Source organism: Ruegeria sp. P10 (assembly GCF_056534925.1).
Map to the genome: position 1 here is coordinate 113,631 of NZ_JBQERJ010000004.1, position 111,019 is coordinate 224,649.

The 111,019-nt window shown below is 58.6% G+C and carries 112 protein-coding genes, 3 tRNA genes and 1 riboswitch (2 of these 116 only partly in view); of the genes, 59 read left to right on the forward strand and 56 right to left on the reverse strand.

The genetic code is table 11. The features are described 5' to 3' along the window. The 3 genes in view from xylB to ACR0FB_RS08425 are tightly spaced (each overlapping or abutting the next) and all read left to right on the forward strand, a layout consistent with a single transcriptional unit that may run on beyond the window. Nucleotides 1–1,146, forward strand: the 3' portion of a protein-coding gene (gene xylB, locus ACR0FB_RS08415) for a xylulokinase (RefSeq protein WP_480619047.1). The gene continues 312 nt to the left of window position 1, outside the view; only the last 1,146 of its 1,458 coding nucleotides appear in the window; its start codon lies beyond the left edge, outside the window; it ends in the stop codon at nt 1,144–1,146. Continuing rightward, a complete protein-coding gene (locus ACR0FB_RS08420) occupies nt 1,146–2,093 on the forward strand; it encodes an aldose epimerase family protein (RefSeq protein ID WP_480619049.1) in 948 nt (315 codons plus the stop codon). The genes xylB and ACR0FB_RS08420 overlap by 1 nt, the downstream gene beginning before the upstream one ends. Beyond that, entirely contained in the window at nt 2,090–3,388 is a 1,299-nt protein-coding gene (locus ACR0FB_RS08425; protein ID WP_480619051.1) for a cytochrome-c peroxidase, read from the forward strand. Before ACR0FB_RS08420 ends, ACR0FB_RS08425 begins: the two co-directional genes overlap by 4 nt. Here ACR0FB_RS08425 and ACR0FB_RS08430 read toward each other — a convergent pair whose 3' ends face one another. Further along, the gene (locus tag ACR0FB_RS08430; protein ID WP_480619053.1) at nt 3,389–4,888 is read right to left on the reverse strand and encodes a CRTAC1 family protein; all 1,500 of its coding nucleotides are present in this window, start codon (nt 4,886–4,888) and stop codon (nt 3,389–3,391) included. Between the two features lies 1 nt (nt 4,889). Next, a complete protein-coding gene (locus tag ACR0FB_RS08435; RefSeq protein ID WP_171633497.1) occupies nt 4,890–6,107 on the reverse strand; it encodes an ROK family transcriptional regulator in 1,218 nt (405 codons plus the stop codon). A gap of 153 nt (nt 6,108–6,260) precedes the next feature. Here ACR0FB_RS08435 and xylF point away from each other — a divergent pair, with 153 nt between their 5' ends. The 5 genes from xylF to ACR0FB_RS08460 all read left to right on the forward strand — a co-directional run bounded on the left by xylF (nt 6,261) and on the right by ACR0FB_RS08460 (nt 12,323). Beyond that, complete coding sequence (xylF, locus tag ACR0FB_RS08440; RefSeq protein ID WP_171633494.1) at nt 6,261–7,280, forward strand: D-xylose ABC transporter substrate-binding protein; 1,020 nt, start codon at nt 6,261–6,263, stop codon at nt 7,278–7,280. A 75-nt stretch (nt 7,281–7,355) separates the two neighbouring features. Next, the gene (locus ACR0FB_RS08445; protein ID WP_171633491.1) at nt 7,356–8,654 is read left to right on the forward strand and encodes a sugar ABC transporter permease; all 1,299 of its coding nucleotides are present in this window, start codon (nt 7,356–7,358) and stop codon (nt 8,652–8,654) included. Beyond that, the gene (locus ACR0FB_RS08450) at nt 8,654–9,451 is read left to right on the forward strand and encodes an ATP-binding cassette domain-containing protein (protein WP_171633864.1); all 798 of its coding nucleotides are present in this window, start codon (nt 8,654–8,656) and stop codon (nt 9,449–9,451) included. The genes ACR0FB_RS08445 and ACR0FB_RS08450 overlap by 1 nt, the downstream gene beginning before the upstream one ends. Before the next feature lie 10 nt (nt 9,452–9,461). Beyond that, entirely contained in the window at nt 9,462–10,769 is a 1,308-nt protein-coding gene (gene xylA / locus ACR0FB_RS08455) for a xylose isomerase (protein ID WP_480619056.1), read from the forward strand. A 198-nt stretch (nt 10,770–10,967) separates the two neighbouring features. Next, nucleotides 10,968–12,323, forward strand: a complete 1,356-nt coding sequence (locus ACR0FB_RS08460) for an MATE family efflux transporter (RefSeq protein WP_480619977.1) — start codon at nt 10,968–10,970, stop codon at nt 12,321–12,323. A gap of 10 nt (nt 12,324–12,333) precedes the next feature. Here ACR0FB_RS08460 and ACR0FB_RS08465 read toward each other — a convergent pair whose 3' ends face one another. The 8 genes from ACR0FB_RS08465 to ACR0FB_RS08500 form a co-directional block, all read right to left on the reverse strand. Beyond that, nucleotides 12,334–13,431 carry a M56 family metallopeptidase gene (locus ACR0FB_RS08465; protein ID WP_171633486.1) on the reverse strand — a complete coding sequence of 366 codons (1,098 nt, stop codon included), beginning with the start codon at nt 13,429–13,431 and terminating at the stop codon, nt 12,334–12,336. After that, nucleotides 13,418–13,813, reverse strand: a complete 396-nt coding sequence (locus tag ACR0FB_RS08470; protein WP_170346648.1) for a BlaI/MecI/CopY family transcriptional regulator — start codon at nt 13,811–13,813, stop codon at nt 13,418–13,420. The genes ACR0FB_RS08465 and ACR0FB_RS08470 overlap by 14 nt, the downstream gene beginning before the upstream one ends. Nucleotides 13,814–13,878: 65 nt before the next feature. Further along, nucleotides 13,879–14,280 (reverse strand): DUF2160 domain-containing protein, encoded by a 402-nt coding sequence (locus ACR0FB_RS08475; RefSeq protein ID WP_480619058.1) that lies wholly within the window; start codon nt 14,278–14,280, stop codon nt 13,879–13,881. Between the two features lie 8 nt (nt 14,281–14,288). Continuing rightward, a complete protein-coding gene (locus ACR0FB_RS08480) occupies nt 14,289–15,086 on the reverse strand; it encodes a carbohydrate ABC transporter permease (RefSeq protein WP_152457520.1) in 798 nt (265 codons plus the stop codon). Beyond that, the gene (locus ACR0FB_RS08485) at nt 15,083–15,946 is read right to left on the reverse strand and encodes a carbohydrate ABC transporter permease (protein WP_152457521.1); all 864 of its coding nucleotides are present in this window, start codon (nt 15,944–15,946) and stop codon (nt 15,083–15,085) included. Before ACR0FB_RS08485 ends, ACR0FB_RS08480 begins: the two co-directional genes overlap by 4 nt. Continuing rightward, complete coding sequence (locus tag ACR0FB_RS08490; RefSeq protein WP_171723543.1) at nt 15,943–17,019, reverse strand: ABC transporter ATP-binding protein; 1,077 nt, start codon at nt 17,017–17,019, stop codon at nt 15,943–15,945. The genes ACR0FB_RS08485 and ACR0FB_RS08490 overlap by 4 nt, the downstream gene beginning before the upstream one ends. A gap of 1 nt (nt 17,020) precedes the next feature. Then, nucleotides 17,021–18,070 carry an ABC transporter ATP-binding protein gene (locus ACR0FB_RS08495; RefSeq protein WP_171613596.1) on the reverse strand — a complete coding sequence of 350 codons (1,050 nt, stop codon included), beginning with the start codon at nt 18,068–18,070 and terminating at the stop codon, nt 17,021–17,023. Nucleotides 18,071–18,152: 82 nt separating this feature from the next. After that, nucleotides 18,153–19,892 (reverse strand): ABC transporter substrate-binding protein, encoded by a 1,740-nt coding sequence (locus ACR0FB_RS08500; RefSeq protein WP_171633478.1) that lies wholly within the window; start codon nt 19,890–19,892, stop codon nt 18,153–18,155. A 245-nt stretch (nt 19,893–20,137) separates the two neighbouring features. Here ACR0FB_RS08500 and ACR0FB_RS08505 point away from each other — a divergent pair, with 245 nt between their 5' ends. Genes ACR0FB_RS08505 through ACR0FB_RS08535 form a run of 7 tightly spaced genes read left to right on the forward strand, consistent with a single transcriptional unit; the run spans nt 20,138 to nt 27,524 of the window. Next, the gene (locus ACR0FB_RS08505) at nt 20,138–21,499 is read left to right on the forward strand and encodes a V-type ATP synthase subunit B (RefSeq protein ID WP_480619061.1); all 1,362 of its coding nucleotides are present in this window, start codon (nt 20,138–20,140) and stop codon (nt 21,497–21,499) included. After that, nucleotides 21,477–22,082 (forward strand): V-type ATP synthase subunit D, encoded by a 606-nt coding sequence (locus ACR0FB_RS08510; protein WP_480619063.1) that lies wholly within the window; start codon nt 21,477–21,479, stop codon nt 22,080–22,082. The genes ACR0FB_RS08505 and ACR0FB_RS08510 overlap by 23 nt, the downstream gene beginning before the upstream one ends. Further along, the gene (locus tag ACR0FB_RS08515) at nt 22,079–23,875 is read left to right on the forward strand and encodes a V-type ATP synthase subunit I (RefSeq protein WP_480619065.1); all 1,797 of its coding nucleotides are present in this window, start codon (nt 22,079–22,081) and stop codon (nt 23,873–23,875) included. The genes ACR0FB_RS08510 and ACR0FB_RS08515 overlap by 4 nt, the downstream gene beginning before the upstream one ends. Beyond that, nucleotides 23,872–24,315 carry an ATP synthase subunit C gene (locus ACR0FB_RS08520; RefSeq protein ID WP_152457528.1) on the forward strand — a complete coding sequence of 148 codons (444 nt, stop codon included), beginning with the start codon at nt 23,872–23,874 and terminating at the stop codon, nt 24,313–24,315. Before ACR0FB_RS08515 ends, ACR0FB_RS08520 begins: the two co-directional genes overlap by 4 nt. Further along, nucleotides 24,315–24,992 (forward strand): hypothetical protein, encoded by a 678-nt coding sequence (locus ACR0FB_RS08525; protein WP_171633464.1) that lies wholly within the window; start codon nt 24,315–24,317, stop codon nt 24,990–24,992. The genes ACR0FB_RS08520 and ACR0FB_RS08525 overlap by 1 nt, the downstream gene beginning before the upstream one ends. A 1-nt stretch (nt 24,993) precedes the next feature. Further along, nucleotides 24,994–25,686, forward strand: a complete 693-nt coding sequence (locus ACR0FB_RS08530; protein ID WP_480619067.1) for a hypothetical protein — start codon at nt 24,994–24,996, stop codon at nt 25,684–25,686. Further along, the gene (locus tag ACR0FB_RS08535; RefSeq protein ID WP_480619069.1) at nt 25,683–27,524 is read left to right on the forward strand and encodes a V-type ATP synthase subunit A; all 1,842 of its coding nucleotides are present in this window, start codon (nt 25,683–25,685) and stop codon (nt 27,522–27,524) included. The genes ACR0FB_RS08530 and ACR0FB_RS08535 overlap by 4 nt, the downstream gene beginning before the upstream one ends. Nucleotides 27,525–27,534: 10 nt before the next feature. Here the strand turns inward: ACR0FB_RS08535 and ACR0FB_RS08540 are convergent. The 6 genes from ACR0FB_RS08540 to ACR0FB_RS08565 all read right to left on the reverse strand — a co-directional run bounded on the left by ACR0FB_RS08540 (nt 27,535) and on the right by ACR0FB_RS08565 (nt 32,358). Continuing rightward, nucleotides 27,535–27,609: transfer RNA gene (locus ACR0FB_RS08540), tRNA-Glu, on the reverse strand. A gap of 24 nt (nt 27,610–27,633) precedes the next feature. Further along, nucleotides 27,634–27,708: transfer RNA gene (locus tag ACR0FB_RS08545), tRNA-Glu, on the reverse strand. A gap of 98 nt (nt 27,709–27,806) precedes the next feature. After that, complete coding sequence (gene recJ, locus ACR0FB_RS08550) at nt 27,807–29,549, reverse strand: single-stranded-DNA-specific exonuclease RecJ (RefSeq protein WP_480619071.1); 1,743 nt, start codon at nt 29,547–29,549, stop codon at nt 27,807–27,809. Between the two features lie 93 nt (nt 29,550–29,642). Further along, nucleotides 29,643–30,626 (reverse strand): class II fructose-bisphosphatase, encoded by a 984-nt coding sequence (glpX, locus tag ACR0FB_RS08555; protein ID WP_171633455.1) that lies wholly within the window; start codon nt 30,624–30,626, stop codon nt 29,643–29,645. Nucleotides 30,627–30,695: 69 nt separating this feature from the next. After that, nucleotides 30,696–31,982, reverse strand: a complete 1,287-nt coding sequence (locus tag ACR0FB_RS08560; protein ID WP_171633452.1) for a homoserine dehydrogenase — start codon at nt 31,980–31,982, stop codon at nt 30,696–30,698. Between the two features lie 127 nt (nt 31,983–32,109). Next, the gene (locus ACR0FB_RS08565; protein WP_171170524.1) at nt 32,110–32,358 is read right to left on the reverse strand and encodes a hypothetical protein; all 249 of its coding nucleotides are present in this window, start codon (nt 32,356–32,358) and stop codon (nt 32,110–32,112) included. A 102-nt stretch (nt 32,359–32,460) separates the two neighbouring features. On the opposite strand from ACR0FB_RS08565, the gene ACR0FB_RS08570 reads away from it, so the two are divergent. Continuing rightward, complete coding sequence (locus ACR0FB_RS08570; protein WP_171633449.1) at nt 32,461–33,048, forward strand: TetR/AcrR family transcriptional regulator; 588 nt, start codon at nt 32,461–32,463, stop codon at nt 33,046–33,048. A 21-nt stretch (nt 33,049–33,069) separates the two neighbouring features. On the opposite strand, the gene ACR0FB_RS08575 is transcribed toward ACR0FB_RS08570, so the two are convergent. Next, nucleotides 33,070–33,981 carry a pirin family protein gene (locus ACR0FB_RS08575; RefSeq protein WP_209833495.1) on the reverse strand — a complete coding sequence of 304 codons (912 nt, stop codon included), beginning with the start codon at nt 33,979–33,981 and terminating at the stop codon, nt 33,070–33,072. A 157-nt stretch (nt 33,982–34,138) separates the two neighbouring features. On the opposite strand from ACR0FB_RS08575, the gene ACR0FB_RS08580 reads away from it, so the two are divergent. Continuing rightward, the gene (locus ACR0FB_RS08580) at nt 34,139–34,618 is read left to right on the forward strand and encodes a hypothetical protein (protein ID WP_171723532.1); all 480 of its coding nucleotides are present in this window, start codon (nt 34,139–34,141) and stop codon (nt 34,616–34,618) included. Here the strand turns inward: ACR0FB_RS08580 and ACR0FB_RS08585 are convergent. From ACR0FB_RS08585 to ACR0FB_RS08595, 3 genes are read right to left on the reverse strand one after another with little or no spacing between them, the layout of a single operon-like run. Next, complete coding sequence (locus tag ACR0FB_RS08585) at nt 34,580–35,176, reverse strand: TadE/TadG family type IV pilus assembly protein (RefSeq protein WP_171633443.1); 597 nt, start codon at nt 35,174–35,176, stop codon at nt 34,580–34,582. The two genes, ACR0FB_RS08580 and ACR0FB_RS08585, sit on opposite strands and share 39 nt — an antisense overlap. A gap of 4 nt (nt 35,177–35,180) precedes the next feature. Then, a complete protein-coding gene (locus tag ACR0FB_RS08590; RefSeq protein WP_480619073.1) occupies nt 35,181–35,711 on the reverse strand; it encodes a TadE/TadG family type IV pilus assembly protein in 531 nt (176 codons plus the stop codon). Further along, on the reverse strand, nt 35,708–37,345 hold the full coding sequence (locus tag ACR0FB_RS08595) for a Tad domain-containing protein (protein WP_480619074.1): 1,638 nt from the start codon (nt 37,343–37,345) through the stop codon (nt 35,708–35,710). The genes ACR0FB_RS08590 and ACR0FB_RS08595 overlap by 4 nt, the downstream gene beginning before the upstream one ends. A 335-nt stretch (nt 37,346–37,680) precedes the next feature. Here ACR0FB_RS08595 and ACR0FB_RS08600 point away from each other — a divergent pair, with 335 nt between their 5' ends. The 4 genes from ACR0FB_RS08600 (at nt 37,681) to rpoD (ending at nt 43,656) form a co-directional block, all read left to right on the forward strand. Then, nucleotides 37,681–39,111 (forward strand): Glu/Leu/Phe/Val family dehydrogenase, encoded by a 1,431-nt coding sequence (locus ACR0FB_RS08600; RefSeq protein WP_171723528.1) that lies wholly within the window; start codon nt 37,681–37,683, stop codon nt 39,109–39,111. Between the two features lie 119 nt (nt 39,112–39,230). Further along, entirely contained in the window at nt 39,231–39,527 is a 297-nt protein-coding gene (locus tag ACR0FB_RS08605) for a hypothetical protein (RefSeq protein ID WP_152457544.1), read from the forward strand. 80 nt (nt 39,528–39,607) lie between these two features. Next, a complete protein-coding gene (gene dnaG / locus ACR0FB_RS08610; RefSeq protein ID WP_480619076.1) occupies nt 39,608–41,554 on the forward strand; it encodes a DNA primase in 1,947 nt (648 codons plus the stop codon). Nucleotides 41,555–41,667: 113 nt separating this feature from the next. Beyond that, nucleotides 41,668–43,656, forward strand: a complete 1,989-nt coding sequence (rpoD, locus tag ACR0FB_RS08615; RefSeq protein WP_171633431.1) for an RNA polymerase sigma factor RpoD — start codon at nt 41,668–41,670, stop codon at nt 43,654–43,656. 161 nt (nt 43,657–43,817) lie between these two features. Here the strand turns inward: rpoD and ACR0FB_RS08620 are convergent, their stop codons facing one another. After that, complete coding sequence (locus ACR0FB_RS08620; RefSeq protein ID WP_480619078.1) at nt 43,818–44,858, reverse strand: helix-turn-helix domain-containing protein; 1,041 nt, start codon at nt 44,856–44,858, stop codon at nt 43,818–43,820. A 458-nt stretch (nt 44,859–45,316) separates the two neighbouring features. On the opposite strand from ACR0FB_RS08620, the gene ACR0FB_RS08625 reads away from it, so the two are divergent. From ACR0FB_RS08625 to ribD, 4 genes are all read left to right on the forward strand, one after another. Next, nucleotides 45,317–45,721: a hypothetical protein gene (locus ACR0FB_RS08625; RefSeq protein ID WP_171633427.1), complete on the forward strand. Its 405-nt coding sequence runs from the start codon at nt 45,317–45,319 to the stop codon at nt 45,719–45,721. Nucleotides 45,722–45,742: 21 nt separating this feature from the next. Next, on the forward strand, nt 45,743–46,156 hold the full coding sequence (locus tag ACR0FB_RS08630; RefSeq protein WP_171206899.1) for a secondary thiamine-phosphate synthase enzyme YjbQ: 414 nt from the start codon (nt 45,743–45,745) through the stop codon (nt 46,154–46,156). 120 nt (nt 46,157–46,276) lie between these two features. After that, on the forward strand, nt 46,277–46,747 hold the full coding sequence (nrdR, locus tag ACR0FB_RS08635) for a transcriptional regulator NrdR (protein ID WP_117869416.1): 471 nt from the start codon (nt 46,277–46,279) through the stop codon (nt 46,745–46,747). After that, on the forward strand, nt 46,744–47,844 hold the full coding sequence (gene ribD, locus ACR0FB_RS08640) for a bifunctional diaminohydroxyphosphoribosylaminopyrimidine deaminase/5-amino-6-(5-phosphoribosylamino)uracil reductase RibD (protein WP_480619080.1): 1,101 nt from the start codon (nt 46,744–46,746) through the stop codon (nt 47,842–47,844). Before nrdR ends, ribD begins: the two co-directional genes overlap by 4 nt. A gap of 2 nt (nt 47,845–47,846) precedes the next feature. Here the strand turns inward: ribD and ACR0FB_RS08645 are convergent, their stop codons facing one another. The 3 genes from ACR0FB_RS08645 to ACR0FB_RS08655 all read right to left on the reverse strand — a co-directional run bounded on the left by ACR0FB_RS08645 (nt 47,847) and on the right by ACR0FB_RS08655 (nt 52,354). Then, entirely contained in the window at nt 47,847–49,847 is a 2,001-nt protein-coding gene (locus ACR0FB_RS08645; protein ID WP_480619082.1) for a capsular polysaccharide biosynthesis protein, read from the reverse strand. Nucleotides 49,848–49,850: 3 nt separating this feature from the next. Further along, the gene (locus ACR0FB_RS08650; protein WP_480619084.1) at nt 49,851–50,984 is read right to left on the reverse strand and encodes a polysaccharide biosynthesis/export family protein; all 1,134 of its coding nucleotides are present in this window, start codon (nt 50,982–50,984) and stop codon (nt 49,851–49,853) included. Nucleotides 50,985–51,064: 80 nt separating this feature from the next. Continuing rightward, entirely contained in the window at nt 51,065–52,354 is a 1,290-nt protein-coding gene (locus tag ACR0FB_RS08655; protein WP_480487162.1) for a capsule biosynthesis protein, read from the reverse strand. 153 nt (nt 52,355–52,507) lie between these two features. Here ACR0FB_RS08655 and ACR0FB_RS08660 point away from each other — a divergent pair, with 153 nt between their 5' ends. From ACR0FB_RS08660 to ACR0FB_RS08680, 5 genes are all read left to right on the forward strand, one after another. Next, the gene (locus tag ACR0FB_RS08660) at nt 52,508–53,095 is read left to right on the forward strand and encodes a riboflavin synthase (protein WP_480487164.1); all 588 of its coding nucleotides are present in this window, start codon (nt 52,508–52,510) and stop codon (nt 53,093–53,095) included. 99 nt (nt 53,096–53,194) lie between these two features. Next, complete coding sequence (ribB, locus tag ACR0FB_RS08665) at nt 53,195–54,316, forward strand: 3,4-dihydroxy-2-butanone-4-phosphate synthase (RefSeq protein ID WP_209833481.1); 1,122 nt, start codon at nt 53,195–53,197, stop codon at nt 54,314–54,316. Nucleotides 54,317–54,318: 2 nt separating this feature from the next. Further along, nucleotides 54,319–54,870, forward strand: coding sequence for a 6,7-dimethyl-8-ribityllumazine synthase (locus ACR0FB_RS08670; protein ID WP_171723519.1), 552 nt, complete (start codon nt 54,319–54,321; stop codon nt 54,868–54,870). Then, nucleotides 54,867–55,349, forward strand: coding sequence for a transcription antitermination factor NusB (gene nusB / locus ACR0FB_RS08675; RefSeq protein WP_171119535.1), 483 nt, complete (start codon nt 54,867–54,869; stop codon nt 55,347–55,349). The genes ACR0FB_RS08670 and nusB overlap by 4 nt, the downstream gene beginning before the upstream one ends. Nucleotides 55,350–55,408: 59 nt before the next feature. Beyond that, the gene (locus ACR0FB_RS08680) at nt 55,409–55,714 is read left to right on the forward strand and encodes a hypothetical protein (RefSeq protein WP_210092159.1); all 306 of its coding nucleotides are present in this window, start codon (nt 55,409–55,411) and stop codon (nt 55,712–55,714) included. Between the two features lie 214 nt (nt 55,715–55,928). On the opposite strand, the gene ACR0FB_RS08685 is transcribed toward ACR0FB_RS08680, so the two are convergent. Together ACR0FB_RS08685 and ACR0FB_RS08690 are read right to left on the reverse strand one after the other, a co-directional pair. Then, nucleotides 55,929–56,354, reverse strand: coding sequence for an SRPBCC family protein (locus ACR0FB_RS08685; protein ID WP_210092160.1), 426 nt, complete (start codon nt 56,352–56,354; stop codon nt 55,929–55,931). Continuing rightward, nucleotides 56,347–56,670 (reverse strand): ArsR/SmtB family transcription factor, encoded by a 324-nt coding sequence (locus ACR0FB_RS08690; protein WP_171363162.1) that lies wholly within the window; start codon nt 56,668–56,670, stop codon nt 56,347–56,349. The genes ACR0FB_RS08685 and ACR0FB_RS08690 overlap by 8 nt, the downstream gene beginning before the upstream one ends. A 114-nt stretch (nt 56,671–56,784) precedes the next feature. Between ACR0FB_RS08690 and ACR0FB_RS08695 the strand changes: the two genes are divergently transcribed. Next, entirely contained in the window at nt 56,785–57,216 is a 432-nt protein-coding gene (locus tag ACR0FB_RS08695) for an MmcB family DNA repair protein (protein ID WP_152457561.1), read from the forward strand. 2 nt (nt 57,217–57,218) lie between these two features. Here ACR0FB_RS08695 and ACR0FB_RS08700 read toward each other — a convergent pair whose 3' ends face one another. After that, entirely contained in the window at nt 57,219–57,407 is a 189-nt protein-coding gene (locus tag ACR0FB_RS08700; RefSeq protein ID WP_152457562.1) for a DUF6324 family protein, read from the reverse strand. A gap of 77 nt (nt 57,408–57,484) precedes the next feature. Between ACR0FB_RS08700 and ACR0FB_RS08705 the strand changes: the two genes are divergently transcribed. Further along, nucleotides 57,485–57,967, forward strand: a complete 483-nt coding sequence (locus ACR0FB_RS08705; RefSeq protein ID WP_480619088.1) for an N-acetyltransferase family protein — start codon at nt 57,485–57,487, stop codon at nt 57,965–57,967. A 47-nt stretch (nt 57,968–58,014) separates the two neighbouring features. After that, nucleotides 58,015–58,091: transfer RNA gene (locus tag ACR0FB_RS08710), tRNA-His, on the forward strand. Between the two features lie 94 nt (nt 58,092–58,185). Here the strand turns inward: ACR0FB_RS08710 and ACR0FB_RS08715 are convergent. The 12 genes from ACR0FB_RS08715 to secG form a co-directional block, all read right to left on the reverse strand. Next, complete coding sequence (locus tag ACR0FB_RS08715; protein ID WP_480619090.1) at nt 58,186–58,992, reverse strand: ABC transporter permease; 807 nt, start codon at nt 58,990–58,992, stop codon at nt 58,186–58,188. Next, the gene (locus tag ACR0FB_RS08720) at nt 58,989–59,876 is read right to left on the reverse strand and encodes an ABC transporter permease (RefSeq protein WP_480619979.1); all 888 of its coding nucleotides are present in this window, start codon (nt 59,874–59,876) and stop codon (nt 58,989–58,991) included. Before ACR0FB_RS08720 ends, ACR0FB_RS08715 begins: the two co-directional genes overlap by 4 nt. Before the next feature lie 82 nt (nt 59,877–59,958). Continuing rightward, a complete protein-coding gene (locus ACR0FB_RS08725; RefSeq protein ID WP_171723514.1) occupies nt 59,959–60,708 on the reverse strand; it encodes a transporter substrate-binding domain-containing protein in 750 nt (249 codons plus the stop codon). Nucleotides 60,709–60,741: 33 nt separating this feature from the next. After that, a complete protein-coding gene (locus ACR0FB_RS08730; RefSeq protein WP_171633399.1) occupies nt 60,742–61,518 on the reverse strand; it encodes an ABC transporter ATP-binding protein in 777 nt (258 codons plus the stop codon). A gap of 109 nt (nt 61,519–61,627) precedes the next feature. After that, a complete protein-coding gene (locus ACR0FB_RS08735) occupies nt 61,628–62,386 on the reverse strand; it encodes a phosphate/phosphite/phosphonate ABC transporter substrate-binding protein (RefSeq protein WP_480619981.1) in 759 nt (252 codons plus the stop codon). A gap of 5 nt (nt 62,387–62,391) precedes the next feature. Continuing rightward, the gene (locus ACR0FB_RS08740) at nt 62,392–62,829 is read right to left on the reverse strand and encodes a tellurite resistance TerB family protein (protein WP_480619092.1); all 438 of its coding nucleotides are present in this window, start codon (nt 62,827–62,829) and stop codon (nt 62,392–62,394) included. Nucleotides 62,830–62,849: 20 nt separating this feature from the next. Next, nucleotides 62,850–63,299 carry a tellurite resistance TerB family protein gene (locus tag ACR0FB_RS08745; RefSeq protein ID WP_171633393.1) on the reverse strand — a complete coding sequence of 150 codons (450 nt, stop codon included), beginning with the start codon at nt 63,297–63,299 and terminating at the stop codon, nt 62,850–62,852. 42 nt (nt 63,300–63,341) lie between these two features. After that, nucleotides 63,342–63,635, reverse strand: a complete 294-nt coding sequence (locus ACR0FB_RS08750) for a DUF1330 domain-containing protein (protein WP_209833731.1) — start codon at nt 63,633–63,635, stop codon at nt 63,342–63,344. Between the two features lie 75 nt (nt 63,636–63,710). Then, a complete protein-coding gene (locus tag ACR0FB_RS08755; protein WP_209833468.1) occupies nt 63,711–64,487 on the reverse strand; it encodes an isocitrate lyase/PEP mutase family protein in 777 nt (258 codons plus the stop codon). A gap of 168 nt (nt 64,488–64,655) precedes the next feature. Then, nucleotides 64,656–65,138 (reverse strand): bacterioferritin, encoded by a 483-nt coding sequence (locus ACR0FB_RS08760; RefSeq protein WP_152457573.1) that lies wholly within the window; start codon nt 65,136–65,138, stop codon nt 64,656–64,658. Between the two features lie 122 nt (nt 65,139–65,260). After that, a complete protein-coding gene (locus tag ACR0FB_RS08765) occupies nt 65,261–66,904 on the reverse strand; it encodes a CTP synthase (protein ID WP_209833466.1) in 1,644 nt (547 codons plus the stop codon). 160 nt (nt 66,905–67,064) lie between these two features. Continuing rightward, nucleotides 67,065–67,430, reverse strand: coding sequence for a preprotein translocase subunit SecG (secG, locus tag ACR0FB_RS08770; protein ID WP_171723509.1), 366 nt, complete (start codon nt 67,428–67,430; stop codon nt 67,065–67,067). Between the two features lie 151 nt (nt 67,431–67,581). On the opposite strand from secG, the gene nthA reads away from it, so the two are divergent. The 5 genes from nthA (at nt 67,582) to ACR0FB_RS08795 (ending at nt 70,952) form a co-directional block, all read left to right on the forward strand. Continuing rightward, a complete protein-coding gene (gene nthA, locus ACR0FB_RS08775; RefSeq protein ID WP_480487173.1) occupies nt 67,582–68,196 on the forward strand; it encodes a nitrile hydratase subunit alpha in 615 nt (204 codons plus the stop codon). Next, nucleotides 68,193–68,870: a nitrile hydratase subunit beta gene (nthB, locus tag ACR0FB_RS08780; protein ID WP_171723508.1), complete on the forward strand. Its 678-nt coding sequence runs from the start codon at nt 68,193–68,195 to the stop codon at nt 68,868–68,870. Before nthA ends, nthB begins: the two co-directional genes overlap by 4 nt. Next, nucleotides 68,867–69,196, forward strand: coding sequence for a nitrile hydratase accessory protein (locus tag ACR0FB_RS08785; RefSeq protein ID WP_480619094.1), 330 nt, complete (start codon nt 68,867–68,869; stop codon nt 69,194–69,196). Before nthB ends, ACR0FB_RS08785 begins: the two co-directional genes overlap by 4 nt. Before the next feature lie 224 nt (nt 69,197–69,420). Further along, nucleotides 69,421–70,716 carry an adenylosuccinate synthase gene (locus ACR0FB_RS08790; protein WP_171723506.1) on the forward strand — a complete coding sequence of 432 codons (1,296 nt, stop codon included), beginning with the start codon at nt 69,421–69,423 and terminating at the stop codon, nt 70,714–70,716. Beyond that, nucleotides 70,716–70,952: a DUF2842 domain-containing protein gene (locus ACR0FB_RS08795; RefSeq protein WP_171228487.1), complete on the forward strand. Its 237-nt coding sequence runs from the start codon at nt 70,716–70,718 to the stop codon at nt 70,950–70,952. Before ACR0FB_RS08790 ends, ACR0FB_RS08795 begins: the two co-directional genes overlap by 1 nt. A 242-nt stretch (nt 70,953–71,194) precedes the next feature. On the opposite strand, the gene ACR0FB_RS08800 is transcribed toward ACR0FB_RS08795, so the two are convergent. After that, complete coding sequence (locus ACR0FB_RS08800; protein WP_480619096.1) at nt 71,195–72,895, reverse strand: hypothetical protein; 1,701 nt, start codon at nt 72,893–72,895, stop codon at nt 71,195–71,197. Between the two features lie 219 nt (nt 72,896–73,114). Between ACR0FB_RS08800 and ACR0FB_RS08805 the strand changes: the two genes are divergently transcribed. Continuing rightward, nucleotides 73,115–73,726, forward strand: coding sequence for a thiamine diphosphokinase (locus tag ACR0FB_RS08805; protein ID WP_348539703.1), 612 nt, complete (start codon nt 73,115–73,117; stop codon nt 73,724–73,726). Here ACR0FB_RS08805 and ACR0FB_RS08810 read toward each other — a convergent pair. The 4 genes from ACR0FB_RS08810 to ACR0FB_RS08825 are packed head-to-tail and all read right to left on the reverse strand — an operon-like array spanning nt 73,671 to nt 77,147. Then, on the reverse strand, nt 73,671–74,585 hold the full coding sequence (locus ACR0FB_RS08810; RefSeq protein ID WP_171723504.1) for a DMT family transporter: 915 nt from the start codon (nt 74,583–74,585) through the stop codon (nt 73,671–73,673). The two genes, ACR0FB_RS08805 and ACR0FB_RS08810, sit on opposite strands and share 56 nt — an antisense overlap. 45 nt (nt 74,586–74,630) lie before the next feature. Then, nucleotides 74,631–75,047: a GFA family protein gene (locus tag ACR0FB_RS08815; protein WP_171633363.1), complete on the reverse strand. Its 417-nt coding sequence runs from the start codon at nt 75,045–75,047 to the stop codon at nt 74,631–74,633. A gap of 23 nt (nt 75,048–75,070) precedes the next feature. Continuing rightward, complete coding sequence (locus ACR0FB_RS08820) at nt 75,071–76,444, reverse strand: L-serine ammonia-lyase (RefSeq protein ID WP_171633361.1); 1,374 nt, start codon at nt 76,442–76,444, stop codon at nt 75,071–75,073. A gap of 1 nt (nt 76,445) precedes the next feature. Then, nucleotides 76,446–77,147 carry a glutathione S-transferase family protein gene (locus tag ACR0FB_RS08825; protein WP_210092170.1) on the reverse strand — a complete coding sequence of 234 codons (702 nt, stop codon included), beginning with the start codon at nt 77,145–77,147 and terminating at the stop codon, nt 76,446–76,448. Between the two features lie 167 nt (nt 77,148–77,314). Between ACR0FB_RS08825 and rpiA the strand changes: the two genes are divergently transcribed. The 6 genes from rpiA (at nt 77,315) to ACR0FB_RS08855 (ending at nt 83,518) form a co-directional block, all read left to right on the forward strand. Further along, nucleotides 77,315–78,103, forward strand: coding sequence for a ribose-5-phosphate isomerase RpiA (gene rpiA / locus ACR0FB_RS08830; protein WP_171723503.1), 789 nt, complete (start codon nt 77,315–77,317; stop codon nt 78,101–78,103). A 126-nt stretch (nt 78,104–78,229) separates the two neighbouring features. After that, on the forward strand, nt 78,230–79,588 hold the full coding sequence (gene gor, locus ACR0FB_RS08835) for a glutathione-disulfide reductase (protein ID WP_480619098.1): 1,359 nt from the start codon (nt 78,230–78,232) through the stop codon (nt 79,586–79,588). 72 nt (nt 79,589–79,660) lie between these two features. Further along, nucleotides 79,661–80,803 (forward strand): FtsH protease activity modulator HflK, encoded by a 1,143-nt coding sequence (gene hflK, locus ACR0FB_RS08840; protein WP_171633351.1) that lies wholly within the window; start codon nt 79,661–79,663, stop codon nt 80,801–80,803. Next, nucleotides 80,803–81,699 (forward strand): protease modulator HflC, encoded by an 897-nt coding sequence (hflC, locus tag ACR0FB_RS08845; protein WP_171633347.1) that lies wholly within the window; start codon nt 80,803–80,805, stop codon nt 81,697–81,699. Before hflK ends, hflC begins: the two co-directional genes overlap by 1 nt. Then, nucleotides 81,699–81,893 carry a DUF2065 domain-containing protein gene (locus ACR0FB_RS08850; protein ID WP_171633344.1) on the forward strand — a complete coding sequence of 65 codons (195 nt, stop codon included), beginning with the start codon at nt 81,699–81,701 and terminating at the stop codon, nt 81,891–81,893. The genes hflC and ACR0FB_RS08850 overlap by 1 nt, the downstream gene beginning before the upstream one ends. A 110-nt stretch (nt 81,894–82,003) precedes the next feature. Next, nucleotides 82,004–83,518, forward strand: coding sequence for a DegQ family serine endoprotease (locus ACR0FB_RS08855; RefSeq protein WP_480619100.1), 1,515 nt, complete (start codon nt 82,004–82,006; stop codon nt 83,516–83,518). 218 nt (nt 83,519–83,736) lie between these two features. Here the strand turns inward: ACR0FB_RS08855 and ACR0FB_RS08860 are convergent, their stop codons facing one another. The 5 genes from ACR0FB_RS08860 to ACR0FB_RS08880 all read right to left on the reverse strand — a co-directional run bounded on the left by ACR0FB_RS08860 (nt 83,737) and on the right by ACR0FB_RS08880 (nt 87,973). Beyond that, nucleotides 83,737–84,405 (reverse strand): Crp/Fnr family transcriptional regulator, encoded by a 669-nt coding sequence (locus tag ACR0FB_RS08860; RefSeq protein WP_480619102.1) that lies wholly within the window; start codon nt 84,403–84,405, stop codon nt 83,737–83,739. Nucleotides 84,406–84,520: 115 nt separating this feature from the next. Then, on the reverse strand, nt 84,521–85,126 hold the full coding sequence (locus ACR0FB_RS08865) for an inner membrane-spanning protein YciB (RefSeq protein WP_480619104.1): 606 nt from the start codon (nt 85,124–85,126) through the stop codon (nt 84,521–84,523). A gap of 16 nt (nt 85,127–85,142) precedes the next feature. Then, a complete protein-coding gene (locus ACR0FB_RS08870) occupies nt 85,143–86,045 on the reverse strand; it encodes an EamA family transporter (protein ID WP_171633329.1) in 903 nt (300 codons plus the stop codon). A gap of 91 nt (nt 86,046–86,136) precedes the next feature. Then, nucleotides 86,137–87,276, reverse strand: a complete 1,140-nt coding sequence (ftsY, locus tag ACR0FB_RS08875) for a signal recognition particle-docking protein FtsY (RefSeq protein WP_480619106.1) — start codon at nt 87,274–87,276, stop codon at nt 86,137–86,139. 58 nt (nt 87,277–87,334) lie between these two features. Further along, the gene (locus ACR0FB_RS08880) at nt 87,335–87,973 is read right to left on the reverse strand and encodes a lysoplasmalogenase (RefSeq protein WP_171633324.1); all 639 of its coding nucleotides are present in this window, start codon (nt 87,971–87,973) and stop codon (nt 87,335–87,337) included. A 140-nt stretch (nt 87,974–88,113) separates the two neighbouring features. On the opposite strand from ACR0FB_RS08880, the gene ACR0FB_RS08885 reads away from it, so the two are divergent. Further along, nucleotides 88,114–88,509, forward strand: a complete 396-nt coding sequence (locus tag ACR0FB_RS08885) for a hypothetical protein (RefSeq protein ID WP_245217984.1) — start codon at nt 88,114–88,116, stop codon at nt 88,507–88,509. Here the strand turns inward: ACR0FB_RS08885 and ACR0FB_RS08890 are convergent, their stop codons facing one another. After that, nucleotides 88,510–89,151: a glutathione S-transferase family protein gene (locus tag ACR0FB_RS08890; protein ID WP_480489891.1), complete on the reverse strand. Its 642-nt coding sequence runs from the start codon at nt 89,149–89,151 to the stop codon at nt 88,510–88,512. It lies immediately after the preceding gene. 3 nt (nt 89,152–89,154) lie between these two features. Further along, nucleotides 89,155–90,639, reverse strand: coding sequence for an exodeoxyribonuclease VII large subunit (gene xseA / locus ACR0FB_RS08895; protein ID WP_480619109.1), 1,485 nt, complete (start codon nt 90,637–90,639; stop codon nt 89,155–89,157). A 75-nt stretch (nt 90,640–90,714) separates the two neighbouring features. Between xseA and purD the strand changes: the two genes are divergently transcribed. Beyond that, nucleotides 90,715–91,983: a phosphoribosylamine--glycine ligase gene (gene purD, locus ACR0FB_RS08900; protein ID WP_480619111.1), complete on the forward strand. Its 1,269-nt coding sequence runs from the start codon at nt 90,715–90,717 to the stop codon at nt 91,981–91,983. Between the two features lie 134 nt (nt 91,984–92,117). Here the strand turns inward: purD and ACR0FB_RS08905 are convergent, their stop codons facing one another. After that, on the reverse strand, nt 92,118–92,861 hold the full coding sequence (locus ACR0FB_RS08905) for an FG-GAP repeat domain-containing protein (protein ID WP_210092180.1): 744 nt from the start codon (nt 92,859–92,861) through the stop codon (nt 92,118–92,120). Further along, complete coding sequence (locus tag ACR0FB_RS08910) at nt 92,861–93,184, reverse strand: 2Fe-2S iron-sulfur cluster-binding protein (protein WP_152457603.1); 324 nt, start codon at nt 93,182–93,184, stop codon at nt 92,861–92,863. The genes ACR0FB_RS08905 and ACR0FB_RS08910 overlap by 1 nt, the downstream gene beginning before the upstream one ends. Nucleotides 93,185–93,311: 127 nt before the next feature. On the opposite strand from ACR0FB_RS08910, the gene ACR0FB_RS08915 reads away from it, so the two are divergent. Together ACR0FB_RS08915 and ACR0FB_RS08920 are read left to right on the forward strand one after the other, a co-directional pair. Continuing rightward, nucleotides 93,312–93,704 carry an OB-fold nucleic acid binding domain-containing protein gene (locus ACR0FB_RS08915; protein WP_152459842.1) on the forward strand — a complete coding sequence of 131 codons (393 nt, stop codon included), beginning with the start codon at nt 93,312–93,314 and terminating at the stop codon, nt 93,702–93,704. Nucleotides 93,705–93,929: 225 nt separating this feature from the next. Next, the gene (locus ACR0FB_RS08920; RefSeq protein ID WP_171119571.1) at nt 93,930–94,316 is read left to right on the forward strand and encodes a hypothetical protein; all 387 of its coding nucleotides are present in this window, start codon (nt 93,930–93,932) and stop codon (nt 94,314–94,316) included. Between the two features lie 69 nt (nt 94,317–94,385). Here the strand turns inward: ACR0FB_RS08920 and ACR0FB_RS08925 are convergent, their stop codons facing one another. Further along, the gene (locus ACR0FB_RS08925; RefSeq protein WP_480489898.1) at nt 94,386–95,084 is read right to left on the reverse strand and encodes a glutathione S-transferase N-terminal domain-containing protein; all 699 of its coding nucleotides are present in this window, start codon (nt 95,082–95,084) and stop codon (nt 94,386–94,388) included. Between the two features lie 122 nt (nt 95,085–95,206). Continuing rightward, nucleotides 95,207–95,284: riboswitch (SAM riboswitch) on the forward strand. Between the two features lie 62 nt (nt 95,285–95,346). On the opposite strand from ACR0FB_RS08925, the gene metZ reads away from it, so the two are divergent. The 5 genes from metZ (at nt 95,347) to ACR0FB_RS08950 (ending at nt 101,897) form a co-directional block, all read left to right on the forward strand. Next, nucleotides 95,347–96,552, forward strand: a complete 1,206-nt coding sequence (metZ, locus tag ACR0FB_RS08930; RefSeq protein ID WP_480487200.1) for an O-succinylhomoserine sulfhydrylase — start codon at nt 95,347–95,349, stop codon at nt 96,550–96,552. Between the two features lie 232 nt (nt 96,553–96,784). Beyond that, nucleotides 96,785–97,888 carry a GTP cyclohydrolase FolE2 gene (gene folE2 / locus ACR0FB_RS08935; RefSeq protein WP_171633305.1) on the forward strand — a complete coding sequence of 368 codons (1,104 nt, stop codon included), beginning with the start codon at nt 96,785–96,787 and terminating at the stop codon, nt 97,886–97,888. A gap of 283 nt (nt 97,889–98,171) precedes the next feature. Then, the gene (locus ACR0FB_RS08940; protein ID WP_209833433.1) at nt 98,172–98,822 is read left to right on the forward strand and encodes a hypothetical protein; all 651 of its coding nucleotides are present in this window, start codon (nt 98,172–98,174) and stop codon (nt 98,820–98,822) included. Between the two features lie 52 nt (nt 98,823–98,874). Next, nucleotides 98,875–100,323 (forward strand): TrkH family potassium uptake protein, encoded by a 1,449-nt coding sequence (locus ACR0FB_RS08945; RefSeq protein WP_171723490.1) that lies wholly within the window; start codon nt 98,875–98,877, stop codon nt 100,321–100,323. After that, the gene (locus ACR0FB_RS08950) at nt 100,323–101,897 is read left to right on the forward strand and encodes a thiamine pyrophosphate-binding protein (RefSeq protein WP_480619114.1); all 1,575 of its coding nucleotides are present in this window, start codon (nt 100,323–100,325) and stop codon (nt 101,895–101,897) included. The genes ACR0FB_RS08945 and ACR0FB_RS08950 overlap by 1 nt, the downstream gene beginning before the upstream one ends. 51 nt (nt 101,898–101,948) lie before the next feature. Here ACR0FB_RS08950 and ACR0FB_RS08955 read toward each other — a convergent pair whose 3' ends face one another. Continuing rightward, nucleotides 101,949–103,688, reverse strand: coding sequence for a serine protease (locus ACR0FB_RS08955; RefSeq protein WP_480619116.1), 1,740 nt, complete (start codon nt 103,686–103,688; stop codon nt 101,949–101,951). Between the two features lie 206 nt (nt 103,689–103,894). On the opposite strand from ACR0FB_RS08955, the gene ACR0FB_RS08960 reads away from it, so the two are divergent. Further along, nucleotides 103,895–104,824: a glycine--tRNA ligase subunit alpha gene (locus ACR0FB_RS08960; RefSeq protein WP_171633292.1), complete on the forward strand. Its 930-nt coding sequence runs from the start codon at nt 103,895–103,897 to the stop codon at nt 104,822–104,824. Between the two features lie 8 nt (nt 104,825–104,832). Here the strand turns inward: ACR0FB_RS08960 and ACR0FB_RS08965 are convergent, their stop codons facing one another. Beyond that, entirely contained in the window at nt 104,833–105,465 is a 633-nt protein-coding gene (locus tag ACR0FB_RS08965; RefSeq protein ID WP_171633290.1) for a MarC family protein, read from the reverse strand. Nucleotides 105,466–105,543: 78 nt separating this feature from the next. On the opposite strand from ACR0FB_RS08965, the gene ACR0FB_RS08970 reads away from it, so the two are divergent. The 4 genes from ACR0FB_RS08970 to ACR0FB_RS08985 form a co-directional block, all read left to right on the forward strand. Then, entirely contained in the window at nt 105,544–106,065 is a 522-nt protein-coding gene (locus ACR0FB_RS08970; protein WP_480619118.1) for a DUF6446 family protein, read from the forward strand. Between the two features lie 8 nt (nt 106,066–106,073). Beyond that, nucleotides 106,074–107,282: a sodium/glutamate symporter gene (gene gltS / locus ACR0FB_RS08975; RefSeq protein WP_480619120.1), complete on the forward strand. Its 1,209-nt coding sequence runs from the start codon at nt 106,074–106,076 to the stop codon at nt 107,280–107,282. A 9-nt stretch (nt 107,283–107,291) separates the two neighbouring features. Further along, nucleotides 107,292–109,526 (forward strand): glycine--tRNA ligase subunit beta, encoded by a 2,235-nt coding sequence (glyS, locus tag ACR0FB_RS08980; protein ID WP_480619122.1) that lies wholly within the window; start codon nt 107,292–107,294, stop codon nt 109,524–109,526. Between the two features lie 89 nt (nt 109,527–109,615). Continuing rightward, a protein-coding gene (locus tag ACR0FB_RS08985; RefSeq protein ID WP_171633281.1) for a putative PEP-binding protein crosses the window boundary here: on the forward strand, nt 109,616–111,019 show its 5' portion. It continues 1,137 nt past the right edge of the window; 1,404 of the gene's 2,541 nt are visible here — the first part of the coding sequence; it begins with the start codon at nt 109,616–109,618; the stop codon falls past the right edge of the window.

The following is a 111,019-nucleotide window of genomic DNA, read 5'->3' on the forward strand; positions in this document are numbered from 1 at the left end:
CAGGAAGCTGCGGAGCTGGATGGTCTGCCATCGATGCGCGCGATCACCGGGAACATCGTTTTTCCGGGTTTCACCGCACCCAAGCTGGAATGGGTGCGCAGACACGAGCGCGACGTGTTTGAAAAGACATCCAAAGTGTTGCTTCCGAAGGATTATCTGCGTTTCTGGCTCACCGGTTCCTATGTCAGCGACATGTCCGACAGCGCCGGTACGGCGTGGCTGGACGTTGGAAAGCGAGAATGGTCAGTCACCGCGTTGGATCAAAGCCACATGCGCTGGGACCAAATGCCAGACCTGGTTGAAGGCAGTTCGGCAGGCGGAGAACTGCGGTCAGAGATCCTCGGGCAGTGGGGCTTGACCGGGCCCGTCGTGGTTGCCGGCGGGGCCGGTGACAATGCGGCAGCGGCCTGCGGTATCGGAAGTATTGGTGAGGGCAGCGGATTTCTTTCCTTGGGCACTTCGGGTGTGCTGCTGGTCGCAAAGGAAAGCTATGCGCCCGCACCGGAAACAGCTGTTCATTGCTTTTGTCATGCGGTTCCGGATCGCTGGATTCAAATGGGTGTGATCCTGTCGGCCACCAACAGTCTCAACTGGCTGTCGCGTCACCTCGGTCAACCCGTCGGTGCGCTGGCGTCGACCCTGCCGGATTCGGTGAAGGGGCCGTCAAAGATCACCTTCCTTCCGTACCTGTCCGGTGAACGGACGCCCCATAACGACAGTGACATACGCGGGGCATTCCTGGGGCTGGATATCGCATCGGAACCCGCTGACCTGACGCAATCCGTGACAGAGGGGGTTTCCTTTGCCATGCGCGATTGTTTGGAGGCGCTCAAAAGCACGGGCACCAATCCCGAAAGTCTGCTGGTCGTCGGTGGCGGGGCGCGGTCGCGGTTTTGGCTGGAAACGCTGGCCACGGTTCTGAACACGCCGCTTGCTGTGCCCGATGGAAGTGGGTTTGGCGCAGCCATAGGCGCAGCGCGTCTTGCTGCATGTGCGGTGGACGGCGCCGACCCCAAGGATGTCATGCTGTCCCCGGAAGTCGCTGAGCGTGTTGAACCACGTCTCGAACTGACCGGCGCATATGAGGCGGAATATCAGCGGTATCGCGAATACTATGCTGCTTTGTCCCCTTTGGCCGCGCGCTGATGGCTGATCCCAAACGCATGCCTGTCGAGCAGGTCCTTCTGGAAGACGGAAACATGTCCGTTTCCCTGTTGAACTATGGCGCAATCACGCAAGGCTGGTGGCTTGGCGAAACACCTTTGATATTGGGCTACGAAAACCCGCAGGATTACCTGTCGGACCCGTTCTACCTTGGCGCGATGGTCGGGCGAGTGGCCAACCGCATCGGCGGGGCACAGTTTGCATTGCAGGGGCGTGTTCATCACCTGACAGCAAACGAAGGGCCGACCACGCTGCATGGTGGTCCGAGCGGGCTGTCGCGCAAATACTGGGATATCGTGAAAACCTCTCCAAATCAGTCGGTTATGTCCTTGACTTCACCTAAAGGTGAAGGCGGTTTTCCCGGAGCGGTCAATTTCGAGGTGCATGTCGAACTGACCTGTCCGCGTCTGATCTACACAATCAGGGCGCGTCCGGATCGCCCAACGCCGATCAGCATCGCGCAGCACAATTATTACACTCTGGGCTGTCCAGAGGATATCATGGACTGCCGGCTCAGGCTAAGATCGAACCGGGTGCTGGAGCTGGACGCGCGTTCCGTTCCTTTCGGAGATATCTCCGCCGCCGGCGATAATGTGCCAGATTTCGCGTTGTCCCGCACCGTCGGGGCAGAGGGGCGCGAGCTGGACCATTATTTTGTGTTTGATGAAAGTGGAACCCATGATCATCCGGTGGCAGAGGTCACGGCACCTTCGGGATTGAGGATGAACCTGTATTCAGATCAACCCGGCGCACAGGTCTATGCCGGGGCACATCTGTCAGGCCGATTTAGCCCGCGTGCGGGGCTGTGCATTGAGCCGTCAGGATATCCGAACGCCGTGAATGTCCCTGCGTTCCCGTCCGTCATCCATACGCCGGACAACCCGTATCGACAAACTCTGACACTTGAGATTTCCGAGGAACGATCATGAGACTTCAGATTGCAGCAAATGCCGTAGGCATCTGGATGTCGCTTTCAATTGCTCAGGCGCAAGACTTTGGTCCGAAACCGGAATTCATCGAACCTGACTTTGCTAACGCAGAGTTGGGGCAACTGCTGTTCTACGATCCGATCCTGTCGGGCAACAAGAACATAAGCTGCGCAACCTGTCATCATCCGAAGCTGGGAACGTCCGACGGGCTTTCACTGGGTATCGGCGAAGGTGGGGTCGGGCTGGGTGGTCAGCGCAAGGTCACACAAGACAATGCGCCCGAACAGCGCATTCCCCGGAACTCGCCCGCGATGTGGAATCTCGGGGCGCTGGAATTCACGACGTTTTTTCATGACGGTCGCCTCGAGGCGGATCCGTCACAGCCCAGTGGCATTAGAACGCCGTTGGGGACGCATATGAGGCCGGGGTTCAAATCGGCTTTGGCAGCGCAGGCGATGTTTCCGGTGCTGTCGCCTGACGAAATGGCGGGGCATTATTCTGAAAACGAGGTGAGCAAGGCCGTACGACTCGGCTTGCTGACCCAAGAGGGTGGCGCCTGGGATCTGATCGCCGCGCGCGTGGCGGCGATACCAGGGTATCAAAGGCGATTTGATGACATCGCGCCCGGAGAAGACATCTCCTTTACCGCAATCGCCAATGTCATTGCCGATTTCATCGCGTTTGAGTGGCGGGCTGACAACAGCCTGTTTGATCGTGCGATGCGCGGCGAAGACAGGCTGCCCGAACAAGCGCAGCTGGGGATGGCGCTGTTCTACGGAAAGGCTGGATGCAGTGCCTGCCATTCCGGCTGGTTCCAGACCGATCACGGGTTCCATTCCATCGCCATGCCTCAGATCGGCCCCGGAAAATCAGCCCGTTTCGAAAATCATGTGCGGGATGACGGGCGACTGCGCGTCACGGGCGACAAGGATGATGCCTTCGCATTCCGCACGCCTTCGCTGCGCAACGTGACCCTGACGGCGCCATATGGCCACAGCGGTGCCTACGCACGGCTTGAGGATGTCGTGCGTCATCATCTGGATCCGGTTTCCGCGTTGCGGAACTACGCCATCGAAATGGCTGACCTGCCAGAGTTTTTCGGGGCAGAGGATCAAAAGGCTTTGCTTGACCCCCAGCATGTCGAAGCCATAGCAGCGTCGAACGATCTGGCGCCCATCGACCTGAGTGATGACGAGGTCGATGCCATCTTGAGTTTTCTGGGCACGCTGGAAGATCCGGCTGTGCGGCTGGGTGTTCCCCAAACGGTTCCCAGCGGAATGCCCGTCGATCAGTGATCAACGGCTGAGGCGGATCACCTGATTGGCATCTACCTTCTGCCAATCTCCATGCTCACCATCAGGCCAGATCACCCTTATTTCCGCAGTTTCGAAGTTTCCTAGACCAAAGTGGTGGAACCCTGCAATTCCGCTGGCGTGCCCCCCGCCAATGGTCACTTCACGGGTTTGAACGCCCTCGGGCGTCCTGACCTCGATAAAACCGCCGACTGCCTGTCTGTTGGGGTGGCTCTGGCCGAGATCAATCATGAGCCAGTTGCCGGTCGTCGGTTCATTCTGGAAAACCTCAAGGTCCGAGCCGCGATTGACCACCACCAAATCCAACCACCCATCCCCGTTGAAATCCGCCAGCGCCCCGCCGCGGGACTTTGCCATGGACGCGACACCAGCCTCTGATGCTGTTTCGACAAACTGACCGTCGGCGGTCTGCATCAACAGGTTGTTGGGGTCGTTCTGCGCCGCGTCGGGCATCTGCTCAACATTGCCTTTGGCGACGAAAATGTCGTCCAGCCCGTCATTGTTGACGTCCCCGAACTGTGCATGCCAGCCGGTCGAGGGGCGGCCGTCTTCTCCTGCATGTGGCCTGTGTGCCGTTGTTCCACGGTCGTAGGTTGCATCCCGCCATGTTGGCCCATCTGATGCAGGATCAAAAACCTGGAATTTCTGGTCCCCCATGGACGTCAGGTAAACATCGGAAAAACCGTCACCGGTCAGATCCCGCGAGGCGATCCCCATGCCCCAGATCGAATAGGGCAGCCATCCATCGGCCTTGCTGTACAGGCGCGGGGTGTCTTCCATAGCCCACAATTGCTCTTGCCCACCACGCACATAGTAGTGGCGGTCATTGCTGACACGCAGATCCGCGCGGCCCGTGCGCGCCCAATCGGAAAACAGGATCGAAAGGGAACAGTGACCGGGTTCCAAACGGACAGGATCGCCATACTTTTCGCCTTGGGGTCGGTACAGAAGCGTCGGCCCGCAAGCCTCAAAAGGTCCGTCCGGATTGCTTCGGTCGACATAGGTTCCAAAGGCCAGCGTTGGCAGGGTTTGCCCGCGTTCCCAAGTGGCGGAAAAGCCGGTGGTCCAATGGTCCTGAGGCTGAAAACCCAGTGCCGTGAACGGCTCGAACGCGCAGTTCGGTTTGCCGCGCAGCAACAGGTCTTTGCCTAGGCGTAAGACCGCAAGGTCCAGGGTCCCATCGCCATCAATGTCTACCGGGTATGCGCCGGTCACACGGGTCAAGGATAACTGACCTGGCGCATCCGGAAGAAAACTGACATCTGTGTCGGATGTGTTGATGAACAATTGTGCTGGGTTTGATCCGCCAGCCACGAACATTTCAGGGCGGTCGTCATCATTGCAGTCGAAGACCGCGACACCCCCGCCGACGAAATGTTCCCAGCCGCCATCGTAAACATGGCCGGGGGTTTCCACCTTTTGAAAGCGGGGTGGAGCGATGTCCGCAGCGGCAGCGGAACCTACCGCAAGCAAGATTGCCATCTTAGTTCGCATGAGCCGCCAGTTCCCTGACCTTCAGGATAGAGACTTGTTCAATCCCATAAGCCGCTGCCCCTTTTGCCCACATTGAATCGCCCCAGTGGTTGACCTTGATTTCCGGCAACGGCGCGTCGACGCTGACGACGCCGTTTTGGACACGTGCCATCACCTCGTCCGAATGCAGGTAATCAAAGCGACCTCTGGCGCCGGACAGGATAATGCATTCGGGGTCGAACAGATTGATCAGGTTCGAAACCCCCATCCCGAACATTTGGCCCGCGCGGGCCAGAACGGAAATGGATCGGGCGTCGCCGGCTTTTGCTGCCGCGAGTATATCGACAAGAGTGCGGGGATCCGTTGCTTCACTGGCGATCGTGGCTTCGCGGATCAGGGCGTATTCCCCCACATAGGCCTCGAGGCATCCGCGCTGCCCGCACTGACACAAGGCGCCGTCCAACTGAACTTTGAGGTGCCCGAATTCTGCGCCGCATCCGCGTTCACCGCGATAAAGCTTGCCATCAAGAACGATGCCCAGGCCGATGCCGTGTTCGATCGTAACAACCAAAAAATTCTTCAGCCCCTTTCCCAATCCGAAAAGCTGTTCTGCCTTTGCGACCAGATTGGCGTCGTTTTCGATGAAGGCAGGGCAGGGGAGCACCTCGGACAACAGCGGGCTCAAATCCACATTTCGTTCCGTCAGCGAAGATGACCAATGCACGAAGTTCTGATTTGCATCGATAAGGCCAGCGATGCCGATGCAGACACCTGACAAATCGGCAAGGGATCGGTTTGCCGAGGCGCAGGCCTGATCAAGCACGGCGCGGATCTTTTTGGCAAACGCATTCGGGGCCATGCGGGCTTGGTCCAGCGGATGCGTGTACGAAGTGATTTCGGTTCCTTCGAAATCCACGAGAATGACTGAAACCTGCTGGCGGGCGACTTTCACGCCCGCAATCAGATGTGACGCGCCATTCAGTTTCAATTGTACCCGCGGTCTGCCGCGGCGCGCTGATTTGGAAGATGTTTCGCTTTCTATTTCCTCAATCAGACCGGCAGACAGCAGATCGGCAGTGGCGGTCGTGATGGTCGCTGGGCTGGTCTCCAACGCGCTGGCGATGTCGATTCGCGAAATGGTGCCTGTGGCCCGGATTTTTTCCAGAACGCGCAGGCGAGTGACGTTCCTTTGGTCCGTGGCATTTGAAGAAGCTTTGCTTTTCAGCATCTTGCCCTCGCGAATCTGATCCCTGTTTCAACCTAGGTGGTTTTTTCAGTTACCGATAGCATAAATATTTTACCGACTGAAATAAATATGCTACTCAGAATTATCGGGGCCACGAATCATGAAACGATGGCCCAATGAAACCGGGAGGAAATCATGAAACGAATTCTCAGCGCCTCTGTCGTGGCGGTCCTGATGGGGACAGCCGCATTCGCAGAGCCCACGGTCGGCGTAAGCTGGTCGAATTTCCAGGAAGAGCGTTGGAAGACCGACGAAGCGGCGATCAAGGCTGCACTGGAAGCGGGCGGTGCGGAATACATCTCGTCTGATGCCCAATCTTCTTCTGCCAAGCAATTGTCGGATATTGAAAGTCTGATCGCTCAGGGCGTTGATGCGCTGATCATTCTGGCGCAGGATTCCCAGGCCATCGGCCCGGCTGTGCAGGCGGCGGCAGACGAAGGCATTCCGGTCATCGCGTATGACCGTCTGATCGAAGATGATCGTGCCTTCTATCTGACATTCGATAACGTTGAAGTTGGCCGGATGCAGGCCCGCGCGGTGTTCGAGGCGATGCCGAAAGGCAACTATGTGATGATCAAGGGCTCGCCCACGGATCCGAACGCGGATTTCCTGCGCGGCGGTCAGCAAGAGATCATTCAGGCCGCCGTTGACAGCGGCGATATCGTCATCGTGGGTGAAGCTTACACCGACGGTTGGCTGCCTGCGAATGCACAGCGCAACATGGAACAGATCCTAACCGCGAATGAAAACAACGTTGATGCCGTGGTCGCCTCGAATGACGGTACTGCTGGTGGCGTTGTTGCAGCCCTGACCGCGCAGGGCATGGAAGGCATTCCGGTCTCGGGTCAGGATGGCGACCACGCGGCGCTGAATCGTGTTGCCAAGGGCACGCAGACCGTCTCGGTCTGGAAAGATGCGCGTGAGCTGGGCAAAGCTGCCGGTGAAATCGCGGTTGCGTTGAGCAACGGAACAAGCCCTGCGGATGTCGAAGGCGCGATCAGCTGGACTTCGCCCGGTGGGACCGAGATGAACTCGGTCTTCCTTGCGCCTGTACCGATCACCAAAGACAACCTGTCCGTCGTGGTCGATGCTGGCTGGATTCCGTTGGAAGACCTGTGTCAGGGCGTCGAAAACGGCCCTGCACCCTGTAACTAAACCAGGTTCCAAACCATAATATCTCTGGCCCGCAAGGGTGGGCCAGAGATCATAGCTGAACATGAAAGATCGGATATGACCGAAACTTCGTCTCAGCCGGTACCCCAAAAAGCAAAGGCCAACCTGTTTCAGCAACTGGAACTGGATATGCGGCTATTGGGCATGATCGGCGCCTTCATCATCCTGTGCATTGGCTTCAACATCGTGACGGATGGCCGCTTTCTGACGCCTAGAAACCTGTTCAACCTGTCGATCCAGACTGTCTCGGTTGCGATCATGGCCTGCGGCATGGTGTTCATCATAGTCATGCGCCACATTGACCTGTCGGTTGGGGCGCTGCTGGCGACCACATCTGCCGTGATGGCGATGACCCAGACCGAGCTGTTGCCCAACGTATTGGGAATGGGTTTGAACCACCCGGCGACCTGGGCGATCACTTTGGTTGTGGGCCTTGTGGTCGGCACATTGATCGGCGCGTTCCACGGTTGGATGGTGGGGTATCTGACCATCCCAGCCTTTATCGTGACGCTTGGCGGTTTTCTGGTCTGGCGCAACGTCGCCTGGTACATGACCGACGGCCAGACGATCGGCCCGCTGGACAGCACGTTTCTGATGTTCGGGGGGACAAACGGAACCTTGGGAACAACCGTCAGCCTCCTGTTCGGCCTTGCCGCCACGGCTGTTGCGATCTGGGCGTTGTGGAGCGGCCGTCGGTCCAAAGCCGCTCATGGTTTCCCTGTTAAGCCGGTCTGGGCTGAAACAACGCTGGCCGGGATCATCGGCCTTGCCATCATGGGGTACGTGTTGATCGTCAACAGCTATGCGATCCCGACCCGTCGTCTTGAACGCATGTTCGAAGCGCGCGGCGAGACCATGCCGGAAGGGTTGGTTGTGGGATACGGCATTCCGATCTCGGTCCTGATCCTGATCATTGTGGCGGTGACATTGACCGTCGTGGCCCGCAAAACCCGCTTTGGCCGCTACATCTTTGCCACCGGCGGCAACCCGGACGCGGCCGAGTTGTCGGGCATCAACACCCGTTTGATGACCGTCAAGATCTTTGCCCTGATGGGGTTCCTGTGCGCGCTGTCGGCGGTTGTGGCCTCGGCCCGGCTGGCCAATCACTCGAATGATATCGGAACGCTGGATGAGCTTCGCGTGATTGCCGCTGCCGTGATTGGTGGAACCGCGCTGTCCGGCGGCATCGGAACGATCTACGGCGCAATCCTTGGCGCGTTGATCATGCAGGCGCTGCAATCGGGCATGGCCATGGTTGGCGTTGACGCGCCGTTCCAGAACATTGTCGTCGGCACCGTCCTGGTTCTGGCCGTCTATATCGACATCGTCTATCGCAAACGTCTGGGGGCGAAATGATGCAAGCTCAAGAAACACAGAACCAAGCTTCGGGCCGTGGGTCCGGCCAGCCTCCGCTGGTGGAAATGCGCGATATCTCGATTTCCTTCGGGGGTATCAAGGCGGTAGACCATGTGTCGGTAGATCTCTACCCGGGCGAGGTCGTGGGCCTTCTGGGCCACAACGGGGCCGGTAAATCCACCCTGATCAAGGTTCTTTCGGGCGCCTATCAGATGGACCATGGCGAAATCCTGATCGACGGCAAGAAGGTCGAGATCAACAACCCCCGCGACGCGCGCGCCAACAATATCGAGACGATCTATCAGACGCTGGCGCTGGCGGACAACCTTGATGCAAGTTCAAACCTGTTTCTGGGCCGCGAAATGGTCACGCCCTTTGGCCTGGTCAACGACGCCGCGATGGAGGCGGAATGCCGCAAGATCATGGCGCAGCTGAACCCGAACTTTCAGAAGTTCAATGATCCGGTCTCGGCCCTGTCGGGCGGTCAGCGTCAATCGGTGGCCATTGCACGGGCGGTGTATTTCAACGCGCGTATCCTGATCATGGACGAGCCCACGGCCGCACTTGGTCCGCACGAAACACAGATGGTGGCGGACCTGATCCAACAGCTTAAGGCGCAGGGGATCGGGATTTTCCTGATCGACCATGATGTACACGCGGTGATGGAGCTGTGTGACCGGGCCTCGGTCATGAAGAACGGGCAATTGGTTGGAACGGTCGATATCGCAGACGTCACCGATGACGATCTGTTGTCGATGATCATTCTGGGCAAAAAGCCCGGCGAAAAGACGGAATGAGGTAAGCGAAATGACGAGCGGTTTTTTTCAGGGAATTGAAGAAGTCCAATTTGAAGGCGAGGACAGCAAGAACCCGCTCGCATTCCGCCACTACAACCCGGACGAGATCATCTTGGACAGGCGCATGGAGGATCACCTGCGTTTTGCCGTGGCGTGGTGGCATTCCTTCGCGTGGGAGGGTGGAGATCCGTTTGGCGGCCCCACTTTCGAGCGCCCCTGGCACCCACAGGATGACATGGGCCGCGCCAAGATGAAGGCCGATATCGCGTTCGAGATGTTCCAGATTCTGGGACAGCCCTATTTCTGCTGGCATGATGCCGATATCCGACCTGAACAGGGGAACTTCGCCGAAAATCTCCACACGTTGAACGAGATCACCGACTATATCGGTGAAAAGATGCAAGTGTCCGGCACCAAGCTGTTGTGGGGTACGGCCAACATGTTCAGCCATCGCCGCTGGATGGGCGGTGCCAGCACCAATCCCGACCCCGACGTCTTTGCCTTTGCTGCCGCCACGGTGAAATCCTGCATGGATGCCACCCACAAACTGGGCGGCGAAAACTATGTGCTGTGGGGCGGGCGCGAAGGGTACGAGACGCTGCTCAACACTGACATGAAAACCGAGCTGGATCATATGGGCCGGTTCCTGAACATGGTGGTCGAGTACAAGCACAAGATCGGGTTCAAAGGTGCGATCCTTGTCGAACCCAAACCGCAGGAGCCATCAAAGCACCAATATGATTTCGATGCCGCGACCTGCATCGGTTTCCTGCGCAAATACGGGCTTGAGAATGAGGTCAAACTGAACCTCGAACAGGGTCACGCGATTCTGGCGGGGCACAGTTTTGAACATGAGATTGCCGTAGCCGCAGCCGAAGGGATGCTGGGCTCCATCGACATGAACCGGAACGATTATCAATCCGGGTGGGATACGGATCAGTTCCCCAACAACACTCCCGAGGTTGCGCTGGCCTATTACCACATCCTGAAAGCGGGTGGATTTACCACCGGCGGTACCAATTTCGATGCCAAGCTGCGCAGGCAGTCGATCGACGCCGAAGATCTGATCGCCGCGCATGTGGGCGGGATGGATATCTGTGCCCGGGGCCTGAAAGCAGCGGCAGCGATGATCGAAGATGGCGGATTGGAACAAGCGCTGGCTGATCGGTACGCGGGCTGGAATACGCCCGAGGCGCAGGCAATGCTGACCTCTGGTCTTGACGAGATTGCAGCGCGGGTGCTGGCCGAGGATCTCAATCCAGATCCGCGCTCGGGGCGTCAGGAAGTCCTCGAGAACTACGTGAACCGTTTTGTTTGATCCCCGTGGGATCAGCCGGTCCTTAAAATAACTTGTGTACAATGCCCCGGAAACGCGTGAGTTTGCTTCAGCGTTGCCCGGGGCTTTCCCTTGCTGGGCGCATCGGCATCAAAGGCCCGTCGGGGTCGAACAAGTGGGGCGAGCAGGGTTTTGGCGGATCAATCGGCAGGCAAAGCGGTGTTTCTGAGCGGCAGTCTGATGCTGCATGTGACACGCATGTCATTGACCACCAGCATTGGCCTGATGGCCATTTTTGCCGTCGACTTTGTCGATATGATCTTCATCTCGATGTTGGGCAACGATGCGCTGGCGGCGGCGGTGGGCTATGCCGGGACGCTGCTGTTTTTCACCAACGCGATCAATATCGGATTGTCGATTTCCGCCGGGGCGCTGGTTGCGCGCGAACTGGGGGCCGGGCGGGCTGAACAAGCAAGGCATTACGCGTCCAGCGTGGCCGTTATCGGGCTGATTGCCGGGCTGACGACCTCGGGACTGGTCTTGTTTAACCTCAGCTACCTGCTGTCCTTGCTTGGCGCGGAAGGAGAGGTTCTGAGTCTGGCGACGCGTTATGTGTCGATCATCCTTCCGACCATGTTCGTGATGTCCATTGCGATGACGGCGATGGCCGTGCTGCGCGCTCATGGCGATGCGCCGAGGTCAATGATGGCCACGATCTACGGCGGAGTGGTGAATGCGGTTCTGGACCCGATACTGATCTTTGCGGTCGGGCTGGGGCTGGATGGGGCCGCTATCGCCTCGGTCCTGGCGCGGCTGTGCATGTTGGGGGCGGCGTTGTGGCCAGCGCTTCGGGTGCATCGGGGATTTGCGCACCCTTCACTGAAGCAGGTTGCAAAGGATTTGCGACCCGTGCGGGCGATTGCAATTCCAGCGGTGCTGACAAATGTCGCCACGCCGATCGGCAATGCAATCGTTGTGCGGGAAATCGCGCAATATGGAACGGATGCGGTTGCGGGCATGGCCGTGATCGGGCGCCTTTTGCCGGTGGCGTTTTCGGTCATCTTCGCTCTGTCAGGCGCGATAGGGCCAATCATCGGGCAGAATTTCGGGGCCGAAAAGTTCGATCGTGTGCGCGCTGCCTTTCTGGCAGGGATCAAGTTCACGGCCCTTTATGTCGTTTGCATGTCGGCCATTTTGTTTTTGCTGCGCGCCCCGATTGCAGATTTGTTCGCAGCCGAGGGCGAAACCCGAAGTCTGATCTATCTGTTCTGCGGTCCGTTGGCTTTGGCTTCGTTCTTCAATGGCGTGATCTTCGTGACAAATGCCAGCTTCAACAATCTGGGGCATCCGGTCTATTCCACATGGATAAACTGGGGTCGTCACACTATCGGCACTTGGGTTTTCGCGACGATTGGTTCACAGATCGCCGGCGCATCCGGCGTTCTGCTGGGGCAGGCGTTTGGAGGCGTCATCTTTGCAGTCATAGGCTGGGTTATGGTCGCGCGGGTCGTGGCGCGGTTGGAGCGCTCGCAAGCGCTCGAGCCTTTTTCAGATCAGGGTCGGCTTCATTCGCTGTTCGGGCGTCGCGGCTGGTGATCAGGTCGGATCAGTTCCCCTGATTGCGTGCTTCCAGCCGTTCCAGATTGACCACGGTTGACAGCATCAGGCGGTCATGGCTCCAGTCCTGCGTTTGCTGGATCGACGCAGACCCCAATGCAAGAAGGGTGGCGAAGGTCAATGCCATCCCCAGGAACAGAGCGGGCAGGGTGGGCACCGCCGGCTGTGCATCGGTCAATGCAAGCACGCGCTGACGCAGCACGCGCTTGGCCTTGCCGCCCGTCACAAACGCAACATTCAGAACGCGAGGATTGTTTGCCGAGATCGTACGCGCGCAATAATCCAGCAGGCAGGAAGTGTATTCGCGCGCATCGATCCGTTTGCGGGCCACCACGGACTGGTCGCATGCCAGTTCACGCAAGCGGCCGAACTGATACTTGAGCATCAGATAGGCTGGGTTCCAGAACAACAACGGGCGCAGCATTTCAAAGCCCAGTTCCCATTCCACGTCACCGGCCCGAACATGCTGAAGCTCGTGCGCCAAAGCAAAGCGCAGTTCGTGCGGGGTATCCAGCAGATGGCTTGGCAGAACGACATGGCGACGGCGCAATCCGCGCACAGCGAACGGTACGGTGATGCGATCCGAAAGACGAATGTCTACCTTGGCCGACTGCCGCCAAAGAAAGCTGGATTTGACTGTCTGACGGATCATCGCCGCGTCCCTCAGAGCGCGGGCCGCAAACAGGGCGGCGACCAAAACAAGCAGCGTTGCAAGGGCAGTGATCACCGGCTGTTGCCCTGACAATGCAAGGTCCACCCACCGTTCACGGGTGTTCAGCAAGGCCTCGAACTGGGTGGCGGGCATGGCGATATCGCCGCGCAGATAGGCGGCAACGGCGATGTCGCCAAGCGCCATGGCGCTGCCCGGCCATGCGTAAGAGGCGAATGATGACACGCCCAACGCAAGAAACGGGCTGATCAGGACGCACACGCACAGCGCCTTGAGCGCACGCAACTGCGCGACATAGCTGTGGCGCAGGGCTGTTCGGGTCAGGGCTGCGCGGGCCGCCAGCCAGATGACGGCTGACAAGGCCAGCACGATGTTGAGTTCGATAAACGTGTCGAGAACCGGTCTAACCGCTGTCATTTTGCAGTCTCCTTTCTACCAGTGCTCGAATTTCCTCCAGGTCGGCTTCGCTCAGCCCCGCATCATCGACAAGCCGGGCCACCAGTGTGGCGGGTGTGTCGTCGAACAGAGTGCGGGACAGGTTTTGCAAAGACCGGGCCTGATATCTGTCCTTTTCCAGAAGCGGCGTATAGATCAGGGTCTTTCCTGTCTTGCGGCTTTCCACAAAACCTTTCTCGTCCAGAATACGCAGGATCGTGGCACCGGATGTATAGGCCAGATTGCGCTCCGAAGGCAGGCGGTCCAGGACATCTCGCACCGAGCCTTGCCCGAGGGCCCAGAGCTCGTTCATGAACTCCAGTTCAACCTCGGTCAGCAGATTTGTTGTCTTTTTCTTTCGCATCGATCTCGGTGTTGTCATGTTTAGTATGCCTGACAGACAAGCATCCTTTCGCGATTTCTCAAAGTCTAAACTTTCCAGAACACAAAAACGCCCCAGCCGATAGACAGGAAAAGAGGTGTCCATACCGGCTGCCCGACAAGGCCCAGCCAGGCGAGGAAGATATAGGCGGACCCCAGAAGGGTGATGAAGAGCCGATCGCCCAATGTGGTTGTCAGCCCCAGTACACCGCGCCGCTCTATGCCATCGCGATACTTGAAGCCCTCAAGAATGCCAATCATTGCGATGGCCGAAAAAATGCCGACAAATACGGCAAGTGTCGCCGGGGTCCAGGCCATCCAGAAGTCGGGCCACAGTGGCGCAGTCCAGGAAAAGCCTTTTTCCTCTGGCTGGCCGACGCTGCCCCATCCGGCCTGCTGGGCAAAGGTCGTGGAAGGCAGGAAAAGAAGGGTGAGAAGAAGTTTACGCATATCGAACCTCACACACGTCCCATCGCGAAACCACGCGCGATGTAGTTGCGGACAAACCAGATGACGATGGCGCCGGGGATGATGGTCAGGGTGCCGGCGGCGGCCAGCAGGCCCAATTCATAGCCCGCGCTGGACGCGGTGCGGGTCATCACGGCGGCGATGGGTTTGGCCTCGACCGCCGTAAGTGTCTTGGCCAGCAGCATTTCCACCCACGAGAACATGAAGCAGAAGAAGGCCGCCACGCCCACGCCCGCTTTGATATTGGGCAGGAAGATCGTCACGAAGAAACGCGGGAAGGAATAGCCGTCGACATAGGCGGTTTCATCCAGCTCTTTTGGAATTCCCCGCATGAAGCCTTCCAAAATCCAAACTGCCAGCGGCACGTTGAACAATGTATGCGCCAGTGCCACAGCCAGATGCGTGTCGAACAGGCCGATCGAAGAATAGAGCTGGAAGAACGGCAAGGCGAAGACCGCTGCCGGGGCCATCCGGTTGGTCAGCAGCCAGAAGAACAGCTGCTTGTCGCCCAAAAACCGATACCGCGAAAACGCATAGGCAGCGGGCAAGGCAACGCTGACCGAAAGCACCGTGTTCAACGTCACATAGGTGATCGAGTTGATATAGCCCCAGTACCACGTCGGGTCCGTGAAGATGGTGATGTAATTCTCCAGCGTAAAGGTCTGGGGGAACAGGGAAAAGCCCGACAGGATCTCGTTCGTAGTCTTGAAGGACATCGCCACCAGCCAATAGATCGGCAGCATCAGAAACGCGATATAGAGGATCGGGATGAGAGACCGCTTCTTCATTGCGCGTCATCCTTTGTCATGAGGGTGTAGAAGAGCCACGAAACCAGCAGCGTGATGGCGAAATAGATCAGACTCATCGCAGCCGCAGGGCCAAGGTCGAACTGCCCCAGCGCGATCTTCACAAGGTCGATCGACAGCAGGGTGGTCGAGTTGCCGGGCCCACCCCCGGTCAGCACGAAGGGCTCGGTATAGATGTTGAAACTGTCCATGAACCGCAGCAGGACCGCGATCGTCAGAACCGTCTTCATCTTGGGCAGCTGGATGTAGCGGAACACCGACCATGGGCTTGCGCCGTCGATCTTGGCCGCCTGATAGTAGGCGTCCGGGATCGACACGAGGCCTGCATAGCACAGCAACACGACTAGCGACGTCCAGTGCCAGACATCCATGACGATGACGGTGATCCAGGCCGAAAGCGGCTGTTGCGTCATGTCATAGTTGATGCCCAGAACGTCATTCAGGAAATATCCCAACAGACCGATTTTGGGCAGGGTGAAGATGTTCCACATGGACCCAACGACGTTCCACGGGATCAGCATCGGCAGGGCCATCAGCACCAGGCAGACAGGCACCCAGAAACCTTTGCGCGGCATAGACAGGGCCACGATGATGCCAAGAGGCACTTCGATGATCAGGATCAGGAAAGTAAACAGGAACTGTCGTCCAAGTGCTGCCTGAAACCGGTCCGACCGCAGGATCTGTTCGAACCAACCCAGGCCTTCCCAGAAAAACTGGTTATTGCCAAAGGTTTCCTGCACCGAATAGTTGACCACTGTCATCATCGGCACCAACGCGTTGAACGCGACCAGTGCCAGCACGGGTAGGACAAAGAACCACGCTTTTTGATTTTCTGTTCTCATTGGGCCCGCTCCTCGGTTGCGATCCAGCCGTCGCGGTAGACGCGGGATTGTTCGGGTTTGAATTGCAGGAAGACCTGTGATCCGGGTTCGGGCGCGCTGTGTTCGGTCACGGCCTTTAGGGCGGTATTGCCGACCATCGCGCTTACCACAAAGTGGCGACCGATGTCGGAAACCTTGGTCACATGCGCCGGGATGCCGGTCTCGCCGAAGCCGACATATTCCGGGCGAATACCCAGATCGGTGCGGCCGCCATCACCATGAATGGGACCTTCCAGCATGACTTCGTGCCCTTCGAACAGGGCGCGGTCGCCGCGCGCTTCGCAAGGCAGCACGTTCATGCCGGGCGAGCCGATGAAATGGCCCACGAACGTATGCTGCGGGCGCTCGAACAATTCTACCGGGGTGCCGATCTGCACCACTTCGCCCTCTTGCATCACCACGACCTCGTCCGCGAAGGTCAGGGCCTCGGTCTGGTCGTGGGTGACATAGATCATCGTCGCCTTGACGCGCTGGTGCAGTTCTTTCAGCTTGGACCGCAGCTTCCATTTCAGATGCGGGTCGATCACGGTCAGAGGTTCATCGAACATCACCGCGTTCACGTCGTCGCGGACCAGGCCGCGACCCATCGAGATTTTCTGCTTGTTGTCCGGGCTGAGGCCGCTGGCACGGGTGTTTAGCATGTCGGTGACATCCAGCATCTCAGCGATCGCATCGACGCGGCGCTTGATCGACGCCGGATCGACGCCGCGATTCTTCAGCGGAAAGGCCAGGTTCTCGCCCACGGTCATCGTGTCGTAAATCACCGGAAACTGGAACACCTGTGCGATGTTGCGCTGATCAGGGGGCAGAGCGGTCACGTCACGGTCGTCGAACAGGATCTGCCCTTCGGACGGGGTCAGCAGGCCCGAGATGATGTTCAGCAGCGTGGACTTGCCGCAGCCTGACGGCCCCAGCAGCGCATAGGCCCCGCCATCACGCCAGGTCACGTCGATTTCCTTCAGCGCATAATCCTCGGGGCCTTTTGGCGACGGCATGTAGCTGTGGCGGAGGTTTGAAAGTTTGATCTGTGCCATGTCAGGCCACCCTTTTGCCGTCTTGGCCGAAATACCGGCAATGGGCCGGGTTCATGAAGAATGTGTGGTCCTCGCCCACCTGATAGGGGTGGACCCCGGCGGCCAGCGACACCCAAGCGTCTTCGCCATGCTGGAAATGCGCGCTGGAATCCGAGCCCGAAAGCTCGGTCACGATCACGCGGCCGGTCAGTTCCACGTCCGCGTCAGACGTACGGAACGGCGTCACGCGATGCGGCCGCACCGCGACCATGTAATCTCCGTCGGCCATGTCGGTTACGGCCCAGCCACCTCCACCAGCCAGTTGCGCCTGCGCAGCGGAAACGGTGATGCGTGCGACATTGATCGGCGGGTCCGAAAAGACCCGCGCGGCGGCGATGTTCTCGGGGTTGCGATAGATGTCAGCGGTTGGCCCGAACTGGGTCACGCGGCCATCTTCCATCAGGGCGGTGTAGCCGCCCAGCAGCAGCGCCTCTTCGGGCTCGGACGTGGCATAGACCACCACGGCCCCGCGACCTGCGAACAGGTCGGGCAGCTGCTCGCGCAGTTCTTCACGCAGTTTGTAGTCAAGGTTGGCCAGCGGTTCGTCAAGGAACACGGCGCGGCTTTCTTTGGCAATGGCACGCGCCAGCGCTGTGCGTTGTTGTTGCCCACCCGACAGCTCGTGCGGGCGGCGGTGCAGCATCGGTCGCAGTTGCAGCAGGTCGGCGGCCTCTTCCACGCGACCTTCGATCTCGGATTGCGCCATGCCTGCCACGCGCAGGGGCGAGGCGATGTTGTCGAATACGGTCATATGCGGGTAGTTCACGAAGAACTGGTGCACGAGGCTGATTTTTCGCTTCTGCGTATTCAGCCGTGTGACGTCCTGCCCATCCATCAGGACCTTGCCCGAGGCGATCGGGTCCAGCCCGGCCATCATCTTGATCAGAGAGGTCTTGCCCGAGCCCGTCGCGCCCAGCAGCACGTTGAAGTGGCCTGTTTGAAGGGTCAGGTTTGTGGGCTTGATATGTATGACGTTGCCGACCCTTTTGGTCGCGTCTTGAAGTTCGATCATGTCCGTGGGTTCCGGTCCTTCAGTGCAATGCACTGGTCTTGAAGTGGGGGTGCCTGATGCGGCACCCCCGGGTTTCAACGGCTTACTGAGACTGCCAGCGCTGAACCAGTTCGTCATAGTTGACAGTCTGGCCTTGCGGCTTTTCGTTCTCAAGCTTGGCCTTGGGCGAACCTGCTTTTTCCAACCAGAAGGACGGATCCTGCGGCTCGTTCAGGCGTGGACCGCAGCCGCCGTAGACACCGGCGCTTTCATCCGCGGCCTGCATACGGGCCATGGTGATGTCCATCTCTTCGGCCAGACGATCCATCGCCTCTTGCGGGGTGAAGGCGCCCGAGTTCACGTCACCGATCTGCTGCCACCAGATCTGGGCCAGCTTCGGATAATCCGGCACGTTGATGCCAGTCGGCGACCATGCCACGCGGTCAGGCGAGCGGTAGAACTCGACCAGACCACCCAGCTTGGGTGCGCGTTCGGTGAACGACTCGTGGTTGACCGAGCTGTCGCGGATGAAGGTCAGACCCACATGGGACTTCTTCACGTCGACAGTTTTGGAGGTCACGAACTGGGCATAAAGCCAGGCTGCCTGGGCACGATCCGAGGGGGTCGATTTGAGGAACGTCCAGGACCCCACGTCTTGGTAGCCAACCTTCTGGCCTTCTTCCCAATAGGGGCCGTGCGGGCTTGGTGCCATCCGCCACAGCGGCGTGCCTTCGTCATCCACGGTGTTGTTGCCTTCGGACTTCGGCTTGACCATGTCGGCGGTGAAGGCCGTGTACCAGAAGATCTGCTGGGCCACATTGCCCTGGCTGAGTGCGGGCAGCGACTGGTAGAAGTCATAAGACGCGGCACCCGGAGGCGCATAGGCCCGCAGCCATTCATCCCATTTCCGGATCGCATAGACCGCAGCCGGACCGTTTGCAGCACCACCACGCGACACCGAAGCGCCAACAGGGTTACAGGTGCCCGCTTCCATGCGGATGCCCCATTCGTCGACAGGCACACCGTTCGGTTCGCCCTTGTCGCCGGCACCGGCCATCGACAGCCAGGCATCGGTCATGCGCCATCCGAGGTCGGGCGCGCGCTTGCCGTAATCCATGTGGCCGTAGATCGTGGTACCATCGACTTCTTTCACATCATTGGTGAAGAACTCGGCGATATCTTCATACGCGGACCAGTTGACCGGAACGCCCAGATCATAGCCGTACTTTTCTTTGAACGCGGCTTTGTTCGCCTCATCATCGAACCAGTCCTTGCGGAACCAGTACAGGTTCGCAAACTGCTGATCGGGCAGCTGATACAGCTTGCCGTCCGGTCCGGTGGTGAACTGAATGCCCATGAAGTCATCCAGATCCAGCGTCGGCGAAGTCGTCGCGGCCCAGTCACCGCCCATCATGTCCGTCAGCGGATAGGCCAGCTGCAAACGCGAATGGGTGCCGATCAGGTCACTGTCGTTGACATAGCCGTCATACAGGTTGCGACCCGTTTGCATTTGGGTTTGAACGGCCTGAACCACTTCACCTTCACCCAGAATCTGGTGGTTGACCTTGATACCGGTGATTTCCTCGAACGCCTTGGTCAGCACCTCGGATTCGTAGGAATGTGTCGGGATACCTTCGGACAGGACATTGATTTCCATACCTGCGTAAGGCTGTGCAGCTTCGATGAACCACTGCATCTCGGCCATTTGTTCGTCTTTCGACAAGGTCGATGGCTGGAATTCGTCGTCGATCCAACGTTGTGCTGCGGCTTCGTCGGCCCAAGCAGGACCGTGCCCCGCAATGACGGCAGCCGCCGCCACTGCGGAAAGTAGATGTCTCCGCATCTGTCTCCTCCCAAAAATTTATGGTTCTCCGGCGGAAACCGGATGACGCACAGCATCAGCGATTTCTTGCGTATGTGTCAAACTAAAAATTTAGTAATTGACGTTCAGGCATTTCGAAAGGGGCGGGGCCGAACTCGTTTGCCAATTTTTGAATTCGTTGTAAGCTAGGATTGTCATTACAAAAATTACCGCTGAGACGTGCGGCGCGAATTACGAAAAACGACTTGGAACAGTGAGGATAAGCAATGTCCCGAAGTCTGTTGAAGTACACGCGTGTTCTGGAAATCGTCGGGGACACAATCAAAGTCCGGGTTCCGATCCAGAACAAAGGAGAGTCGGCTGTCCGGTTCAACGACCTCGCTGTGATCGAGACGGTGGATGGCCGAAAAACATTGGCCCAGACGATCTTCATCGACCGGGATATCGTCACGTTGCAGGTGTTTTCCGGCACCAAGGGCATATCGACCGAAGCAACGGCAACCTTTCTCGGTCACCCAATGCAGACACCTTATTCGGCCAACATTCTGGGCCGCGTTTTTGATGGCGCCGGTGTGGCCATTGATGGAGGCCCCGACCTGTCTGCGGAACCGCACATCGATATTGGCGGACCGACCGTCAACCCGGCGGAACGCGCGGTTCCAAACAGAATGATCCGCACGGATGTGCCGATGATCGACGTGTTCAACACATTGGTCGAGAGCCAGAAAATTCCGATCTTCTCGGTTTCAGGCGAGCCATTCAACGCGTTCCTCAGCCGAATCGGTATTCAGGCCGACGCGGATATCGTGATCTTTGGCGGGCTGGGGCTGATTTTTGACGACTACCACACGTTTCGTACCTCGTTCGAAGATGCAGGTGTGTTTTCGCGCACCGTCATGTTCGTCAATCAGGCGATGGATCCTTTGGTCGAACGTCTGCTGGTGCCGGACATGGCATTGGCAGTGGCCGAGAAGTTCGCTGTGGAAGAGGGCAAACGCGTGCTGGTCCTGCTGACGGACATGACCGCCTATGCTGACGCGATGAAAGAGGTAGGCATCAGTCAGGAGAGGGTGCCATCTCAGCGCGGCTATATGGGGGACCTGTATTCGCAGCTTGCGCGCCGATACGAAAAAGCCTGTGACTATGCCAAAGGCGGGTCGGTCACGGTTCTGACCGTCACGACCATGCCCGGCAACGACGTAACCCACCCGGTGACTGACAACACCGGCTATATCACCGAAGGGCAGTTCTATCTGCATTCCGGCGTGATCGATCCGTTCGGCAGCCTGTCGCGCCTCAAGCAGAACGTGATCGGCAAGAGCACCCGTGAAGATCACGGGCAGATCATGAACACGATGATCCGTTTCTATTCTGAAAGCCGCGATGCCTCGCAAAAACAGGCGATGGCCTTCGACCTGTCAGACTATGATCACCAATTGCTGAAATTCGGCGGCCTGTTCCGGTCTCGGTTCATGGACATCAATGTTTCGATCCCGCTGGAAGAGGCGCTGGATGTGGGCTGGAAGACGCTGGCAGAGTGTTTTGCGCCGGAACAGTTGCTGATGAAGCAAGCATTGATCGACAAGTATTTCCCGAAGGATGCCAATGGCGCGGTTGCAGCTGAATAAATCGTCGCTTGCGCGCGAGCAGACGCAGCTGAAAAGCTATGAGCGGTTCTTGCCGTCGCTGGACCTGAAGAGACAACAGTTGATGGCTGAACGGGTCCGGGCCCGGGAAGAGGTCGACCGCCTTGAGCAAAATGTGCAGGCGTTGGTGCAGCAGGTTGGCGAAAAGCTGCCGATGCTGGCCCAGCAGGGTGTCGCTCTGGATGGGCTGGTCAAACTCAAGGACTACAAGGTCAAAGAGGTCAATGTGGTAGGGGTCAAACTGCCTGACCTTGATCGGATCGAGTTGGTGGTGCGCCCGTATTCCGTTTTGGCCAAGCCCCATTGGGTCGATGCCGCTGCGCTTTTGCTGCACGACGTCATCGAAGCGCGGGTGCGGGTGAAGATTGCCGAAGAACGCGTTCGAATCTTTGACAAGGCGGTGGCCACCATTACCCAGCGGGTAAACTTGTTCGAAAAGGTTCTGATCCCGCGCGCCAAAGCCAACATCAAGAAAATCCGCATTTACCTGAGCGACGAACAGATGCAGGCCGTCGTGCGGTCGAAGATATCGAAACGCAAACACGCGCAGGAGGCTTTGACATGAGCGTTGCGCGTCTGAAAAAGATGTCTCTGATCGGGCCTGCTGCCCGAAAGGCGGAAACGCTTGAGGCGCTTCAGGCCCTTGGCTGCATGCATGTTTTGCCGCTTGTTCCCGCACCGAAAGAGCCGGAAAAGATCAGTGAGCGCGGTGCAAGAGAGGCGTATAAGGCATTGCGTTTCCTTGCAGAAGTGCCTGACCCGCGCCGCCAGGTCCAGCGTGCGCCTGATTTCGACATGGATCGTTTCGTGCGCGAGGTGACCGACCTCATGCGGCGCGTTCGGGATACGATGGACCGGCGTGACTTTCTGGCGCATCGCATCGCCCAGGTGCGACCCTGGGGTGATTTGGATTTTCCGCCGACCGATGCGCTGGCTGGCAACAGGCTGTGGTTCTATCAGCTGCCGCTGAAGCACCGGGATGCCATGTCCGAGGTCAAGCTTCCTTGGGCAATATTGGAGGAAGATCACCGGTACCTTTACGCCGTTCTGATTTCACCTGACGAACCCGATGATGGTGTTCTTCCTGTTCCGCGAACCCATGTCGGTTCGCTGCCGGTACACGAGCTTGAGGCCCAATTGGAAGAGGCCGAGATCACCCTCGAGGCGTTGGAAGCCGAACGCTTGGCGCTGACGCGCTATCTGACACTGATGCGCCGGAACCTGTCCGTCGCCGAAAGTGCCGCCGAGCTTGCCCATGCAACGCAGAAAGTACGCGACGAAGAGGCACTATTTGCTTTGCAGGGGTGGGTTCCCGTGGATCAGGTGGATGCTGTTCTTGCCATGGCAAACGCCAAGGGCTCGGCCGTCCTGATTGAAGATCCGGGGCCGGGCGACGCGCCTCCGACCTTGCTGGAGCAGCCTGAAAACCGCAGGGCCGCTGTCGATCTGGCGCTGTTCTATCAAGTGCCCGGATATCAGGACTGGGACCCCAGCGTCATCGTCTCGACGTCCTTCGCGATCTTCTTTGCCATGATCGTGGCGGATGCCGGGTACGGTGCTGTCATCCTGCTGGCGGTGCTGGCCTTTTGGAGACGGATGGACCGCACCGCTGGTCAAAGATCCTGGCGTCTGTTCGGCCTGATCATCGCGGCTGTTACGATATTTTACGGGGTCATGGTGGGCAGCTATTTTGGGGTATCACCGGCTGCGGACTCGATTTGGGCAAGGCTCAAGGTGCTGGATTTGAACGATTTCGGCGCGATGATGATGGTCTCGATCGTCGTTGGCGTTATCCACCTTGTCCTGGCCAACGCCCTTGCGGCCCGTGTGGCGTGGGGGCAACGCAAGGCGGTTGCCAATCTGGCCTGGATTGCGGCCCTGATCGGCGGGTTTGTCCTTTGGCTGGGCTACATGAACGGCAAGTCTCCGGTGCCGGGCGCAGCCATCCTGACCGCCGGCATCGTGGCGATTGTCCTGTTTTCCAGCGAGCGGGTCATCCAGAGGCCGATGGACTGGATCTGGCGTTTGCTCGAAGGGGTTCAAAGCCTTGCCGGGGCGATGGGCGCGTTTGGGGATGTTCTCAGCTATATGCGTCTTTTCGCGTTGGGCCTTGCTTCGGCCTCGCTGGCGATCACGTTCAATGATCTGGCGGTGTCGGTCATGCAGGCCCTTAGGGGGCCGGGCATTCTGTTTGGGTTGCTGATATTGATCATAGGTCATGTATTAAACTTCGCGCTCGCGATGATGAGCGGCGTCGTGCACGGCTTGCGTCTCAATTACATCGAATTCTTTAAATGGGGTCTGCCGGATGAAGGTGTCATCTTTCGTCCATTTGCCCGCAAGGAGGTTCAGGAATGAATGAGCTTGTTCTTACACTGGGTTGGCTGGGTATCTATGCGCCAATGGCGTTGGGGGCTGCGGCCAGCGCCATAGGGTGTTCGATCGCCGGTATGGCCAGTATCGGGGCCATGACGGAAACCGAGGGCGGCTATGGCCGTTTCGTGGGTGTATCCGCGTTTCCCTCAACGATGGTCATCTATGGGATCGTCATCATGTTCACCCTGAACCGCGACGTGACACCTGAAAACGCGGGCGGTCTGTTCGGTATTGGCATCCTGTCGGGTATCGCGCTGATGTATTGCGGCATCTGGCAGGGTCGGGCCTGTGCAGCTGCGATCAATGCGACCAAGGAAAAGCCCGAGATTTTTGGCCTTGCTCTGGCCCCTGCCGCGATCATCGAAGGGTTTGGTGTTTTTGCGTTCGTGTTTGCGTTGGTCATCAGTGCGGGGATCAGCTGATGGCACAAGACAGAACGATTGCGCATGGGGTTGACGCGCTGATCGACAAATTGCGCAACGATGGGGTTGCCGCTGGTCAGGCCGAAGCCGAGAAATTGCGCGCAGACGCCAAGGCCGAAGCCGCGCGCATCGTGGCAGAGGCAAAGCGCGAAGCCGATGAGTTGAAAAAGAAAGCCCGCACGGAGACAGATAATTACAGGGCCGCCGGCGAAGAAGCATTGAACACGGCGATGCGGGATGCCGTGCTGACCATGAAGGCGGGTCTGACGGATCGCTTCAGGGCAGACGTCGAACGCCTCGTGACCAAAGAGATGTCCGATCCCGAGCTTCTGAGGCAGATGATCCTCGAGGTGGTAGGCCGGGCCGGGGAAGGTGCAAATTTGAATGGCAGGGTTTCCGTCGTTCTTCCTGCCCGGGTCGCCACGCAGGAAGACATCAAGCAAAACGCCGATGACATTCAATCCGGCAAGCTGACAAAATATGTTCTTGGGCTGACTGCGAAGATGCTGCGCGAGAATATCGAGTTGCACGCAGCCGATGATGTGCAGGAAGGCATCCGCGTTCGCGCAGAAGATCAGGGTGTTGTTCTGGACCTGACGGATAAGGCGGTGGCGTCGCTGTTGATGGAGCATTTGCAGCCCCGGTTCCGCGCCGTTCTGGAAGGGGTCATCCGCTGAGATGTCAAAGCAGGACGCCTATATCACGTTGATGTGCAGCCTTCCGGGTTCGGAACGGTTGTTCGTTGCCAGGCAGCCGCCCTTGTCACGTATCAGGCTGGACCGTCGATTGACGGCTTTGACACCGGAGGACAGCAAAGTTCTGAAGATCCTCGAGCACGCGTTGAGCTGGAACGCCTACGACATGGATGTCACCGACGCACAGGCGATCCAGCGCTGCAAACAAGCGATGGTGGACATCCCTCAGCCCACCTTGCGTAAACTTCTCATGGAACGCATGGAACTACGCTCTGTGGTCGCGGCGCTGCGATTGCGGAAACGCGGAGAACCAGCACCTTCAGGCGCATTCGGAGTCGGACGATGGAGCCGCCACATCCCCGCCAATTGGGGTGATCCCAGCTTTCGGCTGGAACGGCTCATGCCCTGGATCAAAGAGGCAACCCAATTGCTGGAAAACGAAGATCCGCTGGGTCTGGAACGTCTGCTTTTGTCGATAAGCCACAAGCAGCTCAAGCGGCACGCGGCTCGTCACATGTTCGATTTCGAGGCGGTCGCCATCTACGTTCTGATCTGGAACATCTTCGACCGCTGGGCGCAAAGCAGCGCTGCGGAAGCCGCCAAGAGATTTGAGAAACTGGCACAACAGGCCATGGCCGACTTCGCTGATGTCGATTTTGAGGGAGCAAGCGCATGACAGCCCCAATCTCAGCCAAACATTCATCGACCGCACGCGTCGTCCTGGTTCAGGAAGGGCTTGTGCGGATACAGGCCAATCCGGACGCGACCGGCCACCCCGGTCAACTGGTCAAAAACGAAGTGGTTTACATATTGCCTTCGCGTTCCGGTCCCGGTGGGCGTCAGGAAAGGCTCAAGGGCGAAGTGCTGCGCGTACGTGGGGATATGGCGGACGTTCAGGTCTATGAAAGCACTGATGGGGTGGCGGTCGACGACCCGGTGGAGCAATCAGGTCAGCTCTTGTCGGTAGAGCTGGGTCCGGGGCTGCTGGGGCAGGTGTTTGACGGGTTGCAGTCGCCTTTGCCCAAGGTGGCGGCAGCATTTGGTACCTTCCTGCCGCGCGGCGCAGATGTCGCGCCCTTGGATGAAAACGCGAAATGGTCCTTTACGCCGTCCGTTAAGGTGGGCGACACGGTCACTGCCGGGGACAGTATCGGAACGGTGCCCGAAGGCCATTTCAGCCACAAGATCATGCTGCCGTTCAACTGGACCGGCGCGTACAAGGTGGTCTGGGTGCAAAAAGGCGCGGCCACGATCCATGACATCGTGGCCCGCCTGGAAGACGAAGACGGTGGCGAGCATACGCTGACGCTTTTGCAGAAATGGCCGGTTCGGCGACCATTGCCGGAAAACATACTGAAGCGCGCACTGTCCGAGCGGTTGTATCCCACGGAACCGGTTCTGACGTCGCAACGGCTGATCGACACGTTCTTTCCGATTGCACGCGGCGGCACCGCCTGTATTCCCGGGCCGTTCGGTGCGGGCAAGACCGTGCTGCAAAACCTGATCGCACGGAACGCGAAAGTTGATATCGTGATCGTCGTGGCCTGCGGCGAACGTGCAGGTGAGGTGGTCGAGACCATCGAGGAATTTCCGAAGATGACCGATCCAACCACCGGTGGCAGCCTGATGGATCGGACGATCATCATCTGCAACACGTCATCCATGCCGGTTGCCGCGCGCGAGGCGTCGATCTTCACCGGGATCACGTTGGGGGAATACTACCGCCAGATGGGCTATGATGTCTTGTTGATCGCCGACAGCACCAGCCGGTGGGCGCAAGCCATGCGCGAGACCTCGGGCAAGCTCGAAGAGATCCCGGGCGAAGAGGGGTTCCCGGCCTATCTGGAAAGCTCGATCAAGGGTTTGTATGAACGTGCCGGGGCGCTGAAAACGAATGACGGCGATCTTGGCAGCCTGACGCTGATCGGAACGGTTTCGCCTGCTGGAGGCAATTTTGACGAGCCGGTAACCCAGTCGACCTTGTCGACGGTCAAGTGTTTCCTCGGGTTGTCATCCGAACGCGCCTACAAGCGATTTTATCCAGCGGTCGATCCGATGCTCAGCTGGTCTCGGTATACTGACCAATTGTCCGACTGGTATGACAGGAACGCCGAACCGGGGTGGACAGCCAAAGTGCGCACCCTGTTGGCCCTGATCGAAAAAGGCGAACAGGTCGATCAGATGATGCAGGTCACTGGGGAAGAGGGCGTCACAATTGACGACTTTGTAACCCAACAGAAAGCCTTGTTCGTCGATATGGTCTACTTGCAGCAGGACGCATTTGACACAGTCGATGCGACAGTGCCGCTTGAACGGCAGATAAAGACGTTCAAGCTTGTGTATGATGTGACGCAATCCAAGGCGGTCTTTGTCGACAAGGCCGAGGTAAGGCAGGTGTTTACGCAACTGACCGGGCTGATGAAAAACTTTCACTACGCGACAGAAAACACACCCGAATACAAATCCACCTGGCAAAAGATCGAGAACCTGTGCCGAGAAAAGTTCGGGGTTTGATCAGGAGAAATGGTAGCCCGTAGGGGAATCGAACCCCTCTTTCCAGGTTGAAAACCTGGCGTCCTAACCGATAGACGAACGGGCCACATGGTAGTGACGCAAGCACAAGTGGTAGCCCGTAGGGGAATCGAACCCCTCTTTCCAGGTTGAAAACCTGGCGTCCTAACCGATAGACGAACGGGCCACGCTGGCTTGTGGAGGGCCTTTTACGGTTTCACCGTGACCCCCGCAAGCCGAAAAACGCAGGGATGAGAAAGTTTTTTACGCCGTCCGAGCGAGACGTCAATTTGCCTCTGCCGCGTCCTCGAGCCTGAGCTGCACGGATTGCCGCCCGCCCCAGGTGTTCACCTCAAGCCGGCCTGCAAAATGAAAGCGTGCGCCACCATGATTTGACAGTCTCTCGCCCATCGGACCGTCAAAGGCACCAAAGGCAATCGCATCCAGCCCACCACCCATGCCATCGGATAATGACAACTTCAGGTGCGTTTCCCCGACACGTTTGGCAAAACGCACCTGAAGATCCGGAAGTGCGTATCGCGGGGCAGGGGCTCCGGCACCAAACGGTCCGGACTGTTCGATCTGTTCGACAAGGTCCACTGTCGCGGCACCCGGCATAAGGGCGCCTTCCAGCTTCATATCGGCAGGGCCGCCCTGACCTGCGCCTTGTTTTGCCAGCAGCTCGCTGAGGCGCTCCATGGCGGGTTCCAGTTTGTCGCGCATGACGGTAAGCCCAGCGGCCATCTTGTGACCGCCACCCTTGACCAGCAACCCTTCGGCCGCGAGCCGCTGGATCGACGCCCCCAGATCCACGCCCGAGACCGAACGCCCCGAGCCTTTACCCTCATCACCGTCAAAGCCGATCACGATGGCCGGACGGTTGGCGGTTTCCTTCAAACGAGACGCCACGATGCCCACCACACCCGGATGCCAGCCTTCACCGGCGGCCCAGACCAGGGGCGCGTCGAGCCCGCGACCCTCGGCCTGCTCCATCGCGGCGGCGCGCACGGCGTTTTCAATATCCCGGCGTTCCGTGTTCAGCGCGTCCAGACGTTCGGACAGGGCTTGTGCCTCGTGCAGGGAATCCGTGCTCAGCAGGCGGGCGCCCAGATCGGCCTGCCCGATGCGACCACCTGCGTTCACGCGGGGGCCAAGCAGAAAACCCAGGTGATAGCTGTTGGGCGCCGTGTCCATGCGCGAGACATCGGACAACGCGACAAGTCCGGGGCGTTGCCTTTGCGCCATCACTTTCAGGCCTTGTCGAACCAGGGCGCGATTGGCACCGATCAAAGGCGCAACGTCAGCTACGGTTGCCAGGGCCACCAGATCCAGCATCGATATCAGGTCAGGCCCTTTTGCGCCTGCCGCGCGCAGCTGGCGGCCTGCTTCGACCAGCATCAGAAACACGACACCCGCCGCGCAGAAATAGCCCAGATCACCGCTTTCATCTTGCCGGTTGGGATTCACGACTGCAATGCAATCCGGCAGGGTTTCGCCGCCAAGGTGGTGATCCAGAACAATCACGTCCGCCCCCGTGGCTGCGGCAATCGGTTCATGGCTGAGCGTGCCGCAATCGACGCAAATGATCAGGTCGTGGCTGGTTGCCAGTTCCCGCATTGCCGGAACATTCGGACCATATCCCTCATCAATCCGATCCGGCACATAAAGCGTCGCCTGCAACCCCATCTGCCGAAGCCAAACCAGCAACAGCGCGGCAGAACAGCCGCCGTCAACATCGTAATCCGCGAACACCGCGATTTTCTGGCGATGGCGTACGGCGTCCAGAAAACGCGCCGCCGCCGTTTCCATGTCCTTCATATCGCGGGGATCTGGCAGCAGCTCTTTGAGCTTGGGGTCCAGAAAGCCGCGCGCCTCCATGACCGGCACGCCACGACGGGCCAGAACCTGACATACCGCACGCGGCAGGTCGGTCTGTTGTGTCATCATCTCGGCAGCCCGTTCCAGCTCGGCTTCCGGGCCAACCCAGCGCCGCCCGGTCAGTGATTGTTCTACGCCAAGAAAACCCATTGCCTGCCCCTTGTGAACCAAGGCCGGATCCTTTCGGACCCGGCCTTTTCATCTTTTCCCAAATACTCCCGCCGGAGGCAACGGCGCAAGCCGTTAGGCGTTATCGTGCGGCCACGTGGGGGTGCGATACGACATGCGGCGTACGGACCCGGTCTTTGAACGCATCAGCAACGTCGTGGTTTCCACCCAACCCGGCTCGCGCTTGATGCGCGGCAACAGAGAGCCGCCGGTTACACCCGTTGCGGCAAAGATCACATCCGCGGTCACCATTTCATCGCGCGAATAGACCCGGTCCAGATCGGTGATGCCCGCCTTGGCAGCACGGCCCCGCTCGTCATCGTTGCGGAACAACAGGCGACCAAAGATCTGACCGCCCATGCATTTCAGCGCGGCAGCGGCAAGCACGCCTTCGGGGGCGCCACCCTGGCCCATATACATGTCGATGCCGGTCACTTCGCTTTCTGCGCAATGCATGACACCTGCCACGTCACCATCGGTGATCAGGCGGATCGATGCTCCGGTTTCGCGCACTTCGGCGATCATCGCCTCGTGACGCGGGCGTTCAAGAATGCAGACGGTGATGTCCGCAGGCTTGCAGTTCTTGGCCTTTGCCAAGGCTTCCACCCGTTCACGTGGAGACATGTCCAGATTGACGACACCCTCGGGCAGGCCCGGACCAACAGCCAGCTTGTCCATGTAAACGTCGGGCGCATGCAGCATCGAGCCGCGCGGGCCCATGGCAATCACGGTCAGCGCGTTGGGCATATCCTTTGCGGTCAGTGTTGTGCCTTCCAGCGGATCCAGCGCGATGTCCACGCCGGGGCCGTTTCCGGTGCCGACTTCTTCGCCAATATAAAGCATCGGAGCTTCGTCGCGTTCGCCTTCGCCGATCACCACGACGCCAGCTATGTCCAGCAGGTTCAGCTGTTCGCGCATCGCATTTACGGCGGCCTGATCGGCGGCTTTCTCGTCACCACGCCCCACCAGCGAAGCCGAGGCCAGCGCAGCCTGTTCCGCCACCCTTGCCAGCCCCAGAGACAGCAGGCGGTCGTTGAAATCGGTTTTGGCAGCACTCATTGTCATGTATCCTCTGGTCATTTAAGCCGTTTCTATCGGCATAGCTTGCGTTTCATACAGGTCGCAAGTTCAAACCTCTTCAATCCGCAACGCGACGGGGGCACCGGCAACCACATCCGTTTCCAGGAACCCGTCCAGCGCAACGTCCAGCGCGGCGCGGGTGGTTTTGTGGGTAACGATCAGCACAGGCGCCGTGCTTTCGGCATGGGCGTACTGGCGCATCCTGTCTATGGAAACACCGGCATCGCCCAGAATGGCTGCAACCTTGGCCAGTGCGCCCGGTTTATCCAGCAGACCCAGCCGCAGATAATAAGGCGCTGGCAGGCCCGTGACGGCGGGCGCCGCAGCCTCAAGCGATTTGGCCGGTCGGCCAAAGGTCGGGATTTGCAGCCCGCGTGCCAGATCGCACACGTCGCCCATCACGGCGCTGGCCGTCGGGCCTTCACCCGCACCGGGGCCGCGCAGAACAACCTGTTCAACCGCGTCGCCTTCGATCACCACCATGTTGGTGCCGCCTTCCAATTGCCCCAAGGGCGAGTCGCTGGGCACAAGGCAAGGCTGCATGCGTTGTTCCAGCCCGCGCGCGGTGCGCTGTGCCACGCCCAGCAGTTTGATGCGAAAGCCCATATCCTCGGCCTGGTCGATATCGTCGAGGCTGATTTGCTGAATGCCTTCGATCTCAATCCCGTCAAAATTCGGCTTGGTGCCAAAAGCGATCGAGGCCAGCAAAGCCAGTTTGTGCGCGGCGTCGATGCCACCGACATCCAGATTGGGGTCGGCCTCAAGATACCCAAGTTCTGCACATTCATCGAAAAGGGCGTTATAGCCCTGACGCTGCGATTGCATCCGGGTCAGAATGTAGTTGCAGGTACCGTTCATCACGCCCATCACGCGTGTGATCTCGTTTCCGGCCAGCCCCTCGGTCAGGGATTTGATGACGGGGATACCGCCCGCGACTGCGGCCTCAAACCGGATGACGCGGCCAGCAGCTTCGGCCTGTTCGGCCAGTTCCTGCCCGTGAATGGCCAGCAATGCCTTGTTGGCGGTCACGACGTCTTTGCCGCTGGCCAGCGCGGCTTCGACCGAGGCCTTGGCCGGACCGTTTTCACCGCCCATCAGTTCGACATAGACATCGATATCGTCACGTTTCGCCAGCGCAACCGGGTCGGTTTCCCAGGCATAATCCGACAGGTTCACACCGCGGTCCTTGTTCGGATCCCGCGCCGATACGGCCACGATTTCAATCGACCGGCCCGTGCGCGCCTTCAGCAAATCTGCATGGCGGCGAACAATTTTGACGACACCCACGCCGACAGTTCCCAAGCCCGCAATTCCCAGCCGCAGTGCCTGTGTCATGTCGTGGGTTCCTTTCCGCTCGAAACTTGTCTGAATTCGGACGCCTGCCCGATCAGCGCTGCCTTATCGGGTTCAGGCCAAGGGTGCAATCCGTCACCGGGGGATTGTCGAGGTCAAATGTCACGCTTTAGTTGGTTTGCGCGTTTTGCAACGCCTGAGCCTTTTTCGCCAGCGCCTCGCTGCGCTGCGTCAGGTCTTCTTCCACCTCTGCGGCCTGGCTGACGGGATCAATCGAAGGCCCCAACGTTTCCTGCACCGGAATAAGACGCGGGTAGGGGGCCGATTTGACCGAGGCCGGTTCACTGCCTTCAAGTTCGGGAAAGTCTGAACACCCGGCAAACACAAGAATAATAGGCAGAACAGGCAGCAGTTTCATGTGGCACGCTTTTCGGTTTCGTTCGTCCTTTCGTGATGCACCTTTTGCCGGCGCCGATCAAGCGGGGTTCTATATGAACATTTGTTCAGATACTGTGGGCGGATGGCACGTACTCAAGGCTCCCACTCTGATATCACAGGCCCGCGCATTCGAAAGGCGGCCCTGAACCTGTTTGCGCGCCACGGTTATGCGGCGGTTTCGATGCGGCAGATCGCGAAAGAGGTCGGCGTTCAGGCGGGGGCGCTATACAATTACACGCCGGACAAGCAGAGTTTGCTGTATCGGTTGATGCGAGAGCATATGCAGGATCTGCTTTCGGCGCTCAACGCGCTGGAGCGCTGCGATGACTGCCAGCAAGCGTTGCGCCGATTTGTCGGTTTTCACATACGTTTCCACCTGCAACGCCCGGACGAGGTGTTCATCGCCTATATGGAACTGCGCAACCTCTCACCCGAAAACTTCGCCGAAATCGAAGATCTTCGGCGTCAGTATGAAAACGCGTTGGAAGACATCCTTCACTCTGGCCAGAAGGCTGGTCAGTTTGCGATACCGGACACCAAGATCGCCACGCTGGCGGTGATTGCCATGTTGAACGGTGTGATGACCTGGTACAGGTCCGGAGGGCGACTGTCACTGGACGAGGTCGAACAGATTTATTGGAACATGGTGCATAAGGCAGTAACGGCCTGACAGGGCCAGACCGTCACTGTGTCAGTGCGCAGGGCGAATGAAGGTCCCGTTACGCAACTCCCGAAAGGCTTGTTCCAGTTCGGCCCGCGTGTTCATCACAATAGGCCCGTGCCATGCGACGGGCTCATTGATCGGAGCCCCCGAGATCAACAGAAACCGCACGCCTTCGGGGCCAGCCTGAACGGTGATTTCGTCCCCCGTCCCGAAACGTACAAGCGTGCGGTCGCCCGACATATCCCGGATATTCACCTCTTGCCCGGCGACCTCTTTTTCCAACAGCACACCGGACGGGCGTGACGCATCTGCAAAGGCTGCCTGACCTTGAAAGACATAGGCGAAGGCTCGGCGATAAGTGTCGATGCGGAAGGTCTTCTTCACACCCGCGGGAACCGAGATGTCCAGATATTGTGGATCTGCCGCGATGCCATCCACGGGGCCGGTTTTGCCCCAGAACTCTCCTACAATCACACGAACGGTGGTGCCGTCGTCATCAGTGACTTCGGGGATATCCTTGCTTTGAACATCCTGATAGCGCGGGGCAGTCATCTTCTGATCCGAAGGCAGGTTGCCCCAAAGCTGAAACCCGTGCATCTGCCCCGAGGTGTTTCCCTGCGGCATTTCCTGATGCAGGATTCCGGACCCCGCCGTCATCCACTGCACGTCGCCCGCGCCCAAAGTGCCGGTGTTGCCCAGCGAATCCGAGTGCTCGACCGATCCGGCCAGAACATAGGTGATCGTCTCGATTCCGCGATGCGGATGCCAGGGAAAACCGGCCTGATAGTCCTGCGGGCGTTCGTTCCTGAAATCGTCGAACAGCAGGAATGGATCAAGTTCGGACGGGTCCTGAAACCCGAATGCGCGGTGAAGTTTCACGCCAGCCCCTTCCATCGTCGGGGTGGCCCTGCGTGTTTCAAGTGTGGGTCTAAGGGACATATTCGCCTCCGGTTCGTTTGATCAGCATGTAACCCCTGCGTGAATGCGGTCAATCAGCGTCAATTAACCGGAGCTGTGCAAATTTGCTGCGCAACCAAAGCCCTGTTGTTTCCCCCGGAAAATCGCTAAGTCGAAGCGGAACGGACAGGAGACATCCATGCAGGACGAAGTGCTGGCAACGATTCAGGCATCATCCCCCAGACGGTGGATCGGAGTAGGGATGCTGTCGACGGTTGGGATGCTGGTCACATACGTCGCTTTGGCATCGCCGCCCGAACCGGCGTGGCAAGTATTTCTTTTTGCTGTAGGGGGCGCGTCGCTTTGGCTGGCCTATCGTGTATGGCACGCGACCCAGGACCATATTGAACTGACACAGTCGGAGTTGCGTACCGGGTCAGGCCGATTGATCGCAAAGGTGGCTGATATTGAATCGGTGGATCGCGGTGTGTTTGCGTTCAAGCCGTCAAACGGTTTTCTGGTTCGCACCAAGCTCAAAGATACGAACCAATGGGCCCCCGGCTTGTGGTGGCGGATCGGTCGCCGGGTTGGCGTGGGCGGCATGACATCTGCCGCCGAGGCCAAGTTCATGTCCGAAATTCTATCCGCTATTTGTGCAGACGAACGGGGTCTGAGTTAAGTTACAAGCAACTTCGTTTGTAAAGCGGGGACGGGTAAAGATGAAGTTCTCAAAGGTGATACCTGTCGCAAAATCCCAGCCCGGTCTGAATGTGGGGATGTATTCATTGGACGTTTCAACCAGAATAACGGTGTCCTGATTGGGCATTGGCGGCAGGCGGTCTTCGATTTCATCGATCCTGTTGTCATCCCATTCCTGATCAAAGCCGCGTACGGTCGACCAGCGAACGTAGTGGCGATCATCGTCCTCATCGTAAATAATCAGAGAAATACGCATCTTCACATCTGACCGGTTGTTGACCATCTTGCCTGCCAAATCGTGCAGAGAGTCGATATACACATCGGTCACGGCCCGCGTTTCACGCGAAATCAGATCGCTGATCGTATAAGCTGCCTTTAGATTGGAGGCGCTTTGACGAAACCCCTCGAATGCAGTGAACGTGAACGTGATCGTCCATAACATCAATGGAAAAATCATGAGGGCTTCAACGGTCAGTATGCCGCTTTCGTCTTTCTTGAAGACTTTGACGCGATTTTTCAGATATTGGAGTACAGACATGATCTTACTCTGGCTCCTGTACGAATGCCGTTGTTGCGGTCACCGCATAGTGGCCGGTAGCGTCCGGGACAAGCTTGGCAATGGCTGAGGTCTCAAGAACCGGATCTATGCGCAGGCAGGCTCGCAGGATCATCAACTCGTTGGATTGGCCGCTTTTGAAATCCAAAACCGGCTTGGGATCTTCGGAACTGTCCGTGCAGGGGATGCTGTCTGAAAGCACGATACCAGCGAACGCGTCCTGCTTGACCATTTGTAGTCGCAAATTCCCTGTACAATCCTTGATTCCGGACACTTCGCAAATCCGATCCCTGATCACGTCGTGATTCCAGTTTGTACCCGTACCCAGCCGAATATCCCTTACGATCAGGTCCACCCCACGCTCCAAAGCAGCATGCCGCATTGTGATGATGGACAGTTCGGCTCCTGCCACGAGAAGCGCCAGGAAGAAGGGTACGAGCATGATGAACTCGATTGTCGCATTCCCTGCCTCGGATTGCCGAAACAGGCGGAGTTGCGACAGCTTTCCGCTGATCATTGGGTTAGCCTCAGTTTGCGGATCGACGATGCGATGGATTCAAAGGCTTTCTCAAGGTTCAGGCCACTTACGTCATAGATGTGGCTGTCAGAGCTGGCACAGTCTTTGAGGGTCCTGTACCCGCTTCTGGGCGCCTCGAACGCGATACCGTAAACGATGATTCCCTGATCTTTGGCCGCATCACAAATGTGCTTGGTGCGCTGGTTCTTGGCCGACGTTTCAACTTTCTCGTAAGCCTTGGAATACCATTCCGCCCAACCGCTGGACTGCCAGTAATAGTTGTACCGTGCGTTCCATGCCAAAGATACTCGGTTAAACAGTTCAGGATATGACAACCGAACGGCTGTTCCAGGTTCTTCGTTCAGCTGCGTCTCAGGTTCCGGGTTTCCGTAGGGATGATCCGCCCAAACATCTTGCTGAGGCCAGAAAAAATTCGGACGACCCTGAGAGTGGTACACGGTGTATTCATCAGCTTCCGGGTTGTACCAGACGTCTGACATACCTTCGCGCAGCGATGGGTTAAGCATGTATTGATCGGTGTTCTGACCATCGGTCATAACAATGGCGATCTTCAGAACGTCGGTGCCATAGTCCGAGGGACGGGCCGAGAATTTTGATGGCACAATTGTTGTGCCTGCATGGGACGGATCCTGTTCCAGCGACAGGTCGCGAACAATTCCGCGCATACTCGGATCCAGCAGGGCAGTACCCCACTTCATACCGATGTCGATTGATGTGTTCCCACCTGGGGTGAGGGACGCAATCTGGGCAAGCAGTTTGTTCATATTGTCGGTGACAGGGGTGATTGCACTTCCTGCGCGGACCGGACAAACGGGCAGGTCGATAGTCCCTTCAGAATAGGTGAAAGGATCGAAGTGCGCGGTGCGTTCGAGGGTGTCATCCCGTTCCAGATCAGAATCGCTGTACTGTTCTGGAATGAAGTTTACGCAGTGCGAATAGCTGTGTTCTTGGGTGACATTCGTGAACTTGTCCAGAATCGATGCTCCTGCGTTGACCTGCGTTGCGTAAGGAACAATCGAGATTGAAATCTGCGTTTCGTTCGGTTTGTCCAGCATGAGCCTGACAAATTCTGACGCAGCTTCTCTCAAAACTGCGATTTTTGTCTTCGATGGTGTGGCAGACGAGCGCGACATTGAGCCGGAGATGTCGAGAATCAATGAGATTTCAACGGCGCCAATGGATTCTTCAGCTGCACTGGTCGCAACGAGACCCAGTTCGGTGACTTTGCCGAACCTCAGATAGCGGGTTGGAACAACGGCTTCGGCTGTAGCACTTACTTTTTTGGAGCCGAAACCTTCAACAACCGTCGTAATGGCGTTCAAATTGCCCAGCCCGGCCTTGTCCATGTAAGAATCGACGACCGCCTTGGCGGGAAGGTCCTGGTCGAGGTCCGCGGCGGCAAGCACAGCGCGATCCAGTGTGGATTGCAGGCTGGCACGGTCGCGTTCATATTTCATGACATCCATGGCCATGCCGGTAATCGCCAGCATCAGGACCACCATAAACAATACGAAAATAGTGAAGGCGCCATCTTCGTTGCGAGCGAACTGCTCTAATTTGAACGTTTTGCGCTTCGGTTTCGAGCCGTCGTTACAAAGCAAGGAATTCAGCATTCTGGTTACTCCGCTTCACACGTCGAATTCGTGCGTCAAAGAAAAAAAGATTTGGGACAAAGTTAATTTTCAAACGTGGCGTGAATTGGGCGAAAAAGGCTTGGTTTTGGCCTTTTTGGGCGCTCAGGGGGTATAATTTTCACGTTTTCCCATGGTCTGTCGATGAAATGAAAACAATCCGTTAAGCGATTGACCGGATTGGGCGACTCACCATCAGAAACTCAAGTCTGTGTTAGGTAGGTGATGAAAAAAAGTGCATTGTTTGATTGCAGCCAGACTTGAGTGGTGCGACAAAACGTCATGACGTTTCGTCATCCAGCGGTACGGAGGATTTTATGACCGGCATCCAAGAACCAAGCTTTCGCCAGAGTGTTGACCTGATGTTCAACAGGGCGGCCGCCCTGATGGAACTGCCGCCGGGGCTGGAGCAGAAAATCCGGGTTTGCAACGCGACCTACACAGTTCGGTTCGGTGTGCGTCTGCGCGGTGAGATCCACACCTTCACCGGGTACAGGTCTGTCCATTCCGAACATATGGAGCCGGTCAAAGGCGGCATTCGCTATGCCACTGCGGTGAATCAGGATGAGGTCGAAGCGCTGGCTGCGTTGATGACGTACAAATGTGCTCTTGTCGAAACGCCTTTTGGCGGATCGAAAGGCGGTCTTTGCATTGATCCGCGGAAATACGAAGAACACGAACTGGAACAGATCACGCGCCGCTTTGCCTATGAACTTGCCAAGCGGGATCTGATCAACCCGTCGCAGAACGTTCCGGCGCCCGACATGGGAACGGGCGAACGCGAGATGGCCTGGATGGCGGACCAATACGCGCGGATGAACACCACCGACATCAATGCACGGGCCTGTGTGACCGGCAAGCCATTGAACGCAGGTGGCATCGCCGGGCGGGTCGAAGCGACCGGACGCGGCATTCAATACGCTCTGCGTGAATTTTTCCGTCACCCCGAAGACGTCAAGACGGCCGGCCTGTCGGGCAAGCTGGACGGCAAGCGTGTTGTGGTGCAGGGGCTCGGCAACGTGGGGTATCACGCCGCGAAGTTTCTGAGCGAGGAAGACGGTTCGCGCATTGTGGGTATCATCGAATGGGACGGAGCGCTTTTTAACCCGGATGGTATCGACGTCGAAGCCGTCCGCCAGTGGATCGTCAAGCATGGCGGCGTCAAGGATTATCCGGACGCGACTCATTCAGCGGAAGGTGCAAGCGTTCTGGAGGCTGAATGCGACATTCTGATCCCGGCTGCCCTTGAGGGTGTCATCAACCTTTCCAACGCCGAGCGGATCAAGGCACCTTTGATCATCGAGGCAGCGAATGGCCCGGTCACCGCTGGCGCGGATGAGATTCTTCGCAAGAAAGGCACCGTTATCATCCCGGATATGTATGCCAACGCGGGTGGTGTGACGGTGTCTTATTTTGAATGGGTCAAGAATCTAAGCCACATTCGTTTCGGCCGGATGCAGCGCCGCCAGGAAGAGGCGCGACATGAACTGATCGTCAGCGAACTGGAGCGGCTGGACAGGTATCTGGGTGACGCGTGGTCGATGTCTCCGGACTTTAAAGCAAAATACCTCAAGGGTGCCGATGAGCTTGAACTGGTGCGCTCGGGCCTCGATGACACGATGCGGATCGCCTACCAGTCCATGCGTGAAGTGTGGCACAGCCGCGACGATGTCGAAGACCTGCGTACTGCGGCCTATATCGTGGCGATCGACCGCGTGGCCAAAAGCTATCGCGCCAAGGGGCTGTAAATCAGGCGGGCGGGGTGATCATTTCGCCCCGCCGGTTCGCGCTGCGGCTTGAATGTCGATGGCGGCCCGTTAGTTTGACGGATAGTAGACACTCAGAGAAACGAATCCCGGAGACCTCCATGTTGCGTATAGCCATTGTCGCGGCTCTACTGGCCACCCCTTTGGCCGCTCAGGAAACTAAGGAACAAAGCTGCAAATATCAGGCGGATGTGGTGGCCGCGATCCAAAAGGCGCGGCTGGACCGCGTGAAAGAACGCGATGTGGCGCAAGCCGTGGCGGATAGTGGCCCGACATGGCCCGAGAACTACAATGCCGCGATTCCGTTGATCACGCCGTGGGTCTATGAACAAAAGATGCGCGATGTGCGCAAAAAGGATCTGGGCGCTGCTTGGCTTGAGTTGTGTTTGCAGCAATAATCCACAGCCCGGACATTTCCCTGTGGACAAACGCGCGCCATCCCCTTGGCGCGCGTTCCTGTTTCTGTCAGGTTTGACATATGTCACTGCCCCCCGGATTTCTGGATGAACTGCGCACCCGCCTGAGCCTGTCTCAGGTCGTCGGGCGCAAGGTGATGTGGGATCAGCGCAAATCCAATCAAGGCAAAGGTGACATGTGGGCGCCTTGCCCGTTTCATCACGAAAAGACGGCCTCATTCCATGTCGATGATCAGAAGGGGTTTTATTACTGCTTCGGCTGTCACGCCAAGGGCGACGCGATCAGCTTTGTGAAAGAAACGGAAAATGTTTCGTTCATCGAAGCGGTTGAAATCCTCGCCCGAGAGGCTGGCATGCCGATGCCTGCGCGGGATCCGAAAGCACAGGAAAAGCAGGATCGCCGCAGTCAGCTTGCCGATGTGATGGAACAGGCGGTGCAGTTTTTCCGCTTGCAGCTGAAAACAGCGGCGGGGGCAGAGGCACGGGATTACCTGTCGCGCCGGGGTTTGGATCAAAGCGCGCTGGATCGGTGGGAGATCGGGTTTGCGCCGGACAGTTGGCAGGCGCTTTGGGATCACCTGCGCGGCAAGAGCATCCCAGAGGAACTGATCCTTGGCGCCGGGCTGGCCAAGCCTTCAAACAAAGGCAAAAAACCCTATGACACCTTCCGCAACCGGATATTGTTCCCGATCCGGGATCCGCGTGGGCGCTGCATTGCATTCGGTGGCCGCGCGATGGATCCGAATGACAACGCGAAATACCTGAACTCGCCCGAGACCGAGTTGTTCGACAAGGGGCGCAGCCTTTACAATCAAGGTCCGGCGCGGCAGGCGGCGGGCAAAGGGCAGCCGCTGATTGTGGCCGAAGGGTATATGGACGTGATCGCGCTGGCCGAGGCGGGGTTTAGCGCGTCGGTTGCACCTTTGGGAACGGCCATTACTGAACATCAGTTGCACCTGCTCTGGCGGATCGCGGATGAACCGATCATTGCACTAGACGGGGATGCCGCGGGTCTGCGGGCGGCCATGCGGGCGGTTGATCTGGCACTGCCGCTGCTGGAGGCCGGAAAATCCTTGCGTTTTGCCTTGATGCCCGAAGGCAAGGACCCGGACGATCTGTTGCGCACAGAAGGCCCGGGCGCCGTTCAGGCCGTTCTGGAAGGGGCCATACCGATGGTCAAACTGTTGTGGCAGCGCGAAACCGAAGGAAAGGTATTCGACAGCCCGGAACGCAAGGCAGCACTGGACAAGGCACTGCGGGACAAGATCAAGCTGATCCAAGATCCCTCGATCCGCTTGCATTACGGTCAGGAAATCAAAGACCTGCGCTGGCAACTGTTCCGCCCGCGACGACAACCTCAAAACCGTCCGTGGCAACCGCGGGGAAAATGGCAGCCGCAGCAGACCGCGACGCCGGGCGCGCGCAGTTCGTTTCTGGCCTCATCGGAAAACGCGGATATCCAGCTGCGCGAAGCCGCTATTCTGGCGATCTCAATTCTGAATCCCAAGGTTGTTGTCCAATTTGAGCAACAGTTGGAAGAAATGGAATGTCACAATCCTGACTATGCGGCATTGCGCGATGCTGTCCTGCGTCACGCAATTGATGACCCGGACAACCTGAAAGACCACATTATCGCATCAATGGGGCCTGACGCCCTTGAAAACCTGCTGACCCTTCGCCATGTGGCAGTCATCCCCTGTGTGTCCAAGCCAGGCGACGTTGAAAAGGCCGAGATGACACTGGCCGAGGAACTCGCAAAGATCAAAGCGCTCCGGGGGTTGGATGCCGAGATTGCCGAAGCGGCAGAAGAGTTGTCTGATCTGCCCGATGAGGCGCTGACTTACCGGCTGGCGCAAGCCGCCGAAGAGCGCAACCGCACGTGTCGAAGCCAGAACGAGGATAGGGCCGTTTTCGACATTGCTGACAATGGGGCGCGAATCAATCGTGACGAGAAAGACGCGTTTGCGGCGATCATGTCTGGCATCAAATTCGAGCGGAAACGCCGATAAGTGGTGTTTTCGTAAGGCACTGGAAAAGAAAAACGGGTAAACGGGTGGCCGAATCACTTATACGCGCTAATGATTCGGCTGAGACGAATCACCCATCCCTGCAGGAGCATTGAATGGCCGCCAAGGATACGAACGAAGACCGCAAATCCGACGAGCAGGAACAGGAAATCTCGCTGGACATGAGCCAAGCGAACGTCAAGAAGATGATCGCCGAGGCTCGCGAGAAAGGTTACATTACCTACGACCAGCTCAATCAGGTCTTGCCGCCTGATCAGGTCAGTTCTGAACAGATCGAAGACGTAATGTCGATGCTGTCCGAGATGGGCATCAACATCATCGAAGATGAAGAGGCCGAAGAAGAAGAGAACAAAGGCTCGACCGAACTGGTTGCCGCGGAAAGCAACCGTGAGGTTGCACTGGCCGGTTCCGGTACAGAAAAGCTGGATCGCACCGACGACCCTGTGCGCATGTATCTGCGTGAGATGGGGTCGGTCGAACTGCTGAGCCGCGAGGGTGAGATCGCAATCGCCAAGCGGATCGAAGCCGGTCGCAATACGATGATTGCGGGCCTGTGTGAAAGCCCGCTGACCTTTCAGGCGATCACAATCTGGCATGACGAATTGTTGTCCGAAGACATTCTTTTGCGGGACGTCATTGATCTGGAAACCACGTTCGGAAACCAGTTGGACGAAGACGGTGACGTTGAAGAGCCGGTCGTCGATACCTCGGCCGTGCAGGCGAACAAGCCAGCCAAGGATACCGGCCCCGAGCTGGATGCGGATGGCAACCCGCTGAACAACGATGACGATGACGATGACGACGATCAGGCCAACATGTCGCTGGCCGCGATGGAAGCGGCGCTGAAGGATCAGGTCTTGACAACGTTGGAGCGTATCTCGACCGACTTCTCGATGCTGTCTGAAATGCAGGACAGCCGGATTTCGGCCACGCTGAACGAAGACGGTACGTTCAGTGAAAAGGATGAAGAAACCTATCAGAAACTGCGGGCTGAGATCGTCGAACTGGTGAATGGCCTTCACCTGCACAACAACCGGATCGAGGCGCTGATCGACCAGCTTTATGGCATCAACCGCCGCGTCATGTCTCTGGACAGCGCGATGGTCAAGCTGGCCGATCAGGCACGCATCAACCGCCGTGAGTTCATCGAAGCGTATCGGGGCCGTGAACTGGATCCGAACTGGCTGGCCGAGATGGCCGAAAAGCCGGGCCGGGGATGGCAGATGTTCATCGAACGCTCGACCGCGAAGGTCGAAGAGCTGCGCAACGACATGGCTCAGGTCGGCCAGTATGTCGGTCTGGATATCTCGGAATTCCGCCGTATTGTGCAGCAGGTTCAGAAGGGCGAGAAAGAGGCGCGGCAGGCCAAGAAGGAAATGGTCGAAGCCAACCTGCGCCTGGTGATCTCGATCGCCAAAAAGTACACCAACCGTGGCCTGCAATTCCTTGATCTTATTCAGGAAGGCAACATCGGCCTGATGAAGGCGGTGGACAAGTTCGAATACCGTCGTGGCTATAAGTTCTCGACCTATGCGACCTGGTGGATCCGCCAGGCGATCACCCGCTCGATCGCGGATCAGGCCCGCACGATCCGTATTCCGGTTCACATGATCGAAACGATCAACAAGCTGGTGCGCACGGGCCGTCAGATGCTGCATGAAATCGGCCGTGAGCCGACGCCGGAAGAACTGGCCGAAAAGCTGCAGATGCCGCTCGAGAAGGTGCGCAAGGTGATGAAGATCGCCAAAGAGCCGATTTCTCTGGAAACACCCATCGGCGACGAGGAAGACAGCCAACTGGGCGATTTCATCGAGGACAAGAATGCCGTGCTGCCCCTGGACAGCGCCATTCAGGAAAACCTCAAGGAAACCACCACAAGGGTTCTGGCCTCGCTCACCCCGCGCGAAGAACGGGTTCTGCGGATGCGTTTTGGCATCGGTATGAACACCGACCATACTTTGGAAGAAGTCGGCCAACAGTTCAGCGTGACCCGCGAACGGATTCGTCAGATCGAGGCCAAGGCGCTGCGGAAGCTGAAGCATCCCAGCCGTTCACGAAAACTCCGGTCTTTCCTGGATCAATAAGAACAAAGATCTATCAGAACAAAGGCGCCCCGTCAGAGGCGCCTTTTTTTGTTCACATTGGCTGGTTCTCGCATCACGTTGGCGCGATAGCACAAGGCCGTGGCGGTGTGCCTTTCTATATCGGTCTTGTCCACTCATGGGACAGGCCGGGGCGAGGTTTTTCAGGCTGATGACCCCCGGCCAGCTGTCCGAATGGGATGTTCCACTCGGGTCTTGAAGGCGCTGGGCGGCTGACCTGTCCACCGTTTGAAGGCGGTCGAAAAAGCAGCCTGATCGGCATACCCCAGCGCGTATGAGATTTCAGACAGAGTCATGCCATTTGTGATGAAAGTCTGGGCCAGATCACATCTTAGATCGTCCACAATATCGCGATAGCTTGTGCCTTCATCCTTGAGGCGTCGACTGAAGGTTCTGAGGCTCATCCCCAGATCAGCCGCCGCATCTTCGGCTTGCAGGATTGTGCCGGGCAGGGATCGGGTGATCAGACCTTCGACACGGGCGCGGGTCTTGTGCTTGGGGGGTGGTTTTTCGGCCAGCAGACGTTCACCGTATTCCAGCAAATGCTCACGCAGCTTTGGATCATAGGTCGGCACTTTCAATTCCAGCGCAGATAGCGGCAGAATGATCTCGATCTTTTCAGCGTTGAAAACCACCGGGCAGCCTGTCAGCTTTTCGTAGGTTTTGGCGTGGCTTCCAACTTTGTGCTGAAAGCGCATCTCGATCGGGTGCAACTTCACCTGCGTGAGGTTTCTCATCCTGGCCAGCGCAGCGAACAACAGGAATTCCGTGCGCCGATGATAGCGGGCAAAGCTGGCGTCTTTCCAATCGGCCTCAAGGGCCGCGAAGTTGCCGGCAACACGAAAGCTGAGCCCGATGGCCGGATCGATGATGCCATGAAAACGGGACAGGTTTTCCATCACCTGCCTCAAATCGCGTGAGTATTTACTGATATACCCTGTTACGGTCGAGGCCGACGTGACCTCGAGCCCAGTGCGCGCCGCAAATGTGATGTCACCAACGGCGTCACAGGCGTGCCGGATGAACAGGGCCTCTTTATGTGCGCTGTAGACTGCGGCAGGGGGCGCGATATCCTGCTGACACAGCCCGGTCTGTTGCAATACCCGCTGGGATACTTCGCTGTTGCCGGCGTGGCGATCCAGCGCCTGGATCAAAAAATGTAGTCGGTCGATATCTACATCCATCGTGGTACAACACCTTACGTTCTCAAATACATTAACAGTTTATCAGGGAAATCCCTTTGTTGACTTTGGCTTTTGGCAGAAAGGATTTTGCACTTGAGTACTACTTGTTGGCAAGTTCTCGAAAGGTTTTGACCGGAACGCGCATGAAGTGTAGCGCGCGGCTGTCCAAATCAGCTTTGTTGCCGGGTCGGGACCTTCATGGGGATGAGGTCAGAGCCTCGGAGAAATCACCAATCTCTGCTCAGGGCTCCCCGGCACGCTCTTTTTCTGCAAGTGACGCGTTGTTCTGCGACGCCGGGCTTGGGCCTGCTGATCCGCTGTCAAGGCTGGCTCACGCCGGATCACGCTATGTACCAGGCGGGCTGAATTGATCGTGAGGCACCCTGTGCGCGCAGTGAAGTTCGACTAACCTATTCAGAGGTCACAATTTGGAACAAGCAATCAGGGAAGAAATTACCATGAAACAGTCATACACTTTCGCCGCGTTGGCAGCCTTGGCCTTCAGTGTTCCATTGACAGCAGACGCTGCGCGGAACGGGTTTCGAACGGAACCCATAAACGCCACTGATTTTGAGGTCATCCCCCGCGGCGACATGCGCGCCGAAGGCTATTGGTGCGCCGCCGCGGATTATGCACGTCGAACCTTGGGGTCGGGCTGGACGGACCGGATTTACGTGTTGCGAGGATACGGGCCCAGTGTCACAACCGGTCGCAGAACAGCGGTTCAGTTTTCCATCAAGCCGCCTCAAACGGTCGATGCACAACCAAGCAGCTTTGTCTCGTTCGGGTTTCAGCCTGGCAACAGTGAATCTGTACAAGGTGCGAATGCACGGTGTAATTATCGACCGTTCTTCAACGACTGACCAACCCGCAGGATAGTCACGATGCAGACCGAGTTCGTTTTGCACACCCATGGACCGGGGCTTTACGAATTCACGTCCGACGTTCTGCAATGGCTTGAACGGGTGGCGAAAGATGGGGTCTTGACCCTGTTCGTTCGCCACACTTCCTGCTCATTGCTGATCCAGGAAAACGCGGACCCCGAAGTTCAAACAGATCTTCAGGCGTTCTTTGAACGGCTGGTTCCACCGTCAGACAACCCCGCCATGTCGTATCTGCGGCACACCTATGAAGGCCCGGACGATATGCCTGCGCATATCAAGGCCGCGCTCTTGCCGGTTTCGTTGACGATCCCGGTGTCGCAGGGACGACCCGTTCTGGGAACATGGCAAGGGATTTACCTGTTTGAACACCGCACTGCGCCGCATCAAAGGAAGGTTGCGGCGTATCTGGCCTGACCCACTATTTAGCGGTTTGAATTTCCGACTACCCAAACCCTAGCGGCTGCCCTATAGTTGTGGATAAGTAAGCCGCAGCGCTTACAAAAAGAGGCCGAACATGGGACGAGGAGACGGCGGATGCGCTGCCCGTTTTGCGGAAATATCGACACTCAGGTGAAAGATTCACGCCCGGCAGAGGACCACGTGGCAATCCGCCGACGCCGGTTCTGTCCGGCCTGTGGCGGACGGTTCACGACCTACGAACGTGTGCAACTGCGTGATCTGGTTGTCATAAAGACCAATGGTAAACGCGAAGATTTCGATCGCGACAAGCTGGAGCGTTCGATCCGCATCTCGATGCAGAAACGCCCCGTTGATCCCGAACGGATCGATCAGATGATTTCGGGCATCGTGCGCCGTCTGGAAAGCATGGGCGACACGGATATCCCGTCCAACAAGATCGGTGAGATCGTTATGGAAGCTCTGGCGCGGATCGACACTGTCGCCTATGTTCGCTTTGCGAGTGTGTACAAGAATTTCCAGGCGGCCGATGATTTCGAGGAGTTCGTCCACGAACTGCGCCCGCCGCAGCCTTCGACTGACGAGTGAACGAAACAGATAAGCGATTCATGGCGCTTGCCCTGTCTTTGGGGCGGCGCGGTCAGGGGATGTGCTGGCCGAACCCCGCTGTGGGGTGTGTCATCGTTCGTGATGACCGGATCATCGGGCGGGGCTGGACACAGCCGGGTGGCCGCCCTCATGCCGAGACCGAAGCCTTGGCTCAGGCCGGGCAGGTTGCGCGTGGTGCGACCGCCTATGTAACGCTGGAACCCTGTGCCCATCACGGCAAAACGCCGCCCTGCGCCGAGGCCTTGATTGCGGCAGGAGTATCCCGTGTTGTGGCCGCTGTCGAAGACAGCGATCCGCGCGTGGCCGGGCAGGGTTTTGCCATTTTGCGCGAGGCGGGAATTGACGTTGTAACTGGCGTTCTTGCGGAACAGGCAGAACGGGATCTGGAAGGCTTTTTCCTCAAGACTGAACAAGGCCGGCCTTTTGTGACGCTGAAGATGGCCAGCAGTTTTGACGGGCGCATCGCAACCTCGACAGGGCACAGCCAATGGATCACCGGACCGCAGGCACGTCGTGTGGTCCATGCCATGCGTGCACGTCACGATGCGGTGATGGTCGGGGCAGGGACGGCGCGCGCCGACGACCCCTCGCTGACCGTGCGGGATCTTGGCGTTGAGCATCAACCCGTCCGCGTCGTGGTGTCCCGCCATATGGATATTTCTCTGATGGGGCAGCTGGCGCGCACAGCCTCAAAGATACCTGTCTGGCTCTGCCATGCGCATCACCCGGATGCCGAACGTGCACAGGCGTGGGAGGGATTGGGAGCAAAGCTGATCCCCTGTGCGTTGAAAGATCACCATATCGACGCGGTGGATCTGCTTCAGCAACTGGGTCAGGCCGGTTTGACCAGTGTCTTCTGCGAAGGCGGTGCCGCGCTTGGGGCCTCGCTGTTGGCCGAAGATCTGGTGGACGAGCTGATCGGGTTCACTGCCGGCTTAACCATCGGGGCCGAAGGCCTGGCCGCGGTCGGGACACTAGGTCTGGAAACGCTGGAGGCCGCCCCCAAATTCGAATTGATCGAGACGCAGGCGGTCGGCGGGGATGTATTACATCGTTGGCGCAGAGCGTCGGAATAACGTCAACGCCAAAGATGAGCGTGCGTTGCGAACGCGCCCTGAAGCTTTGACAGAAACCGGTTGAACGGACCGGACGGTGCCGAATACCCCAGCGCCAAACGTTCAACAGCCACTTCGACAGGGCAGGGTTGTCTGGTGATCGGATCGAAATAGCGTGGATAGTCAATCAAGGTGGCGTGTACCAAGCCCATCAGCGACGGCCGTGCACCTCGCCTGACGGGGACGGTATCCAGATCGGTGGTCAGGCCCCATCCCGCATAGAAGGGCGCGCCCAGAGTCGTGACCTTCACCCCGCGCAACAATGCCTCGAACCCCAATAGCGATGTCATCGTCCACACCTCGTCCACCTGCGTCAGCAGCGAGGCAGGGTCAGTTCGGGTCACGACAAGGTCCGCAATTGACTCTGCGTCTATCTGGCCATCCCGCAACCCAGCTTCGACATCAGGGTGCGGTTTGTAGATCAGGATAGCTTCGGGGTTGGCCTCGCGCGCCGTGTTCAGCAGGTCCAGATTGCTGCGCACCGTGTTGGTGCCCAGCAGGATCGAGGCGTCATTTTCAACCTGTCCGGGCACCAGAATTCGGTGCCCATGGGGCAGAACCGGCGCGGATTGGCCCGTGTTGTATTTGCTCAAACCATCGGCCAGCAATCTCTCAATAAGCCGTTCAACGCGCAATTCCTGATCCGGGCGCAAAGTTGCACGCTCGCTGATCAGGTTTTCCAACTGGCTGGGCTTTGTGGGGTCATAGTAGATACCGACTTCGTCGGTTACCAGGGATAGGGGCGGAACAAGCGCCGCCCCAAGTCCGCGGGAACGCAAAAAACCGTCTTCCACACGAACGGCCCCTTCGCTGTCGCGCGCCTGACTGGCCCAGACCATGTGGGGGCGATCCGAGGCATCAGGTTGTGTGGCCGTAAAGCGCAACGTGCCATGCCGCCCGAAAATCTGCTGCATGTGCCTGCGTTTCCACAGGCGCATACCGGCGGCCGTCCAACCGTGCCTGTCCTGCCGCCATGCGCGGGTCTGCGCCTCCAAAATGTCCAGAACCGTTTCCAGTTCGCACAGCTGATCGCGAAAGGGGTCGTACCAGGTCGGGTAAAGCAGCATCGCGGCCGCGAACAGTTGCGCGCGGGTCAGGTTGCGCTGACGGCGCTGGACTGGGAATTCATCCTGCGTCAGGCCCCACCCGGCATAGAACGGTTGACCGAAAACGCGCGGTTTGTGACCGGCCAGGATTGCTTCAAAGCCCAGCTGCGAGGAAACGGTATAAACCGCAACGGCGCCCTCGAGCAGGGGCCAGGGGCTGATGGGCTTGTCAAACCACGTGACCCGGTCTGACGGGTCCTGATCGGTGAAATGCCCCTGACGATGACCTGCCATCGTTTCTGGATGTGTCTTGATCAGAATGCGCGCACCTGGGTTTTCCTCCTGCGCGACCACAAGCATTTCAAGAAAACGGGCACGATCGGCACCGCTTGCCGAGACGGCGGCATCGCCAACCGTCTGATCGATGACCAGTACATAACCGGGGTCAGGTGCGGCAAGATCGGGGTCAAAAGCGGAATACTTGCTGAGGTGCAATTCCCTGACCCGCTCCATCGCGGCACGTGCGCGGTTCAGCAGCGCGGTGTCGTCCAAGGGATCGGTGTTCAGCAGCTTCTCAAGGTCCGAAGGTTCGGCTGCATCGAAATGCGGGCCCGAACAGTCCAGCAAAAGACCCAAGGGCGGTTCACCGGCGCGCCCCGGGTGCAGAGACCTGAGAAAGGCATCCTCGACCCGCAGAACCGGGGCGCGGTGTTTTTCGGCGATGCGCAGGCCCCGATACGCGGTCGGGCTGTTGCCCCAAATGCCCACGCAATCGCCATCCTTGGGAAGACCCAGACGAATGTCATATCCGGCAAGCGTCAGAATCCGTCTCAGGCGTTTTTGCGTAAGAAACCCGCCGTTGTAGACGAACAGCCGGGTGCGCTCGGCCCCGGCTGCGCTATCCGGATCGGCTACCATGCATCAGTTGCCGGTCAGCGTGGCGACGTTTGCGATGGGGGTCAGGCCACCAGCGATCAGCGAGATCGATTTGCTCCACTGTGCATAGGGTGCTTCGGTCACATAAATCGTATCATCGTCGCGGATCACGAAATCCCGCGCGATGAACAGGCCGTTGGGTGCCGTCAGGTTCAGCAGGTAGATCATGCGTTGATCCCCCTTCAAGTCGGCGCGTCCCGTGATGCTGCGCGCGATGTCCTGACGCTCTTTCCGCAGAATGAAAATGCCGGTTGGATCAGAGGACAGTGTTAGCAGACCACCGACCTGAGCCAAAGCTTCCAAGGCGGTAAGGTCCTGACTGTCAAAGGCCACGCGAGACTGACCCCCGGTCGCGCCGAGTGCTATGTATGATCTGCTGTCTTCTTCCACCAAAATGCGGTCGCCGCCACGCAAAGCGACGTCCAGTTTTGGGTTGCGGAACAGATCTTCGTACCAGACGGTGCCCTTTTGATCCCCCCGGATCAGCGTCACCAACGCGATATCTGACGCTACTGAGACCCCGCCCGCCTTGGACAGCATGCCAAGCAGGGAACGGGTTGGGCGTTCGATCGGATAGATGCCGGGGGTTGCGACTGTACCCGTCAGCGAGACGGTGGAACCGTCACCCGCAACACGCCGCACTTCGACCTGTGGGTCGGGTGTCTGTTCCCGCAGCTTGTTCGTGATCAAAACGCGAAGCTGTTCGGGCGTGTTGCCCGCGGCCCGAATCCGACCCGCATAGGGGACGAAAATGAAACCATCGCTGTCGACCTGAACTTCATCCAGAATGGTCGCCGCACCGGTTTCGCCGGACAGCAACCCGTCGTCCACGTTTTCCCATATGGTCAGGCCCAGCACGTCACCGGGGCGGACAGTGTCGGCGGTCAAGGCCTGGGCGCTGCTGAACGAGGACGAAAAGCCAAACTGAGGCACGGCGGATGTAAGGCGTGTCACGCGGTCATCGACTTCGACGACAAACGCGTTGCCGCCATTCTGGACTGCACCCGCCAGAATTTCGGTCTTGTTCGGCCCGGATTTCGGAAGTTGGCAGGCCGCCATCAAGCCGATTGCGGCCAAAAGGGAAACCCCCCGCATCCATCGCTTAGGAGAGAATTGCACTGCCGGATATCCTCAGTCTTTTGTTGTTGCGGGAAGATTAGCCGGTAAGCAGCACAACTTCCAGTCACAGGGCGACCGAATTACTCGACGATTTTCAACTGTGGCGTCGGTGCCTCGTTCTTGTTCAGAAGGGCCTGATAAGGGTCACTGCTGCTGAGCATCATGTCCACGGCGCGGCGCAGCAACTGCCGCCTGCCGCGCCGGGAATAAAACCCGCCTGGAACCTGGCTGGTTTCCAGCAGGAATTGCCGGTAACAGCGATAGGCGTCGACATCCGGCGCGTCTGGTTCAGCAAAAAATGCAGCGATCGACTGCTGTGATACGAAGTCGGTCTTGTCATAAACCGAACGTCCGAAAATACGCAGCGGAATACCCCGCCACAAGACCTGCTGCCCCGCAGTGGAATTCACGGTGACGGCCGAATTTGCCTCATCCAGCAAACCTGCCAGTTTTCCGCCTGGGACATAGTGAACACGGTTCTGCACCCCGTGTTTCCTGGCAATCTCCATGGCGCGCAGGTGCAATGGTTCACGGTGGTTTTCCAAAGGGTGCTCTTTCACGACCAGCCTGTGATGTGCCGGTGCGCCTTGCGCGAATCCTGCGATGACCAGTTCCAGAAAATCGGACATGCAGGAGAATTCGGAATGGGCCTGAACCGAACTGTCATGCCCCAGTTGCAGCAACACGAGGTGATAGGGGAAGCCCCCCCATCTGACGCGCGCCGTGGCAATGCCGCGTTGCAGGCGATGAACAGGCATCAGCATCAGACGTTTGAAATACAACCGGAATTCCTGTGAAACCGACAGATCACGATGAGGCCGGAAATTGCGGTATCTCTTGTTCAGGAACATGACGAACCAATGATAGAGGGCACCGTAGAATATGTGTTGCCGCATATCCCCCCAATGCGACGGTGGCGGGGGCGTTTTGCTGTCCGACCGGGCCAGAGCCTGCCGCATCTGGTCGACATCCAGTGACATCAGGCGCGAATGCCCGTTTGACCCGTCCCGCTCGTACGTGACCCACCAGGGCCGCAGGTAGCCTTCTTCGAAAACGTGAACTGTCAGCCCTTGAGACTTCGCAATCTCAACTGCGCGGGCGTGGACCGGTCTCGTGTCGCCATAAAGAACGATATCCGTGACGCCTTTGTCGGCAATCAACCTGTTCAATGTCTCGGGCCAATCGCCGGGCGTGTTCCGGAATGCGATGAAACTTGCCTTGTCGAACCAGAACGCCTGATCCCCCGCATTGAACCCAACCCGCCAGACCTGTGCCCCCGTGGCGCGCAACATCTGCCCGAGTGTCGAGAAAAACGGCCCGTGAGGTCCCTGAAGAAACAGGAAGACCCGTTTGTCTGAGCCTGAAGGCATTTGCGGCATCTGGACTGCTCTTTTTTTTGGTTTTGTTGCCGAAACTATGCCCGTTTGGGCCTTGTACGGCAAGGCGGGGCTTGCCCGCGCGGCCCATTGGGCTTACCTCGACGGTGAAAAGCAGGCACAGGTTATGAACTGAGGGTTAACGGAATGTTCACAGGGATCGTCACCGACATCGGCACCGTCACCGAGCTGGAACAGCAGGGGGATCTGCGCGCCCGGATCAAGACGGCCTATGACACGGCCGGTATCGATATCGGAGCCTCGATTGCCAGTGATGGTGTGTGCCTGACGGTGATCGCGCTGGGCGACGATTGGTATGATGTACAGATCAGCGCCGAGACGGTTTCGAAGACCAATCTTGATACCTGGGCCGTCGGCAAACGTGTCAATCTGGAGCGAGCGCTGAAAGTCGGTGATGAACTGGGCGGTCACATCGTTTCGGGTCATGTGGATGGCGTGGCCGATGTGGTCGCGGTCGAAGATGAAGGCGACAGCACACGTGTCACCTTGCGTGCACCGAAGGAACTGGCGCGGTTCATAGCGCCCAAAGGGTCGGTTGCGCTGAACGGGACATCGCTGACGGTCAATGACGTGAATGATTGCGAGTTTGGCATCAATTTCATCCCTCACACCAAGGAAGTCACGACCTGGGGCGATGTCGGTGTGGGCGATCGCGTCAATCTTGAGATCGATACACTGGCCCGGTACGTCGCGCGCCTGTCCGAGATGTCCTGATACGTCGCGTCGGAAAACCCCAGCGCCGTTTGTGGACTGGTCTTTGCGCCCTCAGTGGTCTATTCCGCCGAGCAAACCTGCCATGTGAAAGGCTGCCCCATGAGCTTTGAAACCCCCGGACCGGTCGAGGCCCAGTTGCGTGACGCGATCAGCCCGATCGAAGAAATCATCGAAGAGGCGCGCGCCGGCCGGATGTACATTCTGGTCGATCACGAAGATCGCGAGAACGAAGGCGATCTGGTGATCCCGGCCGAGTTTGCGGATGCCGAGGCGATCAACTTCATGGCCACCCATGGGCGCGGCCTGATCTGTTTGCCGATGACGGCGGAACGGATAGATGCGCTGGGCTTGCCGATGATGGCCGTGAACAACTCATCCCGCCACGAGACGGCCTTTACGGTTTCGATTGAGGCGCGCGAAGGTGTCAGCACCGGGATTTCAGCTGCCGACCGGGCGCTGACCGTGGCGACCGCAATCAACGAACAGAACACGATGGCGCATATCGCCACCCCGGGCCATGTCTTTCCGTTGCGGGCAAAGCGGGGCGGGGTGCTGGTGCGCGCAGGCCATACCGAGGCCGCCGTGGATATCTCGCGTCTTGCCGGGCTGAACCCGTCAGGCGTGATCTGCGAGATCATGAATGAAGACGGAACCATGGCGCGCCTGCCGGATCTGGTCGAGTTCGCCAAAAACCACAACATGAAAATCGGCACGATCAGCGACCTGATCAGCTATCGGGCGCGCAATGACAATCTGGTTGTCGAGACTTCTCGTCAAACAGTCACCTCGGAATACGGCGGTGAGTGGGAAATGCGGATTTTCACCGATCAGACCCACGGCATTGAACATGTTGTCATGATCAAAGGCGACATCACCACGCCCGAGCCCGTTCTGACGCGCACGCACGCCCTGCATGAAGCGCCGGATATCCTGGGGCTTGGTCCGAAATCATCCCGCGAGTTGCCGCGCGCGATGGAAAAGATCGCCGAAGAGGGCCGCGGAGTGGTCTGCCTGTTCCGCCAGCCGCGCAACTCGTTGTATGCGGTCGAGGATGAAGGCCCGCGCACCATCAAGCAAACCGGTCTGGGGGCGCAGATTCTGTCCAAGATGGGGATTCAGGAACTGGTGCTTCTGACCGACTCTCCTGAAACGGTGTATCTTGGGCTGGACGCGTTTGGCCTGTCAATCGTCGGCACCCGCTCGATTCTGAAGGAAGACTGAACATGGCTGAACAAGACAAACACGGAATTCTGCCGACACCCAGCTTCGACAAGCCGGTGAAACTGCTGATCGTGGCCGCTCCGTTCTACCGCTCGATCGCCGACAACCTGATTGCGGGTGCCACGGCCGAGATCGAAGCGGCTGGCGGCACCTGCGAAGTGGTCGAAGTGCCCGGCGCGCTGGAAATTCCCACGGCCATCGCCATGGCCGACCGACAGTGCAACTTTGACGGCTATGTCGCGCTTGGCTGTGTCATCCGCGGTGAGACCACGCATTACGAAACCGTCTGCAACGACTCCAGCCGCGCGATCCAGCTGCTGGGCCTACAGGGGCTGTGCATCGGCAACGGCATCCTGACGGTCGAGAATGACGAGCAGGCCGAAGTTCGCGCCGATCCGGAAAAGATGAATAAAGGGGGTGGCGCGGCCGCTGCGGCCTTGCATCTGATCGCGCTCAGCCGTAAGTGGGGCGCTTCGAAAAAGGGCGTCGGATTCAAGCCGCCGTCCGAGTCCATCCTGGTGGCGGGCGACAGCAACGGATCAACGACAACATGACCCAGACAGACACGCCGAAACCGGCAAACCGGAAACGCCTGATGAAATCCGCAGCGCGGCTTTATGCCGTGCAGGCGCTGTTCCAGATGGAGCAGTCGGGCCAGACGACCGAGCAGGTGGTCAACGAGTTTCTGGACCACCGGTTCGGCGCGGTCTACGAGGGCGACGAGATGCTTGAGGGCGACAGCACGCTGTTCCGCAAGCTGGTGGATGACGCCGTGAACTATCAGGCGCCGATCGACCAGATGACCGACCGCGCGCTGGTGGCGAAATGGCCGATCGCGCGCATCGACCCGACCCTGCGCGCGCTGTTTCGCGCGGCGGGTGCGGAACTGACCCAAAGCGGCACACCGCCCAAAGTGGTGATCACCGAGTTTGTCGATGTGGCACGTGCCTTTTTTCCAGAAGGTAAAGAACCAAAATTCGTCAATGCCGTGCTGGATCACATGGCGCGCGAGGCGCAGCCCGAGGCGTTCTGACACGTTTACCTGAACCAGACATGCGCTAGCATTGTTGTCGAAGCGCAAGGAGGTTCGCCATGCCCAAACTGATCCGCCTGTATATCACGCAAGTCGCCTGGGGTTTTGTCATTTCGGCCGTGTTTGTCGGGGTGCTCTTGGCGCTGAACATCGCGAACCTTCGGCATCTGATCTCCGGGTCGGAAATCGGCCTGATCGCGTTGGTGATGATCTGGTTCATGAACGGCATCGTCTTTGCCGGCGTTCAGTTCGCGTACAAGATCATGAGCATGGCGGAAAAGCCGCAGGGGCCGCGTCGGGGAACACCGGTCGCACACAGCTTCGAGCCGGCAACCGTGAAACAGGAAGCCCACGCAGGGCGCTGATATTTCAGGGAAAGTGCGGCGGGACCACCAGTCAACCGTGCGGTTTGATTCCCGAGGACCTGTATGTACAGGTGGGCGCCGGGTAATCAGGCCAGGACCTGAACAGAGCCAGCCCCCTCGGAATTGCTTAAGGCCACCAGAATGCTACCTGTCACAAGAAGGGCAGAACCCGCCACGCGCTTAAGTAGGGTGTCTGACGGGTTCGCGCAAGAGGTCAGGCGTCAACAGTTTCGTGCAATGACACACGCAACTTGCCGAAATGTTCATCCCACCCTTTGTCCAGAGCCAGGATCAGATCAAATGCTGCGACGCCTTGCGGTAATCCTTCGTGCACAAGCTCAAGACGTGTGCCGCCCAAGACCGGTTCCAATGTCCATTTGACCACGCTTACAGCGTCCCCCATCGGTTTGACGGTAAAGGTGTGTTCAAGATATTTGGGGGGGCGGGCGATACGGACCTCTCCCCAGATCAGTAAGTCGCCGCTTGTCGTGCCGAACATCTCAAGCTTCTGACCTTCTGCCAGTGTTCTTTCCGGTTTGTGGAACCATTCCGCCAGATGCTCCGGCTCCGTCAGATAGGCCCAAACGGTTTCCGGTTCCGCCCTGAGGAAAATCGATTTCTTCAATACGGCATCAGTCATTTTGTTTCCTTTCAATAGCTTCCTTGAGAGAGTTGAGGCGGTCGTCCCAGAACTGGTCAAAATAGCTGAGCCAGTCGAGCACCGGGGCCATGCCCTTAGGTTCAAGTCGATTGATGCGTTCCCGGCCGCGCGCTTCGACTGTGATCAACCCACCGTCGGACAGAATCGTCAGGTGTTTTTTGACCGCAGCGCGGGTCATGTCGAACCGGTCCGTCAACTGCCCGATCGTCATGTCCTGTGACGAGAGCAGTCGCACGATGTTCCGGCGTGTGGGATCGGCCAGCGCGCGAAACGCGTTTTGAGTTTGGTTCTCCATAAGCAACCTCAGGAATAGTACCGTTTGGTACTACATTAATGAGATACCAAAAGGTACTATGTCAAGACGCAAAGGTGCTTTACTTTTGTTCGCTAATTGTTCACATTTTCGGCTATGACTTTGGATCTGCAACCTGGACAGAGACTGGCACGTGGCGTCGCGCGGCATCTTGCGGCGCATGGCTTTGTTTCCGTAGAGGAATTCGTACCCGCGCGCGGGTTGCGCGTGGACGTGATGGGGCTGGGGCCAAAGGGTGAGTTGTGGGTGATTGAGTGCAAATCCAGCCGTGCCGATTATCAGTCGGATTCGAAGTGGCAGGGCTATTTGGAATGGTGTGACCGATTCTTCTGGGCCGTCGACACAGAATTCCCGACCGATCTGTTGCCTGATGAAACAGGCCTGATCATCGCCGATGCCTATGATGCGGAAATCGTGCGCATGGCGCCCGAGGACAAAATCGCACCGGCGCGGCGCAAGAAGATGATCCAGAAATTTGCAACGGATGCCGCGCGCCGTTTACACGCGCTTCGGGATCCCAGGCTGTAAGGTCAGCCTTTGACCGCAAGGGCGGCTTGTACCGCAGCGCGAATTTCGTCGGCGATTTCTTCTGCTTCTTCCGGGTCAAAATCCATCGGTATTTCGATGCCGTCAGCTTCGATGAACAGGCGGACCATACCCTGATCGGTCGGACCGATTTGCAGGTTTGCCTGAATGTCGCGTTCGGTATTGATGCCCATCTGTGCCTCCGAGACTGAGCGTTCCTGCTAGCGCGCACGGGGTTGAGAATCAAGTCACCTTTGCGGTCAGATAAGATATGAAAGACGCCGTTCTCAGACCCTTTCACCCCGATGACGCCGCGTGGCTGGTTGAACAGCACGGTCTGCTTTATGCGCGCGACGAAGGGTTTGATGACAGCTTTGCGCCCCTGGTGGCCAGCATCCTTGACGACTTCATCGCCAACAGTGACCCCGAGCTTGAAAGAGGCTGGATCGCCGGGCAGGACGGGCAGCGTCTGGGCAGTATTTTCTGCGTTGCTGTTGACCGGAATACCGCCAAGTTGCGGCTGTTTCTGCTTGTCCCGAAAGCACGAGGGCTGGGGCTGGGAAAGCGCCTGCTACAAGCATGCACTGCCTTCGCACGCGGGGCAGGATACAAAGAAATGGTTCTGTGGACGCACGAAAGCCATACCGCCGCCTGCGCACTTTACAAGGCGTCCGGCTGGGAATTGACAGACAGCAAAGCGGTGCATTCCTTCGGTGTCGACCTTGTCGAACAAAGCTGGAAATTTCGGCTTTAATCCTCTTGCATTCCGCGGGCGTGTTCGGTACATCGCCCCTCACGAGTGCCGCCTTAGCTCAGTTGGTTAGAGCGCTGGATTGTGGATCCAGAGGTCCCCTGTTCAAGCCAGGGAGGCGGTACCACTTCTCCCCTTTTGAATGTGCTAAAAAACGTGTGGGCGCGCGGTGATTGGCGTTGATTTGGTTTGGTGTCCAGACGTGACTGGCGCGCCGAAACTCAGCGCGCCAGGTTCAGTTTGAACCGCATCTTGGCCCGTTTTGCGACCGGTAGGTGCCGGTTCAGGCGTTTGTTGATCAGGCCAAAGCCCCCGACGATTACCAGCGTCAGCAGGATGAAATAGAACGCCAGTATCGGGTATGGGATGAACGGGTTGAACGTCTTGTCCGCAAAGTAACTGGCGTAATACAGGGCGTCTCCGCGTTGCTGCCAGGCCGGGAAGGCTGAAAAGAAGACCAGCGTTGTCGCGTGGAAAAGAAAGATTGCTTCGTTTGTGTAGGCAGGCCAGGCAAGCCGCAACATGGTGGGCCAGACGATCCGGCGAAAACGGGCCCAGCCTGACATGCCATAGGCATCTGCGGCTTCGATATCGCCCTTGGGAATGGACCTTAGCGCTCCGTAAAAGATCTCGCCTGAATAGGCGGCAGTGTTGAGGAACAGCACGATCAGCGCCCCCAGCCAGGCCGAGGTGAAGGCGTCGAACATCGGGTTGGATTTCTTCAGCGACAGGAACAGGAAATAAGCGAAGAAAAACTGGATAAACAAGGGCGAGCCGCGAAACATGAAAATGAACCATTCCGAAGGCTTGCGAAGCCATTTGTTTGCTGACGCCTTGCCGACGGCCAGGGCCGTGGCCAGAAAGAAGCCGGTCGCCAGCGCCATGATCCCGAAATAGACATTCCAGATCATCCCCGACCCGATCAGCGTGAACTGTTCGCACAGGGTGAAGTCACTTTTGGGCAGTAGCCGCTCGCCGAGACCCAGGGACCGAAGGCCGTAATCTTGAATCGTCTGCAAGCAGCTCATGCCGTGGTCTCCTTGCGCAGAAGCTCGCCGCCGGACGTGGCCTGCCCGTGGGACAGTTTCCGCATCAGATTTTCAAGCCCAAGTTCAGACACGCGCGTCATGCCGAGGTAGAAGACAAGCAGGAACAGGAAGTACCACATGCGCCAGTCGCCATGCGGATACTGGGTGAACTTGGACGTCTTGGTGCCGCCAAGTTCGCGGGCCCAATAAACGATGTCTTCGATCCCCAGCAGGAACAGCAGCGGAGTAGCCTTGATGAGAACCATCCAAAGATTCGACAGGCCGGGCAGGGCATAAACCCACATCTGCGGCACAAGGATGCGCCAGAAGGTCTGACGACGGGACATGCCATATGCTTCGGCGGTTTCAAGCTGCGCGTGGGGCACGGCGCGCATTCCACCAAACAAAACGTTTGCCGCAAACGCCCCGAAAACAATCGAGAAGGTAACGACGGCCAGGAAGAAGCCATAGGTTTCATGCACCCATTCCGGTGCGGTCCCCAATGGCAGCTTGGCCGCCTGACAGACGATAAAGTCATTTCCCTGCCGGATCGGGTCGGTCCATTCGGGGCACAATATCTTGTGCCGCGTCCATTCGAATGCCTGATCCAACGCTATCACGAAAAACAGGAAGAAAGCGATGTCCGGGACACCGCGCACGATGGCAATATACCCTTTGCCCAGCCAGCTCAGGGGCGGGAAATGTGATCGGGCGGCCATTGCGCCAACAAAACCAAACGCCAATGCGACCGGCGCGGTCACCGCCAGCAATCCCAACACCTTGAGGAACGACAGGTAGAAGGACCAGTGCACGCCGTTGGTCAGGTAGCAGGAGAACCAGCGGAATGTTCCGAGCGTGTCAGGGTCAGCGCAATAGGAAAACATGAAGCGTCTTTCGAACGTCATACCCGGTTATTCCACCGGGCAGGGTTCGGCGCGATGGACGCGCCGAACCGCTTGATACGGATTAGTTTGTAACGACCGAACCGTCAGCGTTGTAGGTCGGAACGCCTTCGCCGAACCACTTGATGATCAGTTCATTCAACGAACCGTCCGCTTTCATCGATGTGATCGCCTCATCGAACTTTCCACGCAGTTCGCCATCCGATTCACGGATGCCCAGCCCGATGCCACCGCCCAGCGGCACGTCATCACCCACAAAGACCAGCTCTCCGGCGGATTCCTCGACGATCGGCACCAGGAAGTCCTTGTCGGCAAACACGGCATCGGCTTCACCGTTGCGCACGGCTGCGATGGTTTCTTCCGGAGTTGCAAACTCGACCAGTGTCGCGCCCGACTCGGCTACGTGGCCTGCCTGAATGGTGGCGGTCTGTGCGGCAACGACGCCGGTGGAGACATCAACATCCTCGGACGCACCGACATAGGCCGAAGCCGCAGGCGGGAAGTAGTTCTGGGTGAAGTCGATGACTTCGTCACGTTCGTCGGTGATCGACATGCCTGCGATGATGGTGTCGTAGTTGCCCGAGACCAGGTTCGGAATGATCGAATCCCAGTCGTTCTTGACCCATTCACATTCCAGATTTGCGCGCTTGCACAGTTCGTCGCCGACTTCACGCTCGAAGCCGTCGATTTCGCCCGCATCATTGATGAAGTTGTACGGAGGGTAGGCGCCCTCGGTCCCCATGCGGACCGTGTCGGCCATGGCGATACCGGCGGTCAGGGCCAGTGCGGCAGTGGACAGAATCAGATTTTTCATTGGTTGCTCCCCAGTTTGGTTCTGTTTTTGAAGTTAAGCCGCCTGAGTGGCGGAGAGAAAACCCCGAAGCCGTTCGGATTCAGGAGATGTGAAGATATCTTCCGGCGTGCCTTCTTCCTCGATCAGGCCCTGGTGCAGGAACACCACGTGGCTTGAAATGTCGGCGGCCATTTTCATGTCATGCGTTACGATGATCATGGTGCGCCCTTCGGCGGCCAGGTCCTTGATCACCTTTATCACTTCCTGTTCCAGTTCAGGGTCCAAAGCCGAAGTCGGTTCATCAAACAGCAGGGCTTCGGGTTCCATGCACAGGCCGCGGGCGATGGCGGCGCGTTGTTGCTGCCCCCCTGACAATTGCGCCGGATAGGCGTCGCATTTGTCGCCGATGCCAACTTTGTCCAGATACTTGCGCGCGCTGTCTTCAACCTCGGCCCTGTCGCGCCCCAGAACGGTCACTGGGGCCTCCATCACATTTTGCAGGATGGTCATATGAGCCCAAAGATTGAACTGTTGAAACACCATCGACAGGTTGGTGCGTATGCGCAGAACCTGTTTGGAGTCGGCGGGGCGGCGCCCGTGCTTTTCCCCGGACCATTTGACAGGCTCACCCTTGAAAAGGATTTCTCCTTGCTGGCTGTCCTCCAAAAGGTTGCAGCACCGCAAAAGCGTCGATTTGCCGGACCCAGACGACCCAATCAGTGATACCACGTCACCGCGATGTGCCGTGATATCGACCCCCTTCAACACCTCTAGATTTCCGAAGCTTTTGTGAAGGTCTTTGATTTCGATGACGGGGGCAGTTTCTGTCACGGGCAGTCCAGTGGTTGGTGGTGTTGGTGCGGTACTAGGACCGAAAAAAAAGGTCAATGCAATGCGCAAATGACAGAATCAAGCGGAGAAACATCCAAATTGGCCAAAATCAGTCGTCAAATTGGGCAGTCGCTGATCCGCTATCTTTGGGAGAAGGCGGAGTGGGGACCGCCAGGTAGTGCGCCGCGGGAATATCGATCAACCCGCGTATATGCAGAAATCGTTGGTCGTCGTCGCAAAGCTGGTCAATTGCGGCCCGAACAGCGCCTGCAATGACCTGCGGATTCTGACTCATCGATGTGATGTAGGGAAGGGTCGGAGTCGGAGTCGTTCTTGCCAGTTCGCGCAGTTTGGTTCCCAAATTGCTATGTTGTTGCAGCATCAGCCACGTCAACATGTCCAGCGCGGCAAAGTCCGCTTTGCCACCTGCGACGGCTTGGGCAGACAGCGCATGCCCGCCGGTTTCCAACAGTCCGGCGGGGTGCAGGTTTGCCTGGATCATATGTGTGATCGGGGCTGCCCAGCCGGATTGGGACAAGCCCTCATTATACGCGAAAACCCCTGTGATCAGCCCCGCCAGATCCCGGTCGTCGTCATTCCGTGCCACAAAGACCGAGCAATAGTATCCGGGGGGACATCCAGGCAGGTCATAGTCCGGAGTGCCAACCAGTTGCACGTGACCATGCAATCGGGTTCGAAACGGCATGCCGCAGGTTTGTGCCAGAATCAGGTTTGGGTCCTGCCAGACCGCCCACACGTCTTTGTCGCGGTTAAGGTGTTCGGGACCTGATCCAAGTTGGGCACGAATCAGGTTCCAGAACCTGTCATTGGCGGCTTGCAGGGCAGGCATGTCATACATGCCCAGCATGGCAATCACGATTTTGCAGCCTTTTGCCGTGCCAAAGCGGAATCCACGTCACTTACGCCCAGAAGACTGACCACCAGACGCAGCAGCGAATCTTCCTCGCTGGTGCGGTGCCCATCGGCCAATGCCACGGACCACAGCGCCTGAACGACCGCAAGCCGATCTTCATAGGCAACCGCCTCTTTGATGGCTCGGGTAAAGCGGACGGTGTCCGGGGCCTCGGCCTCAAGATCTTCGGCGTGGGCACGCAGGGCGGCGCATTCGAACGGGGACAGGCCATAGCGTTGCGCCGAAATTCGGTCGATACGGGCCATTTCGGTATCGGAATAGTCATTGTCGGACCGCGCCAGACGCACCAGCAGGGCCGTAAGGGCCAGGCGGGCATCATCGTCGACAAGAGGATCGGGCTGAGGCTGCGTAAGCCTGGAAAGAAACTCACTGAACATGCGTTAGATATAGCGAGCGTCTATCCCACATCCAAGCGGCTTTGAACGCGTTCACGCGCAGCCTTGCTGTCGTTAAAGCTTAACCCCATGGCAACGCGGGCTTCCTCGACGATTTTCACCTCGCCTTCGTCGGTGTTTCCATCTGCCAGGACAACTTCCCACAGCGCATCCAGAGCGGCCAGGCGTTCCTTCAGATCCGTGGTCTCGCGGATCAGCTTGCCGAAGGTATCGGTATCCGGCGCGGCCGCATGAAGCTTTTCGCAAGTGGCGCGCACCTTGGCTGCTTCGATTGCGTTATGCTGGTAAAGACGGGCCAGGATTTTGTCGATCAGGCGGATCTCTTCCAGCTTGTAGTCCCGATCAGCCTGCGCCACGCGCACCATGAGCGCACCCAGAGCAAGTTCGGCATCCGGGTCCGGAAGATGTTCATGCTGGGGCGGTCTGAGCGCCTGAAGGAACTTTTTCAACATGGTAAAAGATTATTCCATATTTTGTGGTGCGCCAAGCGTAGTCTACCCGTCATAGCCCTGAATGATCACAAGATCGCCCATCGATACCGGGGCGCGCAGTGCTTTGGCTTTCTGGTATGCTTCGCTTTCGTAACAGGCAAGCGCATCCTCATAGCTGGGAAATTCGATCACAACGGTCCGGGCGCGCGCTGCGCCTTCCTTCACTTCTCGCTTTCCTCCGCGTGTCAGAAAGCGCGCACCATAAGCTTTAAAGGGCTCCGCATTTGCAGCAATGTAGGTCTTGTACGTGTCCATGTCGTCCACATCGACATGTGCAACCCAATAGCCTTTCATCAGGCTTGCCTCCTGTTCGGTTTCAAAAGCAGGGTGATGAGAAGTGGCGGCAATTGCAATCCCACAACTTCAGGGTGATCAGTCGCGGTAGTGAATAGCGGCGTGTGCCTGATCTGTTAACCACTTGATCATCTGACGATAAGGAACCGGGCCATAGCTGACGCGCGCCACCCCCAATTCAGCCAGGCGGAGAGTGCCGGGGGTGCCGGGCAGGGCGATGATGTTGACTGGCAGGTTGGTACGCTCGCACAGATGGCCGATCATCGCCTCGTCTTTCAGCCCCGGAGCAAAAAAACCGCTGGCACCCGCTGCCTCATAGGCCGAAGCACGGGCAATGGCGTCGTTCAGCATGGCCTCATCATGTGTTTCTGCCGGGGCCTTCAGGAAAATGTCAGTTCTTGCGTTGACATAGGCAGGTATGCCCACGTCTTCGCAGGCCGCGCGCATGGCTTCGATACGTTTGGCCTGAACCGCTGTATCGTACAGCCCGTCGCCGCCGATGATCTGATCTTCGAAGTTGAAACCAACCACGCCGCAATCCAGCGCACGCTTGACGTTTTGCGCAATGCCCTGTGGATCTTCGGCATATGCCCCTTCGAAATCCAGTGTCACCGGAAGATCAACCGCTGCAACGATGCGGCGCGCATTGTCCAATGCGGTCTCAAGCGGGATGTTCTGACCGTCGCCAAAACCCTGTGCCATGGCGACAGGTGCGCTGCCTGTGGCAATGGCTTGCGCGCCAGCATCCCGCACCGCGCCGGCACTGCCGGCATCCCAGATGTTGAACAGAATGACGGGGTCGCCCTTTTTGTGAAGGCTGGCAAAGGTCTTCGCGCGTTGGGATTGATCGCTCATCGAGGCTCTCCTGTCGTGGTGTGATCAACAGTTAACCCCATGAGGGCAGACCGAGTAGAGGTTTTTTTGCTCGGCAGCGTCACATTGAAGTGACGGAAACCGCACGGCCCGGTCCATGGCAAGATGGTCCGGGCCATGCTGGTGCATGGGCAAGCGGCGGTGCGTGCCTCAGGCTTCTTCTGCCGCGCCGGATACAAATTTTGCGCTGAAGTTGGCCTCACCCAAACGCTTCAACAGGTTCAGCTGAGTGTCCAGCCAGTCCTTGTGGCCTTCTTCTTCCAGCAAGATGCGTTCGAACAGGGTCCTTGACCCGACATCGCCGACCTCGGCGGCCTGCAACGCGGCCTTGGTATAGAAGTCGACTGCCTCGGTTTCATCCTTCAGGTCCGCGGCAAACATGTCTTCCAGAGACCCCGCTGCGACTGGACTTTTCTGAAACGCAAGCTCGGGCACGCCGCCAAGGAACAGGATACGCTCGATGAACGCGTCGGAGTGACCCAATTCTTCCTGCATTTCAGCGCGCATTTTTTCGGCAAGGATGTCCAGCCCCCAGTCCTCCAGCACATGGGCATGCAGCTGGTACTGGTGCGCTGCCGTCAGCTCCATATGAAGCGCTTGCTGGAGGTTGGTAATCGTTGTTGCGTTGCTCATCGGAAATCTCCTGAAACTCTGAACGGCATAGAGCCTGCGAAGCAGAAATTCTGCTTGCACATACAGTTAAGAGATCAGCCCGCACAAAACAACGCGGGGTGACAGTCCGACACAGCCCAGGGTCAGACCAGGCGAGAAGTGTCTTTCGCAGCGCGCACGAAATCGCGGAACAGGGGATGCGGGTCGAACGGTTTGGACTTCAGTTCCGGGTGGTACTGCACGCCGATGAACCATGGGTGATCTGACCATTCTACGATTTCTGGCAGGCGTCCGTCCGGCGACATGCCCGAGAAGTTGAGCCCGGCCTTTTCAAGCTGCTCACGGTACTTGATGTCCACTTCATAGCGGTGACGGTGGCGCTCTTCGATCTGTGTGCCGCCATAAACTTCAGCGACTTTCGATCCTTCTGCCAGCACCGCATTGTAAGCGCCCAGGCGCATGGTGCCGCCCTTGTCGTCACCGACCTTGCGTTCGACCTTGTGATTGCCCTGCACCCATTCCTTCAGATGGTACACGACAGGTTCAAAACGTTTCTTCCCGGCTTCGTGGTCGAATTCTTCCGAACCAGCTTCCTTGATGCCAGCCGCATTTCGGGCGGCCTCGATCACGGCCATCTGCATCCCAAGGCAGATGCCCAGATAGGGGACTTTGTGCTCGCGCGCATATTGTGCGGCCTTGATTTTGCCCTCTGTGCCGCGTTCGCCAAAGCCTCCGGGGACGAGGATGGCGTGGAAACCCTCAAGATGGGGGGCGACGTCTTCGTTGTCGAACACCTCGGCGTCAACCCATTCGACCTTGACCTTGACCCGGTTGGCCATGCCGCCATGGGTCAGCGCCTCGGCAATCGATTTATAGGCGTCTTCAAGCTGCGTATACTTGCCTACGATGGCGACCTTCACTTCGCCCTCGGCGTTGTGGATGCGGTCGCTGACGTCTTCCCATTTTGCCAGATCGGGTTTGGGCGCTGGGCTGATCTGGAACGCGTCCAGAACGGCCTGATCCAGACCTTCGCGGTGATAGGCCAGCGGCGCGTCATAGATGGTGCTCAGGTCCTGCGCTGCGATCACGCTGTCGGGGCGCACGTTACAGAACAGCGCCAGTTTCTCGCGCTCCTTGGTCGGGATCGGACCTTCAGAGCGACAGACCAGAATATCCGGCGCCAGACCGATCGAGCGCAGTTCCTTCACCGAGTGCTGAGTCGGTTTGGTTTTCAGCTCGCCCGAGGCCTTGATATAAGGCAGCAGCGTCAGGTGCATGAAGATGCACTGCCCGCGCGGCTTGTCCTGACTGAACTGGCGGATCGCCTCGAAAAACGGTAGGCCCTCAATATCGCCCACGGTGCCACCGATTTCGCACAGCATGAAATCAACCTCATCCTCGCCGATGGCGATGAAATCCTTGATCTCGTTGGTGACGTGCGGGATCACCTGAATGGTCTTACCCAGATAGTCCCCGCGGCGTTCCTTTTCGAGCACGTTGGAATAGATCCGCCCCGAACTGACCGAGTCGGTCTTGCGCGCGGCCACGCCGGTGAATCGTTCGTAATGGCCCAGGTCCAGATCGGTTTCGGCCCCATCATCGGTGACGAACACTTCGCCGTGCTCAAACGGCGACATCGTCCCTGGATCGACGTTCAGATACGGGTCCAGCTTGCGCAGCCGTACCGAGTACCCCCGAGCCTGCAACAAGGCGCCCAACGCCGCCGAAGCCAGTCCTTTGCCCAAGGACGAAACCACACCACCAGTGATGAAAATAAATCGCGCCATAGTTTTTCGGCTGCTCCCGTGAGACGTCAAAATCAGCTGCCCGACGGTTTCGAAAAACCGCTGCATCACGGGACTTCACGTATAAAGGATTCGCGCCAAAAGCGCAAGAGAACCGCAAGATGCTGTTGCAGTCCTCTTCCATGTTTCTAGGTTTTGTAGGTCAGTCGGCCTGCGGGATCAGTGGCGCGTTGTCGCCCTGTGCAGGCGGCAGAAGGTCATCCGCCGACGGAATTGCCGGAGTATTTTCTTCGTTTGAAGCCGGAGCCGGCACGCCCAAACGGTCGATCACCGAGCTGCCCGAAGATTTCTGCGCCGCCAGAATGGTCAGCGTGATCGAGGTCACGATGAAGCAAGCGGCAAGGATCCAGGTCAGTTTGCCCAAAGCGGTCGCTGCTGCACGGCCTGTCATGGCTCCGCCACCACCGCCACCCATGCCAAGGCCACCGCCTTCGGACCGCTGCATCAGAACAACGGCAATCAAGCCTAGGGCCAAAAGAAGGTGGATGATGAGAACGACGTTTTCCATGGTGTTCCTGTACAGCGTGGCGTGTATCGCGTGGTATCTATGCAAGTTTGCCAGCGGGGGCAAGTGAGGAGTTCGCATCACTGCACGTGATATGTCATATCACGTCAAAGGGACTGGACAGAACGCCGATGCGTGACGCAGGCTGCGGCCCATGCCTCATGACGACCACGACCACCCGCACGCCCTTTTGCCGCCCGAACCCGCGCTTCGCGTCAAAGCGCTGGAAACGATTCTGACCCGCAAGGGCTTGATCGACCCGGCGGCTCTGGACGAAATCATAGACACCTATCAGAACAGGATTGGCCCGCAGAACGGCGCGCGGGTGGTTGCCAAAGCCTGGAGCGACCCAGCTTTCAAGGCCGCTCTGCTGGAAGACGCCACCTCGATGGTCGCGGATCTTGGTTACTATGGACGCCAGGGCGAACACATGGTTGTTGTCGAGAACACGCCAACCCGACACAACATGGTCGTCTGCACCTTGTGCAGCTGCTATCCTTGGCCGTTGCTGGGTATCCCGCCGGGCTGGTACAAATCTGATGCCTACCGTGCCCGAGCGGTGCGTGAACCCCGCAAGGTACTGGCCGAATTCGGCCTCACCCTGCCTGAAGACACTTCGGTGCGGGTGTGGGATTCGACCGCCGAGGTTCGCTATCTCGTTCTGCCGATGCGTCCCGATGGAACTGATGGGATGAGCGAGGAGGCGCTTTCCGCACTTGTGACACGTGACAGCATGATCGGCACGGGTTTGCCGAAGGCCCCTTCATGACCCGCGTTCACGATATGGGCGGCCGCTTTGGAGATGGTCCGATAAATCCCGAGGCCGAGGACGCGCCGGTTTTTGCCGAAGACTGGCACGCACGGGCGCTGGCAGTGACACTTGCATCCGGCTTTCTGGGGCAGTGGAATATCGACGTATCCCGCCACGCAAGGGAACGGTTGTCGCCAAAGGACTATACCCGGTTTTCATATTACGAGAAATGGATTTCGGGCCTGGCTGACCTGTTGGTAGAACACGGCGTTCTTTCTCTGGATGACCTGCGCAGCGGCGGAGAGGATGGGCCGCATCCGTTAGCGGAACGGATGCTCAAGGCGGACGCCGTGTCAGCCGCTCTGGCCAAAGGTGGACCGGCGGACAGATCTTCGAACGTGGCGGTGCAGTTTTCTGTCGGTCAACAGGTGGTCACGACCCGTCCGGCGGGAAATCGCATTGTGGATGGCGGGCACACACGCCTGCCGAATTATGCGTCCGGTGCCAGGGGGCGAATACTGCGCCTGCACGGAACCCATGTCCTGCCCGATTCCAATGCTCATGGGCTGGGCGAAGCGCCTGAACCGATCTATGCCGTGGTCTTCCCCGCATCGGAACTTTGGACCAGCCCGGAGCATCCGGATGACGAAGTGGTACTGGATCTCTGGCAAAGCTATCTGGAACCGGCATGAGCGGCTGCAACGAACATTCAGCCCCAGAACCGGTGTTTGCCGAACCCTGGCACGCTCAGGTCTTTGCCGTCACCGTTGCCCTGAACGAGGCCGGGTGGTTCGAATGGGCGGATTGGGCGGCCCGGTTCTCGGACACGTTGAAGCGCCACGGGCTCGCGCGAGAGCTGGACGGCGGCGACGACTATTTCCGTGCATGGCTGGAAACGCTCGAAGGGTTGCTGGCCGAGCAGGGCGTCTCGTCGCCGCAGGAGGTGAAAGGGCTACATAAATCTTGGGAAAAGGCTTATCTGACGACACCTCATGGGCAACCGGTGCATCTGCGTTGATGCCGGGCAGGGGGCTCTGCCCCCGCCGCCCGTTCCGTGCGGCTCCCCCGGGATATTTTCAGCCAGATGAAGCGAGGGATCCGCTTTTCATCTGGCCATAAATATCCCCACCGGAGGCATCGCGTGTTCGCGCGATTTTCATCTGCGGCGAAATATCGGTTTCCCTGCCGTTTCCGCCCAGCTATATGAGCCGGGTTTGATAACTCAGCGCAAAAGGACCGGATATGGCCAACGTGGTTGTTGTCGGCGCCCAGTGGGGTGACGAAGGAAAAGGCAAGATCGTCGACTGGCTCAGCGAACGGGCGGACGTGATCGCGCGTTTTCAGGGCGGGCATAATGCCGGACATACGCTGGTGATTGATGGCGAAGTTTACAAGCTGCACGCTCTGCCGTCCGGTGTCGTGCGCGGCGGTAAGCTGAGCGTCATCGGCAACGGCGTGGTGTTGGACCCTTGGCATCTGGTCAAGGAAATCGCGACCATCCAGGCACAAGGTGTAGAGATCACCCCCGATACGCTGATGATTGCCGAGAACACCCCGTTGATCCTGCCGATCCACGGTGAATTGGATCGCGCTCGTGAAGAGGCGGCCAGCAAGGGGACCAAGATCGGCACAACAGGTCGTGGGATTGGACCGGCCTATGAAGACAAGGTCGGGCGTCGTTCTGTTCGTGTCGCGGATCTGGCGGATGAAGCCACGCTCGAGGCTCGGGTGGACCGTGCTTTGCAGCACCATGACCCGCTGCGCAAAGGTCTGGGAATCGAACCGGTCGACCGCGACGCGCTGATTGCCCAATTGAAAGAGATCGCGCAGAGCATCCTGCCTTTTGCCGCACCTGTGTGGAAAGTGCTGAACGAAAAGCGCAAAGCCGGAAAACGCATCCTTTTCGAAGGGGCGCAAGGCGCGCTGTTGGACATCGATTTCGGCACCTATCCATTTGTGACCTCGTCCAACGTGATCGCAGGCCAGGCCGCGACAGGGGTGGGGATTGGACCGGGATCGATCGACTTTGTGCTGGGGATTGTAAAAGCCTACACCACCCGTGTCGGCGAAGGCCCATTCCCGACCGAACTTGAGGATGCGGATGGTCAGCGCCTTGGGGAACGCGGGCATGAGTTCGGAACAACGACAGGTCGCAAGCGCCGCTGTGGCTGGTTTGATGCGTGCCTGGTCCGTCAGACCTGCGCGACCAGTGGCGTGAACGGTATCTCATTGACAAAGCTGGATGTTTTGGACGGGTTTGAAACGCTTAAAATCTGCACCGGATATGAGCTGGATGGCCAACGGCTGGACTATCTGCCCACCGCGGCCGATCAACAGGCACGGTGCACCCCCATCTATGAAGAAATGCCGGGCTGGAGCGAATCCACTGAAGGCGCGCGCAGCTGGGCCGAATTGCCCGCCAACGCAATCAAGTATGTGCGCCGGGTGGAAGAGCTGATCGAATGCCCTGTGGCCCTTTTGTCCACCAGCCCGGAGCGGGACGACACCATTCTGGTGACCGACCCGTTTGCAGATTGATGAACAAAGAGCAGAAAACAGGCCTGAGCTACAAAGCGCGCCGGCGCTGGTCGTTGGTTATACTTGTGATCGGCCTGCCACTTTACATTGTGGCGGTGGTGACGGTTTTGAACTGGCTGGAGCGCCCCCCGATATGGGTGGAACTTCTGGTCTATATCGTTCTTGGCATTCTTTGGGCCCTGCCGTTCAAGTTCGTTTTTCGCGGCGTTGGCAAAGAGGACCCGGATCAATCCTGAGCCGGGTTTGGCACTGCAAAAGATTAAGCGGGCAAACGCCGTGCGTGTAAACGCGCGCAATTATACGTAGGTTCTGTGACTTTGCTGAATTGAGCCGGGCCATTGCTCGGACCAAGGCGGCTGGTCGGGCCGGGTACAATGGGCAACGCTGGGTCTTGTTTAACAGCGGGCGTTTGTCTCTGGACGTGCCATAGCAAAAGGGCCGGGGTTCACCCGGCCCTTTTTGTCAATTGGCGCGGCAGTCAGCCGACTGCGCGCTCATCATCAGGACGGAAGCCGATCAGGTCAGAGGCCGCAAAACGGCCGCCGCCGGCTTTTTCGATTTTTCCATCGCGCAGCAGCTGTCCGAAGGAACGCAGGCTTTCTTCGCGATTGAACTCATCCTGCTTCAAAGAACGAACCTTGTTCATCAGTTGCGGGCGCGAGAATTGTTGCTGTCCTTCGATGAAAGACAGGTAGGCCGCAGCCGCTTCAAGCAGGTCCTGAAGCGACTGTGCACCCTGATCTTGTGCGAATTGCGCAAATCCGCCTTCTTCCGACTCGGTTTCTTCTGCCTGAGTGGTCACGCGACGCGGCATCACGGGGCCGTTGGATTCGCTTTGATCGTCCACGCGCTGCTCGGCAACCAGTTTCAACGGAGCCGGAGCATCTGCTTCCGGGCGTATGCTGGTCACGTTTACTTCGGGGCGGCGCGGGCTGACCGCTGACGCAAGATCAACGCGATACTCATCAACAGGCGAGGTGTTCGGGGCCGGTTGGTCATCACGGTCGGCCTCGGTCGCGGCAACGGCGGTGCGAAGGTGCGAATAGGTTTCTCGCGCGTCGCTGCTGGACGGATCCTCCATATGTTCACCGGTTTTGGCCATCAGTCGCGAGATATCCTGATCAGGATCGGCGTCATCCGTCAGTTTTTGGCTAGAACGGCCTGCCATGTCTTTTTCGATTTCGGAAATCTCGGACAGCAGCTGAATTTCGTCCTCTTCCGACAATACTCCTTGCGCCTGATCGTCTTGCGGCTCGTCACTTGCTTCATCTTCGGATTCGATCGCCACGTCTTCGACGTTGAGGATGTTTGGAACATCCTCCTCGTCGATTTCCTCGTCGGTATCCTCTTCAAGATCCGAGAACAGGGGCTCAACAGGAAGCTGCGCGGAGTCGGTTGCGACCTTGATATCTTCATCCCGCAGGTGGTCGGGGGTCAGCTGCACCTGCTGTTCGGAATTGCTTTCGATATTCGGCTCGGCGGATTCGAAGGCCTGGTTTTCAGATACTGCCGGCGCGTCGTCTTGTACGTCTTCGGCGCCAAGCGCTTGCAGATCCTCGATTTCCGAAGCCTCGGGCTGGGCAGGTTCAGCAAAGTCTTCTTCGTTGAGAGCGCCTGCTTCGAACGCGGCGGCCACGGCGTCCACCGGGGGGGTGGTGTTGGCCAGCAGCGAAGATTCCTCGTCTTCGGAATAGGCAGTGGGGGGGACGTCCGAATGAGAAACAACGGCCCGGATGCGTTGCAGTTTTGCGGCAATGCTGTCGGCCGGCGGAGATGTGGTGGCGTCGACGGCCTCCGCGTCCGTGAACGCGGTCCGCCCCGGGCTTGCTTGGGTATATTCGGGAGGGGGGGTGGTCATGGCATCTGCATTTTGCGCTTGCGGGACCGGTGCGTCAGACGCGACCGGTGCCGGGGCTTCGGTGTTTGGAGCGGCACGCAGCAGAAGCCCGGATTCGTTTTGGCTGGCTTCGACGCGTTGCGATGCGTCGCGGCGTGCGATACGGGTCAGCATTTCGGCGTCTGGTTGTGGAGGCTCTGAGCCGAAGTAACGATCATCTGCAGCAAGATCGCGGAAATATTCGGCAATGGCTTTCATCGTTTCAAAGGAATCGTCGAATCCTTCCAAAGTGCAGGAGAAGGTTCCATATGAAACGGTTAATACCTTGTTATTCTGTACCATCAGACGCACGTCCTTTACAAACTACGAGAGCCCACTTACCCGGAATCGGGAGCACACGAAGGCTCTGAACTTTATGCATGAACCTATCATTTTGTGGTCTTAATGTGTCCAAATCCGGGAAAAATGGCCAATCTTAGGAAAAATGAACCAATTGTACGCTCTGCCGATCCAATCGGGCTGTTTGGGGGTGGTTTTGTTGGTTCCGAGGACCTGAATTTGGTGCTGAACCGCGTCACTTCAGTCGTAGCGGCGGATGGTGGGGCGGCAGTTCTGACAGAATCAGGCCGGATTCCGGACGCGGTCATCGGGGATTTCGATTCGCTGGACAAAGCAACAAAAGCCAAAATCCCGTCTGACCGGCTTTTTGCCATTCGTGAACAGGACAGCACCGATTTCGACAAGGCCTTGCGCAATGTGCAGGCTCCACTGGTTTTGGGGGCCGGTTTTCTGGGCGGACGGCTTGATCATCAGCTTGCTGTTCTGAACGTGCTGGTCAGACGTCAGGAACAGACCTGCATTCTGCTGGGCGCGCATGAGGTGGTGTTTCACGCGCCTCGCCAAATCCGGCTGCCGGTTTTGCCCGGGGATGTGGTGTCGCTGTTTCCAATGCGCCCTGTGACCGGGCGCAGCACCGGGCTGGAATGGCCCATCGACGGCCTGCGGTTGCAACCGGACGACAGGGTGGGCACCTCTAATCGCGCGCTGTCAGTGGTTGAATTGCAGATGGATGGCCCGGGCCTGTTGGTGATGGTTCCCCGCGCCGCACTCGATCCGCTCATGCAGGTGTTTCTGTCGGGGCAGAGCGAGCGGTGGCCCGTTCGCGAAGAATAACGTACAAACCGGCGGCGACGGTGATCATGATCCCAACCGCTGCCAGTCCGTCAGGCAGGTCGCTGAAGATTGCCCAGCCAATCAGGGTTGCCACCGGGATTTCCAGATATTGCATCGGGGCCAGCGTGGCCGAAGGTGCATAGCGCAGCGACCATGTCATCAGCAGATGCGCGACAGTTCCCAGAATGCCGATAGCGATCAGCAGCCAAAACATGTCGGGGGCGGGCAAGGCGGCTGACAGGTTCCAGATACCAAGCGATGTTCCGATCACAAGGACAGGAACCAGCCCCACAGTGGCCATGACACCAGACACCGCCTGCAAGGAAATCGGATCAGTTTCCTTGGCGATTTGCCGCGTGACCAGCATGAAAAGGGCAAAGACCACGGCAACGATCAACGGCAGCAGGGCAGGTAAGCCCACCTCGGCAAAGCTGGGCTGGATGACCAGAAGTGTGCCGATGAAACCGACGATGCAGGCCACGAGGCGCCGCGCGCCGACCTCTTCGCCCAGAACGTATCTGCCCAGCAGCAACATGATGAACGGCATGACAAAGGCAATGGCGACCGCATCAGCCAGGGGCAGGAACTGCAACGCACTGAACATCGCGGTTATGCCGATGATGTGCAGCAGCGTGCGGATGATTGTCAGGCGCAGGATGCGCCCGTGCATCCGCCAGGGCCGGCCTGTCATCATCACCAGCGGAATGAGAATCAGCGCTTGCACCGCGAACCGGGCTGCAACCAGCAAACCCAACGGTGTCGTTTCGCCCAACAGCTTTGCCATCGCATCCCCCAAGGGTGCAAGCACGCAAAAACCGAGCATCAAAAAGATGCCCAAGACGGGACGATCCTGAGTCATGCGCGCGACGCTATCTGCTTCGCGGCGCGGTGGAAAGGTCGAATGTCAGGCGTCGGGCAGGGGGTGAACCTTTGTGTAATCCGGTCCGGTGCAGGTGGGCAGGTTGTCATCCAGATGCAGCCAGCTCAGTCTTTCCTCATGAGCCACGTGCAATGTGGGCTGCATTGCCTCGGGGGTCTCCAAAGTGGCGACGTATAGATGCAGCACATCCGACATTTTGGCCGAGCGGAACGAGATTGGCGTGCCACAATCCGGGCAAAAGCTGCGCTCGACTCCGGGCGAAGAGTTGAAGCGTTTCGGCTCTTCTCCGATCCAGCGCCAGTGACCGTCACGAACTGCGAAATAGGTTGTCATCGGCGCGGCGCATTGGCGTCGGCAGCTGTCGCAATGACAGGTGACGCAGGACAGGGAAGGAGGGTCGATCTCGTACTTGATGCTGCCGCACAGGCAATGTCCACGCATATCGACCCCCATTTGTTGCGATATCAGCAGTTTGGCACGTTCACGGCCAATCCGCCAAGCGAGGTTTCCTTGTATTTTTCGTGCATGTCATGGCCGGTCTGACGCATCGTCTCGATCACCGCATCCAGCGGCACGAAATGCTCTCCATCCCCGCGAAGGGACAAAGACGCAGCGGACACAGCCTTGATGGCCCCCAGCCCGTTGCGTTCGATACAGGGCACCTGAACCAGCCCGGCGACGGGATCGCAGGTCATGCCCAGATGATGCTCCAACGCGATCTCGGCGGCGTTTTCAACCTGTTCGGGCGTACCGCCCATCACGGCGCAGAGCCCCGCCGCGGCCATGGCTGATGCGCTGCCGACCTCGGCCTGACACCCCGCTTCGGCCCCCGAGATGGACGCATTGTATTTGACCAGCCCGCCAATCGCGGCCGCGGTCAGAAGGAAATCTTCGATATGGCTCTCCGAGGCACCGGGAACGTGGTCCAGATAATAGCGCAGCACCGCAGGAAGAACGCCCGCTGCCCCGTTGGTCGGTGCCGTTACGACTTGCCCACCGGCGGCGTTTTCTTCGTTGACCGCCATGGCGTAGACGCTCATCCAGTCGTTGATCGTGTGCGGCGCGGTCAGGTTCATGCCGCGTTCGGCGATCAGCGCGTCATAGATACCCTTTGCCCTGCGTCGCACTTTCAGCCCGCCGGGCAGAATGCCGTCGGTCCTCAAACCGCGTTCGATACAGGCATTCATGACGTCCCACAGACGAGCGCATCCTTTGGCGAAACTGTCGGCGCAGCCGCGCGCGATCTCATTGGCGCGCTTCATCTCGGCGATGGTTTTGCCGCTGGACTTGGCCATCTCAAGCATTTCGGCCGCGGATTTGAACGGGAACGGCACCGGTGCGCCCTCATCCGTTGCCTTGCCTTCGGCCAGTTCTTCTTCGGTCAGGACAAAGCCGCCACCGATGGAATAGAATACCTGGCGCAGGATCACGTCCCCCTGCGCGTCCGTGGCCATCAGGATCATCCCGTTGGCGTGTCCCGGCAGGTTGGTGTCATAGTCGAAGATCAGGTCTGTTTTGGGATCGAACTGAAGCGTCGGCAGGCCGTCGGGGGTAACCGTGTGCGTCTTGGCGATATCCGCCAATGCGGCCTCGGCCTTGTTGTTGTCATAGGTGTCCGGAACAAAGCCGGCCAGGCCCAGAATGGTTGCCCGGTCGGTCGCATGGCCTACGCCGGTAAAGGCGAGCGAGCCATGCAGCGAGCCCTTCAGACCCGCAAATTCGAAAGGTGAAGCACGCATCATATCCAGAAAGCGCGCCGCTGCCACCATGGGGCCCATGGTGTGCGAGGAGGACGGGCCGATGCCCACTTTGAACATATCGAAGACAGAGAGGAACATGTCAGGTAGCTGAGCCTTCTAAGGGGTTGGCGTAAATAGGAGAGGTGTACGGTGCGGGGCCCAGGCCCTCAGCCACGATGGCCGTGTGGGTGGCAGGGCGTGTCTCGAGCTGTGCCAGGATGGTTTGCAGGGTCGGGGTGTCAGACAGCGCATACCAACTGCGATTTGCATCGGCTGGATACAAGGCCATCCAACGCATCATGCAGGCGACATAATAGGTCAGAACCGACGGGCATTCCGCGCAAAACCAGGCTGGTGCGCGTTTTGCCAGCGCGTCCAGCAGTTGCAGGTGCTGCTTTAAACGGGGTCGGATGCCTGCACGCAGGGTATCAGCCTGTGGCGGGGTGATGTATTTCTCGGCATAGAACAGAATGCGCAGATCGGCGTGCAGCGTGTTGGACGCAAAGAACAGCCATTTCAAAAACTCGGCGCGTTCGGGGGCGTCTGCCGCCGGGGCCAGTTGCCCGTGGCGCTCGGACAGCCACAGCAGAATTGCCGCCGTTTCAAAGATCGGCCCTTGCGGAGTTTCAAGCACCGGGATCAGCCCGTTGGGGTTCAATGACCTGTACGCCGCGCTGTCCTGTTCGTTTCGACGGCGATCGACCAGCACAGCTTCATAGGGCACACCCATTTCTTCCAGCACCAGCCGGATCACCAGCGAGGCGTTGTCAGGGGCGTAGTGCAGGCGGTATCGGTTCAACATGCGGGCAATCTATATGACAAAGATGAGGGCGTAAGACATGATTGCGACGTTTCCGATAGGAAACGCGCAGTCTTCAGGCATCTTTACGCTTGCCGAACCGCAAAATGTGGTCGCAGTCGCGCGGCGCATTCCCTATAACTCCGGCAGGCCAAACTGGGAAAGCTGCCATGACCGGAGAACTGTCGCCCATCGACACCGCAAAATACGTGGCCGCATGTCGTGCCGCCGAGATGGTCGAGGACGGCATGCGCGTGGGTCTTGGAACGGGATCCACTGCGGCCTGGCTGGTCCGTCGTTTGGGCGAACGGGTGCAGGACGAAGGTCTGCGGATCAAGGGCGTTCCCACGTCCACCCGCACCGCGCAGCTGGCACGCGAAGTCGGGATCGAAGTCATTTCTCTGGATCAGGCCGGGTGGCTGGACATGACCATCGACGGCGCGGATGAATTCGACCCTGACCTGAACCTGATCAAGGGCGGCGGCGGCGCGCATTTGCAGGAAAAGATCGTTGCCACGGCCAGCGATCAGATGGTTGTCATCGCAGATGCCGGGAAAGAGGTGGAAACGCTGGGTGCTTTCCCCTTGCCGGTCGAGGTTGTTCCATTTGGCTGGCAAACCACGCGAACACTGATCGAAGAAGCTCTGGACGCGATGGATGTACTTGGAACCTCGTCGGCGCTGCGTATGAATGGCGCGGCCCCGTTCGTGACGGATGAAGGCAATCACATTCTGGACCTGCACCTGAAACGCATCGGCAATCCCCGTCAGATGGCCCTGATCCTCAATCAGGTTCCTGGCGTGGTGGAAAACGGCCTGTTTATCGATATTTGTGACAAGGTCATCATCGGCCACGGCGACGGGCGGGTCGAACTGCGGGATATCAACGCGGGCACCCTGGAACTGGATCAGCTGCTGAGCGGATCCCGTGAAAACCTGTTTTCCGACCAAACGGACTGAGTTTTATGCAAGCCAATCGGACAAGCGTCGGCAAAAGATCGAAAATTCCGCGCCCGGGGGTTGGCACCGGGGTTTTCGCGCCCAGATATCCAGAGGAATTTTGCAAGTTGAACGAAGGAACCCGGCATGAGCTTTGACTATGATCTTTTTGTCATCGGCGGAGGCTCGGGCGGGGTCCGGGCGGCACGCGTAGCGGCGGGTGAAGCCGGTGCAAAGGTCGCGCTGGCTGAAGAAGACCGCTATGGCGGCACCTGTGTGATCCGGGGCTGCGTGCCTAAGAAACTGATGGTCTTTGCCAGTGAATACTCGGGCATGATCGAAGATGCGCAAGCTTATGGTTGGGATGTTCAGCCCGGCGCGTTTGATTGGGGCATGTTTCACGGCAAACTGGTTGCCGAACTGGACCGGTTGGAAGGGATTTATCGCAGCATCCTGAAAAACAACGGCGTTGAAAGCTTTGATCAGCGCGCGCGCCTATTGGATGCGCACACGGTCGAGCTGGCCGATGGCACCCGAAAAACCGCCAAACACATCTTGATTGCAACAGGCGGTCGACCGGTGGTGCCGGACTTCCCGGGATCGGATCTTGCGATCACGTCGAATGAGATTTTCCATCTGGACAAGCTGCCCGAAAGCATTCTGATTGTTGGTGGCGGTTATATCGCCAGCGAGTTTGCCGGGATCATGAACGGTCTGGGTGTCAAGACCACGCAATTCTACCGCGGTGCGCAGATCCTGCGTGGCTTTGATGAAGAAGCGCGTGGGCTGATCTGCGAAGAGATGCGCCAGAACGGCATCGATGTCCGTCTGGGCACCAATGTGCTGGAAATGGCCAAAGATGGCGACCAGATACGTGTAAAGGCGACGGACGGCACCGAGGATCGTTTTGACGTGGTCATGTACGCCACGGGCCGGGCACCGAATGCCGATAACCTCGGGCTGGAAGAGCTGGGCGTTGAACGTGGGCGCAAGGGCGAGATCGTCGTGGATGAATACAGCCAGACCGCCGTTCCGTCGATCTATGCCATTGGCGATGTGACCGACCGGGTCAACCTGACACCCGTGGCCATCCGCGAGGGTATGGCTTTTGTGGAAACCGTCTTCAAAGGCAACCCAACCCCTGTGGATCACGCGCTGATCCCAACCGCCATTTTCACCCAACCGGAATTCGGCACAGTCGGCCTGAGCGAGGAAGAAGCCTCGGCCCAGGAACCGATCGAGGTGTATGCCACTTCGTTCAAACCGATGCAGAAGGCGTTTGCCGGTGGCACGCAACGGGTTCTGATGAAACTGATCGTGTCTCAGGCCACGCGCAAGGTACTGGGTTGCCATATTGTCGCCCCCGGAGCAGGAGAGATGATCCAGCTGGCCGGAATTGCCGTAAAGATGGGCGCGACAAAGGAAGAATTCGATCGCACGGTTGCAGTACATCCCGTTATGGCGGAAGAACTGGTGACAATGCGGCAACCTGTACGCTCCGCTTGATTTGCAAGCGCGCGCACACAAGTTACAAGTGTGCCCGTGATCACACGGGCCTAAACGAAGGAATTGATACAAATGGCGGGCAACAGCGGTGGCCCCTGGGGGGGCGGAGGCTCATCCGGAGGTGGAGGAAATCGGGGCAACAACGGTGACGGGCGCAAGCCCCCCGAAGGCGAAGGCCCGCAGATCCCCGAGATTGATGAGCTGATGAAAAAAGGCCAGGAGCAGCTGCGCGTCCTGATGGGCGGTCGCGGCGGCGGTGGCCGTAGTGGCAGCGGTGGTCAGGGCGGTGGAGGCCCGGCCTTTACCAAAGGTACGGTTGCGATTGGTCTGGTGGCAGCTGCCGTTTTGTGGGGGCTGGCCAGCTTTTATACTGTAAAACCGGAAGAACAGTCAGTTGAGCTGTTTCTGGGTGAGTTTTCGGCCGTGGGTAATCCGGGTCTGAACTTTGCGCCATGGCCGTTTGTCACTGCCGAGGTGATTCCGGTCACCCGCGAACAGACCGAAGATATGGGCGGCGCCCGGGGCAGCGACGATGGCCTCATGCTGACCGGCGACGAAAACGTGGTCGATATCGACTATCAGGTCGTCTGGAACATCAACGACCCGGCCAAGTTCCTGTTCAATCTGCGTGATCCGCGTCAGACGATCCGCGCCGTGTCGGAATCGGCGATGCGCGAGATTATCGCGCAGAGCGAGCTGGCACCAATCCTGAACCGGGATCGCGGTATCATTGCCGAACGCCTTCAGGAACTGATCCAGACGACGATGGACAGCTACGATTCGGGTGTAAACATCATCCGCGTGAACTTTGACAAAGCCGACCCGCCGCAGGACGTGATCGCCGCCTTCCGCGATGTTCAGGCCGCCGCGCAGGAGCGTGACCGGCTGCAAAACGTCGCCGACGCCTACGCCAACCGGGTTTTGGCTGAGGCGCGCGGTGAAGCTGCCCAGGTACTGGAAGAAGCCGAAGCCTACCGCGCACAGCAGATTAACAGCGCCATGGGTGAGGCGAGCCGTTTCAGCGCGGTTCTGGAAGAATATTCCAAAGCGCCTGATGTGACCCGCAAACGTCTGTACCTGGAGCGGATGGAGCAGGTTCTAGGTGACGTGGACAAGATCATTCTGGACGAAAACTCGACCGGATCGGGGCAGGGCGTCGTGCCTTACCTGCCGCTGAACGAACTGCGCCGCAATTCCGGACAGGAGAGCAACTGATGCGTAAAGCGACCTTTATTCTGCCGATCGTTTTCATCGCGATTGTTGGTGTACTGTCCTCGATCTTTATCGTGGATGAACGTGAGCGCGCGTTGGTTCTGCAATTTGGCCGCGTTGTTGCGGTCAAGGAAGAGCCGGGTCTGGCGTTCAAGATCCCACTGATACAGGAAGTTGTCCGCTATGACGACCGGATCCTGTCCATCGACGTTCAGCCGTTGGAGGTTACGCCTCTGGATGATCGCCGACTGGTGGTTGATGCCTTCGCCCGCTATCGGATTTCCGATCTGGAACAGTTCCGCCAGGCCGTTGGTGTGGGTGGTATTCCGGTCGCCGAAGACCGTCTGGATCGTATCCTGCGCGCTGAAACCCGCGAAGTACTGGGTTCGGTGTCCTCGCGTGACATCCTCAGTTCAGACCGTGCCGCGCTGATGCTGCGCATCCGCAACAGCGCGATTGCCGAAGCGCGCGCGTTGGGCGTGAATGTGATCGACGTGCGTTTGAAGGCGACCGACCTGCCTCAGGCCAACCTTGAGGCCACGTTTGACCGGATGAAAGCCGAGCGTGAGCGTGAAGCCACCGATGAACGCGCACGTGGTAACGAAGCCGCGCAGCGCGTGCGGGCGCAGGCCGACCGGACCGTGGTGGAACTGGTGTCGGACGCCAACCGCGAGGCCGAGATCATTCGCGGTGAAGCTGACGCCGAACGCAACGCCATCTTTGCAGAAGCGTATGGTGCAGACCCGGAGTTCTTCGAATTCTACCGTTCGCTGACCGCGTATGAAAATGCGCTGCAAGGTGGTAATAGCTCAATGATCCTGAGCCCGGATTCCGAGTTTTTCAACTACCTCGCTTCACCAACCGGACGGCGGGCACCGGCGGCTGCGGCGTCTGAATAATGGGTATGATCCTTCTGGCTTTCGGGCTGGTACTGATTGTCGAGGGGCTGGCCTATGCGCTGGCCCCTTCGCTTATCGAGCGGATGCTGGAAGCCTTGCGGGACATGCCAGAGCAAGCCCGGCGCCTGGTCGGATTGCTGTGTGTGATCAGCGGGCTGATCCTGCTTTGGGGCGCGCAACACCTGGGATTTTGACGCTGCGGTTTCACTTGCCGGTGATTTCGTTGCGATCCCGAGTTGCTCGTGGGGTCAAACTGACTACATTGGTTTGTAAGAAAGGCCGTGAACAAGCGGTTCTGGCGTGAATGTCGACAAGGAGAGCTCTAGTGCAGGCGAAAGCGCGCAGTGTATCCGTCCGGTGGGACGAAGTGAGTGTTTGGATGCGGCTTATGTGGCTGGCCTTTGCCGGTTCATTGCTTTTGCTGGCGCAATCGGCGATGGCACAGGCCAGGGGCGAAAGCCTGGCACCACTGGCCGAGAAAGTCAGCCCGGCGGTTGTGAACATCACCACCAGCACCCTGATCGAGGGCCGGACTGGCCCGCAGGGCATCGTGCCCGAAGGTTCTCCTTTCGAAGATTTCTTTCGCGAGTTCCAGGACCGAAACGGCGGAGATAACGACAACGCGCCGCGTCGCAGCAATGCGCTGGGGTCGGGGTTCGTGATCTCGGAGGACGGTTTTATCGTCACGAACAACCATGTAATTGCCGAAGCTGATGAAATCCTTGTGGAATTCTTCCCCGGCGATGGCCAGCCCAAGAAAGAACTGGTGGCCAAGGTTATTGGAACGGACGAGAAAACAGATATCGCGTTGCTCAAGGTCGAGGCTTCGGGCCCGCTGAAATACGTGAAGTTCGGCAACAGCGACACCGCGCGCGTGGGTGACTGGGTTATCGCCATGGGCAACCCGCTTGGGCAAGGCTTTTCGGTATCGGCAGGGATCGTTTCTGCCCGCGACCGAGCGCTGAGCGGAACCTATGACGATTACATTCAAACGGACGCGGCGATCAACCGGGGCAACTCGGGCGGGCCGCTGTTCAACATGGAAGGCGAAGTGATCGGTGTGAACACCGCAATCCTGTCGCCTAACGGCGGTTCGATCGGCATCGGATTCTCGATGGCGTCGAATGTTGTCGTGAAGGTCGTGGATCAACTGCGGAAATATGGCGAGACCCGTCGGGGTTGGTTGGGCGTCCGCATTCAGGACGTAACCGAGGACATGGCCGAGGCCATGGGTCTGGAAAAACCTGGCGGCGCGCTGATCAGCGATGTACCGGACGGCCCCGCCAAGGAAGCTGGGTTGAAGGCGGGTGACGTGATCCTCAGCTTTGATGGCGTCGAGGTGGAAGACACCCGAGGTCTGGTGCGTCAGGTTGGTGAAGCAGAAGTTGGCAAGTCGGTCAGAGTGGTCGTGCACCGCGACGGCGGAACCCAGACCGTACTTGTGACACTAGGGCGTCGGGAAGATGCGGAACGCGCTGACAATGGCGAGGAGGAACCGCAGGAAGCTCCGATTGAGGAGAATGCGGATATTCTGGGCCTGACGATTTCCCCCCTGACCGATACGCTGCGTGCAGATTTGGGGCTGGATGGTGATGCAGACGGCCTTGTGATTACAGATGTCGATGAAGCATCTGAGGCGTATGCCAAGGGAATGCGGGCAGGTGATCTGATCACCGAAGCAGGCCAGCAAAAGGTGGAAACCATCGGAGATCTCGAAGCCCGTATGGAAGAATCGCGCGAAGCTGGTCGCAAATCTCTGCTGCTGTTGGTGCGCAGGGGCGGCGATCCGCGTTTTGTGGCGCTGAGCCTTGAGAACTGATTGAACAGGCCGGGACAACCTCCCGGCCTTTTTTATTGCGGGCCAGACCGGGTATCACCGCCACGCAAAAAATGAGCCACACGCAGTGAATGCGTATGGCTCAGATACAGGGAGAGGTCAGTGGACAGATATCGGGGATGATTCTCTGACCTCCTACGGTAACAATCTCACGTTAGGTCAAAGCGTAATCGATGGTCTGTGAACAAGATCACACCGGATCAAATAATATCTGAATCAGCCAGTTCTCGCAGGGCTTCAAAATCATGGATCAGCAAACCGCCACGAGAGGCTTCGACCATGTTGTCGCGTTTCCAGATCGAGATGGTTTTGGATACTGCCTCGCGTGTGGCACCGACAAATTCGGCCAGTTCGCTCTGCGACAGGGTGATGCGCGCGGCCGGGTCGTCCTGTAAACTGGACAGGTGCAGCAGCTTGCGGGCCAGCCGAATAGGCATGGGCAGAAAGACCTGCTCGTTCAGTTGCAGCCCCATCCATCGCATCCGCAATCCGGCCAGACGGATCATATCCACGGCAAGGTCAGGCTGTTGTCTGATCTGGTTCATAACGTCGTTGCGGCGCACACGCAGTACACGCGACTGTTCTGCCGCCGCAATGGTGGCCGTACGCGGACCATTGTCGAACAACGCGATCTCACCAAAGACTTCGCCGGGGCGCATCAGGGTAAGCGTCAGTTTGCGGCCGCTCATGGCCAGAAAGGAAACCTCTAACGTGCCTTCCAGAATGGCATAGAGAGAGTCGCCCTCGTCACCTTGTTCAAAAAGTATTTCACCTTGGGACAGAGATATGTCGGTCGCTTGCGCCGAAAGCATTTCTCTGAGCCCGTCGGAGGCTTCGGAAAGGAAGCCGCTGTTGGGAAAGGCCGTCATGTGTGCACCGATCTTGGGCAAGCTGTGAGTGTGGGTGGTGGCACAACTTCCCATAGCTCGGCGCTCAAGCCAAGAATTTTGTTTGTTTTGGCAGGTCTGGCGGGTGCAGGGGCCGTTATTTCTGCTCGGGATCGTCCATATAGCGTTGCAGAATGCTGAACTGAAGCATCAGGAAGGCCATCAGAGCGATGGGAAAGCCGAAGGTCTCGATCTTGACCCACAGATCCGTCGACATGGTGCGCCAGACGAATTCGTTTGCGGCGGCCAGAACGGCGAAACAGGCGCACAGGCGGCGTGTCAGGATCATCCAGCCTTCGTGCTTCATCGGCAGCATCTCATCCAGCACATAGGCGAGATAGGATTTTTTCTGCATCAGGCCAATGCCGAGGATCAAGGCAAACAGACCATAGACAAGTGTGGTTTTCATCTTGAAGAACCGCTCGTCATTGAACCAGGCCGTGAGACCGCCGAAGAAAATCACCATGAAGGCCGTGAAGATCTGCATCCGGCTGAGTTTGCCGGTCAGATACCACAGGATACCCATTGCCCCCAGCATCAGGGGGACAAAGATAATCGTGGCGACAATGAAGCCGGAATACTCGATCCCGTCGATCAGAAAACTGTCGTCGCGCAGGCGCAGGTAGATGAAGAAGAAGGCCAGCGGGGGGCCAAGTTCCAGAATCTGTTTCAGAAACGGGTTGATGTCTTTTTTGCCTGTCATCTGTACTTCCTGCTGCTTACCCGCCCATTTCAACTATTACGGCGCCAAGTGCAATCAATGCCATCAGGGCAATGCGTCTTGGGCCAACCGTTTCCTTTAGCGCAAGCCAGCCGATCAGCGCAGCGAAGACTGTTGAGGTTTCGCGCAGAACGGCTGCTTCACCGACCTTATCCAGCCGGGTGGCCAGCATGATTGCCCCGAAGGACAAAGGAGCGATGATACCGCCAGCGAGGCCGCGCAGCATCAGCGGGCCAGGTGCAGGTCTGTGTGCCATCACGCGCCACCTGAGATATGCGTAGATCGGCATGGCCGCGCCGTCGATCATGAAGAACCAGGCCAGAAAGGTGAACGGATCGGCGGTGGCGCGAATGCCATAGGCGTCATAGGTGGTGTACAGGGCCACAAACAGGCCAGTGATGATCGCCAGTGTCAGCGCGATACCCAGCGTATCCCTGTTGGTTTCCAGGAACCTGAAGTTGTAGGCGGCCAACCCAAATATCCCGGCCAGCAAGGTGGCCACGCCCAGCCATTGAACGGCCGAGAATGTTTCGCCGAACAGAAGATAGGCACCGATGACGGTGAATAGCGGACCCGTACCGCGCACCACCGGATAGACGACGGTGTAAGAGCCTTTGGTATATGCCATGGCTTGCAGGGTTTTGTAGGCGATGTGGATCAGCCAGACGAGCGCGAAGATCGGCCACATATGAGGTTCGGGCCAGGGCACCACGAAAAAGGCGAAGGGGGCGGCCATGAGGCAATAGCAGGCGTCGATGGCGCCGCGGGACAGCCACGGGTCGTGTCTGCCTTTTTGCAGTGCACCGAAGACCGCGTGCAGGAACGCCGCCATCAAAGCCAGCGCCAATGCCAGCTGGTGTCCGGCTTCGGTGCCTTCGAGAGAGATCAGCCAGTCGCTCAAATACGCGGACCTTTTGCGGAGCGGAGAAGGTGGGGGGCTGTCTGCCCCCCCACACCCCCCGAGGATATTTGGGGCCAGATGAAGCCTAAGATCAGCCTTTGTCGAGACCGGTGAGGGCGGCAGCGAATTCTTCGGGGTCGAAAGGGGCAAGGTCGTCGATCTGTTCGCCGACGCCGATCGCGTGGATGGGCAACCCGAATTTGTCCGCCAAGGCAACAAGAACACCGCCCTTGGCCGTGCCATCCAGCTTGGTCATGACCAGACCGGAAACGTCCGCCAGTTTGCGGAACGTTTCCACCTGGCTCAGCGCGTTCTGACCGGTGGTGGCGTCGAGTACGAGCAAAGTGTTGTGCGGAGCAGTGTCATCAACCTTGCGGATGACGCGGACGATTTTGGCGAGTTCCTCCATCAGGTCGGTGCGGTTTTGCAGGCGGCCCGCCGTATCTATCATCAGCAGATCAGCGCCCTCTGCCTGTGCACGGGTCAGCGCGTCAAAGGCGAGGCTGGCGGGGTCCGAGCCTTCGGGGGCGGTCAGAACCGGAACTCCGGCGCGATCACCCCAGACCTGCAACTGTTCCACGGCCGCAGCGCGGAAGGTATCGCCGGCGGCGATGACGACCTTTTTGCCGGCCTCTTTGAACTGGCTGGCCAGTTTTCCAATTGTCGTGGTCTTGCCCGAGCCGTTGACGCCGACGACCAGTACCACTTGTGGTCGTTTGGGATAGACCGGCAGAGGCTTGGCCACAGGCTCCATAACGCGGGCGATTTCTTGTGCCAGAAGTTGCTTGATCTCTGTGGTCGACAGTTTGCGGCCAAAGCGGCCCTCGGCCATGTTCGATGTGACACGCAAGGCTGTGTCGACGCCCATGTCCGAGGCGATCAGCAGTTCTTCGAGCTGCTCCAGCATGTCATCGTCCAGGGTGCGGCGCATTTCCGTGACGGCGCCTCGATTGAACAGGCGGTTCAGGATGCCCTTGGCTTCCGGTATTTCCGGCGGTGGAGCGACAGGCGTGGGGTCAGCCGGGATCGGTGCCGGAGGTTCAGCCGGTTGCGGGGCCGGGGCAGGCTCTGGCACTTCTGGAACCGGTTGCGGATCTGGCTGCGGCTGGGGGATCACAGGGTCCGGAGCCGCCGTCTCCTCGCCGCCATCCTCGACGATGGCTTCCAGCCCTTCTTCAAGACGAGATGAAGATTTGAACAGCTTGTCCTTTAGCTTTGAGAAAAACGCCATACTTGGTCTCCACAGGTGTTCCTTTCACCTAATGCGGATTTGCGGCAGTTGCAAAGGGTCACGCAAATGCAAGGACAAAGCCAAGCTGAGCACCCCAGTAAAGGGGCCATACAAGATAGGGCGTCACCTTGAGGGCCGGATGGTGTGGCGGCAGCAGGAATTTCTCGGTTGCGAGGATCAGATCTGACGCGATGAAGGCCATGGCGGCGGGAAAGGCCCACCGAAGAGGACCGGCATCCGGCAGTGCCAGCACCGTGACCCCCATGCCAAGAATGATGGGGATATATGCCAGAACGGGCCCCTTCAGGTCTCCGGCGCGGGGCGCGAGCAAAGTGGCCATGATGATGCCCAGAATGATCAAGGACCATACAATCGCAGGCGCGCTGAGGATCAGCCCGGCAGAACTGATCGGCAGAGTCAGGAACAGAGCGATATAAGTCAGATGCCCGGCGGCAAATGCGGCGATGCCCATCATGAAGGTGGCATCTGTTTCGCGCGACAGCAGCGCGTCGCCTGTCGCACATAGAGCGAGCGCAAGAACCAACAGCCAAGGCTCACCGTTCATGATGGCGATGACCGCCAGTAGGGCGACTGATGCGGTTTTCAGTACAGTGCGCAAAGAACCGACGGGCCAGGAGGTCAGTGGCAGGTAACCAAGGGCGCAGCCACAGGCGATCCAGAACAGTAGGGTTGTCATGTCATCTCCTCGCCGGTTCAGAATGATCTGATCTGGGGCGTGGCGTGAAATCAACCGCTTACGTTGAGTTAAGCGCCTTGTGAAGGCACCGGTTCAACAGGCGAATGGCATGACCGAAGCGCTTCTGACAAAATGGAAACATGTTCAGGTTCCTGATGATTCTCGCGACTTTGGCCGCACATTCCGTGGCGGCACAAACGCCTTTGTCTGGCTCGGAGTTCGACAAGTATACGCAGGGCAAAACTCTGTTCTACGGGTTCGAAGGTCAGGTTTACGGGGTGGAGCGGTATCTTCCGAACCGTCGTGTGATCTGGTCTTTTCTCGACGGGAATTGCAAGGAAGGTATCTGGTATCAGCAGGGCGAGCAGATCTGCTTTGTCTACGAAGACAGGCTGGATCCGCAATGCTGGGTTTTCACTGAATCCGGTGGCGGTTTGATTGCGCAGTTCGAAGGTAATCCGCAAGCGACTGAACTGTATGAGGCCGAGGATCTTGGGGAAGAAATGGTTTGTTATGGACCGGACGTTGGCGTTTGATCAGTTTGCGCGCAGCTCATCATAATTGATCATGACATGGGTTTGGTAAGCTGTCCTGTCTGTCAAGCCTTCGTAATAGCGGCGCAAGTTGGGCAGTGATGCGCGCGAAATATCGATGTCATAGTAGCGATAGAGTATGTGCCCCAACTGGATATCGGCCAAAGTCAGGCAGGAACCGCACAGGAAAGCGTTTTCAGAAAGTTGCGCATCGGCGATCGCCAGCGTGTTCTCGAGTGCTGTGACGGCCGTTTCGATCGCTTGGTGATCGCGCTCTGTCTGCGGGGTCCGCACGACCCGCCAGAACACAGGTACCGTGAAGGCCATCGCGACATTGATCTTGGCCCATTCTGCCCATTTGTCCACTTCGGCTTGCCGGGTCGGATCGCGTGGCCAGAAATCATCCGCTCCATACATGGAGGCAAGGTAGCGCAGGATCGGCCCCGTCTCCCACAGCGAGGGATTTGGGCCGTCCTGTATCACGGGGATGGTGCCGTTCGGGTTCAGCTTGCGAAACTCATCGGTGTCCAGCAAACCGAACCTGTGCCCGGCATCGTGGCGCTGGAACTCCAGCGCCAGCTCACCCACACACCACATCAGGGCCTGTACATTTGATGATGTTCTTCGGCCCCAGATGGTCAGCATGGCTCAGAACAGTGATCCCTGATCCGGGGTGTCCGGCCTGGGTTTCTTCGAGGGTGATTTCGCGCCCGGGCCGGTGCTGAGAACGCCATCGGCGAATTCGATCTCGAGCGCCGTTTGTTTGGTGGCCTGAGCCTTGGTGGTGATCACATTCCCTTCGGCTCGGACGACCGCGTATCCGCGGTCCAAAGTGGCTTTGTAGCTCAGCGTCTCGCGCAGGCGGTCCGTCGCTTCGAGTTGCTGCTTGAGGCGGCCCAGTCGCGTGGTTTGGGCCGTGTGCATTCGATCGCGCAAACGATCTAGGTTTTGCCGCTGTTGATCGATTTCCCTTTGGATCGGTCGCAAGGACAGGCGCGATGACAGGTTGCGCAGCGATTCCTGTCGCGTCGATATCAAGCTTTGCAGGGTCGAGGGGCGCAGATGAGCAGACAATTCCACCACTTGCAGGCGACGGTTCTGCACCCCGCGTATCAAGGCGGGTGTGAGACGATCTGCAATCAAATCAAGGCGTTGTCTGGGGGAGTTCAACAGACTGTCCGGGCGCGGCAGGGCGCGGGACAAATCGCGCAGCCTTTGCGAACGGCGCTGCACCGCGTCCGTTGCCGCGCGCGACAGGCGCGCAGCTTGTTCTTCGGTCCAGGCGAGCAGTTCGATGCGGACCGGCACGGCCAGCTCTGCCGCAGCCGTGGGTGTAGGCGCGCGGCGGTCCGAGACAAAATCAATCAGGGTGGTGTCGGTTTCATGCCCAACGGCCGAAATCAGCGGTATGTCCGACGCGGCTGCGGCGCGGACGACGATCTCTTCATTGAAACCCCAGAGGTCTTCGATCGATCCGCCGCCACGGGCGACGATGATCAGGTCGGGCCGGGGCAACGCGCCGCCGGGTGTCAGTTGGTTGAAGCCTTCGATGGCGCGGGCTACCTCGGGCGCGCAGTTGGCCCCTTGAACCGCCACAGGCCAGATCAGCACCTTGCGCGGAAACCTGTCCCTGAGCCGATGCAGAATGTCGCGGATCACGGCACCGGAAGGGGATGTCACAACGCCAATGATCTGCGGCAGGTACGGCAGGGGTTTCTTGCGTTCCGGCGCGAACAGACCTTCGGATTCCAGTTGTTTCTTGCGCTTCTCCAGCAGCGCCATAAGAGCGCCCTGACCCGCGACGGAAACCTCATCGACGTTCAGGTTGTATTTGGATTGCGCCCCGAAAGCCGTAAGGCGACCGGTGACGACAACCTCCAGCCCTTCCTCTGGCACGACCGAGAGGCTGGAAACCTGACCTTTCCATGTCGTGCAGGCCAAAACGTTCCGGTCGTCCTTGATGTCGTAATACAGATGCCCGGATCGGGCTTTGAACACGCGCCCAACCTCACCGCGTACTCGGATTCGGCCGAATGAGCCTTCCAGCGTCCGTTTCACCTCACCCGAAATTTCGGACACTGTGTATTCAGGGGTGTTTTGGCCCGGAATCGGGTCATCAAGCAGGTCGGACATTTCAGCGCCTTGTTTCAAATGCGCGCCCAGCTTAGAACGCCGCGCAGGCAAGGCCAAGCAGATCGGAGAGCTTTCATGAATATCCTCATTCTCGGCAGCGGAGGGCGCGAACACAGCCTGGCATGGGCAGTGCTGCAAAACCCCAAATGTGACCGTCTGATCGTGGCGCCGGGCAATGCGGGGATCGCGCAGATCGCTGACTGTGCCGCTCTGGATGTTGAAAACGGCGGGGCTGTTGTCGGCTTTGCCGAAGAAAACGCGATTGATTTCGTGATCGTTGGGCCCGAGGCGCCTTTGGCGGCCGGTGTGGCTGATCGGTTGCGCGAAGCCGGAGTATTGGTTTTTGGGCCCTCAGCCGAGGCGGCGAAGCTGGAAGCGTCGAAAAGCTTCACCAAGGAAATCTGCGACGCGGCCAACGCCCCCACCGCAGCTTATGCCCGGTTTACCGAAGCCGAACCCGCCAAAGCCTATATCCGCAAACAGGGCGCACCGATTGTGGTCAAGGCTGATGGTCTGGCCGCAGGCAAGGGCGTTATCGTTGCGATGGACGAAACGACCGCACTGGACGCCATTAACGACATGTTTGGCGGTGCTTTTGGCGGTGCCGGTGCAGAAGTCGTCATTGAAGAATTCATGGATGGGGAAGAAGCCTCGCTGTTCGTTCTGTGTGATGGTGAGGACATTCTCTCAGTCGGCACGGCCCAGGATCACAAACGGGTTGGCGAGGGCGATACCGGGCTGAACACGGGCGGGATGGGCGCGTATTCTCCGGCGCCGGTGTTGAGCGAAGAGGTGGAGGCGCGCGCGATGGAAGAGATCGTGCGCCCTACCATCGCCGAGATGAAGCGCCGGGGAACGCCGTTTCAGGGCGTTCTTTATGCAGGTTTGATGATCAAGGACGGGCAGCCAAGGCTGGTTGAATACAACGTCCGCTTCGGTGATCCGGAATGTCAGGTGTTGATGATGCGGTTGGGCGCGCAGGCGATGGACCTGATGCACGCCGCGGCCGAGGGCAGGTTGGGTGAAATGCGGGTGAATTGGGCGGATGACCATGCGATCACGGTTGTAATGGCGGCCAATGGTTATCCGGGTGCTTACAAGAAAGGCACTGCGATCAAAGGGCTTGAAGGCCTGCCGGAAGACAGCCAGAACATGGTGTTCCACGCTGGTACAAAGAGTGTCGATGGGCAGGTGGTTGCATCGGGCGGGCGTGTGCTGAACGTGACCGCCCGTGGGAGCACGCTGAAAGAGGCGCGCGACCGGGCCTATGAAATGGTTGAAGCTGTGGATTGGCCTGACGGGTTTTACCGGCGCGATATCGGATGGCGTGCCCTGGAAGGTTGACGGGGCAGGGCGGTTGACCCCTCGGCTTTGCGGCTTCCCGGCGCTGTGCGCGTTCGCGGTCGAAATCGTCCATTGGACGAATTCCTTTCAACCGCTCACGCCCCGGGATATTTTTGGCTAGATGAAGAGGCGGATCAGCAGTTCAGGGCTTGGGCAAGGCTTTTGCGGCCGTGGAACGGGCCCCGGTCGGATGTGATCCAGCCGTTGTCGTAGAAGACGCTGACGATCCGCGTCCAGTCGGCGCTGGCCACGATCAGTTCCGGGCGGTCGCCGCAGGTGCGCAGACCACCGGAAATGAAATCTTCACCGATCCTGTGGTTGGTCAATCCGGGCAGAGCCGCGACTTCGCCCAGGGCGTTGTCTTTGTAGCGCCAGATGCGCAGCGTTTTGGCAAGGTGCGGACGATCAATATAGGCGATCTCGACATGTCCGTCGCCGTCCAGGTCGGCTGCCCCGATCGGGGCGAGCCAGCGGAAGCGGGTACCGATATGAGGCGTGGCCGCGATCTTGTCTCCGGCGGCGTCGTAGATCGCAAGTTGAGCCCCTGATTTGTCGTGGGATTCAACGACAATTGCTTCGCGCGCGCCGTCCAGGTTGACGTCTGCCAAACGCGGAGCGAGGTCTTCGAACACGCGATCCTGCGGCAGTCGAACAGTTACGACCGTAGTGTCGGTCGTGAATTCCACCGCGCCATATTCGATCGTATCACCCAGGACGCCATGGGCGTAACGGGTGGTTGGCTCTGTGAAGCGGGCGTCGTTGATGGTTTCCGCCGCGCCAGCCGGTTGCAGCGAGAGCCAAAGTCCGAAAGATAGCAAAGCGCCGCGTGCCCGGCGTTGACAAAAGCGGCGGGGCAGGCGCGGCACATTGTTGTGCATCAGATCTGTTTTTCGGGCATCTGAACGACCAGACCGTCTAGCGCGTCGGTGACCTTGATCTGGCAGGTCAGGCGTGAGCGGGCCGGGTCGGGCTCATAGGCAAAGTCCAGCATGTCTTCTTCCATGTCATCCTTGGCCGGGATTTTCTCGACCCAGTCGGGGTGGACGTAAACATGGCAGGTCGAGCAGGCGCAGGCGCCGCCGCAATCGGCCTCGATGCCGGGAATGTTGTTGTCACGGGCCCCTTCCATGACGGTCAGTCCGTTGGCGACCTCGACTGTGTGTTCGGTACCGCCGTGCTCGACATAGGTGATCTTTGCCATTGCGTGCGTCTTCCTTTTGCGATGTTCGATTTCTTCCTTAGTGAAGGCATTTAGGTCTTTCCAGCCTCATTTGCGACTCAGCGCGCCGTGTCTGGACTTTCTTGTCGTTTGTTCTATTTTTGTTCTCATGCTTGTTACACCCATTCGCCCTGTGGTTTCAAACCGGGATTGGCCGCGCCCGCCGTCCTGTCTGCCTTCCAGCCAACTGGATTCCCCGCCCGAGGGCGCGCGCGTGGCTGTGGCCGGGCTTGTGATCCTGCGGCAGAGGCCGGGGACGGCCAAGGGCGTGATCTTTCTGACGCTTGAAGATGAGACCGGGATCGTGAATGTGGTGGTCTGGCGCAAAATTTACGAACGGTTCCGCCGTGCGGTGATTTCGGGGCGGTTGCTGAAGGTGACGGGCCGGATGCAGCGGGCGCATTCAGTGACCCATGTGATTGCGGAAGAAATCGAGGATATTTCGGGGATGCTGGATATGCTGGTGCAGGGCGCAGGGGCGGCCTGCCGTGACGGACAATAGCGGGCGGCTGCCTTGCCGCCTTGCGCCCAGCAAGACCTGTGCGCCGATGAATGTCGGTAAGTTTCCGCATATCACGCTGGGTCAGAGGCGCTTTTCCGCCAATTCGGCATTGGTCGGTCGACTCTTTGATGTCGTGTTAGTACTGCGGTCATCTCTATGCGTCGGCCTGTGTCTGAACGCAGGCGCGACGGCACGCTACTCAACATCTTCTCAGAGTCAGTTCAGATGCCCGAAGTAACACGAAATGGATCGTTCGAAAAAACCGTCCAGCTGGATGAAAGCCAGATTGCCGGTCGCCTTGGCGAACTGTTGGAGCATACGCGTTCAAAAGGATACGTGCATACCGCCAGAATGATCGAGGAAGCATTGAGTGCCCACTCTTTCGAGCGCAGACACCTTGGGAACACCCAAAAATACCTCTCGGAATTGCAGCGTCTAAAGCGCAAAGAGATGACACGCTTGGTGAGGGAAACGGATGGGAAGAAGCAAGCGGCTTTTGTCCTGACGCCCCGGATGCGCGTTGACCACAGAAATCCTGCCGCGCTGCGCAGTGGAGCTTGGAGGAACACCCCGATGCCTTTCCCGGCAGAACCCGAATTCAAGTTTCGCTAGCCGAACCTGCCGTGGCCAAGGCGGACAGGGTTGATGATCCGCGTCAATCCAAACGGGTTTTCAACGCAGTCATCGTTTGAACAAGACCTCCTGCGCCTGCTTGTCACGATTGTCTCCTCGCAGCTCTGCGTGCAGAGCGCGCCCGGCCTGAACACCGGGGCGGGCGCCGACGGTCTTCAGCCAGCGCGCAAAGTGGGGTTTGTCCTCCAGCACTTGCTGCTGCCCTTCCCACAGGCTGGCCCAGCCCCAGATCGACATGTCTGCAATTGAATAGAAGTCTCCGGCAACGTATTCGTTCTCGGCCAGCCGTCTGTCGAGCACCCCGTACAGACGACCGACCTCGGCCCGGTAACGATCTTTGGCATAGGGCAGGTCCTGTGGCGGGTTCAGTTGCGGGGCGTATTTCAGGAAGTGATGCGCCTGACCGGCCATCGGGCCAACACCGCCCATCTGCCACATCAGCCATTCTTCGACGGCGATCCGGTCACGCTCGGTCCTGCCATAGAACTGCCCGGTCTTGCGGGCCAGATACATCAGAATTGCCCCGCTTTCAAAAACCGAGATCGGTGCACCATCCGGCCCGTCACGGTCCACGATTGCGGGCATACGGTTGTTCGGGGCGATCTTCAGGAACTGCGGGTCGAACTGATCGCCCTTTCCGATATTGACCAGATGCGTGGTGTAGGGCAGCTCCATCTCTTCCAGGGCGATGGACACTTTCCAGCCGTTCGGTGTAGGCCAGAAATACAGATCAATCGGGTCGGCCATGTGTTCTCCTGATGTTGAAGGGATCATGCGGGTTTCTGCCGGTTCGGCAAGTACCGCTTACGAAAGCGTGACCGAAACGCAGGCCGGGCTTGACCGCAAACCGCCCGAGGCGTATTGCCATCCCAATGCTTCGTGGCGATTTGTTACCGGATTGCGGGCCACGCTAAACAACACCGCTAAAAGGTCAGGATGAAAGACCCCTTTCGCTTGGCCGCGTCTGGGGTTTTTTGTTTGCCTCCTCCGGAGGCTGAAAGGGAATGAGATGAGCGAGAACTGGAACAAACGCACCCAAGCCGTCCATGGCGGTGTCCGCCGCAGTCAGTACAACGAGGTGAGCGAGGCGATTTTCCTGACGCAGGGCTTTGTGTACGAAACCGCCGAACAGGCCGAAGCCCGGTTTCTGGAATGCGGCCCTGATGAGTTCATTTATGCCCGCTATGGCAATCCGACGGTCTCGATGTTCGAACAGCGCATCGCGGCCCTTGAAGGTGGCGAGGATGCGTTTGCGACGGCTTCGGGCATGGCAGCGGTGAACGGTGCGCTGACCTCTATGCTGAAGGCCGGGGACCATGTTGTTTCAGCAAAGGCATTGTTCGGGTCCTGCCTGTACATCCTCGAGAACATCCTGACCCGTTTTGGCGTCGAGGTGACCTTTGTGGACGGCACCGATCTGGAGCAATGGCAGGCAGCGATCCGCCCGGACACCAAGGCGGTCTTCTTCGAATCGATGTCGAACCCGACTCTTGAAGTGATCGACATCGCATCCGTGTCCAAGTTGGCCCATGCCGTCGGGGCGATTGTGGTGGTGGACAACGTGTTTTCGACGCCCGTCTTTTCGCGCGCGATAGAACAGGGCGCGGATGTGGTCGTTTATTCGGCGACCAAGCATATTGACGGACAGGGCCGTGCGCTGGGCGGCGTCATCATCGGCACCAGGGAGTTCATCCGCGGAACCGTTGAGCCGTATCTGAAGCACACCGGCGGCGCGCTCAGCCCGTTTAATGCCTGGGTCATGCTCAAAGGTCTGGAAACCATGGCGCTGCGCGTCAATGCGCAGGCCGACAGTGCACAAAGGATCGCCGAGGCGCTGGAAGGGCACCCGGCGCTGGCGCGCACTCTTTACCCAGGTTTGAAGACCCACGCGCAAAATGCTCTGGTTCAATCGCAACTTGGTGGAAAAGGCGGGACTGTGTTGTCCCTGGATATCAAGGGCGGCAAGGACGCGGCTTTTGCTTTCCTGAATGCGCTGACCATTCCTGTGATCTCGAACAACCTGGGCGATGCCAAGTCGATCGCGACGCACCCGGCGACCACAACGCACCAGCGTCTGAGCGATGCGCAGAAGGACGAGCTGGGCATTACGCCGGGCCTGATCCGTTTTTCCGTAGGCCTGGAAGACGCCGAAGACCTGCTGGCTGACATCCAGCAGGCATTGGAGGCTTCGCAGAAGCAAACAGCAGCACAGTGAAAAGCCTCTTGCCCGTCGGGGCCGTCGCGTTGTCTGTGAACGCGGCGTCTTTTCGGGTGGTATTCGCGGTTGAAGCCTGGCCTTTATGTCTGCGAAAGGCGTATTTCGTTGCAGAATGACGGTTTTGCGCCGGTTTTTTCAATCCGGACTGCTATTGCCTGCGTATTGGGTTAAACTGGTAAATCACCTGTAGTCGTATATATTCCTACGACCAATCGAGGAACCGCAGCCGATGAACATTCACCCGCGCGACATTGATGAGACCCCGGATAAAGAACAAGCCGCCGAGGCCCTGAAGGTTCTGCGGCAATGGGCGGAATCTGCGACGGCATCCGAGATCACCCAGCTGGATCCGGCTATTGCGCGGCTGGTGCCCGGCCTGACGCAGGTGAACTATCCTTCGCTTTCGCGCGAGTACCCGGAGGGTTTCTCGGTTGACGCGAATTACCGCGCGTCTTTGCCCGACTTGCAAAACGGCCCGTCCAGCTTGATACGCGGTGCCAAGCAGCAGATCCAGCATGTTGGCATCTCGAACTTTCGCCTGCCGATCCGTTTCCATCGGAAAGATGGGGAAGACCTGACGCTTGAGACGTCTGTTACGGGCACCGTCAGCCTTGAGGCTGAGAAAAAGGGCATCAACATGTCCCGGATCATGCGGTCTTTTTACAAACATGCCGAGCGTACTTTCAGCTTTGAAGTCATGCAGGCGGCGCTTGACGACTATATGACCGACCTGGACAGCTTTGACGCGCGTATCCAAATGCGGTTTTCTTACCCCGACAGGGTCAAGAGCCTGAGATCGGGTCTGGAAGGATATCAGTATTATGACATCGCTCTGGAACTGGTGGAGTCCGGCGGCGTGCGCCAGAAGATCATGCATCTGGACTATGTCTATTCCTCGACCTGCCCGTGCTCTCTGGAGCTGAGCGAACATGCCCGTGCCATGCGGGGACAATTGGCAACACCGCATTCGCAACGTTCCGTCGCGCGAATTTCCGTGGTCGTGGATTGCGATGCCGATTGTCTTTGGTTTGAAGACCTGATCGAGTTGTGCCGACGCGCGGTGCCGACCGAAACTCAGGTCATGGTCAAACGCGAAGACGAACAGGCTTTTGCCGAGTTGAACGCAGCCAATCCGATTTTTGTCGAAGATGCAGCGCGCTTGTTCTGCGCGGAATTGCTGGCCGATCATCACGTCGGTGATTTTCGCGTTGTCGCAAGCCATCAGGAAAGCCTGCACAGCCATGACGCCGTGTCGATTCTGACCGAAGGCCCAACCTTCGCCGCGTCCAGCCTGGACCCGAAACTGTTCACGACCCTGTTTCACGTTGGCTGAACTTCTCGGGTAAGTGGCTAGAATTTAATCAGAGAATTATCTGATCGGCGCTCATTCGCCGCAATGCAGCAAAAATGCTGCAATTGCGTGAGAAACTCCTGTATCCTGACGGGGAATGCAGCTTCGGCACACCGGCGTGCTCAATGGTGTGTCATCCCAAAGGAAGCCGAGACGTGAGACGCCTTGGACTGCAAGACCCCAACCTCCGCCCGGATCCCCCGAGCGGGCAGGGCGCTTTACCCTCTCTCTTCGGGCTGCATCGTTTTCACAGGAGATCTATGGAATGAATTCGATTACCCAACCGCTGGAGCTTCAGGCCGCGGCTTTACGCATGGCTGGCTATGCGATCGTCAACCAGATCAAGATCGCACAGATCATGACTCGTTCAGCACTTGAACTGCCGATGGTGTCGGTCCACGCGCTACACCTGGCAGCGTCAGCACCGGGTCCAGCGGTGGAAACTCCGGCGGCAAAACCGGTGGCCAAACCCGCTGCGACGCGCAAGAAACGCGTACCGGCGAAATCGCCAACGACCAAGAACAAGCTGGCCCGCAAACCTGTACCGACCAAACCGGTGACCAAGCCGGCGGCAAAACCGGTTGAGTTTTCAGCCAGTCCGCGGCCCACGGCAGCACCCCCGGCAGCAGCCAAACCGACACCTGCGGTTAGTGACAAAACAGCGGTAAAACCTGTTGAACCCTCGGCGACACCTGCGGCCGAAACCGTGTTGCCCGTAACACCCAAGCCCGCCCCCGCAAAACCGGCGCCTGTCCAGGCAGCGCAGGTCAAGCCGACACCGGCCGATCCTGCCCCGGCCAAGGTGCAGGCAAAACCAGCCCCGGTGACGGAACCGCGCAAACCGCAGGCGCGAAAAACTCGTGCCCCGTCCAAACCACCCGTGATGCCCGAAGCAGATGTAAAAACTGACGGGTAAACCGGGATCATCTGCTTGACACGGTCGGGTTGGCGCGCCAACGCTGCGCGTCATGATGGATCTTCGCCCGGTCGGATATGTGATTGGCTTGCTGGTCGCCATTCTTGGGGCGACCATGCTGCTGCCTATGCTCGCGGACATTATCGAAGGTCGCGGCGAATGGAATGTATTTCTGGAAAGCGCGATAATCACGATGCTGACCGGATCCGTTCTTGCGATGAGCTGTTCCAACGGCGTGGGCGAGGGTCTGACCATCCGGCAGACCTTTTTGCTGACAACCGGCGTTTGGGTCGCGCTGCCGGTGTTTGGTGCAATCCCGTTTCTGTTCGGTGAAACCGAACTGCGCTTTGTCGATGCCTATTTCGAGGCGATGTCGGGCCTTACGACGACCGGTTCGACTGTGATATCAGGGTTGGACACGCTGCCGCAGGGGCTTTTGTTGTGGCGCGGTATCCTGCAATGGCTGGGGGGCATCGGCATTATCGTTGTTGCGATGGTGTTCCTGCCGGAATTGCGGGTTGGTGGCATGCAAATCTTCCGATCGGAAGGGTTTGAGACCATGGGGAAAATCCTGCCTCGCGCGCAGGAGATTGCGGGACAGATTTCCCTGATCTACGTCTTCCTGACACTCGTATGCGTGCTGGTCTATGCCGCATTGGGGATGAGTTTTTTTGACGCGTTGGTGCATGCTTTCACGACGGTGTCCACGGGTGGTTTCTCGAACTATGATGCCTCGTTTGGAACATTTTCAGGCCCGGCCGAATATGCTGCATCCGTCTTCATGATTCTGGCGGCTCTGCCCTTTGTGCGATATGTCCAATTGGCCAATGGTCATACGGCGTCCTTATGGAAAGACAGTCAAATCCGGGCATTTCTGGCGACCATTCTGGTTCTGGTTGTCATCATGTCAGTCTTTCTGACCTCGGTCTTTCCGCATCACTGGGAACAGGCGTTCCGCGAGTCATTGTTCAACATCACCTCGATCATCTCGGGGACAGGATATGCCAGTGTCGATTACATGGGGTGGGGCAGCTTTCCGATCATGTTGTTTTTCCTGATCGGATTGATCGGTGGATGTGCGGGGTCGACGGCGTGTTCGATCAAGATTTTCCGCTATCAGTTGTTGTTCGCCTCGATCAAAAGCCAGATCAAACGGATCCGGTCCCCGCATGGCGTGTTCATGCCGCTCTATGATGGAAGGCCGGTCGGGCGGGACGTTCTGACATCGGTGATGAGCTTTTTCATGTTCTTCGTTTTGTCGATGGGGGTGTTGTCCTGGGCGTTGGCGCTGACAGGTCTGGATTTCGTCACGTCCGTATCCGGGGCCGCGACGGCGCTGGCCAATGTCGGACCGGGACTCGGCGATCAGATCGGACCGGCGGGCAATTTCGCAGGTCTCAACGATACGGCCAAGTGGCTGCTGACTTTCGGGATGCTGGCCGGGCGGCTCGAACTTTTGGCCGTATATGCGATCTTTACCGTTCAATTCTGGAGAGGCTGATGAAAAGACCCCTTGGCGCGCAAATCTCGCATATGCTCAAGGATCGCGGTGTGGATGTGATATTCGGCATTCCCGGTGTCCATAATCAGGAAATGTATCGCGGTATCGAAGAGGCCGGGATCACGCATGTTCTGGCCCGGCACGAACAGGGGGCCGGATTCATGGCTGACGGTTACGCGCGCGCGACCGGGCAGCCCGGCGTCGCCTATGTGATCACCGGTCCCGGCCTGTGCAACATCATGACCCCGATCGGACAGGCCTACAGCGACTCGGTTCCGATGCTGATTCTGTCCTCATGCCTGGATGAAACGCAGGCTGTCCGGGGTCAGTTGCACCAGATGAAAGATCAACGTGCCGCCGCCGGTACGGTTGCGGATTGGTCCGTACAGGCCAACTCCGCCGAAGCTGCCTATGGGCTGATAGAACGGGCGTTTGAAGAATTCGAGCTTTCGCGCCCGCGCCCCAAGCACATTCAGGTGCCCATCGCGCAGTTGCAGGCCGAGGCCGACCCCGCGCCGTTCCCCAACCAGCCCGCGCTGCGCACCAAAGCCTTGCCGCCTGACGTGTCATCGGTCGTGTCCATGTTGAACCTTGCCCGCAGGCCGCTGTTCATCCTGGGTGGCGGATGCAGGTTGAATGATTGGCGTCAGATTTTGACACAGCTGGGGGCGGCCTGTTTTACCACCTATGCCGGGCGCGGGCTGCCGGGCGCAAATTATCTGCTGGATTTCGGGTCCATGTTGCCGCGTCCCGGCAGTGCCGAGGTAATCGCCTCGGCGGATCTGGTGATCGCTGTCGGGGCCGAGCTGGGCGAGGTCGATTTGTGGCGGCAGGATTTGGGGCACAAGGCGACCTTGATACGCGTTGATCTCGACCCCGAGGTTCTGTCTGATCGCCACCGCGCCGCCATCAAGCTGCAAGTCGACAGCCAGAGCTTTGCCCGCGCCCTGTGGCACGCAACCCAGGAGATGAAACCGGCAACAGGCTGGTCACCCGAGGAAGTGGCCGATGCGCGGGCGCGCTGGCGTGCTGAGGTGGATGCCGAGCGGCCCGGAATCGTACCGATCGCAGATGCCCTGCGCGCGGCCATGCCGGCCGACACCATGATCTATTCGGACATGACGCAGTTTGCCTATGTCGCCAAAGAGGTGTGGGACATGGCCTTCCCCCATCATTGGCACCACCCGACGGGGTTTGGCACTCTTGGCTACGGGTTGCCCTCCGGTATCGGCGGGGCGGTTGCCCGACGCGGCAAACCCACGGCGGTTATCGCCGGGGATTACGGGTTCCATTACACGATGCAGGAACTGGGCGTGGCGGTTGAACTGGGATTGTCGCTTCCGATCATTCTTTGGGACAATGGCAAACTGAAGGAAATCGAGGACAGTATGGTGCGCAGCCAGATCGCGCCCAACGCGGTCATGGCGCACAATCCCGATTTCTGCAAACTTGCCGAAGCCTTTGGTGCGCGCTCCTCGGCGCCTTCGAATGTAGCAGAGATGCAAAGTGCAGTAAGGGCCGCATTCGATGCGCCTGTGCCGACCTTGATCCACGTGACACCTGACATTCTGTAACGAAAAAGCGCCGCACTTTCATGCGGCGCTTTTTTTTGAGGTGCTGTCGGATCAATCCCAGCAGTGAACCAGAACCGTCATGCCGGTTGCGCGCCGGTTCAGCTCATTGGGTGAGATCCGTGTGGTTTCCTCGCTCGACTGACCGGACACTCCGGCCTCTGCAAGAATTTCGGTCAACCGATCAACGGTGGCCGCAAGGCTGACCGAAGCGGGCAGGGTGCGCCCTTCGGACGGTGTGGGCAACAACATTCCGACGACGTTACCGCTGTCATTGAAGACGGGGCCGCCTGCATCGCCGGGTTGGGCGTTCAGCGCCAGACGCTTGACGCCGGTCTCACCGTTCAGCCCACGAATGTCCGCGACCTGCCCGTAGGTCAGGGTGGGGCCACCCAATGCGCCCTGATAGGAATAGCCGGACACGGCCACCTCAGACTTGATCTGCGGCTTGGCCGCACTGAACGCGGCGACGCTCATGGGGGCGAGCGTTTTTGCAGGGCGCAGGACCGCCACGCCAAGTTCAGGGTCCGTAAGGGCCAGTTGAACCTCGTGATCGCCATCCAGCGTGATCCGCGTGCAGCTGTCTGCGGCCTCGGAAACCGTCAGTACTGTCCCATTCTCATCCGCGAAAAAGCCAGAGCGCGTCAGTCGGGGCTTACGGACCTGAAGGCCCGACACCAGATCGATGCGCTGTTCTGCGGATGCACCGGCGGCGGCATCCAGAACCGCATCCGTCGTGCTGAAGCTGGATGTCATCGCTGACAGGACACGCAGGCGACGTGCCTCGTCTCCTTCGGGCCAGACAAGGGTGAAGCCCTTGATTTTTCCATCGGCCAATTGCGCTTGCGTAAAGGACACTATGCCGTTGCCGCGTCCTTCAAGGGTAAACCGGTCGCGGCCCAGTTCACGAGGGCCATTCATTGGAACGATCTCAAGCGATTGCATCACCTCGTACAACGCGCGGAGCGTGTTCTTGTCCCCCTCCTGACTGATCAGCAGCGCCTTGGCGTTCAGGTCAGAGGTGCTTTTGAAATGTGCGAAGGGGGCCTTATAGCGATCAAGGCTGACAGCGCCCAGAGGCATGTCGAGCACGATCCCGGCCTTGTCGTCGGAATACCGCTCCATTCCAACAGAGATCAGCGGCGCGTTGTATTCATCCATCAGGACCTTGCGCTGCAACGTCGTCAGAACGCCCGTGGCGTCAAACCCGTTGTAGCGCTGCCAATCGCTCATCGAACGGCGGGTGCCTTGCCCGAACGCACCATCGATGGTCGAGTTGTAAAACCCCGCCGCGCGCAGAGCCGTTTGCAGATCCTTGCGTTCCCGCGCGGTCAACAGACGTTCGGACTGAAGCGCCTGCGCACGGGTTTCATCCGAATCCTGTGGTGTGGTAACCGCCGGAGCCTCTTCCGGTTGTGCCACAGGTTCAATCGGTGCCGCGACGGTGCCACGGTTCAGCACGTTTGCCCCGATGGGCCAGAACTGTTGCCCCATCGCGCTGGAAAACGCGATGTAACTGTCGCGCGGTATCTGGCCTTCGGCCCGATAGACGCGCAGCACCTGTTCGGCGTCGGTCCGCGCGTAGGGGCCGATCACGATCGCGTACCAGCCGCTGTTCAGGCGAAACCCGTTCACATCCGGCAAAGCACTGGCATAGGCCTGTGCCCGTTCCTGCGCTTCGCGCAGCGAGGGCCGGGCCTCGACCTGGACCCAGACGCCGGGATCTTGTTGTGCGGTTGCGGCGCGCAGGCCGACCAGAAGAAACAATAGGATTGCTGAAAATACGCGTGTCATAGTCTGCCCGTCTTATGCAGTGTTCGTGCTTTGGCGCAGAATACGCGAATTCATTTGCGAAACGCCATGCCGCGAATGCGGGGAATTTACGGTGTGGCTCTGCAGATACAGGCTTGGCCCCAAGCCCCGTTGACGCCCCTTTGCCCCTTGCATAGGAAGGGCAAAACCGACCGGAACCGGGCGCAAAGGCGCCCAGAGGGAATGCCATGACCGAACCGACCAGCGCACCGCGTTCATTTCAGGAGATCATCCTGCGGCTTCAGACCTATTGGGCGTCTAAAGGCTGTGCGATTCTACAGCCCTATGACATGGAAGTCGGGGCCGGAACGTTCCATCCCGCGACCACCCTGCGCGCGCTTGGCTCGAAAGCCTGGGCTGCGGCTTACGTTCAGCCGTCACGCCGCCCGACAGATGGGCGTTATGGCGAGAACCCGAACCGGTTGCAGCACTACTATCAGTACCAGGTGCTGATCAAACCCAGCCCACCGGATTTGCAGGAGTTGTATCTGGGAAGCCTCGAGGCGATTGGCATCGACATGGACCTGCACGACATCCGTTTTGTCGAAGATGACTGGGAAAGCCCGACGCTCGGCGCGTGGGGTCTGGGTTGGGAAGTCTGGTGTGACGGAATGGAAGTCAGCCAGTTCACCTATTTCCAACAGGTTGGCGGCCATGACTGCGCGCCGGTATCAGGCGAGCTGACCTATGGGCTGGAGCGTCTGGCCATGTATGTGCTCGGCATCGATCACGTGATGGACATGCCGTTCAATGACCCCCAGTCGCCCAGTCCTTTGACTTACGGCGATATCTTCAAGCAGACCGAAGAGGAGTACGCCCGCTGGAACTTTGACGTGGCCAACACCGAAGTTCTGCTGCGCCACTTCGAAGAGGCCGAGACCGAGTGCGCGGCGATTCTGAGCCAGGCGCATGTGGACCCGAAGACGGGCAAACGCATCATCATGGCGCACCCTGCCTATGATCAATGCATCAAGGCCAGTCACATCTTCAACCTGCTGGACGCGCGCGGCGTGATCTCGGTGACTGAACGGCAGGCCTATATCGGGCGCGTCCGGGCGTTGGCCAAACAATGTGCGGATGCGTTCGTGCAGACCGAGGCCGCCGGGTTTCAGGCCTGATGAGGCAATCAGGCCAGCCCGGGCAAAAGCGCCTTGAGCCCGTCTGCGATCATGCTGACGGCAATGGCGGCAAGGATCATACCCATGAAGCGGCTCATGATCACGCGCGCGTTGCTGGACAGGCGTTCAGCCAGCCAGGCGGCGTTCCAGAACGTGATCAGAAGCAGGCCGACCACAACGAGAAATACGCCTGCAAAAACAAAGGCCTCGACCGCAGTTTTAACCTGATGTGCGTACAAGATCAGGGTGGTTATCGTGCCGGGGCCCACAAGAATGGGAAAGGCCAGCGGGTAAAAGGCCACCGTATCGGTTTCGGGGTAAGCTTCCTTCTCTCCTTTTGTTCCGTGATGAGAGGTGCTTTCGTTTCCGTTCAGCATGTTGAGACCGATCATCATGACGACCAGGCCGCCGGCGACGCGCAGGTGATTGACGCTGATGCCAAAAAGGCCAAGCGCCTGACTTCCGACCAGCGCAAAGGCACCGCCGAGGATCAGGCAATAGATCACCGTCTTCACCGCAATCTTGCGCTGGTCGGCGGCAGGCAGATCCTGAGTGACGCTCAGAAACACCGGCAGGTTGGAAACCGGGTTCATGATGGCAAACAATGCGCCGAAAAAACCGACAGCAAGCGTGGATTCCATGGTGTTGACCTCATTGATGCCTATACCCGGACGAAACCTGTCCTATTTTACAAGAACTTGAAAGAGGCAGCCTGAAACATGACGGGAAAACTGCTGGCAATTGTTCTGTTGTTGTCGGCCTTGGTGGCCGGGGCCGGAATGTATTATTTGCAGATTTACGGTTTCTACTACGAGGTCGAACCGCAACCCGGCCAGGACGTGGTCCTGATGACGGACCAAAGCGATGCGCCTGTCCCGATCACCTATTCAGACTTTCAGGCGATTGATGCAGACAGTTCTCCGATCCGCTACCGTGGCTGTTTTGAAACGGATCTGAAACCGGATCAGATGGCCGGGTTTATTGCTGTCGAAAACCCCGACCCCTTGACCGCGCCGGGTTGGTTTGACTGTTACGACGCCGTGTCGTTGGGCGATGCGCTGAAATCGGGGCAGGCGCAGGCGTTTTTGAGCGAAAAGAACATCAATTTCGGCGTCGACCGGATCGTGGCGATTACCAGGGATGGCAAGGGATATGTCTGGCACGCGTTGAACAACTGCGGTGAAAAAGCCTATGACGGTACGGTGGTGGGTGAGGAGTGCCCGACGCGCCCTGAAAACTGAGGAAAACCATGGCTGACGCCGTTTTAATCCCGGACTTCATTACTGCAACTCTGGGGTTTGCGGTGTATTTGTTGGGTGCCCGGATCAACAGCAAAGTCGCAGTTCTGAGGCAGTTCAATATTCCTGAACCGGTCACGGGCGGCCTTTTGGCCTCGCTCGTGGTCTTGCTTCTGTATCTTGGTGCCAATGTAGAGCTGTCATTCGAGTTGCAGACCCGGGACGCTCTGCTGGTTTTGTTCTTTGCCGGAATCGGATTGAACGCGCGGCTTTCTGACTTGATTGCCGGTGGTAAGCCTTTGTTGATCCTGTTGATTTTGACGCTTGTCACGATTGTTGCGCAGAACGTTATCGGCGCGGCAGGGGCTTCCTTGTTTGGCTATCCGGCGCAAGCAGGCGTTCTGTTCGGTTCGGCCGCGTTGATTGGTGGACACGGAACCGCAATTGCATGGGCACCCGAAGTTGCCAGCGCTACGGGTCTGGACGGTGCAACTGAACTTGGCGTTGCCGTGGCGACGCTCGGACTGGTGCTTGCAGCGCTGGTCGGGGGCCCCATCGCCCGTCTTCTGGTGGAAACACGAGGCCTGTCGCCGGACCGACCTGACGAAGAACATACCGTTGGACTGCCGGAAGAAACGACCGCAGCCACCGAAATTGACCATATGACCATCATGCGCGTGCTGCTGCATCTAAACCTTGCGATTATTCTGGGCTATGCGCTGGGCGAGGCGATTTCGGCAGCGGGGCTTAAACTGCCGCTGTTTGTGCCCTGTCTGATCATGGGCATCGTGATTTCGAATGTCCGGGCGGCCATCGCTCCGTCCGCGCCGCCGGTTGCACGGACACCGTCGCTGGCATTGCTGTCTGAATTTGCGCTTGGGGCCTTTCTGGCAATGTCACTGATGAGCTTGCAGTTGTGGACCATCGCGGAACTGGGTGTGGCAATTGCCGTGATCATGACGGCGCAAACGGTGTTTACGGTTGCCTTCGTGATTTGGGTACTGTTTCCCCTGATGGGCTCGAATTATCGCGGAGCGGTGCTGGCAGCGGGCTTCGGAGGCTTTGCCCTGGGCGCCACACCCACGGCGATTGCAAATATGACGGCTGTAACCAAGCGATATGGGCCGTCGCCTATTGCCTTTATCGTGTTGCCCCTTGTATCCGCCTTCTTTGTGGATATCGCCAATGCCATCGTCATTCAGACGATTGTGAACTTCTAAGGACCGACTATGCCCGACCTGCTGATCGAACTGTTTTCCGAAGAAATTCCTGCGCGGATGCAAACCCGTGCAGGTGAGGATCTGAAAAAGCGGATTACCGATGGTCTGGTCGAGGCCGGTTTGACCTATTCAAACGCGGCCGCACTGACGACACCCCGCCGTCTGACATTGGCGGTGGAAGGTCTGCTGGCGCAAAGCCCGACAATCCGGGAAGAGCGCAAAGGGCCCAAGGTCGGCGCGCCGGACAAGGCGATTGAAGGATTCCTGCGGGGTGCTGGCCTGACCCGCGACCAACTGGAAGAGCGCGAGACCCCCAAGGGCGCCGTTTACTTCGCCACCATCGAGAAACCGGGCCGTCCGGCCGCCGAGATCATTGCCGAAGTGCTGGAAGCCACTATTCGCAACTTCGCATGGCCCAAATCCATGCGTTGGGGCAGCGGCAGTCTGCGGTGGGTGCGCCCGTTGCATTCGATTCTGTGCATCCTGTCGGATGAATCAGGGGCGCAGGTTGTTCCGATGCAGGTCGATGGCATCCGTTCCGGTGACACCACAGCCGGTCATCGTTTCATGGCCCCCAACCGGTTCTCGGTTACGTCTTTCGAGGACTATGCCGCCAAGCTGAAACGCGCATTCGTTTTGCTGTCACAGGATGAACGTGCCGAACACATCTGGAATGATGCGCAGAACATGGCTTTTGCCGCCGGTCTGGAAATCGTCGAAGACAAGGGGCTGTTGGCCGAGGTTGCCGGGCTGGTGGAATGGCCTGTGGTGTTGATGGGGAAAATCGACGAGGAATTCCTCGAATTGCCGCCCGAGGTGTTGCAGACCTCGATGAAAGAGCATCAGAAGTTCTTTTCCGTAAAAAACCACAAGACCGGTCGGATCGAGCGTTTCATCACCGTCGCCAACCGCGAAACCACCGATAACGGCGCGACCATTCTGGCCGGCAATCAAAAGGTGCTGTCGGCGCGTCTGGCCGATGCCAAGTTCTTTTGGGAAAACGACCTGCGCGTTGCCAAATCGGACATCGCCCAATGGACCCGCGCGCTGGAGAACGTGACCTTCCACAACAAACTGGGCACTCAGGCCCAACGTATCGAGCGCATCGCCGCGCTGGCCCGCGAACTGGCTCTGGTGACGGGCGCCGACCCGGATCAGGCCGAGAAAGCCGCGCGTCTGGCCAAGGCCGATCTGAGTTCAGAGATGGTCTATGAATTCCCCGAACTTCAGGGGCTCATGGGGCGGTATTACATCGAAGCCGCCGGCGAGGATGCCGCGGTGGCTGCTGTTGCGCAGGAACATTACTCGCCGCTGGGGCCGTCGGATAATGTGCCTGCGGCACCCCTGTCGGTCGCCGTGGCGCTTGCGGACAAACTTGATACTCTGGCAGGGTTCTGGGCGATCGACGAAAAGCCCACCGGGTCGAAGGACCCGTTCGCGCTGCGTCGCGCGGCATTGGGGGTGATCCGGTTGATCCTGAACAATGATCTGCGGCTGAAGCTGGATCGTTTCTTCGACGCGCAACTCGTTCGGGCCGAAGCGGCTTCCAACGAAGCCTTGCACGACGGGTATGTCGCAGAGCTGTTGGATGAGATTGCCGACCACGGTGTTTTCGGAGCGGCGTTCCGTACGGTGAAGGAGAAGCTTGCGGGCGACAAGGCCGGGACGCAACAAATGACGGACTTTCTGCGTCTTGAACGGACGGTACCCGATACGTCCGATGACCTTTTGTCCTTCTTCCACGACCGCCTCAAAGTCTTTCTGCGTGACGAGGGCATCCGCCACGACATCATCGATGCGTGCATCGCGATGGAGGGGAATGACGACCTCAACCTGCTGGTCAAACGTGCCCGCGCGTTGAATGCCGTGATCGCGACCGAGGATGGGGAAAACCTTGTGCAGGGGTTCAAGCGGGCCAACAACATCCTGACCCAGGCCGAGGAAAAGGACGGCGTGGAATACTCTTACGGTGCGGATGTGAAATTCGCCGAGACCGACAGCGAGAAGGCGCTTTTCATGGCTTTGGATGGGGCGCAGACGCAAATCGACGTGGCCCTGAAATCCGAAGACTTTCCAACTGCAATGGCGGCCATGGCGGGGCTGCGCGGGCCGGTGGATGCGTTCTTTGAGGACGTGCAGGTCAACACTGACAATGACGTGATCCGCCGCAACCGGCTGAACCTGCTCAGTCAGATCAGGCAGGTTTGTTCCAGCGTGGCCGATCTGTCGCGGATCGAAGGTTAAAACCTCGGGCACGCAGCGATGCGTGCCCACAACGCCCTTGCACGAAGGGCGCAAGCGCTTATGCTGCAGGCAAGTCAAAAGGTGCTGCAGTGCAGAATAATCCGCATACCACGCTCATTACATCCGATGCACCGGTCACGGCCCATACCCATGGCGGGCGGGCCAAGTGTCTGCAACGGCTGGTCCGACTGGACCTGCCGGTGCCCCGGACCGTCGCCTTGTCGTTTGATGCGGTCCATCAGATTGCGGAAGGCGACGTTCCGAACCTTGACGCGATCCTTGAGCAATTCGACCCCACGACCTTGCTGTGCGTCCGACCAAGTTCTGAAGATCCCGATTGGGGCGGGCCCGGTGCGGTTCTGAACATTGGCATGAATGATGCCCGCTATGTGGACCTGTCCGACACCATGGGGGCAGAGGCCGCTGCTGCGCTGTATCTCAGGTTCGTTCAAAGCTATGCGATCCACGTGGCGCGGCTGGACGCGGATGTGTTTGATGACATCGACATGGATGGCAGCGAAGGCTTGCGCCATTCCCTGCGCGCCTACGAAGATGAAACGGATGAAGCCTTCCCGCAGGACCGGGGTGAACAGCTGATCGGCGTTCTGCGCTCGATGGCACGTGCATGGGACGGGACGTCCGCCCGGCTGCTGCGGCAGGCCAAGGGTGCCCCGGCAGATGCGGGTCTTGGGCTTGTCATTCAAGAGATGATCCCGGGCGTCGGGCAGGGTGAATGCGGATCAGGCGTGCTTCAACTGGTTGATTCCACAACAGGAATGCCACAGATCACCGGTCGCTACCTAAGCCAGAGCCAGGGGCGCGACGCGCTAGGCAAAGATGTGGCAGCCCTGTTTCTTGAAAAAGACCCGCGCGGCCCCTCGCTGGAAGAGGTTGCGCCCAAAGCCTTTGCCGACGTCAAAACGCATGCCGTCCTGATGCGCGAAAAACTGCGTGAAGAAATGCAGGTCGAGTTCGTCATTCAAAACGGCAAAGTGCATATTCTGGATGGCGTCCGGGTGCAGCGATCGGCCCGCGCGGCCATGCGCATTGCCGTACGTCTTGCCGAAGACGGTATCATACCGCCGCAAGAGGCGGTGATGCGTGTCGACCCGCACGCGCTGAACGAATTACTGCACCGTCAGGTCCACCCCGATGCGCGCCGCGATGTGCTGACCACCGCCATTGGTGCCAGCCCCGGTGCCTCGACCGGCAAGATCGTGTTCACCTCGGCCGAAGCGCAGGCCAGTGCCGCCCGTGGCGAGGCGTGTGTTCTGGTGCGCCGGGAAACCTCGCCCGAGGATGTGCGCGGGATGCATGCCGCCGTTGCAGTTCTGACGGAAAAGGGCGGCATGACCAGCCACGCGGCCGTGATCGGGCGCGGATTGGGCCTGCCCTGTATCGTCGGGGCCTCGGAAATGCGGTTTCAGACGAAAGACAAGATGCTGACCGCACCGGATGGGCGGGTGTTCAAAACCGGCGATATTGTCACCATT

Excerpts from the sequence above, each read along its gene's own strand:
- ACR0FB_RS08715 (WP_480619090.1), bottom strand. The coding sequence starts at position 58,992 with ATGAGCTGCTTGCAGACGATTCAAGATTACGGCCTTCGGTCCCTGGGT.
- folE2 (WP_171633305.1), top strand. The coding sequence starts at position 96,785 with ATGAACATTCACCCGCGCGACATTGATGAGACCCCGGATAAAGAACAA.
- ACR0FB_RS08600 (WP_171723528.1), top strand. The coding sequence starts at position 37,681 with ATGACCGGCATCCAAGAACCAAGCTTTCGCCAGAGTGTTGACCTGATG.
- ACR0FB_RS08885 (WP_245217984.1), top strand. The coding sequence starts at position 88,114 with ATGTTCAGGTTCCTGATGATTCTCGCGACTTTGGCCGCACATTCCGTG.
- nrdR (WP_117869416.1), top strand. The coding sequence starts at position 46,277 with ATGCGCTGCCCGTTTTGCGGAAATATCGACACTCAGGTGAAAGATTCA.
- ACR0FB_RS08595 (WP_480619074.1), bottom strand. The coding sequence starts at position 37,345 with ATGCTGAATTCCTTGCTTTGTAACGACGGCTCGAAACCGAAGCGCAAA.
- xylA (WP_480619056.1), top strand. The coding sequence starts at position 9,462 with ATGACGAGCGGTTTTTTTCAGGGAATTGAAGAAGTCCAATTTGAAGGC.
- ACR0FB_RS08680 (WP_210092159.1), top strand. The coding sequence starts at position 55,409 with ATGCCCAAACTGATCCGCCTGTATATCACGCAAGTCGCCTGGGGTTTT.
- ACR0FB_RS08495 (WP_171613596.1), bottom strand. The coding sequence starts at position 18,070 with ATGATCGAACTTCAAGACGCGACCAAAAGGGTCGGCAACGTCATACAT.
- ACR0FB_RS08520 (WP_152457528.1), top strand. The coding sequence starts at position 23,872 with ATGAATGAGCTTGTTCTTACACTGGGTTGGCTGGGTATCTATGCGCCA.
- ACR0FB_RS08630 (WP_171206899.1), top strand. The coding sequence starts at position 45,743 with ATGCAGACCGAGTTCGTTTTGCACACCCATGGACCGGGGCTTTACGAA.
- ACR0FB_RS08500 (WP_171633478.1), bottom strand. The coding sequence starts at position 19,892 with ATGCGGAGACATCTACTTTCCGCAGTGGCGGCGGCTGCCGTCATTGCG.
- ACR0FB_RS08740 (WP_480619092.1), bottom strand. The coding sequence starts at position 62,829 with ATGTTCAGTGAGTTTCTTTCCAGGCTTACGCAGCCTCAGCCCGATCCT.
- ACR0FB_RS08510 (WP_480619063.1), top strand. The coding sequence starts at position 21,477 with ATGGCGCGGTTGCAGCTGAATAAATCGTCGCTTGCGCGCGAGCAGACG.
- xylF (WP_171633494.1), top strand. The coding sequence starts at position 6,261 with ATGAAACGAATTCTCAGCGCCTCTGTCGTGGCGGTCCTGATGGGGACA.
- ACR0FB_RS08685 (WP_210092160.1), bottom strand. The coding sequence starts at position 56,354 with ATGACTGATGCCGTATTGAAGAAATCGATTTTCCTCAGGGCGGAACCG.
- ACR0FB_RS08745 (WP_171633393.1), bottom strand. The coding sequence starts at position 63,299 with ATGTTGAAAAAGTTCCTTCAGGCGCTCAGACCGCCCCAGCATGAACAT.
- ACR0FB_RS08810 (WP_171723504.1), bottom strand. The coding sequence starts at position 74,585 with ATGACTCAGGATCGTCCCGTCTTGGGCATCTTTTTGATGCTCGGTTTT.
- ACR0FB_RS08425 (WP_480619051.1), top strand. The coding sequence starts at position 2,090 with ATGAGACTTCAGATTGCAGCAAATGCCGTAGGCATCTGGATGTCGCTT.
- ACR0FB_RS08960 (WP_171633292.1), top strand. The coding sequence starts at position 103,895 with ATGACCGAACCGACCAGCGCACCGCGTTCATTTCAGGAGATCATCCTG.
- ACR0FB_RS08725 (WP_171723514.1), bottom strand. The coding sequence starts at position 60,708 with ATGAAAAATCTGATTCTGTCCACTGCCGCACTGGCCCTGACCGCCGGT.
- ACR0FB_RS08855 (WP_480619100.1), top strand. The coding sequence starts at position 82,004 with ATGTCGACAAGGAGAGCTCTAGTGCAGGCGAAAGCGCGCAGTGTATCC.
- ACR0FB_RS08645 (WP_480619082.1), bottom strand. The coding sequence starts at position 49,847 with ATGGTAGCCGATCCGGATAGCGCAGCCGGGGCCGAGCGCACCCGGCTG.
- ACR0FB_RS08480 (WP_152457520.1), bottom strand. The coding sequence starts at position 15,086 with ATGAAGAAGCGGTCTCTCATCCCGATCCTCTATATCGCGTTTCTGATG.
- ACR0FB_RS08955 (WP_480619116.1), bottom strand. The coding sequence starts at position 103,688 with ATGACACGCGTATTTTCAGCAATCCTATTGTTTCTTCTGGTCGGCCTG.
- ACR0FB_RS08655 (WP_480487162.1), bottom strand. The coding sequence starts at position 52,354 with ATGCCTTCAGGCTCAGACAAACGGGTCTTCCTGTTTCTTCAGGGACCT.
- ACR0FB_RS08820 (WP_171633361.1), bottom strand. The coding sequence starts at position 76,444 with ATGTTCCTCTCTGTCTTCGATATGTTCAAAGTGGGCATCGGCCCGTCC.
- ACR0FB_RS08530 (WP_480619067.1), top strand. The coding sequence starts at position 24,994 with ATGTCAAAGCAGGACGCCTATATCACGTTGATGTGCAGCCTTCCGGGT.
- ACR0FB_RS08490 (WP_171723543.1), bottom strand. The coding sequence starts at position 17,019 with ATGGCACAGATCAAACTTTCAAACCTCCGCCACAGCTACATGCCGTCG.
- nthA (WP_480487173.1), top strand. The coding sequence starts at position 67,582 with ATGCCTCATGACGACCACGACCACCCGCACGCCCTTTTGCCGCCCGAA.
- ACR0FB_RS08800 (WP_480619096.1), bottom strand. The coding sequence starts at position 72,895 with ATGGTACAGAATAACAAGGTATTAACCGTTTCATATGGAACCTTCTCC.
- ACR0FB_RS08965 (WP_171633290.1), bottom strand. The coding sequence starts at position 105,465 with ATGGAATCCACGCTTGCTGTCGGTTTTTTCGGCGCATTGTTTGCCATC.
- ACR0FB_RS08605 (WP_152457544.1), top strand. The coding sequence starts at position 39,231 with ATGTTGCGTATAGCCATTGTCGCGGCTCTACTGGCCACCCCTTTGGCC.
- ACR0FB_RS08420 (WP_480619049.1), top strand. The coding sequence starts at position 1,146 with ATGGCTGATCCCAAACGCATGCCTGTCGAGCAGGTCCTTCTGGAAGAC.
- ACR0FB_RS08435 (WP_171633497.1), bottom strand. The coding sequence starts at position 6,107 with ATGCTGAAAAGCAAAGCTTCTTCAAATGCCACGGACCAAAGGAACGTC.
- ACR0FB_RS08765 (WP_209833466.1), bottom strand. The coding sequence starts at position 66,904 with ATGGCGCGATTTATTTTCATCACTGGTGGTGTGGTTTCGTCCTTGGGC.
- ACR0FB_RS08515 (WP_480619065.1), top strand. The coding sequence starts at position 22,079 with ATGAGCGTTGCGCGTCTGAAAAAGATGTCTCTGATCGGGCCTGCTGCC.
- hflC (WP_171633347.1), top strand. The coding sequence starts at position 80,803 with ATGCGTAAAGCGACCTTTATTCTGCCGATCGTTTTCATCGCGATTGTT.
- ACR0FB_RS08720 (WP_480619979.1), bottom strand. The coding sequence starts at position 59,876 with ATGTTTTCCTATTGCGCTGACCCTGACACGCTCGGAACATTCCGCTGG.
- ACR0FB_RS08590 (WP_480619073.1), bottom strand. The coding sequence starts at position 35,711 with ATGATCAGCGGAAAGCTGTCGCAACTCCGCCTGTTTCGGCAATCCGAG.
- purD (WP_480619111.1), top strand. The coding sequence starts at position 90,715 with ATGAATATCCTCATTCTCGGCAGCGGAGGGCGCGAACACAGCCTGGCA.
- ACR0FB_RS08620 (WP_480619078.1), bottom strand. The coding sequence starts at position 44,858 with ATGGATGTAGATATCGACCGACTACATTTTTTGATCCAGGCGCTGGAT.
- ACR0FB_RS08925 (WP_480489898.1), bottom strand. The coding sequence starts at position 95,084 with ATGGCCGACCCGATTGATCTGTATTTCTGGCCTACACCGAACGGCTGG.
- ACR0FB_RS08825 (WP_210092170.1), bottom strand. The coding sequence starts at position 77,147 with ATGTTGAACCGATACCGCCTGCACTACGCCCCTGACAACGCCTCGCTG.
- ACR0FB_RS08755 (WP_209833468.1), bottom strand. The coding sequence starts at position 64,487 with ATGAGCGATCAATCCCAACGCGCGAAGACCTTTGCCAGCCTTCACAAA.
- ACR0FB_RS08670 (WP_171723519.1), top strand. The coding sequence starts at position 54,319 with ATGGCTGAACAAGACAAACACGGAATTCTGCCGACACCCAGCTTCGAC.
- ACR0FB_RS08890 (WP_480489891.1), bottom strand. The coding sequence starts at position 89,151 with ATGCTGACCATCTGGGGCCGAAGAACATCATCAAATGTACAGGCCCTG.
- ACR0FB_RS08695 (WP_152457561.1), top strand. The coding sequence starts at position 56,785 with ATGACTTTGGATCTGCAACCTGGACAGAGACTGGCACGTGGCGTCGCG.
- gltS (WP_480619120.1), top strand. The coding sequence starts at position 106,074 with ATGGCTGACGCCGTTTTAATCCCGGACTTCATTACTGCAACTCTGGGG.
- ACR0FB_RS08705 (WP_480619088.1), top strand. The coding sequence starts at position 57,485 with ATGAAAGACGCCGTTCTCAGACCCTTTCACCCCGATGACGCCGCGTGG.
- rpiA (WP_171723503.1), top strand. The coding sequence starts at position 77,315 with ATGACCGGAGAACTGTCGCCCATCGACACCGCAAAATACGTGGCCGCA.
- ACR0FB_RS08465 (WP_171633486.1), bottom strand. The coding sequence starts at position 13,431 with ATGACAGCGGTTAGACCGGTTCTCGACACGTTTATCGAACTCAACATC.
- ACR0FB_RS08915 (WP_152459842.1), top strand. The coding sequence starts at position 93,312 with ATGCTTGTTACACCCATTCGCCCTGTGGTTTCAAACCGGGATTGGCCG.
- ribB (WP_209833481.1), top strand. The coding sequence starts at position 53,195 with ATGAGCTTTGAAACCCCCGGACCGGTCGAGGCCCAGTTGCGTGACGCG.
- ACR0FB_RS08735 (WP_480619981.1), bottom strand. The coding sequence starts at position 62,386 with ATGCTGGGCATGTATGACATGCCTGCCCTGCAAGCCGCCAATGACAGG.
- recJ (WP_480619071.1), bottom strand. The coding sequence starts at position 29,549 with ATGGGTTTTCTTGGCGTAGAACAATCACTGACCGGGCGGCGCTGGGTT.
- ACR0FB_RS08580 (WP_171723532.1), top strand. The coding sequence starts at position 34,139 with ATGCAGGACGAAGTGCTGGCAACGATTCAGGCATCATCCCCCAGACGG.
- ACR0FB_RS08860 (WP_480619102.1), bottom strand. The coding sequence starts at position 84,405 with ATGACGGCCTTTCCCAACAGCGGCTTCCTTTCCGAAGCCTCCGACGGG.
- ACR0FB_RS08460 (WP_480619977.1), top strand. The coding sequence starts at position 10,968 with ATGCTGCATGTGACACGCATGTCATTGACCACCAGCATTGGCCTGATG.
- ACR0FB_RS08910 (WP_152457603.1), bottom strand. The coding sequence starts at position 93,184 with ATGGCAAAGATCACCTATGTCGAGCACGGCGGTACCGAACACACAGTC.
- ACR0FB_RS08475 (WP_480619058.1), bottom strand. The coding sequence starts at position 14,280 with ATGCGTAAACTTCTTCTCACCCTTCTTTTCCTGCCTTCCACGACCTTT.
- nthB (WP_171723508.1), top strand. The coding sequence starts at position 68,193 with ATGACCCGCGTTCACGATATGGGCGGCCGCTTTGGAGATGGTCCGATA.
- ACR0FB_RS08450 (WP_171633864.1), top strand. The coding sequence starts at position 8,654 with ATGCAAGCTCAAGAAACACAGAACCAAGCTTCGGGCCGTGGGTCCGGC.
- ACR0FB_RS08945 (WP_171723490.1), top strand. The coding sequence starts at position 98,875 with ATGATGGATCTTCGCCCGGTCGGATATGTGATTGGCTTGCTGGTCGCC.
- ACR0FB_RS08865 (WP_480619104.1), bottom strand. The coding sequence starts at position 85,126 with ATGACAGGCAAAAAAGACATCAACCCGTTTCTGAAACAGATTCTGGAA.
- hflK (WP_171633351.1), top strand. The coding sequence starts at position 79,661 with ATGGCGGGCAACAGCGGTGGCCCCTGGGGGGGCGGAGGCTCATCCGGA.
- dnaG (WP_480619076.1), top strand. The coding sequence starts at position 39,608 with ATGTCACTGCCCCCCGGATTTCTGGATGAACTGCGCACCCGCCTGAGC.
- gor (WP_480619098.1), top strand. The coding sequence starts at position 78,230 with ATGAGCTTTGACTATGATCTTTTTGTCATCGGCGGAGGCTCGGGCGGG.
- ACR0FB_RS08585 (WP_171633443.1), bottom strand. The coding sequence starts at position 35,176 with ATGTCTGTACTCCAATATCTGAAAAATCGCGTCAAAGTCTTCAAGAAA.
- ACR0FB_RS08700 (WP_152457562.1), bottom strand. The coding sequence starts at position 57,407 with ATGGGCATCAATACCGAACGCGACATTCAGGCAAACCTGCAAATCGGT.
- ACR0FB_RS08535 (WP_480619069.1), top strand. The coding sequence starts at position 25,683 with ATGACAGCCCCAATCTCAGCCAAACATTCATCGACCGCACGCGTCGTC.
- ACR0FB_RS08760 (WP_152457573.1), bottom strand. The coding sequence starts at position 65,138 with ATGAGCAACGCAACAACGATTACCAACCTCCAGCAAGCGCTTCATATG.
- ACR0FB_RS08565 (WP_171170524.1), bottom strand. The coding sequence starts at position 32,358 with ATGAAACTGCTGCCTGTTCTGCCTATTATTCTTGTGTTTGCCGGGTGT.
- ACR0FB_RS08430 (WP_480619053.1), bottom strand. The coding sequence starts at position 4,888 with ATGGCAATCTTGCTTGCGGTAGGTTCCGCTGCCGCTGCGGACATCGCT.
- metZ (WP_480487200.1), top strand. The coding sequence starts at position 95,347 with ATGAGCGAGAACTGGAACAAACGCACCCAAGCCGTCCATGGCGGTGTC.
- ACR0FB_RS08940 (WP_209833433.1), top strand. The coding sequence starts at position 98,172 with ATGAATTCGATTACCCAACCGCTGGAGCTTCAGGCCGCGGCTTTACGC.
- ACR0FB_RS08525 (WP_171633464.1), top strand. The coding sequence starts at position 24,315 with ATGGCACAAGACAGAACGATTGCGCATGGGGTTGACGCGCTGATCGAC.
- ACR0FB_RS08505 (WP_480619061.1), top strand. The coding sequence starts at position 20,138 with ATGTCCCGAAGTCTGTTGAAGTACACGCGTGTTCTGGAAATCGTCGGG.
- ACR0FB_RS08850 (WP_171633344.1), top strand. The coding sequence starts at position 81,699 with ATGGGTATGATCCTTCTGGCTTTCGGGCTGGTACTGATTGTCGAGGGG.
- ACR0FB_RS08790 (WP_171723506.1), top strand. The coding sequence starts at position 69,421 with ATGGCCAACGTGGTTGTTGTCGGCGCCCAGTGGGGTGACGAAGGAAAA.
- ACR0FB_RS08905 (WP_210092180.1), bottom strand. The coding sequence starts at position 92,861 with ATGCACAACAATGTGCCGCGCCTGCCCCGCCGCTTTTGTCAACGCCGG.
- ACR0FB_RS08485 (WP_152457521.1), bottom strand. The coding sequence starts at position 15,946 with ATGAGAACAGAAAATCAAAAAGCGTGGTTCTTTGTCCTACCCGTGCTG.
- ACR0FB_RS08795 (WP_171228487.1), top strand. The coding sequence starts at position 70,716 with ATGAACAAAGAGCAGAAAACAGGCCTGAGCTACAAAGCGCGCCGGCGC.
- secG (WP_171723509.1), bottom strand. The coding sequence starts at position 67,430 with ATGGAAAACGTCGTTCTCATCATCCACCTTCTTTTGGCCCTAGGCTTG.
- ACR0FB_RS08570 (WP_171633449.1), top strand. The coding sequence starts at position 32,461 with ATGGCACGTACTCAAGGCTCCCACTCTGATATCACAGGCCCGCGCATT.
- xseA (WP_480619109.1), bottom strand. The coding sequence starts at position 90,639 with ATGTCCGACCTGCTTGATGACCCGATTCCGGGCCAAAACACCCCTGAA.
- glpX (WP_171633455.1), bottom strand. The coding sequence starts at position 30,626 with ATGAGTGCTGCCAAAACCGATTTCAACGACCGCCTGCTGTCTCTGGGG.
- ACR0FB_RS08575 (WP_209833495.1), bottom strand. The coding sequence starts at position 33,981 with ATGTCCCTTAGACCCACACTTGAAACACGCAGGGCCACCCCGACGATG.
- rpoD (WP_171633431.1), top strand. The coding sequence starts at position 41,668 with ATGGCCGCCAAGGATACGAACGAAGACCGCAAATCCGACGAGCAGGAA.
- ACR0FB_RS08470 (WP_170346648.1), bottom strand. The coding sequence starts at position 13,813 with ATGCGAAAGAAAAAGACAACAAATCTGCTGACCGAGGTTGAACTGGAG.
- ACR0FB_RS08785 (WP_480619094.1), top strand. The coding sequence starts at position 68,867 with ATGAGCGGCTGCAACGAACATTCAGCCCCAGAACCGGTGTTTGCCGAA.
- ACR0FB_RS08560 (WP_171633452.1), bottom strand. The coding sequence starts at position 31,982 with ATGACACAGGCACTGCGGCTGGGAATTGCGGGCTTGGGAACTGTCGGC.
- nusB (WP_171119535.1), top strand. The coding sequence starts at position 54,867 with ATGACCCAGACAGACACGCCGAAACCGGCAAACCGGAAACGCCTGATG.
- ACR0FB_RS08880 (WP_171633324.1), bottom strand. The coding sequence starts at position 87,973 with ATGACAACCCTACTGTTCTGGATCGCCTGTGGCTGCGCCCTTGGTTAC.
- ACR0FB_RS08970 (WP_480619118.1), top strand. The coding sequence starts at position 105,544 with ATGACGGGAAAACTGCTGGCAATTGTTCTGTTGTTGTCGGCCTTGGTG.
- ACR0FB_RS08660 (WP_480487164.1), top strand. The coding sequence starts at position 52,508 with ATGTTCACAGGGATCGTCACCGACATCGGCACCGTCACCGAGCTGGAA.
- ftsY (WP_480619106.1), bottom strand. The coding sequence starts at position 87,276 with ATGGCGTTTTTCTCAAAGCTAAAGGACAAGCTGTTCAAATCTTCATCT.
- ACR0FB_RS08690 (WP_171363162.1), bottom strand. The coding sequence starts at position 56,670 with ATGGAGAACCAAACTCAAAACGCGTTTCGCGCGCTGGCCGATCCCACA.
- glyS (WP_480619122.1), top strand. The coding sequence starts at position 107,292 with ATGCCCGACCTGCTGATCGAACTGTTTTCCGAAGAAATTCCTGCGCGG.
- ACR0FB_RS08920 (WP_171119571.1), top strand. The coding sequence starts at position 93,930 with ATGCCCGAAGTAACACGAAATGGATCGTTCGAAAAAACCGTCCAGCTG.
- ACR0FB_RS08815 (WP_171633363.1), bottom strand. The coding sequence starts at position 75,047 with ATGCGTGGACATTGCCTGTGCGGCAGCATCAAGTACGAGATCGACCCT.
- ACR0FB_RS08625 (WP_171633427.1), top strand. The coding sequence starts at position 45,317 with ATGAAACAGTCATACACTTTCGCCGCGTTGGCAGCCTTGGCCTTCAGT.
- ACR0FB_RS08445 (WP_171633491.1), top strand. The coding sequence starts at position 7,356 with ATGACCGAAACTTCGTCTCAGCCGGTACCCCAAAAAGCAAAGGCCAAC.
- ACR0FB_RS08950 (WP_480619114.1), top strand. The coding sequence starts at position 100,323 with ATGAAAAGACCCCTTGGCGCGCAAATCTCGCATATGCTCAAGGATCGC.